Below are 108,802 nucleotides of genomic sequence, written 5' to 3'. Positions count from 1 at the left end.
TCGAGGGTGAGCAGCACGGTGCGGAACCAGCGGTCCTGGGCGCGGGCGTAGAGCTCGCGGTGCCGGGACCCCGTGACCGCCTCGACCCACACCTGCATCCAGATCGACCACTCCGGCTCGAGCACGGGGCCGTCGGGCATCTGGAGGTCGAGCAGCGTCTCCAGCCGTGCGACCGGGTCGTCGATCCCGGCGAGCGCGGCGGCCTGCCGGTCGTGGGCGAGCTCCACGTCGTGCCGCAGGGCCTCGTCGAGCAGGGCCTCCTTGTCGGCGTAGTGGTAGTGCACCGTCGCGCTGCTGGTGCCGGCCGCCTCGGCGACGTCGGCGATGCGCACCCGGTGGTAGCCGCGGGTGGCGATGAGGGTCCAGGCGGCGTCGAGGATGCGCTTGCGGGCGTCGTCGGGCTCCGGGCGCGGGGTGATGAGGTCGGACGCGGCGGTGACCGGCGCTGCTCCGTCGCCGCGGAGGAGCCACGCGAGGTCGGTGCCGGTGGCGGCGGCGATCCGGTCCAGCTCGTCGGGCGTGAAGCGGCGCCGGCCCGCGAGCGCCTTCGACAGCTTGGTCTCGTCGAGCCCGACCGCCGCCGCGACCCGTCGTCGGGAACCCGCGGCGTCGACGGCCGCGCGGACCCGGTGCCGGACGTCGTCGGTCATGCCGTCGACGGTAGGGCGGACGTTGCCTGAATCGCAAGTCCTGACTGTTCAGTCAGTCGGGTGCTTGCGATCGTGCGGGGAGGTCTCGAGCGCTCTTGTGGTGCGAGGGTTCCCCTCGTGAGACTGCGGGGCGTGGCCTACGCGAACGACGTCGGTGGCATGCACGGGTTCGGGGACCTGCCCGAGGAAGGTCACGGCTTCGAGTCCGTGTGGGAGGCGCAGGTGTTCGCCCTGAACCAGGCGTGCGTGGCGGCGGGCGTCTATACGCTCGACGAGTTCCGGCACACCATGGAGCAGATCCCGCCCGCCGAGTACTACGCGATGCCCTACTACGAGCGGTGGCTCTACGCGGTGGAACGGCTGCTGCCGTGAGGCCCGGCGACCGGGTGCGGGTGCGCGTGCTGAACCCGCCGGGGCACAACCGGGCGCCGTCGTACGTGCGCGGGCGGACCGGGGTCGTGGTGCGGTCGGTGGGGGACGGGCGCTTCCCCGACGAGGCCGCGGCGGTCGGCGCCGACGCGCGGCGCGAGGAGATCTGGACGGTGGCCTTCGCCGCCACCGAGCTGTGGGGTCCGGACGCCGGGCCGAACGACCGTGTGCACGTCGACCTGTTCGAGACCTACCTGGAGCGCGCATGAGCGGGTCCGGCCACCACCGCAACGGCGAGCTGCAGGCCCGGGTGAACGTGCTGCTGGCGCTCGCCGAGGAGCGCGGCATCGTCGACCGCGAGGAGATCGACCGGCGGATCGAGCTGCTCGGGTCGTCGGTGTCGCCGCTGAACGGGGCGCTCATGGTCGTCCGCGCCTGGAACGACGACGGGTACCGCGAGCGGCTGCTCGACGACGCCGGTGGGGCGGCCGCCGAGCTCGGGGTGTCCGGCGGCGGCTACTCCTCGGACATCCGGCTGCACGCGGTGGCGAACACGCCCGAGGTGCACAACGTCGTCGTCTGCACCCTGTGCTCCTGCTACCCGCTGGCGTGGCTCGGGCCGCCGCCCGCCTGGTACAAGTCAGAGGCCTACCGCTCGCGGGTGGTGCGCGACCCCCGCGGCGTGCTCGCGGAGTTCGGGACGACGCTGCCCGACGCGACCGAGGTCCGGGTGTGGGACGCCAGCGCCGAGGCGCGGTACATGGTGGTGCCGATGGCGCCGGACGGGGCCGCGGACCTGTCCGAGGACCGGCAGCTGGACCTCGTCACCCGGGACTGCCTGATCGGCGTGGCGGTGCCCCGCCCCTGAGTGCAAGCAATGCGTCACTGCTTGCACTGGACGCCAGAAAAAGCGGCTCCGTCGGCCGGTCGCCGACGATGCCGCCTTTCCTGTCACTGGGTGCAAGCAGTGACGCATTGCTTGCACCGGGAGGTGCTCTACGACGTCGCGCGCTCCAACGCGACCGAGATCCGCTCCGCGGCCCGACGCACACCCTGGACGAGGGCGGGCTTGCGCGGACCGAGCACCCGGCCCGTCGAGCCCACGACCGACACCGCCGCGACGGCCCGCCGCCGCCCGGAGGTCCCGGTGAGGATCGGCGCCGCGATCGACGACCAGCCCTGGTCGTACTCGTCGCGGCACGTGGCGTAGCCCTGCTCCCGGGTCTGGACGAGCGTCTGCCGCCAGCGGCGCGGGTCGACCACCGTGAACGGCGTCCGGCGCTCCAGGCCCCGCTCGAGGATCGCGATCGTCAGGGACGGGTCGGAGGCCGCGAGGACCCGGCCGATCGACGACGAGTGCGCCGGGTTGCGGTGGTAGTCGGTGCGGAAGCGCAGGCCGGCACCCTCGGTCTCCAGCCGTTCGAGGTAGAGCACGTCGGTGCCCACCGCGACGCCGAGCTGCACGGTCTCGCGCACCGTCTCCCGGAGCTCGCCGAGCACCGGCATCGCGACCTCGCGCAGCAGCAGCCGGTCCACCGCGAGCTGGCCGTACTCGAAGAGCCGCAGCCCGAGGCGGTACCGCCCCGAGCCGGCCTTCTCCAGCAGCCCCCCGGCCGCGAGCGCGGCGAGCATCCGGCACGCGGTGGACTTCGCGATCCCGAGCCGGGCCGCGACCTTCGTCGCCCCGAGCTCGGGGGCGTCGGTGAAGCAGTCGAGGACCGCCACCGCCGTGGACACCGACCGCAGCGGCGAGTCCTCGGCGTCGTCGGGAGGCACCGGCGCCGTGAAGGGCAGGACGGTCATCACGCCTCCCAGTTCGGGAACTCGTCGGGCGGCGGCACGTTCACCTCGGTGACGCGGTTGCGGTAGGAGACGAACGCGGTGCGCCCGCCCTCCCGCATCTTGATCCGGATCTCCTCGGTGTTGAGGGGCTCGCCGGGGTCGTAGCCGTGCGCCCAGGTGGCGAAGGCGCGCATCGGGCCGGAGTGCGTCGCCGCGAGGATCCGCTGGTGGTCGGGCTGTTCGTGCATCAGCCGGTGGAACCCCCGCCAGAACCGCCGGACGCACATCGCGGGCGGCTCGAAGTACATCATCGGGATCGTCAGCCACTCCTGGATCGGGTCGGCCCCGCCCAGCTGGGTCCGGTAGAACCGGTCGATCTCGACGAGCCACCGCGGCCGGTCCCCGATGGCGAGCCGCTCCAGCGTCTCGTTCGTCGCCTGGTACTGCCGGAACGCCGAGGTCACGTCGCGCAGCCCGTCGGGGGTCCACACCCCGAAGTTGCGCAGCTCCGGGATCGGCTCCTTGTCGGTGATCTCCGCGTCGATGCCCCACATCGACAGCCCGTCCTTCGCGCCGCGGAAGAGCTGGTCGGCGGTCTGGCGGGCCCGGTTGGTGTCGGCGCAGACGAGCAGCACCCGGTCCCCGTCCGACCAGCGCCGCGCCAGCTCGTGGCCACGACGGTGCGCCTGCCACGCGCCCATCGGCGTCAGGCCGGCGTCGGTCGAGTACCCCTGGGTGATGCCGTGCCGGATGATCGAGATCTCGCAGACGATCTTCTCCGACGCCTTGCGCTCGACCGGCGCGGCGATCTCCTTGCCACGGCTGGCCTCGGCGAGGGCCGGGGCGAAGCGCTCGCCCTCGTAGGAGACGCTGGTCTCGGTTCCCGACGAGGCCGTGGTCCGTTCGCGGAAGCGGCGCAGGTAGAGCGGCACGCCCTCCTCCGCGGGCGCCTCGGACTCCTGCACCTGCCGGCGGGACCGGTAGCGCGAGAGGTAGTCCGGGGTCTCGTAGCGGTCCACCGACCGCGGGTCGCGGGCCATCAGGAGTGCACCGTGAAGAAGCGCTCGTTGACCTGGCGGTGGTAGTAGAAGATGGCCCGGCCCATCTCCTCCTCGGTCCAGGTGATCGGCTCGAAGTCCGGGTCCACCCAGTAGCCGCCGGTGAACAGCTCGTTCCGGTTGCCGGCGGGGTCGAAGAAGTAGGTGGTGTAGCCGCGGGTCACGCCGTGGCGCGTGGGGGCCACGTCGATGGTCACGCCGTGGTAGGCGAGCGTGTCGGCCGCGTCGCGGATGCCGTTCCAGTCGTCCATCCAGAACGCGAAGTGGTGCAGCGCGCCGTTCGGGCCGGTGATCACGGCGATGTCGTGCGGGGTGTGCGAGTGTTCGAGGAACGTGGCGAGCTGGTGGCCGTCGTTGGCGAGGATCTGCTCGGTGAGGCGGAACTCGAGCAGCTCGGTGAAGAACGCGGTGAACGCCTCCACGTCCTCGGCCATGACGAAGACGTGGTCCAGCCGCGGCGGCGCGATACCGACCAGGTCCTGCGGGCGGGGCGGCGGGTTCTGCATCGGCAGCATGTTCCCGATGCGCTCCGTGCCGTGGGTCAGCTCGACGAGGTGCCCCGACGGCGCCTCGAACCGGATCGCCTCGCCCCAGCCGGGGCCGAGCTCGCGTGCGGCGAACCGCTTCACGGGCACCCCGGCCGCCTCGAGCCTCGTCGTGAAGTGGTCGAGGTCCTCCGGGGCGTGCAGCTTGAACGACATGTGGTCCAGGCCGTGGGTGGGCGCCGAGCGCAGGATCACCGAGTGGTGCTCGCGCTCGTCCCAGCACTTGAGGAAGACGCGCTCGGCGCCGTCGCGCTCGTCGCGCGCGGTCTCGATCAGCCCCAGCACCTCGGTGTAGTAGGCGGTCGCGAGCTCGAGGTCCGGGACGCGGATCTCGACGTGCTGCAGCCGCAGGATGCGGTCGGACGTGGAGTTGTTCGGCATCGGTCGCTCCCTCACGTGTGCATGCGCAGGAAGCGCTGGCTGACGACGTTCTCGTAGTAGAAGAGGCCCTTGCCGAAGTTGTCCTCGGTCCACGTGAGGATCTCGGTGTCGGGGTCGACCCAGTAGCCGCCGGTGAAGACCTCGTTGCGGATCCCGAGCGGGTCGAAGAAGTAGATGGTGTTGCCGCGGGTGACCCCGTGGCGCGTCGGGCCCTGGTCGATCTGCACGCCGTTGTAGGCGAGCGTGTCGGCGGCCTTGCGGATGTGGTCCCAGTCGTCGAGCCAGTAGGCCCAGTGGTGCAGGGCGCCGTTCGGGCCGTTGACGATCGCGATGTCGTGCGGGGAGTTGGTCCGGCCGGCGAGCCAGACGCCGAGCTGGTGGCCGTTGCCGTCGAGGACCTGCTCGGTCATCCGCAGCCCGAGCACGTCGATGAAGAACGTGGCGGCCTCGGCGACCTCCTCGGCGTTGACCAGCATGTGGTCCATGCGCGGGGGCGCGATGCCGGGCAGGTCGGGCGGCGGGGTCGGCGCCGGGTTGTGCTTGCCGAGCAGGTTGCCGGTCTTCTCGATGTCCCAGACCAGTTCCATGATCTGGCCGCTCGGGACCTCGAAACGCAGTGACTCGCCCTGCCCGACCGCCTCGCCGCGACTCACCCGGCTCGTCGGGCACCCGTAGGCCTCGACCTTGTTCTCGAAGTCGGCGAGGTCGTCCTCGGCCTCCACGCGGAAGGTGAAGGAGTCGAGCCCGGTGCGCGGGTTGTAGCGCATCCGCAGGGAGTGGTGGTCCTCCTCGTCCCAGCACTTGAGGTACACCGCGTCCTCGGTGCGCATGACCTGCTGCAGGCCCATGACCTCGGTGTAGTAGGCCGTCGAGAGGTCGAGATCGGGGGTCCGGACGTCGACGTGGGCGAGGCGAAGGATGCCCATGTACACCTCCTGGGTGTGCTTGACGTCACGACGCTAACCGCCCTAGCGTTCCGGGGAGAAGAGGCGGCGTTCCGATCTCCGGAACGCCATCCGGGGACCGACGAGGAGGCGACGTGGCCGACCCGATGGCGATGCGCCGGGCCGTCGCGGGCTACGTCGAGGGCATCCACGCCGCGTACGCCCAGCAGGCGGCGACCTTCCCGCCCGCCGTCCGGGGCCGCATGCCGCTGCTCGCGGCGGGGCGCTTCACCGTCGTCGCCGCCGGCGCCCGGCACCTGCACGTCCTCGCGACCACCGAGCCGCTCGGGCCGCTGCGCGGCGAGGAGGTCGAGTTGCCCGGCTCGCTCGAGGGCCTGGACTGGGTCGTCCGGTTCTACGACCCGGTGGTGCTGCCTGCGCTCGGCCTCATCGACGAGGGGCAGGGGCCCCGTCCCGACGACGTCCGCGGCACGTTGGGCATCTCCACGGTGCTCTACCACCTCGTGACGCAGCCCGGCTCCGGGCTCTCGCCGCACCACGCGGGGCACGTCGGGTCCGGCCTCGCCGCCGGGCACTCCGCCGCGGCCCGGGACTTCGACGCCCTGCGCTCGCGCGCCCGCGGCCGGGAGGTCCTGGTCGACGAGATGCAGGGCGCGGCGACCGCGGGGCTCGCGCGGGCCCAGGTGCTGCTGGCCCGGGCGATCGCACCGCACAACGCCCCCGTCACCGAGGCGGTGGACGCCGCCCTGCGGCCCGGGGCGGCGGTCGATCCCGACGCCGTGCGCCGCGTGCTCGTCACCGCCCTCGGCGGCACCCCGGCCGGTACCGCGGGAGCGGTGTGAATGGACGCGACGCTGCAGTCGGTGACGAACGCCGCGCGCCTGCTCAAGGCGTTCCTGTCCCGGGAGGAGACGCTCGGGGTCTCCGAGCTGGCGCGCCGGCTCGGGCTCGGCAAGTCCGCCGTGCACCGGCTGCTCGCCACCCTCGCGGCCGAGGGCCTCGTGACCCGGGCCGAGAACGGGGGCTACCGCCTCGGGATGGTGATGTTCGAGCTGGGCGAGGCCGTGCGCTCGCACATGGACCTGCACGCCGCCGCCGGACCGGTGCTCGTCGAGCTGCGGGCGCAGACGGGGGAGTCGTCGCAGGTCGGCGTGCTCGACGGCGACGAGGTCGTCTACGTCGACCGCCTGGAGAGCACGCACTCGCTGCGGCTGTTCCACGAGACCGGGCGCCGCGTGCCGCTGCACTGCACCAGCTCGGGGAAGGTGCTGCTGGCGGCGATGCCCGCCGAGCGGCAGGAGGCAATCATCGGGCGCGGTTTCCCCGCCCTCACCCCGAACACGATCGTCGCGCCGGACGCGGTCCGCGCCGAGCTCGCCGTGGTCGCGCGGCGGGGCTGGGCGGAGGCGATCGACGAGCGCGAGATCGGCGTCGCCTCGCTCGCCGCCCCGGTGCGCGGGCCGGGCGGGGACGTCGTGGCCGCGATCAGCGTCGGCGCCCCGGCCACGCGCTTCCTCGCGCTCCCGCGCGAGCAGCTGGTCCAGTGGGTGGTGGAGGCCGGGGAGGCCGTGTCACGGCGGCTCGGGTGGAGCCCCGAGAGCCCAGCAACGTCGTCGTCCGGAAGGATCGAGGAACCCGTCCATGCCCGTGTCTGACCCGGAGGCCAAGGCGCGCGCGCTCTACGAGGCGCGGCGCACGCGGACCCCGATCCCGCCGTTCACCGACGACGATCCGTCGCTCGGGATGGCCGACGGCTACGCGATCCAGCGGGAACTCGTGCCGCTGCTGCTCGCCGACGGTGACCGGGTCGTCGGCTACAAGGTGGGGCTCACGTCCACGGCCATGCAGCGGATGGTCGGGGTCGACACGCCCGACCACGGCCCGGTGCTCGCCTCGACGGTCTACCGCGACGGCGACGTGCTCTCGCTGGCGGACTTCATCGCCCCGAAGGTCGAGGCCGAGATCGTCTTCGTGATGGGGGAGCGGCTGGCGGGGCCGGGCGTCGGCCCGACGGACGCGGCCCGCGCGGTCGCCGGCGCGGCGGCGGCCATGGAGATCGTCGACTCCCGCATCGCCGACTGGCGCATCAAGCTCGCCGACACGGTCGCCGACCTCGCCTCGAACGGCGCGGTGGCCGTGTCGTCGCGGCTGGTGCCGCTCGAGGGGCTGGACACGCGGCTCGTCGGGATGACGCTGACCCGCAACGGCCAGCTGCTCGACACCGGCGCCGGAGCCGCGGCGCTCGGCGACCCGCTCGCGGTGGTGGCCTGGCTCGCGAACGTGCTCGGCGAGCACGGCGTGGCGCTGGAACCTGGCCACCTGATCATGACCGGCGCGCTGCACGCGGCGGTCCCGATGGCGGCGGGTGAGGTGTACCGGGCGGAGTTCGACCGCCTCGGTCCGATCAGCATCAGGGTGGCCCCGTGAACCACGAGGAACTGGCGGCTCGGCTGTCGAAGGCGGTCGCGGAGCGCACGGCCATCGAGCCGCTCACCGACGAGTATCCCGACCTCGACCTGGAGGGCGGCTACGCCGTGCAGCGGGTGCTGCGCGACCAGGCGGGCCCGCTCGCCGGGTGGAAGCTCGGCGTGACGTCGCGGGCGAAGCAGGCGCAGGTCGGGGTGTCGGCCCCGGTGTGCGGCTTCCTCCCCGCCGCGGCCGCGCTCGACCTCGGCGAGCCACTGGCGGCCGGCGAGCTGATCCAGCCGCGTGCCGAGCCGGAGATCGTGTTCGTCCTGGGCCGCGACCTGCACGGCGCGCACTGCACCGCGGTCGACGTGCTGTCCGCGACCTCGGGGCTGGCGGTCGGCATCGAGGTGCTCGACTCCCGGTTCCGCGACTACCGCTTCACCATGGCCGACGTCGTCGCCGACAACACCTCCGCGTCCCGGTACGTGGTCGGCACCCCAGTGCCGCCCGCCGGGATCGACGTCCGCCTGGTGGGCGTCGTGCTGGAGAAGAACGGCGAGCTCGTCGCGACGGCCTCGGGCGCCGCGTCGCTGGGCCACCCCGCGGCCGCGGTCGCCTGGCTCGTGCGGCGCCTCGCACTCTCCGGCGAAGGGCTCCGCGCGGGCGAGGTCGTGCTCTCCGGCGGGCTCACCGCCGCCACGCCCGTCGCGCCCGGCGACGTGGTGACCGTGTCGATCGACCGGCTCGGCACCGTCGAGATGCCCGTCGCCTAGGAGGAACCGTGCCCCTCGTCCAGATCACCCTCGCCCGCGGGCGCACCCCCGAGCAGCTCGCCGCGCTCGGGGAGAAGGTGACGGCCGCCGTGTCGGAGGCCGTCGGCGCGCCGGCGGGCAACGTCCGCGTCGTCGTCACCGAGTGCGAGCCCGAGCACTGGTTCGTCGGCGGTGAGTCGCTGGCCGAGCTGCGGGCGTCCGGGCGGCGGTAGGGCGACTGGAGCGACGGGAGGGCAGGGCTGATGTGGGTCGCTCTCGGCGATCCCGGGGGCCGCACCGCGTGGACGGTCGCGAGCCCGGACGGCCGGGAGTTCGCGGTGTTCGTGCCCGACGACGGGGCGGTGCGGGTGACCGACGCCGGTTGCCCGCACCGGGGCGGGCCGATGGTGGAGGGCCGGATCCGTGACGGCGAGGTCCGCTGCCCGTGGCACTGGTACCGCTTCGACCTCGACACCGGGGCGTGCCACACCACGGACCAGCACCGGCTCGGCGTGTACCCCGTGGTCGAGCGCGACGGTGCACGGTTCGCCGACGTGGGCGAGCCGCCCCCCGCGCTGTCCTGGTCGGAGCGTCTGCGGTCGCACGCGCGGGGGGAGTGACCGCTCGCGCTCTACCTAGATAGACTTCTCGGGTGACCGGGCCCAGGATGACCCCGCAGACCGCGGCGGTCCTGGGTGCCCTGCTCGACCGCGAACGGGCCTGGGGCTTCGAGATCGGACGCGCGACCGGCCTGAAGGCGGGCACGATCTACCCGATCCTCGCCCGTCTCGTCGCCGCCGGGTGGGTGGAGGACGTCTGGGAGGACCCGGAGGTCGGGCGGGCCGAGGGCCGCCCCCCGCGCCGGTACTACCGGTTGACGACGACGGGTCGGGCCCGGGCCGTCCACGCGACGGCGGCGGGACCGGCGGCACCGGGCGCGGTCGGCGACGCCCTGCCGGGGGCCTCCTCGTGAGCGCCGCGCGCCCACGCCTCTGGCTCGCGCCGTTCGTCCTGGTGACGGTGGCGCTGGTGCTCGCGCCGCGGGTGACCGACCCGGCGCTGGCCCGGGCGTGGGGTGTGCTGGCGTCGTTCCTGGTGGCCTCGGCCCTGCTGACGCTGGGCACCGCCCTGCGGGCGCCGCACCTCGACCGGCGGGCGCTGGCGCGGCTCGGCGGTCTGCTGCCGCCCGGCGCCCGCGAGGACTGGCGGGCGGAGATGGCCGCGGTGCTCGACGCGGTCGGCGACGGCCCCGGGCGCCGACGCGAGGTCCTCGGCTACCTCGTCGCGCTGCCCGCGACGCTCGTGTGCTGCTGGCGGCTGCACCGGTCGTCGCCGTGAGGCTGCACGGTGTCCGCCACCGTCATCGGGGCACGGGCTGGGTGCTCGACGGGGTCGACCTGCGGACGGTGCCGGGACGGCCCGTCGTCGTGACCGGGGGCAACGGCACCGGCAAGTCGACCCTGCTGCGGATCGCGGCCGGGGTGCTGCGGCCCACCGCGGGCGTCGTCGCGGGCCGACCGGCCGTCGTCGGTCTCCTGCCGACCCCGTTCCCGACGACGCGGCTCTCCGTCCGGCGCCTCCTGCACCACCTCGACGCCGTCCACGGTCTGCGGCGCGGGGCCGCCCTGGACGTCCTCGACCACCTCGGCGTCGACGACGACCTCGACGGCCCGGTCGACGGGCTCTCGGCGGGCACCCGGACGAAGGTGGGGCTGGCCCAGGCGCTGGCCGTCCACCGTGGTCTCGTGGTGCTCGACGAGCCCTGGACGGCGCTCGACGACGAGGCGGCGGACGCCGTGGGCGCCCTGCTCGCGGCCCCGGCGCCCCGGGAGGTCCTCGTCGCGGACCACTCCGGCCGGGCCGCGGCCCTGCCCGGCGCCGTGGTGCACCGGCTCGCGGACGGGACGCTCACCCGGGTCGTGCCCCGACCGGTCGGGCGGACCCGGATCGCGGTGTCGTGCGACGGCCGTACCGCCGCCGCCCTGCCTCCGGTCACCACCCGCCGCCACGAGGGCGACGTCCTCGTCGTCACCGTCCCGGCCCCCGACGTCGACCGCTGGCTCGCGTCGGCCCTCGCCGCGGGGTGCTCGGTGGTGGACGTGACGCGCCTGCCGGAGCGCACCGCGTGATCGCGGGCGACGTCCGGCGGCTCCGGGCCCTGGCCGCGCTCCGTCTCGCGGAGATCGTCGGGGGCCAGCGCTGCCTCGTGCCGATGGTGCTCTTCGCGGTGCTGGTGGTCGTGCTCGTGGTGAACGACCCGTCGCCCGCGCCGGGGCCGTGGCCGGTCACGGCCCCGGCGCTCTGCGCGGCGAGCGCCTGGCTCACGGTCGCGGCGACGGGGACGGGGGAGCTCCGCCCGGTCGCGGCGGCCGCCGTGGGCGGTCCGGGGCGGTGGGTCGCGGCGACGGTCGTCGCCGCGACGGTACTCGCGCTCGGGCCGGTGCTGCTCGCCGTCGGACTCCCGGCGGTCCTGCACGGGGGCTTCCCGCCGGCGACGGTCGGCGGTGCCGTGCTCGCGCACGTCACGGCAGCGGTGGCGGGGACCGCGGTCGGGCTGGTGTGTGCGCCGCCGGTGGTCCCGCGCCCCGGAGCGAGCGCGGCGGCGGCGTTCGTCGTGGTGGTCGGTGTCGCGACCACGCCCTGGCTGCCGCCGGTGGGGACGACGGTGCGGGCGGTGGACGCGGGCGGTGTCCGACCGGTGGACCTCGTCGTGGCCGTCCTCCTGCTGGTCGCGGCGGGGACCGTGTGGTGGGTCGTGGCGCGACGCCGCGGGTGAGGGCCGCGTAAGCGGAAGCGTGCTCCCGTTTGCGGTGTTACGGTCGGTGGTGCCGCCGTCGTGAGGAGTCACCACCGTGTCCGTCGAGGCCAGCGAACTGCCCCTGCACGTCCAACGCGACCAGTTCGACCCGCCCGCGGAGATCAGCGCGCTGCGCGACCGACCCGGGCTGGAGCGCGTGCACGACTCGCTCGGCCGCGAGGCGTGGCTGGTCACCCGCTACGACGAGGCCCGCGAGGTGCTGGGCGACGCCACCCGGTTCTCCAACCAGCGGGTGCCCGTGGTGCCGATGCCGGGGATCGACCCCGAGCAGATGCGGGCCGGGCAGCTGCTGGCCCTCGACCCGCCGGAGCACACGCGCCTGCGCCGCCTGCTGACCGGCGAGTTCACCGTCAAGCGGATCAAGCGGCTGCAGCCGCGCGTGCAGGAGATCGTGGACGAGCACCTGGACGCCATGGCGGCCGCCGGGCCGCCCGCCGACCTCGTCACCGACTTCGCGCTGCCGATCCCGAGCCTCGTCATCTGTGAGCTGCTCGGGGTGCCCTACGACGACCGCGACGACTTCCAGCGGCGCGCCTCCCAGCAGATCGACCTGACGCTGCCGATGGCCGAGCGCGGGAAGGTCGCCCTCGAGTCGCGGGAGTACATGGGCGGCCTGGTCGACCGGGCGGTGGCCGACCCGGGCGACGACCTGCTGGGCATGCTGGTGCGCGAGCACCGCGACGACGTGACCCGCGACGAGCTGATCGGCATCGCCTCGCTGCTGCTCATCGCGGGCCACGAGACCACGGCGAACATGCTGGCGCTGGGCACGCTCGCGCTGCTGCGCCACCCCGACCAGGCCGCGGTCCTGCGCGACGACCCGGAGGCCGTCGCCCCGGCCGTCGAGGAGCTGATGCGGTTCCTGTCGATCGTGCACGCGGCGGTGCCGCGGGTCGCGATCGACGACACCGAGGTGGGCGGTCAGCCGATCGCGGCGGACGACATGGTGCTCGTCCAGCTCGCGGCCGCCGACCGGGACCGGGCGCTCGCCGAGGACCCCGACCACCTCGACGTCGGCCGCGCCGCCGCCCCGCACGTCGCGTTCGGGCACGGCGTGCACCACTGCCTGGGCGCGCCGCTGGCCCGGATGGAGATGGCGACGGCCTTCCCCGCGCTGCTGCGCCGGTTCCCGACGCTGGCCCCGGTGACCGACCTCGCCCGGGCCGACTTCCGCGAGGGCACGTTCATCTACGGCATGCGGAGCCTGCCGCTCACCTGGTGAGCCCGACCCCGCACGGCGGCCGTCGTCGTGATCGGGGAGGGTGCGTGCCGTGCACCTGGCGACGTTCAACCTGTTGCACGGCCGCTCCCCAGCCGACGGCGTCGTCGACCCCGCCCGGCTGCGCGCGGCGGTCGCCGCCCTCGACGTCGACGTGCTCGCGCTGCAGGAGGTCGACCGGGGGCAGGACCGCAGCGGCCACGTCGACCAGACGTCGCTGGTGGCGGGCGCGCTCGGGGCCGTCGACGCCCGGTTCGTGCCGGCGCTCGTCGGCACGCCGGGGCAGTCCTGGCGCCCGGCCGAGGTGGGGGACGCCGACGCCGAGCCGACCTACGGCGTGGGCCTGGTCAGCCGGCTCCCCGTGGCGCGCTGGCGCCGGATCGCGCTCGGGTCCTCCCCGGCGCGGCTGCCGCTCCTGATCGACGCCCGGCGTCCCGCCCTCGTGCGCGACGAGCCCCGGGTCGCCGTGGCCGCCGAGCTCGCCGGGACGGGCCCGGTCGGCACGGTGGTGGCCACGCACCTGTCGTTCGCCCCGGGGGTGAACGTGGTGCAGCTCCTGCGCCTGGCCCGTGCGCTGCGCGACGCCCGGCCGCCCGTCGTCCTGCTCGGGGACCTCAACCTCCCGGGTCCGGTGCCGCCGGCGGTGCTGCCGGACTGGCGGTCGCTGGCGCGGGCCGCGACCTTCCCGGCCGAGGACCCCCGGGTGCAGCTCGACCACGTGCTCGCGCGGGACGCGGACGCGCTGGAGGTCGTCCGCGCCGAGGCCGTGCCGTCGGCGGTCTCGGACCACCGGGCCCTGGTGGTCGAGGTGGTCAGGGCACGACCGTGACCGGCCACTTCCCGGCCTTGATCAGCCGCCCGGCGAGGGAGCCGACGAAGCGGTGGCCGGCCTTCATCGAGGCGCCGACCACGACGGCGTCGGCCCGCAGCTCGTCGGCGGCGCGCACGATCTCGATGTAGGGGTCGCCGTGCACGGCGATCAGCCGCGCCTCCATCTCGATCCGCCGGAGGTACTCCTTCGCCTGCTCGTGCAGGTCGCTGGCCAGCTCCTGGGCCGACTCCGCGAGCACCGTGACCGCGTCGGCGGACATCCCCGAGAGCGCCGGCGTCGTCGTCACCGTGATGACGACGAGCTCGGAGCGCTGCCTGCGTGCCAGACCGACCGCATAGGCCCCCGCCCGCAGGGACGTCGTCGACCCGTCGACGGCGGCGAGGATCAGCGACGGGCCGTCGGTGCCGAGCTCGAACTGACTCACGGCGCCCATCCTGCCCCTCACCGGGGGCTCAGTGCTCGGGTTCGTGCCCCTGCGCGGTCGCCCCCGTCGTCGTGACCTCGCCGGTCCAGCCGCAGCCCGCGCACCAGCAGTAGAAGCGGCGCTCGTCGCCCTCCCAGAACTCGCTCGCCAGCTCGAGGGTCGCCGCGCACGCCGGGCAGTACCGCGGCTGGTCGCGGCGGTGGGCCTCGGCGTCGGCGGCGAACCGGCGGTCGGGGACGGTCACCGCGGGACGAGCCCGGAGTCGACCTGGGCCTCGGTGCCCGGCTCGAGGGTCGCGGTGCCGATGCCGCCCGCGGGCGTGACGGAGTCGCGGCCGGCGGCCTTGTCCTTGCCCACCTGCTCGGCGGCCGAGAGGTGCACCTTGCGGATGGTGTCGAGCATCGGGGAGAACCGGGTGGACCCCATGTCACAGAAGTCGAGCGCGAACTGGGCGCCGCCGGCGTGGAACTTGTCCTTCTCGCACGGCAGGTCGATGCGCTCGTGCGGCTCGCGGACGGTGCCGAGCGGGTCCTCGCCGTTCTCCACCGCCGCCATCTGCTGCTTGAACATCTTGCGCAGCATCGACACCCCGATGTCCGACCGGCCCAGGTGCTCGGTGGTGCGGTCGGTGATCGGCCCCTGCGTCGCCCAGGCCATGATGTCCTGGCCCTCGACGTAGTTGACGACGTGCCGGCCCTCGTCGTCGAACACGGGAATCCGGTAGTCCGGGATCGCCGGCTGCTCGATCGGCTCGTAGCCCTCGGGCGCGTGGACGGTGTAGAGCATGAACCGCGTCGTGGTGCGGTTGATCGGCACCCGGATCTGCATCTGGTGGATGCCGCCGCCGCCGACGCGCATGTTGTACGGGAAGACCAGCGGGTGGCCGACCTTCCAGTCGTCGTTGTCCTCGCTGGCGCCGGAGAGGATGCGGCGCTTGATGATCCCGTACTCGAAGGCGTCGAAGCCGATGCGCTGGTGGCGCTTGCCGAACGACGCCGGGGCCGTGAACCCCTCGTGCGCGCCGATGAACTCGAAGTAGCGGCCGTGCAGGTGCTCGACGTGGTGCGGGTCGACCGCGTTCTCCATGATCTGCACGTAGTTGCACGGGACGTCGGCCCAGCCGATGTCGCGGAACCCGTCCATCACGTAGACGTCGAAGCGGGGGAGCAGCGGTGCCGGGCCGGGCCCGACGTAGGCCCACACCAGCCCGCCCAGCTCCTCGACCTTGCCGGCGGTGGCCCGCACCCGGCCCTGGAAGTTCGTGTTGTCCTTCTCGGCGGGCTGGTCGACGCACGCGCCCTCGGGGTCGAACTTCCAGCCGTGGTACGGGCAGCGCAGCCCCTCGCCCTCGACGACGCCGTAGGCCATCGACGCCTTCCGGTGCGGGCACGGCTCCGGGATGATCCCGTAGCGGCCCGACGGCGAGCGCCACAGCGCGAAGAACTCGCCCAGCAGCTCCACCCGCTTGACCGGGAACTCCGCCATCTCGCGCGCGAACGCCACCGGGTACCAGTAGCGCCGCAGGACCTCGCCCATGCGGGTCCCGGGTTCGACGGCGGTGAGTTCGTCGTTCTGCTCGGCGGTCAGCACGGCGGCCTCCAGGCGGTGTCGTGGCGGTGTCGTGGTGGTGCCCGTCACGGTAGGGAGCGCCCGGTGGTGGGCGGAAGCGCGCTGTGCCGCAGCGCGGGACACGGGCCGCTCCCGAGGTGCACGTCAGGCAGCCCCGGCGGCCCGGCGGGCTGTCCGACGTCGACCTCGCGAACGTGTGACCCGCTGCTCCGTCCGCGAGATTCACGTCAGGCAGGCCAGGCGGCCCGGCGGGCTGCCTGGCGTCACCCTCGCGGGCGGAGGAGCGGGCAGGGGAGCGGCGCCCTCAGTGCTCGCCGCGGTTCAGCCGGGTCAGCATCCGGTTGTAGGCGGCGAGGGCCTCGTCGTCGTCGTCGAGGTCCGCGGCCCGGTCCGTAGGGGTAGCCCCGGTCTGCTCGGCGAACGCGTCCCGCCGCGCCGACTCCAGCCACGGCCCGAAGTCGACCTTGGCCGACGCGTCCGTGACCCACAGGCGCCCGAGCAGCACCATGATCACCATCATCAGGCCGTCGCCCACGACCCACATGAGCGCGCCCCCGAGGTGCACGCCCTCGAGGTCGTAGGAGGGGAACATCGTCGCGGGCGCCTGCATCAGCACGACCCCGACGAGGGTGTCCACCCCCATCGCGAGCGCCATGAGCACGTAGCGCACGAAGTAGGCCGGACGGTTCGGCAGCAGGTCGACGCCGATCGCGACGTGGAAGAACAGGATCCCGGCGACCAGGTAGAGCGCCTGCTCGGCGTGGTGCAGCGCCATGGACGCCGCCATCGCCTCCATGAACCCCGTCAGGTGGGTCAGCACGATGACCAGCGCGTAGACCACCAGCACGGTGCCCGGGAAGAAGAGCGCCCGGGACGCCCGCGAGTCCAGGGCCGCGTCGAACCGGGCGCCCGCGCGCTCCGGCAACGCCGAGCGCAGCAGCTCCAGCGGGTGCGCCGCGACCCAGAACGCCGGCACGACCATGATCAGCGCCAGGTGCATGACCATGTGCACCGCGAACGCCTGGTGCCCGAACACGGCGATCCCGGAGTTCCAGGTGACCACCGCCGCGGCGATCGCGGCCAGGAAGGACACCGTCCGCCGTACCGGCCACGCCCCGTGCCGGCGCGCGGCGGCCAGGTAGAGCCCCGTCAGCACCAGGAGCACCGCGTTCACACCCCAGGCGGGCGACCACGTGGTGATCACGTCCGCCCACGCCGGACCCGGGGTCGGCCCCAGTGGCATCTGCACGCAACCATTTTGCGCCCCTCCCGGGACGGGAGCAGGATGCGGCTCCGTGCGCGGGTACGGGTTCGTCGCGGTCGGTGGTCCGGAGCAGCAGGCGTGGATCGAGGTGGACGAGCCGACCGCGGGGCCGGGCGAGCTCCTCGTCGCGGTCCGGGCGGCCGGGGTGAACCCGGGGGACTGGAAGGTCCGCGACGGGTCCTACGGCATCAGCGGGCCGGCCGTGCTGGGGCGCGAGGTCGCCGGCGCCGTCCTCGAGGTCGGCGCCGGGGTGACCGGTTTCGGCGTGGGCGACGAGGTCTTCGGCGGCTGTCCGGACATGCAGGGCGGGTGGGCGCCGCGGGCCCGGGTGACGGCGGGCTTCGCCGCGCAGCGTCCCACGGCCGTCAGCCCGGAGGACGCGTCCGCCCTCCCGGTGGCCGCCGGCACCGCGTGGGACGCGCTCGAGCAGCTCGACCTCGCGGCCGGGAGCACGCTGCTGGTCAACGGTGGGGGCGGGGGCGTCGGCATCCCAATGATCCAGCTCGCCGCCGCCCGCGGCCTCCGTGTCGTGACGACGGCGAGCCCCGGCAAGCACGCGATGCTCAGCGGCTTCGGGGCCACGCCGGTCGCGTACGGCGACGGCGTGGTCGACCGGCTCCGCGAGGTCGCCCCGGACGGCGTGGACGGCGTGTTCGACCTCGTGGGCGGGGACGCCCTGCGCACCGTCGCCCCGCTGCTGACCGACCCGTCGAAGCTGATCTCGGTGGCCGACTACGGCCTGTCGACCGAGCTCGGCGGGCAGCAGATCGTGCGTGACCGCAGCACCGCCGTGCTCGAGCGCCTCGTCGGGCTGGTCGCCGACGGCACGCTCGACCCGCACGTCACCGACGTCCGGCCGATCGACGAGGTCGAGACCGCCCTCGCGCTGGTCGAGAGCGGCCACGCGACCGGCAAGGTGATCGTCACCGTCGGCTGACGAAGCGTCGTTCCTGCCGCTGGACGCCAGGAACGACGCTTCGCTGCCGTGACTAGGTGGGGAGGGCCGACATCGACTGCCACTCCTGCCAGGTGAGCGACCAGTCGTAGATGTCGGTGCGCGGCATCGGCACCGGGCTGCCCGTCACCTCCACCGGGTCGCCGAACATCGCCGTGTCGAAGTACGCCTCCGCGTCCTTCGTCGACAGGTTCACGCAGCCGTGGGTGACGTTCTCGTTGCCCTGCGCGCTGGTCGACAGCGGGTTCGCGTGGATGAACTCGCCGTTGTTCGAGATCCGGACCGCCCACTTCTCCGGCACGTTGAAGTAGCCGTACTCGGGGTTGGTCATGAGCTTCGTGGCCTCCTTGCTCATGACCACGTGCACCCCGTTGGTGGTGTTGCGGTTCGGGTCCGACCCGAGCCCGTAGCTCGCCGGGACCGTCATCACCGTCTGCCCGTCGCGCACCACGACCATCTGGAACGAGTTGACGTCGGCCTTGACGATCTGCGAGCGCCCGATCGTGAAGTGCGAGGTGACGTTCGCGGTGCCCCACGTGCCGCCGCCGACGTCGACCCCGACGAGGTTCGCCGCCACGTCGACCACCGTGCCCGGCTTCCAGTACTCCTTCGGCCGCCAGTGCGCGCGCGAGGCCTGCTCGGCGTCGGGCAGCCACGCCCAGGAGCCCTCGGTGGGGACCGACGTGCGGACCTGCAGCGCCCGCTGCGCGGCGGCCTTGTCGGTGACCTCGCCGTTGAACTGCACGATGATGGGCGCGCCCACGCCCACCGTCGCGTCGTCCGCGATGTTGATGTTCGCCGCGATCTTCCGTTGCGGCGTGACCGTGCTGAAGGAGCCGGAGACCGGCGTCGGCGCGCCCGCCGCGTCGACCGCGACGCCCTTCCACGTGTAGGTGGTGCCGTAGGCGAGGGTCCCGGTGGAGGTCCACCCGTCGGCCGTCGGCCGTCCGGGCACCGCCTTGCCGTCGGCGCCCATCAGGGCGACGTCGGTGAGCCGGCCCTGCGCCACCGTCACGACGGCCGGCGCGGCCGGCGCCACGTCCGTCGCCCCGTTCGCCGGGCTCAGCGTGACCTGGGCCGTCGGCGCCGCCGGGGCCTCCGACCCCACCTGCGCCGAGGCGCCGGTCGTCGGGCCCGAGGCCCGCTCCACCGTGCCCCACACCGTGATCGCGGCCAGCGCCACCGCGAACGTCACCATCAGCCCGAGCACCGCGCGCCCGAGTGCCATGCCAAACCCCCAGCCGTTCCCCGCGTGCCCCCGCCGGCACGCCGTAGATACGGACGCCCGCGGGGGCGTCCGGTTCCACCATCGTGCACCGGGGGACCGACGGTCACCGGGTGCCACCCCGGTGACCGCGGCGACACGACGCGCCCGACGGGCTACCGGCCCGGGATCGGCTTCCCGGAGAACAGGTACTTCTGGGCGAGGGCGACCGGGTCGTAGGCGGGAGCCGCGGCCGTCGCGGGCTCGACGGTGGTGACCGGCCGGGTCTGCACGATGCACACCGGATCCCCGGCCCGGCGGTGCCGGCCGATGACCCACTCCACGTCCACCGGGTGGCCGTAGTGCTCCTCGATCGAGGTCACCGCGGCGCTGATCGCGGCGACCTGCTCGTCGTCGAGGACCCGGCGGTCCGCGAGCTTCGCCGGCATGTCGATCTCGGTGACGGCGCCGACGGCGAAGTCGAACGCCGACACCACCTTCTTGTGGGCGACGTCGTAGCGCAGCAGTCGCCCGTCGGCCTTGCCGACCTCGACGTGGTCGGGGTCGACCAGGCCCTGCACGATCGCCTCGCCCCAGCCCCAGCTGGTCTCGATCACGATGCGGTCCCGCTTGCCGGTCACCGGGTGCACCGAGAAGGCGACCCCGGAGGCGCGGGCGTGGATGAGCTCGATGACGCCGACCGCGATGGGCATCTCGTGGTGGCTGATGCCGCGCCGCAGCCGGTAGGCGAGGGCCCGCGCCGTGAACAGCGAGCCCCAGCACCGGCGGACCGAGTCGACGACCCGCTCGATGCCGGAGACCCCGAGGTAGGTGTCGAAGATGCCGGCGAAGGAGGCGTCGGCGGCGTCCTCCCCGGTGGCCGAGGACCGGACGGCCACCGGCACGTTCACGTCGACGCAGCGCAGGCACAGTTCCTCGTAGGCCTCGGTGAGCCGCGCGGTGAGCGCCTCGGACACCGGGGTCGTGACGAACAGCTGCCGGACGGTGGCGGACGCGGCCTCCACCGCCCCGTCGTCGGGATCGGGCCCGAGGCCGGCCAGCACGGCGTCGATGCGGCCGTCCAGGCCGGACTCGGCGCAGTGGCGGCGGTAGGCCTCGACGGTGACCGCGAACCCCTGGGGCACCTGCACCCCGGAGGCCAGCAGCTCCGCCAGCCGGCCCATCTTCGCGCCGCCGCACGCGATCGCCTCCGCCGGCGCGACCTCGTCGAGCCAGGCGATCGCCTCGCAGCTGTGCCGTTCGGTCCCCACGGACCCCGGATCGTTCATGGCCGCCACCTCCGCCGTCCCCGACACCACCGTCATGCGTTGGCCCCCTCCACCGCCGGCGTCGCCACGTCGTCGGCCCGCGTCAGCACGGTGACGGTGCCCGTGGTGCCGTTCACCTCGACCTCGTCGCCGTCGTTGATCGACAGCGTCGCCACGCCGGTCGCGGTGACCGTGGGGACGCCGTACTCCCGGCCGACGATCGCGGCGTGCGAGAGCATCCCGCCGCCGTCGCAGACCGCGCCGGCGATCTTGCCGAACGCGGGGGTCCAGTTCGGCGAGGTCGACTCGCACACCAGGATCGAGCCGGGCTCGAGGCGGTGCAGCTCGTCGGAGGACTGCAGCACGCGGGCGATGCCGCGCGCGGTGCCCTTCGCCGCGGCCACGCCGGTGATCGTCGTCTGCGCGGCGGCGTCGGGGTTCTGCACCGCCCGGATCGAGTTCGGGTTCAGCCCGAAGATCTCGATGAGGATCGGGTCCTCGACGGCCTCCGGGATCGTCCCGAGCACCTTCGGCATCTCGCCGCGCCGGTCGTGCCACTCGTCGAAGTACTGGCGTCGGGCCTCGACGAGCGAGCGCAGCCCGGCGTCGTAGGGCTTCTCGCCGGTGGCGACGTCCATCAGCTCGGGCCAGAAGAGGTACAGCATGTCGTCGTGCCGCTCGGCCTTGACCCGCTGCGCGAGCTCCTGGCAGCCCCACCGCAGTGGCAGCATGACCTTGAGGTCGATGTAGTAGTTGTGGTCGTCCTGCCACCAGGGGAAGTTCGCCTCCTGGTTGGAGGCGAGCCCGGCGTCGAAGACGGCCTGCTCCTCGCGGGTCAGCCCCGCGCGGGCGTTGTCGATGGCCTCTTCGCGCTCGGCGAGGGCGTTGCGCGCGGCGGCCTCGAAGTCGTGCTGGTCGCGGCGCTGCAGGAAGGTCTTCACGAGGTCCAGCGGGATCGTGTTGTCCTCGATCCAGCTCGGCACGCCGACGTCGCAGGTCGCCTCCGCGCGCCAGCCGTAGGTCTGCAGGAACGCGTCGAACTCGGTCAGCCAGACCGACGCCGCCCCGCCCTGACGCCCGAGGGCGGCACGGAGCTGCGAGCCGGTGTGGGCCTCGAACACCGGCTCGAGCCCGGCCGCGCGGGCCTTCATCGCCAGCCCGTAGAGCAGGCGGTCGGTCTCCATGATCTTGGTGTCCTCGCCCTGGAGGAACTTGCCGATCTCGTTGGGGTCGATCCCCATGTCCGCGCACGCCCCGTAGAAGCCGAGGAAGTTCGCGAGCAGCGGGTACATGACGCCGAAGTGGATCTCCATCGACCGCTTGTGGTAGCGGCGGCCCTTGACCAGCAGCTCGGGGAGCTCGTCGCCGCGGGCCTGCGTGAAGTCGACGCCGCGGAAGTACGACCAGGTCCGCTCCAGCTCGTCGCGCCCGCCCTCCCAGATGGGTCGGTAGTTCTGCAGGAAGTGGGGGAGGTTGGTGGCGATGCGGCCGGCGCGCGCCTCGATCTCGCGGGGGTCGGTCTCGGGCAGGGCGCTGCCGTAGAGGTGGGTGCCGGCGAACCGCGCGCTGACCCCGCGGCCCGGGGGCAGCGGCAGGGATTCGGCGGCGTGCTGGGTGCCCCAGCAGTAGCCGTCGCCGCTCCAGAGGGTCGCGCCGAGCGGGGTGAGCCCACGCGACCAGTGGAAGTCGAGGAACCAGAACTGGTTCTCGTCACCGGGCTTGAACGGGCCGGCCGGGTCGACGATCCAGGGCATGTCGAAGTACTCCGGCTTGTAGCCGGGGTACCACTCGCCCGTGCTGTAGGCGTCAACCGGGACGACGTTGGCCATCGGTTCCTCCTCGAAGAGATCGAGCCGACCGTGATCCAACCTCAAGAGTGACGCAAGCAACACGTTCCCGGGGACGGAACGTTGCGGGGGCGCGAACGGCGACGGTCACAGCCCGCCACCGCAGCCCCTACGGTCGGTCCGATGAGGGCACTGCTGCTCGACATCGGGGGCGTCCTGCTCACCTCGGGCCACGAGCGCATGGCGACGCTCGCGGCCCCGCCGGAGTTCACCGAGGTGCGCGGCGTGCTCGGTCCGCGGCCCGACCCGGCCTGGGACGACGTGCTCGCCGGCCGGGACCGCGAACGCGCCTACTGGGCGGCCCGCGCCGCGGAGTACGGCGAGCTGACCGGGGGCTCCGGCACGGTGCCGGAGCTGATGGACGCGCTGTACGCGGACGACGAGCCGTTCCGACCCGAGGTGATCGCGCTGATGGACGACGCGCACGCCGCCGGCCTCGCCGTCGCCGCCCTCACCAACGACCTGGCCGCCTTCCACGGCGACGCGGACCTCACCCGTCACCCGGTCCTCGGCCGGTTCGACACGATCGTCGACGGCTCCGTGACCGGCGTGCTCAAGCCCGACCCGCGCGCCTACGCGGGCGCGCTGGGCGCCCTCGGCCTGCCCGCGGGGGAGGTCGTCTTCGTCGACGACATCCCCGGCAACTGCGCCGGGGCGCGTGACGCGGGCCTGGTCACCGTCGAGGTCGACCTGCGCGACCCGTCCGCGGCCGTCGAGCGTGCCCGTGAACTCCTCGCCCTGCGAGCCGCGGCATGAGCCGCCCCGACGGACGGTCCGGGACCGCCGTCGTCGTCGGCGCCTCGGGTGCGCTCGGCTCGGCGATCGCGGAGCGGCTCCACCGGGCCGGGCTCACCGTCGTGGCCGTCGCGCGCACCCCGCCCGAGCCGGCGTCGGGCACGGTCCCGTGCGCCGCGGATATCGGCGACGACGCGGCGGTCGCGGCGATCCGCGACGCGGTCGACGAGCTGGACGCCCCGGTGCGCATGGTGGTGCAGGCCGCCGGGCTCCCCGCTGCGGGACCACTGCCGACGATCGACCCGGCTGCGCTGGGCACGGCCGTCGCGCTCAAGGTCGGCGGCATGCTGCGGCTGGTCCGGGCCGTGTCGCACCGGCTGCGGGCGGGATCGCGGCTCGTGGCGCTCGGCGGGCACTACGGCAGCGAGCCGTCCCCGCACACGTGTGCGGCCGGGGTGACGAATGCGGCGCTCGCGAACCTCGTCCGCCAGCTCGCCGACCACCACGGGCCGGACGGGGTCACCGCCCACCTGGTCGCCCCGGGGCCCGCCGACACCGACCGGCTGCGGCGGCTCTCGCAGGCCCGGGCCGACGACCGCGGCGTCGACGTCTCGGTGATCCTCGACGAGCGCCGGGCCGAGTCGCCGCTGTCCGCGCTGGTGACCCCCGCGCAGGTGGCCTGGGCGGTCGCGACGCTGCTCGACCCGGAGGCCGACGCCCTCACCGGCTCCACGCTGGCCCTGGACGTCGGTGCCCGTCGGGGGCTGTTCTAGCTCAGGCCCGCCTCCGCCACCAGGCGGTGGAACAGCGCTCCCGGGTCGATGCCGTCGTCCCGCGCGGCGAACCACTCCCCGATGCGGCGGACGTCCCGGACGAGGACGTCGGACCCGTGCGGGTTGCCGACGAGGTCGACGACCTGGGGGAGGTCGATCAGCACGACCCGTCCGTCGTCGACGAGGACGTTGTAGGCGGACAGGTCGCCGTGCGTCCAGCCCAGCCGCGCGAGCCCGAGCAGGGCCTCGGTGAGCTGGTGCCACCAGTCGTGCAGCTCGGCGGTCGTCGGGCGGGTCGCCGCCAGCCGGGGTGCCGCCGTCCCCGACGGATCGCCGAGGAACTCGAGCAGGACCTCGGTGCCGTCCAGCGAGACCGGGTAGGGCACGGGCACACCTGCGGCGTGGGCCGTGCCGAGGGCGCCGAACTCGGCGTGGGCCCACTGCCCGGCGAGCAGGTCACGGCCGAACGCGGTCCGGTGGGTCATGGCCCGCATCTCGCGGGACCGCCGGACGCGGCGGCCCTCCAGGTACGCCGCGTCCCGGCGGAAGGCCCGGTGCTCGGCCGAGCGGTACCGCTTGGCGGCCAGCAGACAGGCGGGCCCGTCCGGGACGGCCCGTTCCAGGAGGTGGACGTCGGCCTCCTTGCCGGTCTTGAGGACGCCGAGCTCGGTGTCGACCGCGCCCTCGTCGGTCACGAGCCATCGCGGGACGGGGCGGGGACCGCGGGTCGCGTCGGCCCAGGTGGACCAGCGGTCGCCCGTGGGCGGGCCGTCGACCTCGACCTCGACCTCGGGCTCGAACTCGGCCTGCCGACGGCGGTCGGGGGGTGGTGCGTCGTCGTCGTCGAACCGTCGACGGCGGCGGGACATGCGTTCGTGCACTCGAGGACTCCTCGCGCGGGTGGGTCACCCTGCGCGGGAGCGGTTCAGCGCAGGGTGTGGATGCGGCGGGGGCGGGGCGCGACGGAGCGCGCCCGCGGCGGGGCGACGGTCGACACGGGGCACTCCTCTCCTCGGTCCTGGGCGTCCCCGGTGGCGGGGCGCCTCGGCGGGCATTCACGCACGCGGGGCGCGCGGGGCGCGAGCGATTTCCTCACTCCGGGACCGGCGCGCCGGCCGGGACGCCGGCGGCGACGTAGTCGTCGAAGTGCCGCCGCCAGGCCGGCGTCGGGCCGCCAGGCGCCTCCGGGGTGCGTCCGGCCAGGGCGACGTCCAGAGCCTCGAGGCACACCTCCCAGCCCGCGGCGCTGCGGGCGGCGGTGTCGCGGTCGGCGAGGATGGTGGTGAAGGTCAGTCGGCTGCCGGTGCGCAGCGGGCTCACCTCGAACCGCAACTCGTCGCCCTCCCACGTGAACACCAGGGACGACGGCGGGTCGCACACCAGGACCGTCCCGCTCCCGCCGTCGCCCTCCTCGGCGAAGGTGAAGGCCACCGTCCCGCCCGAGGTGGGGGTCCCGGCGTCGGGGAAGGACACCCGCGCGGGGAACCAGGCGGTGAGCTCGGTCGGGTCGCTGACCGCGGCCCAGACCCGCTCGACGGGGTCGGGGTACTCGCGGACGAACCGCAGGGCGGGGCGGGCGTCGATCTCGAGATAGGTGCCGGTGGTCATCGGTCCTCCCGGGTGTCGTGCAGGTGCGTGCCGAGGCGGGCGAGGGCGTCCGACCAGAGCGCCCGGTAGGGCGCGAGCCAGGTCTCGAGCTCGACGATCGGGCGGGGGTCGAGGGCGTAGACGCGGCGTTGGGCGTCGACCGTCGCGTGCACCAGGCCGGCCCGGCGCAGGGTCGCGAGGTGCTTCGAGGCGGCCGGCTGGGCGATGTCGAGCCGGTCGACGAGCTCGCCGACCGCGTGCGGCCGCTCCCGCAGCACGTCGAGGATCGCGCGCCGGGTCGGATCGGCCAGCGCGGTCCAGGTGCTCACGCCGGGCAATATGCCATTTGAGGAATATGCCTGTCGAGGTATGCAGGCAACCCGGGCCCGCGCGCCGCGTCCCTGGATCGAAACAGCACCGCGGGGTGGGCCGGGCCCGGCGGTGGGCGGGCGGGCCGGCGCGACGGGGGATCTCGGGTGGCGGTGACGGACCCGGAACGGGGGACGGCGGGCGACCGGGCGGCGGCGTGGATGACGCGCCGGCTCAGCTCGATGGCCACGGTGTACGTGACCGTGGGGCTCTCGGTGCTCTGGATGGTGCTGGGGGCCCGCGGGGTGCTCGGCTTCGACCCCTACCCGTACCCGGTGCTGCTCTTCGTCGGGAACGTGGTGCAGCTGCTGCTGATCTTCGTGATCCTGGTGGGGCAGCGCACGCTGTCGGCGGCGGGGGAGCGGCGCTCGCAGCAGACCTACGACGACGCCCAGGCCATCCTGCGCGAGTGCCACCGGCTGCAGGCGCACATCGACGAGCAGGCCCGCGTCCTCAACCGGGCCGCCGCGCCCCGCGACCGGCTCGATCCCTGCGACACCGCGCCGATCCTCATTGCACCGCCCGCCACCGTGGAGCCGGCCGCCGCCGGGAGGAACCGTCGGCTCGCCGCGTGGTTGATGCAGTGGCTCGGGTCCACCGCCGCCGTGGTGTGGACCGCGGTGATCGTGTTCGGCTGGATGGGCCTCGCCCTCGCGGGCGTGGTCCCGGACCCCTACCCGTTCCCCTTCCTGCTGTTCTGCTCGTCGCTGGCGCAGCTGGTGTTCATGTTCCTGATCATGGTCGGGCAGGACGTGCTCGGGGAGGCGTCGGACCGGCGGGTGATCCAGACGGCGAACCACACGGCGGTCGTGCTCCAGCAGTGCCGCCACCTGCGCCAGCACCTCGTGGCGCAGGACCGGCTGATCCTGTCGCTGGTGGAGACCCTTCCCGACGACGGTCCCGGCGGGGCGCCCGCCCCGCGCGCGGCCGACGAGCACACCGCCCGGGCGGAGCGGCCGTAGGCTCGCGGACGTGACGTCGCTCGACGAGGACACGAGGGCCGACGAGCTCGTGCGGGCCGAGGAACGGGCCGAGGAACTGTTCGCCGAGATCACCCGGCGCGGACTCGTGGCGCCCGGCGCCTGGGAGTCCGAGGTCAGCCGGGCGGTGCGCGACCTGGGCGCCGAGCTGTTCGGGACCTCCCGGTACTGGCACAAGCGGGTCGTCCGGTCCGGCGAGAACACGCTGCAGCCGTACCGGGAGAACCCGCCCGACCGGCGCATCGGCGACGACGACATCGTCTTCGTCGACCTCGGTCCGGTGTTCGCGGAGTGGGAGGCCGACGTCGGGCGCACGTTCGTGCTCGGCGACGACCCGCACAAGCACCGTCTCGCGGCCGACCTCGACGCCGTGTGGTCGGCGGGCCGGGCGTTCTACGAGGCCTCGCCCGAGGTCACGGCGGCCCAGCTGTACGAGCACGTGTGCGGGCTCGCCGCCGACCATGGCTGGACCTTCGGCGGCGCGCACAGCGGGCACCTGGTCGGCGAGTTCCCGCACGACCACATCGACCCGGGCCGCCGGCACAGCTACATCACCACCGGCAACGACGTCGCCCTGCACCACGCCCGCGACGAGGCCGGCCGGCGCTGCCACTGGATCCTCGAGGTGCACCTCGTCGACCCGGAGGCCCGGATCGGCGGGTTCACCGAGCAGCTGCTGTCGCTGCGTCGCTAGCTAGAGCCGGGACGAGCGCGCCACGATCTCGTCCCGACGACGGGTCGCGGCGGGCACTCCGCCGATCGCCCAGTCGTCCGGGGGCACCTGGACGACCCGGCCGCGCACCCGCGAGCGGGTGACGCCGAGGACGTCGCACAGCACGTCGGTGAGCTCGGCGAGCAGCCGGTGCCGCTGGTCGACGGGGCGTCCCTCGAGGACGGCGGCGGCGAAGTAGGGCGCGGGGTCGCCGTCGACCGCCGCCGGCACGCCGCCGGTCATCCAGTGCTGCGGCGCGTGCATCGTCACGAAGGCCCGGACCCGGTCGATCGGGGACTCCAGCACGGCGGCGTAGCGCTCGCTGACCCGCCGGAGCAGGTCCTCGATCCGGCGGTCGTCGTGGGCGCCCTCGACCAGGTGGATCTCGACGACCGGCATCAGCCCTCCTCGCGGGCCCGCGCCAGCTCCAGCGCCACGTCGATGATCATGTCCTCCTGGCCGCCGACGAGCCCGAGCTCGCCGCAGCGGCGCAGGATCTCGTGGGTGGGCACCTTGTAGCGCTCGGCCGCGTGCTCGGCGTGGAGCAGGAAGCTCGAGTACACCCCGGCCCAGCCCTGGACGATCGCGTTGCGGTCCATCTTCGGCCAGCGGTGCAGGTAGGGCCGGACGACGTCCTCGGCGGCGTCGAGCAGCCCCATCACGTCGAGCCCGGTCGAGATCCCCAGCCGGTCGAAGACGGCGGCGAGGACCTCGGTCGGGGAGTTCCCCGACCCCGCGCCCAGCGCGCACAGCGATCCGTCGATCTCCTTGACGCCCACCTCGGCGGCGATCACGGAGTTCGCGACGCCGAAGGAGAGGTTCTGGTGCCCGTGGTAGCCGACCCAGGCCTCGTCGCCCACCTCGGCCACGAGCGCCTCGAACCGCGCGCGGGCCTCGTGCATGAGCAGCGCGCCGGCCGAGTCGGTGACGTAGGGGCACTGGCACCCGGCGTCGACCATGATCCGAGCCTGCTTCGCGAGGTCCTCCGGCGAGGTCCGGTGGGCCATCATGAGGAACCCGACGGTCTCCATCCCCAGCTCGCGGGCGACCCCGAAGTGCTGCGGGCTGACGTCGGCCTCGGTGCAGTGGGTGGCCACCCGCACGACCTCGGCGCCCGCGTCGTGGGCGCGGCGGAGGTCGTCGACGGTGCCGATCCCGGGCACGAGCAGCACCGCGATCCGGGCCGTCCGCGCCTCCTCGCGGGCGGCGGCGATCAGGCGCAGCTCGTCGGTGTGGGAGAAGCCGTAGTTGAACGACGACCCGCCCAGGCCGTCGCCGTGGGTCACCTCGATGACCTCGACGCCGGCGCGGTCGAGGGCGCGGACGGTGTCGCGGACCTGCTGCTCGGTGAACTGGTGGGCCTGCGCGTGCGAGCCGTCGCGGAGCGTGGTGTCGGTGATGCGGACGTCGTGGCGGATCTCGGGCCGGCTCATGCCGCCACCCCCGCTCCCAGCTCGGCGGCGAGCAGCTCGCCGACGCGCGTGGCGGCCGCCGTCATGATGTCGAGGTTGCCGGCGTACTCGGGCAGGAAGTCGCCCGCCCCGCGGACCTCGAGGAAGCTCGCGACCCGGCCCCGGCCGCCCCACTCCGGGCGTGGGGGGTCGAATTGCGGATGGGCGCGCAGCGTGTAGCCCGGCACGTACTCCTGCACCCGCGCCACCATCGCGTGGATCGAGCCAGCGATCGCGGTGGTCGTCGCGTCGTCGTAGACCTCGCCGGGAATCGCGCAGTAGACCGTGTCGCGCATGATCATCGGCGGCTCGACGGGGTTGAGGATGATGATCGCCTTGCCGCGGGCGGCGCCGCCGACCTCCTCGACGGCGCGGGCGGTGGTCTGGGTGAACTCGTCGATGTTCGCGCGCGTCCCGGGCCCGGCCGAGCGGGACGCGGCGGAGGCGACGATCTCGGCGTAGGGGACGTCGACGACCTGCGACACCGCGGCCACCACCGGGATCGTCGCCTGGCCGCCGCAGGTGATCAGGTTGACGTTCACCGCGTCCAGGTGGTCCGGCATGTTCACCGCCGGACAGACCATCGGCCCGAGGTGCGCGGGCGTCAGGTCGACCGCGCGGATGCCGGCGGCCGCGTAGCGCGGGGCGTTCGCCGCGTGCGCCCGCGCGGAGGTGGCCTCGAAGACGATGCGGGGGAGCGGGTCCTGCGCGAGCAGCCAGTCGACCCCCTCGGCCGAGGCCGGGATGCCCGCCGCGCGGGCCCGGTCCAGCCCCGGGGACTCGACGACGCCCACCATCGCGGTGACCTCGATCGACGACGTGCGCGCCAGCTTGGCCAGCAGGTCGGTGCCGATGTTGCCCGGGCCGACGATGGCCGCGGGGACCTTGTCGCTCATGCGCCGACCGTGGCACGGACCGGCGTGACCCGGGAACGGCTCCGTTCGCGACACGGCAAAGCCCGGATCGTCCGGATCGGACGTGGTTGACATCACGCGGGGCGGTAACCCCCGGGGTACAGGCCCGCACGACCTCGGCTTCCGGGAGCCCCCATGAACACCCCCAGCCTCACCGCCGACCACAAGGTCGTCGTCGTCCACCGGGTCGGCGCCGTGGTCGTCGCGCTCGTCATCGCCACCTTCGGCGTCCTCGGCTTCGTCGGGGGCCTGGGCTTCTTCGACACCGACGGCACCCCGGTGCTCGGACTGTCCTCGAACGGCCTGCTCTCGACGATCTCGATCGTCACCGCGCTGGTACTGGTGGCGGCCGCGCTCCGCGGGGGACGGCTGTCGTCGACGGTGATGATCGTGGTCGGCACGCTGTTCCTGATCTCGGCGTTCGCCAATCTCGCGGTCATGGCCACGCCGTACAACCTGCTGGCCTTCCGGCTGCCGAACGTCTTCTTCTCGATCGGCGCCGGCCTGGTGCTGCTCATCCTCGGCAGCTACGGCCGGGTCAGCGCGAAGCTCCCCGCCGACAACCCCTACCGGACGTCGGGCGCGGACGACGAGGCCCGCTCGGCCGACCCCGAGGCCACGCTGCCCTCGCGCCCGCACACCCGCGCCGAGATGCGCGCCGACCGCGAGATGGCCGAGGCCTCCCGCGCCGCCGTCAGCGGCACGGCGACCCCCGACCAGCGGCGTCGGCTCGCCGAGATCGACGCGCTCCGGACCCACGAGGACCGGCGCGAGCGCTGGATGGCCACCGAGCAGGGGCACGACCGCGGGTCCGCCATGGCCTAGGTGGGCCGAGGGACCCCGCCGGTCGGAGGGGTGAGTCCTCTCGGACCGGGTCGCGTCGGGTCCGCGGCCCGACCGCGGGACCGTGCCGACCTGTCGTCGGGAACGCATGGCTGATAGACCATGGGACATGGCCGCCCCGGTGACGCAGGACCAGGACACCGTGCGCGTGGAGGTGGACGGCCCCACCGCGCGGGTCGTGCTCACCGCCGCCCGCCGCCGCAACCCGCTCTCGGTCGCGACGATGCGCGCCGTCACCGCGGGTCTGCGGGAGGTGTCGGCCACCGAGGGCGTCCGGGTCATCGTGATCGCCGCCGAGGGCCCCGCCTTCTCGGCCGGCCACGACCTGTCCGAGATGGTCGACCGCACGCTCGCCGAGGAGCGCGAGGTCTTCGGGGTGTGCACCGAGATGATGAAGGCGGTGCACGACGTCCCCCAGCCGGTGATCGCCGCCGTCCAGGGCATGGCGATCGCGGCCGGGTGCCAGCTCGTGGCCACGGCCGACCTCGCCGTGGCCGCCGACCACGCCGTGTTCGGGACGCCCGGCGTGAAGATCGGGCTGTTCTGCTCCACCCCGATGGTCGCGGTCAGCCGCGCCATCGGCCGCAAGCGCGCGATGCAGCTGCTGCTCACCGGGCAGACGATCGACGCCGCGACGGCCGTCGAGTGGGGCCTGGTCAACGAGGCCGTGCCCGCCGACGCGCTGGACGCGCGGGTCGCCGAGCTCGCGGGGCAGGTCGCCGATGCCAGCAGCGTGACGCTGCGGATCGGCAAGGAGGCGTTCTACCGGCAGGTCGACCTCTCCGAGGACGAGGCCTACGCCGAGATGAGCGAGGTCATGGCCACCAACGCCATGACCTGTGATGCCCAGGAGGGCATGTCGGCCTTCCTGGAGAAGCGCCGGCCCGTCTGGCAGCACCGCTAGTCACGTCCGCCGAGCACGATCGAGGCAAAGGAGCCTGCCCTCATGTCGTTCCCCGGTCTGCAGCACGTCGCCGTCACGGTGTCGGACCTGCAGCGTTCGACCGAGTGGTACTCGAAGCTCTTCGGCGCCGACCCCGTCCTGGACGAGGACGAGGAGGGCGGCGAGTTCCACCACACGGTCTTCGCGCTGGACGGCGGGATGCTCTTCGGCCTGCACACCCACCACGGCCGGGAGTCCAAGGACACCTTCGACGAGCGCCGCACCGGCCTGGACCACGTCGGGTTCGCCCTGCCGGACTCGGCGTCGCTGGAGCAGTGGGGCCGCAGGCTCGACGAGCTGGGCATCTCCCACGGCGGCGTCAAGCAGGCCGGTTACGGCTCGGGCATCTCGTTCCGCGACCCCGACGGCATCGCGCTCGAGTTCTTCATCGCGCCGGGGACGTAGGTCCCGGCCCGCTCACGGAACGAGCGAACGGCACTCTCGCAGCATCTATGTGCGCGAGAGTGCCGTTCGTTCATGTCGGGGGAGCCGGTCAGCGCCGCCGCAGGAGCTGCGCGCCGATCACGAGCAGCGGGGCGAACGAGATCAGGCTGCCGAGCGCGACGCCGGGGGTGCCGAGCAGGCCGGGGAGCACGACCATCGCAGCGGTCCCGAGCACCGGCAGGGCGAGCAGCCACCAGCTGGTGGCCCGGGCGTAGGCCAGCGCGGCGACCACGAGCGCGATCCCGAGGAAACCGACGAACTTCCCCGACCACAGCCACGTCGTCATCCAGAGGTCCGACCCGGCCGCCTCGAAGATGGCCGCCGCCTGGTCGCGCGGCACCGCCCGGCCGATGGCGGTCGCGTACCAGTCGCCGAGCAGCAGGCCCGAGATCTGGATGGCGCAGAACGAGGTCAGCACGGCGACCGCGCCGACCACGCCCCGCCCCCGCCCGCCCCGCACCAGGGCCGGCACGGCGAGGATCCCGAGCGCGAAGAGCACCCACGAGTAGTGCAGCAGGCCGGCGGACAGCGCCGTCAGCCACGGCGTCGCGGCCAGCGAGGCGACGTAACCGGCCGTGGTGCCGTCCTCGCCGGGCGGGATGGTGAGCATGCCGCCCGTGAGCAGCAGCGGGGAGACGATCAGCGCGATGCCCCCGGCGCTGGTCAGCAGATTCCGGCGGGCGGGGGCGACCGGGGTGGCGGTGAGCGTGGTGGTGGGGGCGTCCAGCGTGGTCATGGCTTCTCCTCGTGACGGTCGCTGCGCTGTTCGAGCGATGGGAGAACCGTAGGTCGACGCGTAAGGTCACGGATCGTGTTCGCGGACCGATCGTGTCGCTCCGGAGGCCACGCCGGGTCCTCCCGGTGGAGGACCCCGTCCGGCGCGGCGCGGCCTAGCCTGCGCCGCATGCACCCGACCTGGACCCGGCTCGGCGTCGGCGTCCTCGCCGGGGCCGCGGTCGCGCTCGGGTCGGCCGCGGAGGCCACCGTGTACCGGGACACCGACGCGGCGCTGTACCTCGTCCCGACCCTCGCCCTCGCCCTCGGCGCCCTGCTCGCGCCGCTGCTGCCCTGGGCGGGCCTGCTCGCGGCGGCCGCGACCTTCCCGCTGCAGGCGCTCGCCGCGCCGGCGAGCCCCGGGGTGGGCGGCATCGCGCTGATCACGATGATGGTGCTCGTCGCGTCCGGGGCCCGACGCCTGCCGCTGCGCGCGAGCGGGCCCGGCGCGGCGCTGGTCGCGGTCGGCGGGGCGGTCGGGTCGATGCTGCACGGCGCGCCCTGGTTCGAGCTCGTCTTCTTCGGCGCCACGATGGGCGGTGCCTGGACCCTCGGCTGGCTGCTGCGCCGCGAGCGGACCCGCAGCAGCGAGCTCGCCCGCCTCGCCGACGAGCTGGCCGCCGAGCGCGAGCGCACCACCCGGCTCGCCCTCGTCGAGGAGCGCGCCCGCATCTCCCGCGAGCTCCACGACGCCGTGGCGCACTCCGTCTCGGTGATGACCCTGCAGGCCGGCGTGGTGCGTCGGCGCCTCGAACGCCTCGAACACCTGGCCGACGCGGGCCCGGAGGTCGCGGCGCTGCGCTCGGTCGAGGACCTCGGGCGGCGCTCGGTCGACGAGCTGCGGCGCGTGGTCGGGGTGCTGCGCTCGGGGGAGGAGGGTCCCGACGACGAGGCGCTCGCGCCGGCGCCGTCGCTGCACCATCTCGACGACCTGGTCGGCCGCCTCGCGGGCGCCGGGCTCGTCGTCGGGGTCACCGTGCACGGCGAGCCGGGTCGGCTGGCCCCCGCGACGGACACCTCCGCCCACCGCATCGTCGCCGAGGCGCTGACCAATGTCCTGCGCCACGCGCACACCGACCGCGCGGAGGTCGTCGTGCGGTGGGAGGGCCCGCGGGTGACGGTCGAGGTCCTCGACGAGGGGGTCGGGCCGTCCGGGGCGGACGACGAGGCGGACGGTGGCGGCCCGGGACACGGGCTGCTCAACCTGCGGGAACGGGCCCTCCTCGCCGGCGGCACGCTCGACGCGGGCCCCCGTCCCAGCGGCGGGTTCCGGGTCCGGGTGGTCCTCCCGGTGCTGGCCGTGCCGGAACCGGCGGTGGCCCGGTGACCACCGGGGTGGTGGTCGCCGACGACGAGGCGCTCGTGCGGATGGGCCTGCGGATGCTGCTCGACGCCGAGGACGACCTCGCCGTACTGGCCGAGGCGGCCGACGGCCGGACGGCGGTGGAGGCCGCCCGCCGGACCGGGGCCGACGTCGTCGTGATGGACGTGCGGATGCCGGGGCTCGACGGGATCGCGGCGACCCGGGCGCTCGCCGCCGCCGGCAGCCCGGCCCGGGTGCTCGTGCTCACCACCTTCGACGACCACGCCACCGTGGACGCCGCCCTGCGCGCCGGGGTGGCGGGCTTCCTGCTCAAGACGGCCCCGCCCGAGGAGCTGCTCGAGGCGGTGCGCCGGGTGGCCGCGGGGCAGGGGGCGCTCGACCCCGACGTCGTCCCCGGCGTCGTCGCGGCCTACGGACGGACCGCCGCCGCACCGGCCCGGCCGGCCGTGCTGGACGCGCTGACGCCCCGGGAGTCCGAGGTGCTCGCCCTCGTGGCCCGGGGGCTCGCCAACGCCGAGGTCGCGGCGCGGCTGCACCTGGGGGAGACGACGGTGAAGACCCACCTCGGCCGGATCCTCGACAAGCTGGCGATGCCCGACCGGCCGCGGCTCATCGCGTGGGCGTGGGAGCACGGTGTCGTGACGTCCTGATGTGGCGCCGCGCGGTCCTAGAAAGTGACTGCGGAATGGTTGCGCGGTACTGTCCACGTATGGCACCACGGCGCGACTACTTCGACGGCTGCGCGGCCGCCCACGCCCTCGACCTGGTCGGGGAGCGGTGGGCGCTGCTCGTCGTGCGGGAACTGATGCTCGGCCCGAAGCGCTTCACCGACCTGCGCACCGGTCTGCCGCACGCCAGCCCGAACGTCCTGTCCCAGCGGCTGCGGGAGCTGGAGGACGCCGGGGTGCTGCGGCGTCGCCGGCTGCCCCCGCCCGCGGCCTCGGCGGTCTACGAGCTCACCGACTGGGGCTACGAGCTCGAGCCGGTGCTGCAGACCCTCGGGCGCTGGGCCGCGCGCTCGCTGCCGGAGGCCGAGTCCATCGGGGTCGACTCGCTCGTCATGTCGATGCGCACGATGTTCGCGCCGGACCGCGCGGACGGCGTCGAGGAGACGGTGCAGTTCGTGTTCGCCGACCAGCCCTTCGTCGCGACGCTGCACGACGGGGAGTTCACGATCGTCCGGGGCGACGCGCCGGCGCCGGACGCCACGGTCTCCGGGGCGCCCGAGGCGTGGGCGGCCGTGCTCTACATGGGCCACCCGCTGGACTCGGCGGTGTCCGACGGGATGCTGACCGTCAGCGGGGACCGGGCGGCGGTGGAGCGGCTGCTGGGCCTGTTCCCGATGCCCGAGCGGCTGGAGCCGGCCGCCGTCTGAGTCGTCGCCCGAGTCGTCGGTCGAGCACGGCGGCGATCCCGCCCGCCACCGACAGCACGCCGGAGGCGAGGAGGACGACCGTCCCCCATCCCTCCAGTGCGCCGTCGGTGAGCACGGCGTGGCCCACGCCGAGCACCGTCGCGAGCAGGGCGAACCCGCCGTGCAGCAGCCGGAACGTCGGTCCCGACCAGCCCAGGCGGCGCCGCGGCCCGCCCAGCGCCACGACCACCACCAGCAGCACCAGCGAGATCAGCGCCATCCGCGCCCGCGTGGGACCGTCCGGCGACATCGCGAACAGCGCGTCGTCGGGTGAGAGCACGAGCAGCGCCACGACGTGCACCACGACGAGGACCAGCACCGCCGCCCCGACGGAGACGTGCGCCCGGAGCCGCCCGCGGGCCAGCCAGGGCTGGGCCGCGAGAGCCGCGACCGCCACGGTCGCGCTGAGCGTGGAGGCCACCAGCACGGGCTCCGCGCCCGCCAGGTGCGGCGAGGTCAGGGCGACGACGAGGCCCGCCAGGCCGAGCAGGCCCGCCGTCGGGACGGCCCATCTCCTCACGGCGACAGCACCAGATCGACCTGCGCACCCGTGTCGCCGTCGCGGGTGACGTTGCGCAGGAACACCCGCCGCCACGGACCGGGGTCGTCGTACCCGACGTGGACGTTGGGCTCGCCGAACTGCGCGACGAGCGGGTCGGTGTCGACCCGATAGCGCCCCCGGTCGTCCGTGCGCACCGAGGTCCGGTTGCGCTGCTCGCTCGCCGTGGCCGTCTGCGCCCAGACCTGCACGCGGACGCCGGGCAGCGGGCGGCAGGCCTCGTCGCGGACCGTCCCGGTGACGGTGAACCCCGCTCCCAACGGGTTCGCGAAGGGCGCCCGCGGCACGTAGTTGTTGGTGCCGCCGGGGTTGGTGATCGTCGGCGGGCAGGTGCCGGAGGCGAGCTCGGCGACCGAGGGTCCCTCCGGGCCGGAGCCGCGGACCCCGACGTCCCGAGCGCCGGTCCCGTGCAACGAGCTGGTCGCGAGGAGCACGCCGACGGTCCAGAGCACGGCGACGAACACCGTGATCGCGACGGGATGGGGCCTCACGGAACCACTGAATCACGCGAGACGCAGCGCAGCGGAGCCCGACCCGACCGGTCGTGCCACGATCATCGACATGAGCAGCGCCGTCGAACCCGCCGTCCTCGTCGAGACCGACGACCAGGAGGCGGTGACCACCGTCCGGCTCAACCGCCCGGACAACCGCAACGCGCTGACCCTCGAGCTGAAGGTCGCCCTGCGGGACGCGCTGGAGGCGGTGGCCGACGACCCGTCGGTGCGCGCGGTGGTGCTCGCGTCCAGCGGCAAGGCGTTCTGCGTGGGGCAGGACCTGCGCGAGCACGCCGAGGCCCTGCGGTCGGGTGAGGACGGGGCGATCGGGGCCGACGCCCTGTCCACGGTCCCCGAGCACTACAACCGGATCGCGATGGCGCTGGGGACCATGCGCAAGCCGGTCGTCTGCGCGATCAACGGCACGGCCGTCGGCGCCGGACTCGGATTCGCCCTCGCCTGCGACCTGCGGGTGGCCACGGCCGGGACGAAGTTCGCGACGGCGTTCGCGGGCATCGGCTTCGGCGGCGACTCCGGGCTCTCCGGGACCCTCGCGCACTGCGTCGGGTCCTCCCGGGCCACCGAGCTGCTGATGCTCGGCGACACCTTCACCGCCGAGCAGGCGCGGGACTGGGGGATCGTCCGGGAGGTCGCGGAGACCCCGGAGGCCACCGACGCCGCCGCGCTCGCCCTCGCCCGCCGGCTCGCCGCCGGACCCACGCTGGCGTTCGCGGAGATCAAGGCGGCCGTCGCGATGGGCACGGTGTCCTCGCTGCGCGAGGTCCTGGAGCACGAGGCCGCGGCCCAGGCCCGGCTGGGAGCCACCGAGGACCACCGCAACGCGGTGGACGCCTTCGTCGCGAAGGAGAAGCCGGTGTTCCGCGGGGCCTAGACGGCCTGCAGCCCCACCACGCGGAGCAGGTCGAGCTTCTCGGCGTCCTCGGTGCCCGGGGCCGCCGAGTAGACGACGAGGCGCTGGTCGTCCTGGGGGACCTCGAGCACGTCGCAGTCCAGGACGATCGGCCCGATCCCCGGGACGTCGTAGCGCTTCCGGTCGACCCGGGCGTGCTCGACCGGGCGCGCGTCCCACAGGTCGACGAAGCGCGGGCGGGTGCGGTACAGCTCGTCGACGATCCCGCGCAGCCGGCGGTCCTGCGGGTAGCGGGCCAGCGCGGCCCGGGCCCGTGCGACGGTCGAGAACTCGAGCCGGGACGCGTCCCCCTGCTCGTCGGTGGCGAGCCGGATGTCGCCCGCGAACTGGAGCCACAGCAGGTTCCGGCGCTCCCGCGGCACGGCCGACACGTCGCCCCACAGCGCGGCGAGCAGCGGGTTCCAGGCCAGGACGTCCTCGCGGGCGCCGATGAGCATGGCCGGCAGGTCGTGCATGCGGTCGAGCAGGCGCAGGACCGAGGGGCGGACGGTGTCCCGGACCTGGTCGGGGCCCGGGAGCGCGACCCCGGCCAGCGTGAAGAGGTGCGTGGTCTCGGCCGCGGTGAGCCGCAGCGCACGCGCCAGCGCGCCGAGGACGGACTCCGACGGGTGCGGCCCGCGGTCCTGCTCGAGCCGCACGACGTAGTCGACCGACACGCCCGCGAGCTGCGCGACCTCCTCGCGCCGCAGCCCCGGCGTGCGGCGGCGGGGCCCGGCGGGCAGGCCGACCTCGGCGGGGGAGAGGCGCTCGCGCCACTGGCGCAGGGCCGCGGCGAGTTCTCCGGTGTCGCTCACGGGCCCCAGCCTGCCCGGTCGGTCGCCCCGGTGCCTGGGACCGCGGGTCCCTGGCTCGGGCCGGACGCCCGGCGGACGGTGATCGACATGACCACAGCACTCGTCACCGGCGCCTCCCGCGGGATCGGCGCCCATGCCGCCCGCCGCCTCGCCGCGCAGGGCGTCACCGTCCTCGCCGGCGTCCGGAACCCCGACACCACGTCGTCCACCGAGGACGGCATCCACCCGATCGCCCTCGACGTCACCGACGACGCGTCGGTCGCCGCCGCCGTGAAGGAGGTCGAGGCCTCGTTCGGGGGGCTCGACGTCCTCGTCAACAACGCCGGGATCACCGGTCCCGAGTCCGCGCCCGCCGACACGACCGCCGACGGCATGCGGGAGACCTACGAGACCAACGTGTTCGGCCCGGTCCGCGTCACCCACGCGTTCCTGCCCCTGCTCCGCAGGGCCGACCGGCCCCGGCTGGTGCTCGTGTCCTCGCAGCTCGGCTCGCTGACCTCGATGGACGAGGGGCGGTGGGAGCGCTACCCCTACCTCGCGTACCCCTCGTCGAAGGCCGCGCTGGACATGGTCGGGGTGATGTACGCGAGGACGATGCCCGACGTCCTCGTCACGATCGTGAACCCCGGCCACACCGCCACGGACCTCAACGACCACCGCGGCCACCAGACCCTCGACGAGGGCACGGACGCGCTGGTCGCCGCCGTCCTCGACACGACGGGCCCCTCCGGCCGCTTCGTGTCGCGCGACGGCGTCATCCCCTGGTGACCGTCTCCCGCAGGTCGCGCTTGAGGACCTTCCCGACGGCGTTGCGCGGGAGCGGCTCGGTCGTCGTCCGGATCGTCGTCGGGGCGGCGAAGGCCGCGATCCGCGTGGCCACCCGCTCGCGCAGCGCGTCCTCGTCGGGCACGTGGCCGGGCGCGTGCACGACGACGGCCGCGACCTCCTCCCCGTAGGTCGGGTGCGGGATCCCGATCACCGCGGCGTCGAGCACACCGTCGACCTCGAGCAGCTCGGCCTCGACCGCGGCGCAGTAGACGTTCTCCCCGCCGCGGATCACCACGTCCTTCAGTCGGTCGACCACGCGGATCACGCCGTCGTCGACGCGGCCCAGGTCGCCGGTGCGGAACCAGCCGTCGACGAACGCGGCCGCCGTGGCCTCGGGGGCGTTCCAGTACCCACGGACCACGTTCGGCCCGCGGAACCACAGCTCGCCCACCTCGCCCTCGCCGAGGTCCGTTCCCGACGACGGCTCCACCACGCGGACGTCCGCGCTCGGCACCGGGCGGCCCACCGCGTCGGGCGCGGCGACGTACTCGTCGCCGGAGTTGAACGCGATCCCGGCGGTCGTCTCCGTCAGCCCGTACCCGTTGCCGGGGGTGGCCACCGGGGCTGCCCGGCGGACGAGCTCCGGCGGGATCGGGGCGCCGCCCATGCCGATGTTCACCAGGGTGGCGAGGTCGCCGCGGCGGCCCGTGGTCTCCGCGACGCGCAGGAGGTCGCTCGCGATCGTCGGGACCCCGGCGATGCCGGTCAGGCCCTCGGCGGCGATGAGGTCCAGCGTCTCGCCGGCGTCCCAGCGGTACTGGGTGGCGAGGACCGAACCGGCGAGTGTCATGTTCACCATCGCGCAGAGCCCGGCGACGTGGAACATCGGGAACGCGAGCAGCATCCCGGGCCGTTCCGGCGGCGCCGCGCCGGTCACCCGGGCGCCCGCGGCGGCGAGCAGCCCGCGGTTGGCCACGTCGGTGAGCAGGTTCCGGTGGGTGCCCACCGCGCCCTTCGGGCGCCCGGTCGTGCCCGAGGTGTAGAGGATGAAGGCGTCGTCGTCGGGAGCCGGGCGGTGCTCGGGCAGGGGACCGGGGACGGGCTCGCCGAGGAACGCCTCGAACGTCGTCGCACCGGGGCCGCGGACGGTGACCACCGGGACCTCGTCGGGAGTGACCTCCCGCAGCACCGCGCTGCGTTCACCGTCGGCGACGACGAGGCGCGGCCCCGCGTCGGCGACCGCATGGGCCAGCTCGGCGGCCTGCCACCACGCGTTCAGCGGCACCACCACGAGCCCGGACACCCACGCGGCCCAGCACACCGTGGGCCACTCCGGGTAGTTGCGCAGGCAGACCGCCACCCGGTCACCCGGGCGCAGGCCCGCGTCCGCGAAGCGGTGCGCGAGCGTGGCGACCCGGGCTCGGTGCTCGCCGAAGGAGACGCGCTCGCCGGCGTAGACCGTGAAGGGGCGGTCGTCGGCGACGGCGAGGGCCTCGTGCGCCTCGCGCAGGGTCTGCGGTCCGGTCACGTGCACCCGCAGCGGGATCCCGCGGACCTCCGTCGCGGCGAGCTCGAAGGGCCCGCCCGGCCCGGTCAGCTCGGCGATCACGTCCGCGCGCGACGGTGCGGCCTCGTCGATGGACACGCCCGGCAGTCTGCTCCCGATCGGACGACGCCGCGGCCCGGTGGGCGCAGCGTCCCGCGCTGTCGGGTTCGTGGGGACTGCGACACAGGAGTGATCGGAGCCACGAACGGGTACCAGCTGCATCTACGTCCGGGTGCACCGTGCCCGGGCCTGCGCGGCGTCCCCACCGCCGGGCAGCGAGGAGGCGGCCATGACCCTCGAGGCGACCCCCACGGTCGACCCGACCCGCGTCGGGCGCCGTCCCGGGCTCCCGGTGGACGCCCGCGGCCCGCTCCCCGACGCCGCCACGCTGAGCTGCCGCCTGCACGCAGCCGTCGAGCGGGCCGAGGGTGCGGGCCTCGACCTCGAGCTGCACGTGGACGTCGAGCCGCTCCCCGCGCCGCAGGCGCGCGTGGTCGAGTGCGCGCGCGAGAGCGCGGCCAGCCGGGGTGTGGATCTCCGTCTCGTGAGCTGAGGGCTCGGTCACACCCACACGGCGGTGATCCGTCGGTGATTCATCGGGGGCTCTCAGGAATCGTCGGCGTGTCGTTCCCCCGTACGCTCTCCTTCCGGTTCGGGCGATCGGCCCGACTCGTCCCGTTCCTGTCCGGCTGGTGACGGATGCCCAGCTCAGGACCGTGATCCCCGCCGTGCGGTGCGGATCTCGGGGTGCAGACTCCTCCTCGCTCGACCGCACCGGACCCGCTCTGCGGGCGTTGGGGAGGACGAGCACTCCGCATCACCGACCGCGAAGGAACACACCATGGGTCGTCACCACCGGGACGCGTCCTCACCCTCGGGTGGCGCCGGATCGCGACTGCGGGTGGGCGTCGGATCCCTCGGCATGGTCGGCGCCGGCCTGCTGGCGATGGGCGCCCCCGCGATCGCTGCGCCGGCGGCCGCACCGGCTCCGGCGCCCGCGACGGCGCCCGGCAGCCAGACGCCGTGCAAGCCCGAGGCGAAGGCGTGCGTCGACATCTCGGCGAAGAAGGCGTGGCTCACCGACGGGCACGGCAAGGTGATCTACGGCCCGGTGCCGATCACCACCGGCGCGAAGGGCTACGAGACGCCCACCGGCACGTTCTCGGTGATGTGGAAGGACAAGGACCACAAGTCCGACGAATACGACCACGCCCCGATGAACAACTCGGTGTTCTTCGCGCCGGGCGACGCCTTCCACGAGGGCAGCCTGCAGCGTGACTCGGCGGGCTGCGTGCACCTCTCGCACGACGCGTCGGAGAAGTTCTTCGACTACCTGAACGTCTACGACCAGGTGCAGATCGTTCCCTGACAGGGTGTGCGGCATGGCCGCCACCCCGGACGAGCGCGACGAGCGCATCGCCCTGCTCCTGGACTACGAGAACCTCGCGATCGGGGCCCGGGAGGGGCTGGGGGTCTCCCCGTTCGACCTCGGTCCGGTCGCCGACGCCCTCGCCGTCCGCGGCCGCGTGGTCGCGCGGCGGGCGTACGCGGACTGGTCCTCCTTCGACGACGACCGTCGGCTGCTCGCCCGGGCCCAGGTCGAGCTCATCGACATCCCGCAGCGGCTCGGCGGGTCCCGCAAGAACTCGGCCGACATCAAGATGGCGGTCGACGCGATCGAGATCGCCTACGAGCGTTCGTGGGTCACGACCTTCGCCATCGGCACCGGCGACTCCGACTTCACCCCGCTCGTGCACAAGCTGCGCGAGCTCGACAAGCGGGTGATCGGGATCGGCGTCGCGTCCTCGACCTCGCGGCTGCTCCCGCCCGCGTGCGACGAGTTCCTCTACTACGACCGCCTCGTCGACACGAGCCCGCCGCCCGAGCCGGCCGCACCCGCCGTCGGGAAGGAGGAGGCGGCCGAGCCGTCCGAGCCGTCCGGGTCCGCCGGCGACGAGGCGGTGGAGCGGTTGGTGACGCGCACGCTGTCCGGGCTCGCGCGGCGGGGCGACGGGCCGGTGCTCGCGTCGCGGCTCAAGCGGGCGATGCTGCGCCAGGACCCCACCTTCGACGAGGCCGAGCACGGCTTCCGCGGCTTCGGCGAGTTGCTCCGCCACCTGCAGGAGCGGCGGATCGTCGCGCTGGGGGAGGGGTCGGCGCACGGAGACCCGGAGGTCAGCTTCCCGGTCGACGAACCCGCCGAGGACGACGCGTTCCGCCTGCTGGCGCAGGTGGTCGGCGACCTGGCCGGGCGGGACGGGACCGTGCCGTTGTCCGGGTTGAAGGACCAGGTGCGCAAGCGGCGGGCCGACTTCAGCGAGAAGACGTACGGCTTCGCGTCGTTCCTGTCGTTCGCGAAGGCGGCCCGGGCGCGGGGTGTGGTCGGCATGGACTGGGACGAGCGGGCGGGGGACTGGCGGCTGCGGCGGGCCTGATCGTCGCGACGTCTCGGGCTCGTGGCCCCTGCGTGTCAGATCGTCGGCCTGACCCAACGACGCCACCGGTCCTGCGGGTGGAACCCCACGTGCCGCCACAGCGCCTGCCCGTGGGTGTTGCCCTCGAGGACCATGGCGTCGAGTCGTCGGGCGCCCAGGGCGACGAGACGGCGTTCCGCCGCGTCGACGAGCGTGGTGGCGACACCGCGTCGACGGTGGGCGGGGTGGACCGCGAGCCGGTACAGGTGCGCCCGCCATCCGTCCCAGCCGGCGACGAGGGTGCCGACGATCTCGTCGCGCTCGTGGGCGAGCAGGAGCGCACCGGCGTCCCGGGCGAGCAGAGCGTGGACCACGTCGGGATCGTCGGGTGGCCGGTCGTCGTTCTCCGCAGCGACGGCCCAGAGTGCGAGGACCTGCTCGGCGTCGTCGGACCTGGCGTCCCGAATGCTGATCACGGTGGTTGATCGTGCCTAGAAGGGTGGCTCGTCGTCGTAGGGGTTCGGGGGCTGGTGGTGTTTCCCCGCCGCCACCCTCGTGTCCCGCCTCGATCGCCATGACCCGAACGGTAGTTCGAGCCACTGACAGTCACCGCCGGCCATCAACCGCCGGAACCGCCGACAGACTCCGCGAGAAGCACACGAGGCAGGGATCCGAGGCCCAGAAGCTGCCCCACGTCACCCTCGCAGCGGCGACGTCGGCGAAATCGGCCAGGATCACGACTGCATCACGATCTCCGGTACGGCAGCCCCACGCACACGTAGGGATACGCCACGACCTCCCGGCCCGCCGTCGCCGGATGCCCCGCGAGGCACGACCGGATCGACCTCAGCACCCGCTCCCGGTCGGCCGGCTCCCGCGTGCTGACCCGGCTGAACGTGGAGAACAGCGCCACCAGGTCGTCCACCGCCAGCGACTGGTCCCACGGCACCCGCGTCACCGGTCCTGCGGTGAAGCCCTCGACGGCGAACGCTGTCACGTCGGGCAGCTCCTCGGGCAGTCCGGCCAGCCGGTTGAGCTCACGGACCCAGTCGACGGACACGTCCGGCATGTTCGAGAGCAGCAGCAACAGCCCGTCGTCGACCAGCACCCGCCGTGCCTCGGCCGCCGCCGCGACGGGCTCGGCCCAGTGCCACGACTGCCCGTAGACCACCGCCGACGCCACGCCCGTGTCCACCGGCAACCGCTCCGCCGCCCCGTCGACGACCTCCACGCCCGGCAGCCCGCGCCCCACGAGCACCGAGCGCATCTCCGGGTCGGGCTCGACCGCCACCACGCGTCGTCCGGAACGAGCCAGGGCCGTCGAGAGCTTCCCGGTGCCGGCGCCCACGTCCACCACCACGGTCCCGACCACGGGTCGCAGTACCTCGGACGGATAACCGGGACGGAGCCGGTCGTACTCGGCGGCGAGACGGCCGAACGAACGCGCCCGGCCGCTCACGTGAACACCGGGCCGCCGACGCGGGTCCGCTTCAGCTCGGAGAAGCCGGGAGAGCGCGCGAGGGCCACCGCCCCGTCGAACACCTCCAGCGCCGCCCGGCCACGGGGGATCGCCCCGAGCACCGGCCCGAAGAACGCGACCCCGTCCACGTGGACCACGGGGGTCCCGACGTCCAGTCCCACCGCGGCCATGCCCTCGTCGTGACTGCGCCGCACCTCCGCGTCGAGCGACGCGTCGTCGGCGGCGGACCACAGCGGCAGGAGGTCCATCGCGGTGAGCACCCGGCGGAGCACCTCGTCGCGCCCGCGGACGCCCTCGCGGTGGTAGAGGGCCCCGAACCGCGACACGAACTCGGGCAGGCGGTCGCCGACGGCGACGCCGACGCGCACCGGTCGCCACGCGCTCTCGGTGCCACGGGCGGACTCCGGCCCGCGATCGGCATCGGCCTCGCCGAGCACCGCGAGGCTCATCAGCCGCACCTCCAGGTCCACCGACCGCTGCGCGACGACCTCCTCGAGCCAGCACAGCGCGACGTAGGCGAACGGGCACACCGGATCGACATAGAGTCGCACCCCGCCAGCATGACCGAGGAGGCCGACGATGCCCGACCAGTTCGACGTCACCGACGTCCCCGAGCGCCACCGCTACGAGATCCGGGTCGGCGACCAGGTCGCCGGGTTCGCCGAGTACGCGCTGCGCACCGACCCGCACGGCGACGGCGAGACGATCGCCTTCGTCCACACCGAGGTCGACGACGCGTTCGCCGGTCAGGGGCTCGCGGGCCGCCTCGCCCGGGCCGCCCTCGACGACGCCCGTGCCCGGCACCTCGCCGTCCTCCCGTTCTGCCCCTTCATCCGCGGGTGGATCGCGAAGCACCCGGAGTACGTGGATCTGGTCCCGACCCGGCGCCGGGAACAGTTCGACCTCGCCTGACCCGGAGGAGTACTTTCTTGCGCTCAGCACCGAGCGCAGGGAGGCGCCATGGCCGCGGACGCCGGACAGGCCCCGACGTCGGGGGCGAGTGCCGCCCTCGAGAACCTCCCGCTCTCGCGCTGGCACCGGACCATCGTGGTGCTCGTCGGGATCGGCTCGTTCTTCGACCTCTACGAGGTGTTCCTCGGGGGCGTGCTCGCGCCGATCCTGGCCCGCGAGTTCCAGCTCGGGTCGCTCGGCAAGGCCGCCGTGGTGGCCAGCGGGTTCGCCGGCATGTTCGTGGGCGCCAACGTGCTCTCGGTGGTGGCCGACCGGCTCGGGCGCAAGCGCGTGTTCCTGCTCAACCTGCTGATCTACAGCCTGTTCAGCCTGCTCGCGGCGTTCTCGCCGAACATCGAGGTCTTCCTGCTGCTCCGGTTCCTCGGCGGGATCGGCCTGGGCTGCGAGCTCGTCCTCGTCGACACCTACCTCGCCGAGTTCCTCCCCGCACGGGTCCGGGGCCGCTACATCGCCTGGGCCTACACGGTCGGCTTCCTCGGGGTCCCGGTCGCGGCCCTGCTCGGCGGCAAGCTGGTCGCCGCGCAGGAGATCGCGGGGGTCGAGGGCTGGAGGTGGCTGCTCGTCGCGGGCGCGCTCGGGGCGGCCTTCGTCATCGTGATGCGCCGCGTCCTGCCCGAGTCGCCGCGCTGGCTGGAGTCCCGCGGCCGCTTCGCCGAGTCCGAGGCCACGGTGCGCGCGATCGCGGCGAAGGTCGGTGCGCCGCAGGCGGTGGACGACCTCCCGGCCCGCGCGGTGCCACCCGAGCGGGGACGGGAGCGCTCGACGACGGAGGTCCTGCGGATCGCCTTCACCGACTACCGCAAGCGGACGGTCATGCTGTTCATCTTCCAGGTGCTGCAGACCGTCGGGTACTACGGCTTCGGCACCCTCGCCCCGCTGGTCCTCGTCTCCAAGGGCTTCGAGGTGACCGAGTCGCTCGGCTACGCGGCGCTGTCCTTCGCGGGCTACCCGCTCGGCTCGCTGCTCTCGGTACCGCTCGTGGAGCGCTTCGAACGCAAGTACCTGATCATCACCGCGGCCCTCGCGATCGCCGTGTTCGGCATCGTCTTCGCGGCCGCCGCCACGCCCTGGCTGATCGTCCTGGCGGGCTTCCTGCTCACCACGGCCAGCAACGTCTTCTCCAACGCGTTCCACATCTACCAGGCCGAGATCTTCCCGACCGCGATCCGCTCGACCGCCTCCGGCGTCGCCTACTCGCTCTCCCGCGGCACCTCGGTGGTCCTGCCGTTCGTGGCCGTCCCGCTGCTCGCCACGGCCGGTCCGGTGTGGGTCTTCGGCGGCTCGGCGTTCCTCATCGTGCTGCTGTGCCTCGACGTCGGGCTCCTCGGGCCCCTGACGACGGGTCGCGCGCTCGAGGAGGTTCACTGACGCCGGTGACCCCCACCCTCCCCGCCTGGCGGCGGGCCACCACCGGCGAGCGGCGCTGGCCGGTGGCCGTCGCCGTCCTCGTCGTCGCGGGCCTGCAGCTGACCCTTCCCGACGAGGTCGTGATCGGGTCCCGGTGGCTGCTGCCGGTCCTCGAGATCGCGGTGCTCGCGGTCCTGCTGGTCGCCACCAGGTTCGAGACCGAGCCGGTCTGGCGGCGGACGGTGAGTCTCGCGCTGACGGCGCTGATCGGGGTGGCGAACGCGGTCGCGGCGGTGCGGCTCGTCATCCACCTCGTCGAGGGTCGGGGCGGGGACGACCCGGGCCCCCTGCTCGCCACCGGCGCCGCGATCTGGGCGACCAACGTCATCGGCTTCGCGCTCTGGTACTGGCAGTTCGACCGCGGCGGACCGACTGCGCGGGCCCGCGGCGACCGCGAGGTGCCCGACTTCTGGTTCCCGCAGATGCAGTCGGCCGACCTCGACCCGGAGTGGGAGCCGCAGTTCGTCGACTACCTCTACGTCTCGTTCACCAACGCGACCGCGTTCAGCCCCACCGACACGATGCCGTTGTCGCGCTGGGCGAAGCTGGTGATGCTCGTGCAGTCCGCGGTCTCGCTCGCCACCGTGGCGCTGGTCGTCGCCCGCGCGGTCAACGTGCTGCGATAGGTCAGTTCACGCAGGGCACGGTCGGTGCCGCGGTCCCCGCGTCCTCGGACGGCACGGCCGGCGCGGCGCTCGTCTTCGGAGCCGCGCTGCCGGGGGAGGAGCCGCCGGTGTTCGACGACCCCGCGGTCCCCGACGACGAGCCGCTCGCCTTCGGTGCCGTGGTCTCCGCGCCGGCGTTCGAGATCGTCTCGGAGATGTACTCCTGCACCTTCTCGGGGTCGACCTTGACCGCCTCGCCGTCCTCGGCGGTGTCGTAGCTGGCGTTGACGATCGGGATCGTGTGGAAGCCGATCGAGCCGGAGCTCACGCCCTGCACCTGGGTGGCCAGGTCGAGCACGTCGAGCCCGCGGTCGACCGTGACGGCCTTGTCGACCGCGTCGATCAGCGCGTTCCGCTTCGTCGAGTCGGTGAGGGTGTCCGACGAGAGCACCGTGCGCGCCATGCTGGCGAGGAACACCTGCTGCCGGCGGGCACGGTCGAGGTCACCGCCGGGCAGGCCGTGGCGCTGGCGGACGAAGGCGAGCGCCTGCGGCCCGGACACCGTCGTCTGCCCGGCGGGGAACCTCGCCCCCGAGAACGAGTCGTTCACGGCCTTGTTCAGGCAGACCGGCACGCCGCCGATCGCCTCGCTGATCTGGGCGAACCCGGCGAGGTTGACCGCTGCGAAGTGGGTGATGGTGAGCCCGGTCAGGCCCTCGACGGCGCCGATCGTGGTCCGCGCCCCGGCCGCCCCGGACTGGACGGCCAGGTCGCTGCCGCTGACGCCGTCCTTGATCAGTTCCTGACGCGCCGCGTTGGACCCGTAGGAGTAGGCCGAATTGATCTTGTGGGTGCCGAACCCACCCGTCACGTCGACGTAGGAGTCGCGCGGGATCGAGAACCCGGTCGCGGGCCCGCCGCCGCCCGGGATGTGCAGCACGATGATCGTGTCGGTGGAGTCGCCGCCGGAATCGCTCCCGCCCGCGTTCAGCGAGGCCAGGATGTCCTTCGGCAGCGGGTTGCCGAAGGAGTCGGTGCGGGTGTCGAGGCCGACCAGCAGGATGTTCTGGTCGGTGCCGAAGATCGACCCGAGCGAGGTCGAGATGACGTCGACGCGGGACAGCCCCGAGTCGAAGGTCCGCGCCGCGAGCACGGTCGCCCCGGAGATCAGCAGGACGAGCACCGACGCGGCCGCCAGCCCGAGCAGCAGCACCCGGCTGGTCGCCCACCCGCGGACGCGCTCGAGCAGGGCCACGGCCCCCGCGCCGCGTCCCGACGAGGGCTCGTCCCCGGCCCCGCCGGGTCCGTCGGGCACGGGGGAGGGCGCCACCCGGGTAGGCGTCGGGGCGGGGCGTCGGGCCCCGGCCGGCGGCGGACCCGGTCGGCCCGGCGGCGGCCCGACCGGCGGGGAAGCGGCCGGCGGGCGGCCCGGGCCGGCGGGCGGCGCTCCACCCGCGCGCGGGACCGGACGGGCGGGACCGCCGGGGCGCGGCGGGACGGGTCCGGGAGCGGAAGGACCCGGAGCGGAAGGACCCGGAGCGGAGGGACCGGGACCGTCCGGTCGCGGGGACGACCCACCGCCACCGGGCGAGGGCGCGGGCCCCGGCCGCGCGGGGGGACCCGCCGGGCGCGGGCCGGGCTGCGGGGCGCCGGCGTCGGGTCGGGTCGGCCGACGACCGGGGAGCCGGAATTGTCCGGGACGTTCGCCGTCGTCGCGGGCCATCACGCGTTCCTCACACCGCGCACGGCGCCCAGCGCTGAGAAACCGGGATTCGCGTCGCGGAATCGCAGCAGCCCGAGCACCGCACATCCGACGAGTGCGACGAGCATCCACCAGAACAATTGCGCGAGCGGGGCGAACACGCCGAGCACGAACAGCGTGCTGCCGGACGCGTCGCCCCGGACGATCGCCGCGATCACGAGCGCGAGGAAGGCCAGGACGGGAGCCTGCAGGGCGGGCACGAGCACCCCGTCGACCCGCACGGCGCACACCGCGAGCAGGCAGAAGACGAGGTAGCCGACCGGGAAGAGCAGGCCGAGGAGCCCGCTGCGGTCCTGCAGGAACCAGGCGAACAGGCTGGTCAGCACCAGTGCGGCCCCCGACGCGACCGGCCAGGGGAAGCCGGGACCCACGGCGAACCGGCCGGCCTGCCGCGGCCGCGGGTCGCGGGGTGGCCGGGTGCCGGACGGTCGGGGTCCGCGGGAGGACGAGCCGGTGGACCAGCGGGACGGCGCGGCCGGGCGGGACGGCCGTCCGCCGCCCGGTCGCGGATCCCAGCGGTCGGCCACGGCGCCACGATAGCCGAGGGCCCGGACCCGACCCCGCCCACCGTCGGGAACTATTTCCCGACGCACCCGGAATGGCCACCGACGTCACGCCGACGACAATTCCACCGACGCGCGCCGATCCGGGTCCCCTCCCCGACCGGGCGACGGGACGGGCAGGCGGGCGCGGGCCGCCGTAAGGTCACCCACGCCGGTGACTAGGCCGTACGGAGTAATACCGGCGGGTCCGGGGTCGATACACCCGGCACACGACCGATCACCGTCCGTACCGGCCCCGACCCGGAGGATCCGCGTGCCCCTCTCCGCCCCCGCCCGTCGTGCGGGCGCCGTCGTGGCGCTCGCGCTGGCCGCCGTCCTCGCGCTCGCCGTGCCAGCGCTCGCGCAGACGCCCACGCCGCCACCCCCGCCGTCGGGACCCGGGTCGACGACCCGGCCCACGCCGGTGGAGGCCCGGGCCGGGCAGGCCGCGAAGCAGCGGATGGACGAGCGGCGCGGACGGGCGCCGGCCAACGTCACCGCCTGGTATGTGGACCCCACCACCAACCAGACCGTCGTCGCGGTCGTCGGGCCGACCACGAAGGCGGCGACCGACTTCGCCGCGGACGAGAACCCCGCCGCCGTCCGGGTGCAGCCGATGTCGGCGCCGGTCAGACCGCTCGCCGCGGCTCCGCTCGTGGGCGGCACGGCGATCACGACGGTCACCAGCACGACGACGAGCGGCGGCACGACCACCCGCAGCGGACTGCGCTGCTCGGACGGCTTCTCGGTGCGCCGCGGCGCCACGACCTACCTCCTCACCGCGGGGCACTGCACCCGGGGCACCTCGACGTGGTCGGGCCCGACCGGGCAGACGATCGGCACCGTCACCCGCACGGCCTGGCCGACCAGCGACTACGGGGTGATCCAGGTGACGAACACCGCGGCGTGGCGCGGCAGCGGGCAGGTCTCGGGCGGGCCCGCCGTCACCGGCGCCACCGAGGCCCCGGTGGGGACGCGGGTGTGTCGCTCCGGCTCCACGTCGGGCTACCGCTGCGGCGTGATCCAGGCGAAGAACGTCACGGTGAACTACGGCGGCGGCACCGTGGTGCAGGGCCTCACCCAGACCAGCGCCTGCGCGGAGTCCGGCGACTCCGGCGGCTCCTTCCTCGCCCCGGCGACCACGCAGGCGCAGGGGCTGCTCTCGGGCGGCACCGGCGATTGCACCACCGGCGGCACGAGCTACTTGCAGCCGCTGCGCCCGATCCTCACACAGCTCGGCCTGACGCTGGTCACCGGGAGCTGAGGAGCACGTCGACGAGAGCCGCCCGGGCCTCCCGAGCGGTGGTCCACCGGCGGTGGTCCCACTGCTCGCCGGCGAGCGAGTCGCCGGCGAAGAGCACCTGCGAGAACGCCACGCCCCGGAAGCGGGCCACCGCGATGAGCGCCGAGGCCTCCATCTCGACGGCGAGGCAGCCCTCCTCCCGACGACGGTCGGTGCGGGTGCGCGTCTCCCGGTAGACCGCGTCGGTGGTCCAGGTCCGGCCGACCGTGTGCGCGACGTCCGCCGCGTGCAGGGCCGCCACCAGCGCGTCGACGCCCTCCGGGTCGGCCTCGACGACCCGTCCGGCCGGCAGGTAGTGGAACGACGTGCCCTCGTCGCGCAGGGCGGAGGAGACGACGACGGCGTGTCCCAGGACGAGTTCGGGCACCAGCACCCCGGCGCCGCCCACGGCGGTGAACCGCCGACCGCCGAGCACGATCAGCTCCTCGAGCGTCACCGCCGCCATCGGCGCCCCGACGCCGGGGTGGGCGACCGCGACGGTCCGCCCGTCGGTCGTCGGCACGCCGAGGACGGGCGAGCGGCCGTTCTCGGAGTGCAGCGTGGCGATCTCCGGGTGCTCCTGCGCGAGCGCCGCCATCACCTCGGGGAAGAAGCACAGGAGGACGTCGGGCGGCACGCTCCCGTGGGTGCGCATCGCCCCGGGCGCGATGATGCCGGGCTGGTCGAGGTCGTCCTCGACCAGCGGGATCGGGTCGGCGTCGGTCACCCGGCGATCGTCGCGTAGGCGGCCCGCACCGCGCGGGCCGCCTCGCGGTCGTCGTCCGTGGCCTCGACCACGGTGTCCCGCCCGACGCGCCACGCCGGCTCCGCGCCGGTCAGCGCCCAGGCCGCCTGGCGGGCGGCCCCCAGCGCGACGTACTCCGCGGGCGCGAGGACCTCGACGTCGAGCCCGAAGACGGCCGGGGCGATCGTCGCCACGGCCCGGGAGCGGCTCCCGCCGCCGATGAGCAGGATCCGGGAGCCCTCCACCCCGACGTCGGCGAGCGCCTCCACCCCGGCCGCCAGCCCGCAGAGCATCCCCTCGACGACCGCCCGGGCGAGGTTCTCCCGCGTGCCGTTCGCGGTGGTGAGGCCGGCGATCGTGCCCGTGGCGTCGGGCCGGTCGGGGGTCCGCTCGCCCTCGAGGTAGGGCACGAGGACGAGCCCGCCCGCGCCCGGGGCGGCGGCGAGGGCGAGTTCGTCGAAGCCCGCCGGATCCACGCCGAGGAGCGTCGCGCCCACCCCGAGCACCCGCGCCGCGTTGAGCGTGCAGACCAGGGGCAGGTAGCCGCCCCGGGCGTCGGCGAAGCCCGCGACCAGGCCGGACGGGTCGGCGGTCGGCCGCGCCGCCCCGGTGAACACCGTGCCGGAGGTGCCGATGGAGACGATGAGCTCGCCCGGCGCCGTCCCGATGGCCAGCGCCGCGCCCATGTTGTCGCCGGTCCCGGGCGCGACGACCGCCCCGGGCACCGGGCCGTGCTCGTGGCCGCGGCCCACGGCGTCGCCGGGGCCCGCCACCCGCGGGACGTCGAGGGCGCGCCCGAAGGCGAGTTCGAGCAGGTCGGGGCGGTAGTCCTCGGTGTGCGGCGACCAGTACCCGGTGCCGGAGGCGTCCCCCCGGTCGGTCACCGGCTCCGCCCCGGCCCGGGCGCCCCCGCGGAGCCGCCAGGTCAGCCAGTCGTGGGGGAGCAGCACCGAGCGCGCCCGCTCGGCGTTCTGCGGCTCCGCCCGGGCGGTCCAGCGCAGCTTCGACGCGGTGATGCTCGCGACCGGGACGGTGCCCACCGCGTCGGCCCACGCGGCGGCGCCGCCGAGCTCGGCGACCAGGTCGTGCGCGGCGTCCGCGGAGCGGGTGTCGTTCCACAGCAGGGCGTCCCGGACCGGCTCGCCGCGCTGGTCGCACAGCACCATGCCGTGCTGCTGGCCGGCGACGGCGATCGCCCCGACGTCGTCGGTGCCGACCTCGCCGAGCGCGTCGCACAGGGCCGTCCACCAGGCGCGCGGGTCGACCTCCGTGCCGTCCGGATGGGCCCGGCGGGCCTCCCGGACGACCGACCCGTCGTCGGGATCGACGACGACGACCTTGGTGGCCTGGGTGGAGGAGTCGACCCCTGCGACGTAGGTGGGCATGCGCCCATGTGAGCACTAAGTGTCGCTATAGCACCACTTACTGCTCACCTGGCGCAGCCACACGATTCCCGGATCCGGAACGTCGGCGGGAGGCGCAGCACCTCCACGGGGGCCTCCGGCTGGGCCCGGCGGCGCAGGAGCAGGCGGACCGCCTCGGCGGCGATCCGGTCGAACGGCTGCGCCATCACGGTGAGCCGCGGGGAGAACAGGTCGGCCCACGCGAAGTCGTCGAACGCGACCACGGCGACGTCGTCGGGCACCCGCGCCCCGGCGTCGCGCAGGGCGGCGATCACGCCGATCGTCATGCTGTTGTTCCCGACGACGACCGCCGTGGGCGGCTCGGGCAGCGCCAGCAAGCGGGTCATCGCCGCCCGGGCCGGCTCGGTCGCCGACTCGCCGGACACCTCGAGCGCCGGGTCGCGCGGCACGCCGGCGTCGTCGAGCGCGCGGCCGAAGCCGGCGCAGCGCTCCTCGGTGGTGGTCAGACCGTCCAGGCCGGCGACCAGCGCGATCCGGGTGTGGCCGTGCTCGACGAGGTGGCGGGTGAGGGTGGCGGTCGCGGCGTGGTTCTCGCTGCCGACCTGGTCGAGCGCGGCGGCCCGGCCGTCGGCGATCAGGCGGTCGAGCAGGACGGTCGGCACCTCGTGGCGGGCCAGGTACTCCAGCGCCGCGCAGGGCTGCGCCGACGGCGCGAGCACGACGCCGTCCACACGGTGGTGGTGCAGCCGGGCGACGACGGTGCGCTCGTACTCGGGGTCCTCGTGCGGGTCCACGAGCAGCAGCGTGTAGCCGGCCGCGGCGGCGGCGGACTCGGCGGAGGAGAGCAGCTCGCCGAAGTAGGGGTTGGAGATGGCGGAGAGGACGAGGCCGAGCGTCGTCGTCCGGCTCGTCGCGAGCGACCGGGCCACCGTGTTCGGCGTGTAGGCCGTCTCCTCGACCGCGGCGAGGACCGCGGCCCGCGTGTCCGCACTGACCGCGCGCGTGTTGTTCAGGACGTGGGAGACGGTGGCCGTCGAGACGCCGGCGCGCCGTGCGACGTCCGCCATCGTGGTCACTCGACGATCCTCCCTCCGCCACCCCGCCGTCGTGACGCCGATGATGCCCCGTCCCGCCCGTGCGGGGGAGCAGTGAATTCGGACAGTCGGTCCGAGCGGGAACGGTCAAGCGCTTGCGTCGGTACGTATCGGAGTCCTACGGTCGCCCGACGTGACGTCGGGGTGAACCACGTCACTACCGAGCGGGACGGGGGCGGGGCGTGCGGAGACCGATGACGAGCCGACCGCCGGGGCGGCGCCGACCGGCGCTGGCGCTCCTCGCCGCGGCGCTGCTCGCCCTCGTGGCGGGCTGTTCCGGTGCGGGGGCCCTCGGCCAGGCCGAGGGCGTGCAGACCGTGACGGTCGCGATCGTCTCGAACCCGCAGATGGAGGACGCGATCACGCTGTCCCCGGAGTTCGAGCGGGAGAACCCCGGGATCCGCCTGCGGTTCGTGACGCTCTCGGAGAACGAGGCCCGCGCCAAGATCACGGCGTCGGTGGCCACCGGCGGCGGCGAGTTCGACATCGTCATGATCTCGAACTACGAGACCCCGCAGTGGGCTCAGAACGGGTGGCTCACCGACCTCGAGCCCCTGATGGCACAGACGCCGGGCTACGACCGCGCCGACTTCCTGCCGACCGTGCGGGACGCGCTCTCCTACCAGGGCGCGATGTACTCGGTGCCCTTCTACGCCGAGTCCTCGTTCCTCATGTACCGCACCGACCTGTTCGCCCAGGCCGGCCTGACGATGCCGCCGCAGCCGACCTGGCCGCAGGTCGCGGACGCGGCGGCCCGGCTCGACGACCGGCAGCGCGGGGGCAGCACCGCGGGCATCTGCCTGCGCGGCAAGCCCGGCTGGGGCGAGATGATGGCCCCGTTCAACACCGTGGTGAACACCTTCGGCGGCCGCTGGTACGACCCGCAGTGGAACGCGCAGCTGACCAGCCCGCAGTTCGAGCAGGCCACCCAGTTCTACGTCGACCTGGCCCGGGCCCACGGGATCGCCGGCGGCTCGCAGGCCGGGTTCTCCGAGTGCGGCACCGCGTTCAGCCAGGGCAACGTCGCGATGTGGTACGACTCCACGTCCGCCGCGGGCACCGTGATCAACCCGGAGGACTCGCGGGTCGTCGGGAAGGTCGGCTTCGTCCCCGCCCCCGTCGTCGCGACCCCCAGCTCCGGCTGGCTGTACTCCTGGTCGCTCGCGATCCCGAAGACCTCGCCCCGCGTCGACGCGGCCTGGAAGTTCATGAGCTGGATGACCTCGAAGCAGTACATCCAGCTCGTCGGGAACCGCCTCGGGTGGGAGTCCGCGCCGCCCGGGTCGCGCACCTCGACCTACGACAGCCCGCAGTACCAGCAGGCGGCGGGCGCGTTCGCGAACACGGTGCGCGACGCGATCAACCGGGCGAACCCGCAGCAGCCGACGGTGGAGCCCGTTCCGTACCAGGGCGTCCAGTTCCTGCGGATCCCCGAGTTCCAGGACCTCGGCACCCGTGTCAGCCAGCAGCTGTCCGCCGCCATCGCCGGGCAGATCACGCCGGCCGAGGCGCTCGAGCAGTCCCAGGAGTACGCGACGACGGTGGGGGAGAGCTACCAGCGATGACGTCCACTCTGGAACGCCCCGCGGCGCCGTCGGGACCGCCACCGGCCCCGGGACAGACCCCGACCCGCTCGGCCCGGGCCGAGGGCTGGGTCCGCCGGGCCCCGCTCCTGCCCGCCCTCGTCTTCACGATCGTCGTCACGCAGATCCCGTTCCTGCTGACGATCTTCTACTCGCTGCAGTCCTGGAACCTCGTCCGTCCCGGCTCGCAGCAGTGGGTCTGGTTCGACAACTACGTCAGCGTCTTCCAGGACTCGCAGTTCCGCGGGGTCGCGCTCAACACGGTGATCATGACCCTCGGGTCGGTGCTGATCGCCGTGGTGCTCGGCCTGGTCCTCGCGCTGCTGCTCAACCGGCACTTCATCGGCCGCGGGATCGTGCGCACGCTGCTGGTGACGCCGTTCCTCATCACCCCGGTCGCCGCGGCGCTGCTGTGGAAGACGACGCTGCTCGACCCGACCTACGGCCTGATCAACTTCGTCCTCTCGCCGTTCGGGGTCGGCGAGGAGGCCTGGATCTCCGACTTCCCGCTGGCGTCGGTGATGGTCGCGCTGATCTGGCAGTGGACGCCGTTCATGATGCTGCTGCTGCTCGCCGGCCTGCAGTCGATGCCCACCGACCAGATCGAGGCCGCCCGGATGGACGGGGCGGGCGCGTGGGCGATCTTCCGCGAGCTGACGCTGCCGCACCTGCGTCGCTTCATCGAGCTGGGCACCGTGCTCGGCGCGATCTACCTGGTGAACACCTTCGACGCCGTCTACATGATCACGCAGGGCGGGCCGGGCACGGCCTCGGCGAACCTGCCGTTCTACATCTACCAGCGCGCGTTCCTCGGCTTCGACATCGGCCAGTCCGCGGCCATGGGTGTCGTGGTCGTGGTCATGACGATCATCGTCGCGACCTTCGCGCTGCGCCTGGTCTTCCGGAGCTTCGGGGCCGCCGAGGGGAGCAACTGATGGCGATCACCACCGAGCGCGGGTCGACCACCGCCTCGTCGGGGGCCTCGGAGCAGGAGCCGCGCCGGTCCACCCGGACCGGCCCGGTGCTGCTGACGACGCTGACCTGGATCCTCGGCATCGGGTTCTTCTTCCCGGTGCTGTGGATGGTCCTCACCGCGTTCAAGACCGAGAGCGACGCGCAGTCGCGCCCGCCGACGTTCGTCTTCACCCCGACCCTCGAGCAGTTCCGCACGGTGTTCGACGCCGGGATCGGGCCGTACCTCGCGAACTCGCTCGGGGCCACGGTCATCTCGACGGTGCTCGTGCTGCTGCTCGCGATCCCGGCCGCGTTCGCGCTGTCCATGCGGCCGGTGGAGAAGACCCAGGACGTCCTGTTCTTCTTCATCTCCACCAAGATGCTGCCGGTGGTCGCGGCGATCGTGCCGATCTACGTCGTGGTCAACAACGTCGGGCTCCTGGACAACATCTGGACCCTGATCGTCCTCTACACCGCGATGAACCTGCCGATCGCGGTGTGGATGATGCGCTCGTTCTTCCTCGAGGTGCCCTCGGAACTGCTGGAGGCGGCCTCGATGGACGGGGCCTCGCTGGCGCGGACGCTGCGCGAGGTGGTGCTGCCGATCATCTCGCCCGGCATCTTCGCGACGGCGCTGATCTGCGTGATCTTCTCGTGGAACGAGTTCTTCTTCGCGGTCAACCTGACCTCGGCGAACGCGGGCACGATGCCCACGTTCCTGGTCCAGTTCGTGACCTCACAGGGGCTCTACTTCGCGCAGCTCTCGGCCGCCGCGACGCTGGCGGCGCTGCCGGTGATCCTCGCCGGCTGGGTGGCGCAGAACAAGCTGGTGCAGGGTCTGTCGTTCGGCGCGGTCAAGTAAGGGGACGGGTACTCATGGCCGAAGTGGTGTTCGACGAGGCCTCGCGCATCTACACGCCGGGGGCGACGCCCGCCGTCGACAAGCTGAGCCTGACGGTGAACGACGGCGAGCTCGTCGTCCTGGTCGGTCCGTCCGGCTCGGGGAAGTCGACGGCCCTGCGGATGCTCGCGGGGCTGGAGCCGATCGACGCGGGACACCTGCGCATCGACGGGCGCGACGTGGTCGACGTGGCGTCGAAGGACCGGGACATCGCGATGGTGTTCCAGAGCTACGCGCTCTACCCGTCCAAGACGGTGCGCGACAACATGGCGTTCCCGCTGAAGATGCGCGGGATGGACAAGGCCGAGCAGACGAAGCGGGTGAACGAGGCCGCCGAGATCCTCGGGCTGACCGAGTACCTCGACCGCAAGCCCAAGGCGCTCTCCGGCGGTCAGCGTCAGCGCGTGGCGATGGGCCGGGCGATCGTGCGCGAGCCGCGGGTGTTCCTCATGGACGAGCCGCTGTCCAACCTCGACGCGAAGATGCGCGTGCAGACCCGCGCGCAGATCGCCGGTCTGCAGAACCGGCTGGACGTCACCACGGTGTACGTCACCCACGACCAGGTCGAGGCCATGACGATGGGCGACCGGGTGGCGGTGCTGCGCGACGGGAAGCTGCAGCAGTACGCGACCCCGTCCGAGCTCTACGACCGGCCGGTCAACGCCTTCGTCGCCGGCTTCATCGGCTCGCCGGCGATGAACCTGATGGACCTGCGCCGCTCGGGCGACGGGGTGACGCTCGGCGGCGCGACCGTCCCGCTGACCCGGGAGGTGGCCGACGCGGCCGGCTCGGCCGACACCGTGACGGTCGGCCTGCGGCCGGAGGACCTCTCGCTGACCTCGGAGGGCGACGGCATCAAGGCCGTCGTCGACGTCGTCGAGGAGCTGGGCAGCGAGTCCTACCTCTACGCGCACATGGCCGAGCACCCGGACACCACGCTGGTGGTGCGCGGACCGGGCCGCACCCGGGTGCGCTACGGCGAGACGATCGCGGTGCGGGTGGACCCCGACGCGATCCACGCGTTCGACGCGACCTCGGGGGAGCGGCTGGCGGCCTGAGCCGACGTCCGGACGGCCGGTGTGCGACACCGGCCGTCCGGACGAGCGGTCAGCCGTGCAGGTCGGTCCACTGCACCGACACGCCGCGGCGGTGGTGCTCGAGGCGGCGCAGCCGGCGCCGGGCCTCGTGGGTGAGACCGTCGATGCGGTCGAGGAGCTGGTTCAGCTCGGCGGTCTCGGAGTCGATCAGCGCCTCGCGCGCCTGCTCGGTCTCAGGCGCGCGCGGGGAACAACCGGTGACGAACGGTGCGTACTCGGTGGCGGCGTCGGGGACGGCCACGGTGTCTCCTTCACGGGACGACAGGACGATGGGGCGTGCCCGGACGGGGTGGCCCGGCCGGGCACTGAATCGTTCAACAAGATAGCAGCCGCACTATTTCCCGCTGCGGTTGCGCGCCCTGCCGGTGCGGCGCACGATCGGGTCACATCCCGCCGCGGTTGACCCGTCTCCAGCCCTGGTGCAGGCAGAAGTCCGCGCCCGCGCCCCGTCCGAGACGGTCGACCGGTCGCGGCCACGGGAGTTCCCGTGTCGCGGCGGAGGGCCGGCGCGCATGGCATCACGAGCACGGACCGAGGCGTTCCGGGGCGAGCGGCTGCTCGCCCGCGGGGCCGACGAGATCGACAGCCGCTACCACCCCGCGGGGCCGCTGCGGCGCCAGATCGACAAGGTGTTCCCGAGCCACTGGTCGTTCCTGCTGGGCGAGGTGTGCATCTACACCTTCATCGCCCTGCTGATCTCCGGTACCTGGCTCGCGATCTTCTACGACCCGTCGATGGCGGAGTCGACGTACGAGGGCGCCTACGCCGGGGCCCGCGGGATCGAGGCCTCGCAGGCCTGGATCACGACCGTCGACATCTCGATGGAGGTGCGCGGCGGGCTGTTCGTGCGCCAGGTCCACCACTGGTCGGCCCTGTTGTTCGTCGCGGCCATGATCGCCCACATGGCCCGGACCTTCTTCACCGGCGCCTTCCGCCGGCCGCGCGAGACGAACTGGATCCTCGGCGTGGTGCTGCTGCTGGCCGGGATGATCGAGGGCTTCATCGGCTACTCGCTGCCCGACGACCTGCTCTCCGGGACGGGACTGCGCACCGGCCTGTCGGCGATCGTGATGTCGATCCCGGTGGTGGGGACCTGGCTGCACTGGGTGATCCTCGGTGGCGAGTACCCCGGCACGGTCATCATCCCGCGCCTCTACATCGTCCACGTGTTCCTGCTGCCGGGGATCATCCTCGCCGTCATCGGCGTGCACGTGGCGCTCGTGTGGTTCCAGAAGCACACCCAGTTCCCCGGGCCCGCCCGCACCGAGCGCAACGTCGTCGGCGTCCGCATCCTCCCGACCTTCGCGACGAAGGCCATTGCCTTCCTGATCGTCAACATCGGGGTCATCGCGATCATGAGCGGCGTGTTCCAGATCAACCCGATCTGGAAGCTCGGTCCGTACGACCCGACGAAGGTCGGCGCGGGCTCCCAGCCCGACTGGTACATGGGCATCTTCGACGGGGCCGTCCGGCTCTGGCCCTCGTGGGAGCTGTACCTGGGGACCTACACGGTCCCCGCGATCTTCTTCCCCGTCGTGGGGATCGGGATCATGATCGGTCTGCTGGCGCTGTACCCGCAGATCGAGCGGTGGCTGACGAAGGACTCCGCCCACCACAACCTGCTGCAGCGCCCACGCGACGTCCCGGTGCGCACCGCCACCGGCATGATGGCGTTCTTCTTCTACTTCTGGCTGCTCGTGGCCTGCGGCAACGACATCATCGCCTACACCTTCGACATCTCCCTGAACGTGATGACGTGGGCCGGCCGGATCGGCCTGCTGGTCGGGCCGCCGATCGTCTTCGCGGTCACCTACCGGATCTGCCTCGGCCTGCAGCGCCTCGACCGGGAGGTGCTCGAGCACGGCATCGAGACCGGCGTGGTCAAGCGGCTCCCGCACGGCGAGTTCGTCGAGGTGCACCAGCCGCTCGCGGTCGACGAGCAGGGCCGCGCGCGGGCGCTCGAGTACCAGGGCGCCACCGTGCCGCGACGGATGAACGACATCGGAGCGGCCGGCGCCCCGCTGTCCGGCGGATGGTTCCGGCCGGACCCGGCGTCCGAGCAGCACCCGGAGCTCGGCGGCGACCCGCTCGAGGTCGAGCCGCACGACGACCGCACCGAGCAGGCCCCCGCGGCGGCCGGGGCCGGGCGACCGCGGCCGGACGACGCGTGAGGCGCGAGGAGGCCGAGGCCCTCACCGCGGACGAGCTGCGGCGGCTCGATCACCTGGCGCGCGGGGTGCGCCTCGACGACCCGGGGTTCGCCGCCCTGCTCACCGCCGACCGGCACGGGCGGCGCCGGCGGCGGGTCCCCGTGCTCGGGGTGGTCCTCGCCGCCGTCGTGCTCGCCGGCGCCGGCGCCGGCATCGTGCTCGTCGCCGTGGGCCGCGCGGGCGCCGGCCCCGTCCCGGTGGTACTCGGCGCGGCGTCGATCGGCCTGTGCTTCGCCGCGGTCACCCGGCTGACGGCGGCCCCGCGGGATCAGGTCAGGACGGCCCGCAGGGCGGCGCGGGCGCCGTCGGTGTGCAGCCGGTCGAGGTGGCGCCGGTAGGCGTCGGTGAACCGCTGGTCGTCGACCAGGTCGCCGAACAGCGACCGATCGGAGAGGAAGGCCAGCGGCTCGTCGGGGTAGCGCCGGGCGGCGGCGGTGCGATCCTCGGCGCGCCCGGTGTCGACGACCTCGATCGGCTCGCCGGCCTCGTCGACGCCCTCGGCGTAGCGGGCCCACGCCGCGACGATCAGCGCGGACCGCTCGATCTCCCCACCCTGCTCCAGGTTGCGGCGGATCACCGGCACCAGCCACGGCGGGATCCGGTCCGACGACTCGGCGGCCAGGCGCGCGAGCGTGTCCCGGATCTCGGGGTTGGCGAACCGCTCGATCAGCGTCGCCTTGTAGTCCTCGAGGTCGACCCCCGGGACCGGCAGCAGCGTCGGCGTGGCCTCGTCGTCCATGTAGCCCCGCACGAAGCGCACGAACTCCTCGTCGGCGCACACCTCGTGGGCGTAGCGGTAGCCGGCGAGGTAGCCGAGGTAGGCGATGGCCTGGTGCGAGGCGTTGAGGAGGCGGAGCTTCATCAGCTCGTAGGGCTCGACGTCGGCGACGACCTGCACGCCGGCCTCCTCGAAGGCCGGGCGGCCCGCGGCGAACCGGTCCTCGAGCACCCACTGCGTGAAGGACTCGCACACCACCGGCCAGCCGTCGTCGACGCCGGAGCGCTCGGCGAGCTCGCGGCGGTCGTCGTCGGTGGTGCGCGGGGTGATGCGGTCGACCATGGAGTTCGGGAACGGGACCTCGCGTTCGATCCAGGCGGCGAGGTCGTCGCCGGTCCGTTCATCGCGCAGGCGGGCGAAGGCCGTGATCATGCGGTGCGCGACGTCGCCGTTGCCGGCGATGTTGTCGCAGCTCATGACGGTGAACGGCCCGGTCCCCGCGTGCCGACGCCGGCGCAGGGCCTCCACGATGAACCCGAACGCCGAGCGGGGCACGGTGTCCTCGTCGCGCGCGATGTCGTGGGCGACGCTCTCCTCGGACCCGTCGAACTCGCCGGTGGCGGTGTTGACGTGGTAGCCGCCCTCGGTGACGGTCAGGCTCACGATGCGGGTGGCCGGATCGGTCATCCGGTCGAGCACGGCCTCGGGGTCGTCGGGAGCGACGAGGTAGTCGACCATCGAGCCGATCACGCGCGGCTCCCGCGAGCCGTCGGCGTGCTTGAGCACGAGCGTGTAGAGGTCGTCCTGGCGCGCCATGACCTCGCCCATCGCGCGGTCGGCGTCGAGCACCCCGACCCCGCACAGCGCCCAGTCGTGGTCGCGGCCCGCGGCGAACAGCCGGTCCAGGTACATCGCCTGGTGCGCGCGGTGGAACCCGCCGACGCCGATGTGGACGATGCCGACCGACAACGCGTCGCGGTCGTAGTCGGGCACCGGGACCGCCAGCTCCGGCAGCGAGGCGCGGGTCAGGGCGACAGCGTCGGCGCTCATGGGGTCACCCTAGGAGCGCAAGCGCTTGCCGTCACGGGTCCGGATCCGGTGGGTCACCGGCCGCCCGCGACGTCGAGGACGCTGCCGGTGGCATAGGACGCCTCGTCGGAGGCCAGCCACACGATGGCCGCGGCGATCTCGTCGGCCGTGCCCGCCCGACCGAGCGGCACGGCCGGTCCGAGGCGCTCGACGCGGTCGGGCTGGCCGCCGGAGGCGTGGAGCTCGGTGTCGATGATCCCGGGGCGCACGACGTTGACCCGGATCCCCTCGCCCGCGACCTCCTTCGCGAGGCCGAGCCCGAGGGTGTCGACGGCCGCCTTCGACGCGGCGTAGTCGACGTACTCGCCGGGCGAGCCCAGCCGCGACGCCGCCGACCCGACGAGGACGATCGACCCGCCGTCACCGCCGTGGGCGGTGGACATCCGCCGGACGGCCTCGCGGCAGGTGACGATCGTGCCGGTCACGTTGGTGGTCAGCATCCGCTCGACGCGCTCGACGGTCAGCTCGTCCGCCCGGGTCTTCTCGCCCACGATCGCGGCGTTCGCGACGACCGCGCCGAGCCGGCCCAGGGTCGTGGTCGCCTCCACGGCGGCGACGACGTCGGCCTCGACGGCCACGTCCGCGCGGACGGCCGCGGCCCGCCCGCCGTCGTGCTCGATCGCCGCGACCACGGCCGCGGCGGCGTTCTGGTCGGAGCGGTAGGTCAGGCACACCGCCCACCCGGCGGCGGCCGCCCGCCGCGCGGTCGCCGCGCCGATCCCACGGCTGCCTCCGGTGACGAGCATGCTGCGCATGGGAGGGATCATCCCGCGCGCAGCGCCGCGGGGCGCGTCCCACGCTCGCGGACGAAGGCGGCGGACAGCGCGAAGGGGCTGCCGTACCCCACCCGGTCGGCGATCACCGCGAGCGTCAGATCGGTGCCACGGAGCAGATCCGCCGCGAGCGAGAGACGCAGGTCGGTGAGCCAGGCCATCGGCGGCGCGCCCACGGCGGTCGTGAAGCGTCGGGCGAACGCGGCCCGGGAGAGCCCGACCCGCCGGGCGAGCAGCTCCACGGTCCAGCCCGCCGCGGGATCGGTCTCCATGGCGTGGAGGGCCGGACCGACGGCCGGGTCCCGTCGCGCGAGCGCGGCCGACGGCGCGGCGGGTCCGGCGAACCAGGACCGCAGCACCGTCGCGAGCAGCAGGTCGAGAGCGCGGTCGAGGACGACGTCCTGCCCGGCGGCGTCGCGGTCCAGCTCGGCGTCCAGGAGGGCGACCAGGGGAGCGGGCGCGGCCTCGAGGTCCGCCGGCCGCAGGACGGTCAGCGCCGGGAGCGACCGCACCAGCCGCGCCCCGATCTCGCCGCCGACCGGGTAGGTGCCGACGAGCATCGCGGTCGACGTCGCCGGGCCGTGCCCCCAGGTGCGGAGGCCGAGGTCGTGCGGGGCGCGGTCGGTGCCGGGCGGCGACCAGCAGCGCTGGTCCGGGCCGATGACGGCCTGGTCGGGCACATCGGCGGCGGAGCGCACGGTGTAGGGCGCCGGACCACGCAGGACGACGACGTCGCCGGTCACGGCCGGGGTGGCGTCCACCAGGGTCGAGCCGCGGGTGACGACCACCAGCGTCAGCGGCGCCCCGTCCTCGATGCGGACCGCGAACGGCGGCTCGAGCAGGCAGCGCAGCACGAAGGCACCGCGGGCCCGCGGCCCGTCGAGCAGTCCGGCGATCGGGTCCACGGTGAGACGATCGCGCATGGATCGAGCCGTGGCAATGATGGTGCGTCCACCTCGAGGCCGGTGGACTGGGACGCATGCTCACGGATCTGGTGTTCCCGCCCTCGGCCCTGACCGGCGGCCTCCTCGGCGGGGTCTACCTCGCCTTCGACCTCGCGGTGCTGCCGGCGCTGCGCCGGGTGCCGGTCGGGGCGCCCGGACCGGACCCCGGCGACACCATGCGCGCGATCAACGTCGCCATCGTCCGGCCGTCCTTCCTGGCGCTGCTGTTCGGGGCGCCGGCCTTCGCGGTCGCGGCGGCCGTGCTGGCGCCCTCGCCGCTGTCGATCGGGTCGGCGGCGCTCCAGGTGGGCGGCCTCGTCGTCACGATGGCGGTCAACGTCCCGCTCAACGACCGCCTCGCCGGCGGTGAATCCTTCGACCGGGTCGTCGGGCCGTGGCTCCGCGCCCACCGGATCCGCACCGCGGCCGCGGTCCTGGGCGCGGTCGCGGTCGGCCTCTGACCGCCGGATCGGTCACACGAGCCCGAACCGGCTCGGATCGTTACGTAACCTACCGACCATGCGGCGGTTCCTCTCGGCCAACGCGTTCGTGCTCTGTCTGCTGGTCACGGTGGGCCTCGCGAGCCTCCTGCCGGCCCGGGGCGGGTTCGCGGTCGGGGTGGACCACGCCACGACCGTCGCGATCGCGCTGCTGTTCTTCCTCTACGGCACCCGCCTCTCCCCGCGCGAGGCCTGGGAGGGGCTGCGGCACTGGCGGCTGCACGTCACCGTGGTGGCGGCGACGTTCGTGATGTTCCCGCTGCTGGGCCTGCTCATCGGCCTCACCGACCTCCCGACCCCCGAGCTCGCCGCGGGCGTGGCGTTCCTGTGCTGCCTGCCCTCGACGGTGCAGAGCTCGATCGCCTTCACCTCGGTCGCGCGCGGGAACGTCGCGGCGGCGATCTGCGCCGCGTCGTTCTCCAACCTGCTCGGGATCGTGGCCTCGCCGCTGCTGGTCGCACTGGTGCTCGGCGGGCAGGGCGGGATCTCCGGGCAGGCGGTGCTCGACGTGGCGCTCCAGCTGCTCGCGCCGTTCCTGGCCGGCCAGCTGCTGCGGCCGTGGATCGGGCGGTTCCTGGCCCGCTACCGGAGGGTGCTCGGCCTCGTCGACCGCGGGTCGATCCTGCTCGTCGTCTACGCGGCCTTCGGGGAGGGCGTGGTCGAGGGGGTCTGGCAGCGGACGTCGGTGGGCTCGCTGCTCGCCCTGGTGGGCCTCGAGGTGGTGCTGCTCGCGGTCGTCCTGCTCGCCACCTGGTACGCCGGTCGACTGTTCGCGCTCCCGCGCGCGGACCGCGTGACGATCATGTTCTGCGGCTCGAAGAAGTCCCTGGCCTCGGGGTTGCCCATGGCGGGCGTCCTGTTCGCCGGTCCCGTGGTCGGGCTGATCGTGCTGCCGCTGATGCTCTACCACCAGCTCCAGCTCATGGTCTGCGCCGCGCTCGCCCAGCGGCTGGGCCGCCCGATCGACGATGCTGCTCCCGTGACGACCCGCGAGGAGGTCCGCCGATGACGTCGTTCGTCCCCGAGATCCGGCTGCCCGAGGGAGCGGAGAAGCTCCGCGCCGAGGTCCGCGCGTTCCTCGACGCCGAGCGGGCCCGCGGCACGCTCCTCGACCGGCCCGACTCCTGGTTCGCCGGCTGGGACCGCGACTTCAGCCGGCGCCTCGCCGAGCAGGGGTGGGTCGGGATGACGCTGCCCACGGCCTACGGCGGCGGCGGGCGCTCGCCCCTGGAGCGCTACGTCGTCATCGAGGAGCTGCTGGCCGCGGGCGCCCCGGTCGGCGCGCACTGGGTCTCCGACCGCCAGGCCGGCCCGTCCGTCCTCGCGAACGGGACCGAGGAGCAGCGTGAGCGCTACCTGCCCGCGATCACCCGCGGGGAGTGCTTCTTCTCGATCGGCATGAGCGAGGAGGGGGCCGGGTCCGACCTCGCCGCGGTCGCGACGCGCGCCGAGCGGGACGGTGACGTCTGGCGGCTCACCGGGACGAAGATGTGGACCGGCGGCTCGCACGTCAACGACGCGGCCATCGTCCTCGCGCGGTCCGACCCCGAGGGGTCCCGGCACGCCGGGCTCTCGCAGTTCGTGATCGACCTGCACGCCCCGGAGGTCCGCGCCGAGCCGATCCACCTGCTCACCGGCGAGCACCGCTTCAACGCCACCCACCTCGACGGCGTCCCCGGCGAGCTCCTCGGCGCCGAGGGCTCCGGCTGGGCGCAGGTCACGGGCGAGCTGGCCCAGGAGCGCAGCGGACCCGAGCGGTTCCTCTCCACCTTCCCGCTGCTGGTCTCGCTGCTCCGGGAGCCCCTTCCCGACGGGGGCCCGGTGCGGGTCGGGCTGCTCGTCGCGCGGCTCGCGTCGCTGCGGCGGCTCTCGCTCGGCGTGGCCGGGGCGCTCGAGCGGGGGGAGTCGCCGGACGTGGCCGCCGCGCTGGTGAAGGACCTCGGCACCCGGTACGAGGGCACGGTCGTCGAGGAGGTCCGCGCGCTGTCGCCGGTGATCGCGGACCCGTCCGCGCCGGTCGGGTCGCACGCCGAGGTGCTGGCGCTCGGGATCGGGCACCTGCCGGCCTACACCCTGCGCGGCGGCACCAACGAGATCCTCCGCGGCATCATCACGAAGGGGCTGGGCGCCGCGCCCGAGGAGGAGGCGCCGTCCCTGGTGCTCGACCCGGGCGCGCCGCTCGCCGAGCAGGTGGCGACCGCCCGCGCGATCGGTGCGGCGGCGGTCGAGGGCCCGACCGTCGAGGACGCCGTGGCCCGCCACGTGCTCGCTGCGGCCGGGCGCCCGGTTCCGGACGGGCCGCTGACGGTGGCGTTCGACGACCGCGTGGTGGTGCGCGACGGCGAGGGCGGCCAGGTGGTGCTCGACGGCGAGCTGCCCCGGGTGCCCCACGGCACCACGACCCCGACCGTCCTGGTCACGCGCGGCGCGCACGGGCCGCTCGTGGCCGTGCTCGAGCCGAGCGCGGCCGTCGTCGGGAAGGGACAGAACCTCGCGGGGGAGCCGCGGGACACGCTCACCCTGTCCGAGGTGCCCGTGGTGGCGACCCCGCTCGACCCGGCCGCCGCCCGGGAGGCGCACGACCGGCTCGCGCTCCTGCGGGCCGCGCAGATCGCGGGGGCGGCGCGCCGGGCGAGCGACCTGGCGATCGCGCACGTCGGCGAGCGTGAGCAGTTCGGTCGCCCGCTGGCGTCCTTCCAGGCGGTGAAGCAGTCGGTGGCCGAGCTCGTCGAGGAGGTCGCGCTGGTGGAGGCCGCCGTCGCCGTCGGGACGGAGCGTCCCGACGGGTTCGGGGTGGCGGTGGCCGAGGCACAGGCCTCGGCGTCGGTCGCGACGGTCGCGCGGATCGCCCACCAGCTGCACGGCGCGGTCGGGTTCACCGAGCGCAGCCCCTTGCGGCACGCGACGACGCGGCTGTGGTCGTGGCGCGACGAGGACGGCGACGAGCGCGCCTGGGCCGGGCGGCTGGGCGCGCTCGCCGTCGGGACGGACGACCTCTGGGCGCTGGTGACCGGCTGAGGCCTACCGGCCGGTGTGGGCGAAGGAGCTGTCCTCCTCGGCCGTGCGGATGGACTCCTTCTGCCGGTCGAGGCGGCGGATCACGGTCTCGAGGTCGGCGAGCAGCGCCTCGGCGAGCGAGTGGGTGAAGCCGTTGCGCACGACGAGGCGCAGCACGGCGAGGTCGGTGCGGTCGACGGGGAACGTGTAGGCGGGGACCTGCCAGCCGTGCTCCCGCAGGCCCGCGGAGACGTCGAAGACCGAGTAGTGGGAGATGTCCGCGCGCAGCCGGACCGCGAAGACCGGCAGCTCGTCGCCCCGGGTCAGCAGCTCGAACGGGCCGAGGGCGGCGATTCGGTCGGCGAGGGTCGTCGCCACCTCCCGGCAGTGCTGCTGGACCCGCGTGTAGCCGTCCCGGCCGAGGCGGAGGAACTGGTAGTACTGCGCGGCGACCGGCGCGCCGGGGCGGGAGAAGTTGAGCGTGAACGTCGCCAGCTCGCTGCCGAGGTAGTTCACGCGGTAGACGAGTTCCTCGGGCAGGGCGTCGGTGTCGCGGAAGACGACCCACCCGAGCCCCGGGTACACGAGGCCGTACTTGTGCCCCGAGGTGTTGATCGAGGCGACGCGCGGCAGGCGGAAGTCCCAGACGAGGTCGGGGTCGAGGAACGGCGCGACCATCGCGCCGGAGGCGCCGTCGACGTGCACCGGCACGTCCGGGCCGCCGTCGGCGGCGAGGCGGTCCAGGGCGGCGCAGATCTCCGCGACCGGCTCGTAGCTGCCGTCGAAGGTCGACCCGAGGATCGCGACCACGCCGATCGTGTTCTCGTCGACGTGCTCCAGCGCGGACGCCGCGTCGAGGTGGAAGCGGTCGCCCGACATCGGGACCAGGCGCGGCTCGACCTCGAAGTAGTTGGCGAACTTGTCCCAGCAGACCTGGACGTTGCCGCCCATGACGATGTTCGGCCGCCCGGTGCCCCCGCGGGCGAGCCAGCGGCGCTTGAGCGCGAGTCCGGCGAGCATGCAGGCCTCGCTGGACCCGGCGGTCGAGGCGCCGGGCGCCGTCGACGGGTCGGGGGCGTGCCAGAGGTCGGCGAGCATCCGCACGCACCGCTGCTCGAGCTCCGCGGTCCGCGGGTACTCGTCCTTGTCGATCATGTTCTTGTCGGCGCAGGACGCCATGAGCGCCGCGGCGTGCGGCTCCATCCACGTCGTCACGAACGTCGCGAGATTGAGCCGCGAGTTGCCGTCGAGCATCAGCTCGTCGTGCACCAGCTGGTGGGCGACCTCGGGGTCGAGCTCGTGCTCGGGGAGCCGGGTGGAGGGCATCGCGCCGGGCTCGGCGGTGAAGGTGGGCACGAGGGCGGCGTCGAGGCCGCTGCCCGCGCGCGGGGTTCCGGACTGGGTCACGCGGCGATCATGTCCCGCGGGACGCAGCGGCGCGGTGAACAGTCCGCGACGTTGCCGGATCGTCGCTGCCGCCCCTGTGCCGTCGACGGGTGGACGGGGTAAGACGTCCCCCGTGGCCAAGACCAAGTCCAAGAGCACCTCGAAGTCCGCGGCGAAGGCGAAGGGCGGGGCGAAGACGAAGGCCGCGTCGGTGACGGCGTCCACGCTGGTGCTCGCCGCCCTGCGCGAGCGCGTCGCCGCCCTCCACGCCGCGGTGGAGTTCGAGACCGACGAGCCGGTGCCGTCGGTCGACGACGACGAACTGGCCGGCGGGGCCGGGTCCGACGAGACCTCCGACGCCGCCTCCGAGGACACCGCCGTCGACACCGACGACGGCACCTCCGTCACGATCCCGGCCGCGCCCGAGGAGGTGCCCGACACGGATGACGCGGACGATCCGGAGGACTCGGAGGACTCGGAGGACTCGGAGGACTCGGAGGACTCGGAGGACTCGGAGGACTCGGAGGACTCGGAGGACGACGATGACTCGGTCGTGGCCGCGGGCGTCGACGTCGAGGGCCTCGCCGAGGTGCTCGCGGACCTGGACGCCGTGGTCGCCGGGTTCGCCCCGCTGATCGAGGGCCCGGACATCACCGCGCTGCGGGCCGAGCTGGCCTGGGCGCGCGCGATCGTGGACGAGGCCCACGGGCTCGAGGACACCGTCGACGTCCTCGAGGACCTGCTGGGCGGGCTGGACCCGTCGCTGCGCCTGGGACCGGTGGAGCAGCGGCTGCGGCTCGTCGTGTCGGAGCGCACCGCGGAGCGCCGGGACGCCGTCGCGACGATGCTGACCCGGCCGGAGTGGACGAGCCTCGTCGAGCACGCCGACCGGCTCGTCCTCACCGCGCCGATCGCCGGCACGAAGCCGAAGCAGACCGCGACGATCCTGGCCCGGGCCCTGACCACGGCGGACGAGGCCGCCCGCCAGGCCGCGGACGCGGCGGTCGCCGAGGCCCGCGGCTCGGACCGGGCGGGCGACCCGCAGCTCACCCCGGTGATCTCGGCGGCCCGGACGGTCGCGACGACCGCCAGGGTGACGCAGCCCGTGCTCGGCAAGGACGCCCGGAAGCTGGCGCGCGCGGCGGAGGCGCTCGCCGGGGCCCTCGTCGAGCGGCGGCGCAGCGAGTCGGCCGCGCACTGGCTGGTCGACCTCGCCGACCTCGCGCACCGTGCCGGCGAGCCGAGCTTCACCTACGGCGTGCTGCACGTCGGTGCCCGCACGCGCCGGGCCCGCGCCGACGAGGCCCTGGCGGAGGCGGTCACCGCCTACACGAAGCCGAAGCTGCACAAGCTGTAGGCGGTGGGCGCCGCCGCCGTGCCGTCGATCAGCGCAGTGGCGGCGCCTGCCGCGCCCCGGCCTCCTCGCCGTGCTCGAAGAGCTCCGAGGCCGGCCCGACGACGGCCGGGTCGGCCGGGTGGGCCACCTCGGGGTCCTTCTCCGGGTAGTCGAAGCGGTGCAGGACGTGCCGGATCGCCTCGAGGCGCGCGCGCTTCTTGTCGTTCGACTTGACCACCGTCCACGGCGCGTCGGCGGTGTCGGTGTAGAAGAACATCGCCTCCTTCGCGGCCGTGTAGTCGTCCCAGCGGTGGATCGAGGCGAGGTCGTTGGGGGAGAGCTTCCAGCGCCGCACCGGGTCGACCTGGCGGATGAGGAAGCGGGTGCGCTGCTCGGACTGCGACACCGAGAACCAGAACTTCACCAGGTGGATCCCGCTGCGCACGAGCATCCGCTCGAGGTCGGGGGTCTCGCGCATGAACTCCATGTACTGGCGCGGCTCGGCGTAACCCATGACCCGCTCGACGCCGGCGCGGTTGTACCAGGACCGGTCGAACAGCACGATCTCGCCGGCCGAGGGCAGGTGCACCACGTAGCGCTGGAAGTACCACTGCGTCCGCTCGCGGTCGGTCGGCTTCTCCAGCGCCACGACCCGGGTGCCGCGCGGGTTGAGGTGCTCGGTGAACCGCTTGATCGTGCCGCCCTTGCCGGCGGCGTCGCGACCCTCGAAGAGCACGACGATCTTCTGTCCGGTGTCCTTGACCCACGCCTGGAGCTTCAGCAGCTCGATCTGCAGCAGGCGCTTCTGCTCCTCGTAGTCCTTGCGGTCGAGGCGCTCGGCGTACGGATAACCCTCGCGCCAGGTGTCGACCACCCGGCCGTCGGGACCCAGCAGGGCCGGGTCGTCGTCCTCGGCACCGTCGGTGTCGACGGAGAGCTGCTCGATCGGCACGCCGGCGAGGTCGGCGAGGTCGTCACGGTCCGGTGTCACGTCCGCGATCATGGCCCGACCAGGTGACCGACAGGTGAACGTCGACCAGGGGTCGTCCCACGGTCACGTTCCCGACGACGGTTCGGGTCAGGCTGGCGGGCATGCCCCACCTGCTCGACGGTGACGCCCTGCTCGCCCGCGCCGAGGCCGCGCTGGCGGTCGCCCTGCCCGACGCGCTCGGCCTGGAGTTCGTGGATCCCTCCGAGCCGCTGCGCGGCGTGGCCTTCGAGGTGGCCGGGATCGCGGTCACCCCGGCCGCGACGCTGCACGCCTCGGCCCTCGCGGCGGCGCTCGAGCTGGCCGGCTACCTCGCGGTGCTACCCACGCTGACCGCGGCCGAGCACGCGGTGACCCACCAGATCTCGACGCAGTACCTGCGCCCGGCCACGGTCGGGCAGCGGGTGCGGGTCCGGGCCGAGCTCGCCCGGCGCACCCGGTCCCTCGCGTTCGTCGGGGTGACCGCCGAGCGCGAGACCGACGGCGTCGTCGTGGCACAGGGCCAGATCACGAAGTCGATCGTGGAGTTCTGAGCAGCGTCGCGGCGAGCGCGAATCCGATCGCGGCCGCGATGAGGTGGCCCACCGTGGTGAAGTCCGGCAGCAGGCCGTACCAGTCGGCGTCGGCGATCGGCCAGCCGAGCACGAACAGCACCCAGGGTGCCCGCGCCCACCGCGGTAGCGCGACGGTGGCCGCGGCGAGCGCCGCCTCCGCGCCGTACGAGACGCCGACGTCGACGGCCGAGCGGGCGTCGTCGGGATAGGTCCCCGCGCGGATCGCCACGAGCAGCACGACGGCCGTCAACAGCGTCGCGCCGACGTGGCCCGCGAGGAACACGGTGGCCGCCCGCCGCGCCCCCCGGTGCGCCTCGATCCACCACAACGCCAGCCCGATGCCGAGCCAGAGGGTGATCAGCAGGCCCGGGTCGACCAGGGACCCGTCCGTCACCAGGGCGCTCCCGAGCAGCGAACCGACCGGGTGCCGGGCGAGGTTGTCGAGGTTCGTCGAGAGCCAGGCGATCGCCGTGTCGGCCGCGGGCGAGACCGTGAACCACACGTGGGCCACGAGCAGGACGACGAGGAACCCGCAGGTCCACGGCCCTCGTCGTACGTAGCTCACGGGAGGAAGCGTCCCGTGCCCGCCGTCAGGCCCGCGCGAGGACCCTCGTCGCCGTGCGGCGGCGCCACGGGGTTCGACCCCAGGGCTTCGCGACCGAGGCCCACGTCATGAGGAGGAAGGCCGCAAGGCTGACCACCGGACCCACGACCAGAGGGCCGGCCACGGGGCTCGGGGCCGTGCCGAGCGCGATGCTCTCCTCGACCCACACCCCGACGAAGAACGTGCTGTAGAGGATGACCACCACCGTGAGCACCAGCTTGACCAGCACCCACCAGTAGGTGACCAGGCCCCACGGCGTCACGAGCGAGAGTGCGACGCCGGAGGCCAGCGCCAGGAACGCGCCCGGGATGACGAGCCAGAGGTCGACCGTCGAGACGAGCAGATAGCAGGACCGGCGCAGCTCGACGTCGTCGGTCACGGCCGCCGTCGAGGTCAGGACGACGTTCGCCGCGCCCGCGCCCATCCAGCCGAGGGAGACGACGACGTGGAGGAACACCAGGGTCTGTCGGGTGCGCTTGCCGACGCGGGACGCCACGCCGGGGGAGTGCCCGCGGTTTCAGGAACCTGAAACCTGGGCTGCAATGCGATTCAGGAGTGCGGTGAGCGCGGCCAGTTCCTCGGCGTCGAGTCCGAGCGCCTCGGGACGGTCCGCGTGTTCGACGAGCGGGGTCGCGCGGGCGAGGACGTCGTGCCCGGCCTCGGTGAGGTGCACGGGTGCCGGTCGGCCCCGTCCCGTCGCGGCACGCTCGACGTACCCGGCCGCCTCGAGTCCGGGCAGCAGCTCGCTCATGCTCTGCGGGGTCATCAGGCAGGCGCGAGCCAGCTCGGACGACGTGGCCCCCGGGGTGTTGTCGAGCTGCACGAGCACGCCGAACTGGGTCGGGCTGAGCCCCACCGGCGCGAGGGTGCGGGCCAGTCGGGGCGCCAGGATCAGGTGGGTGCGGATCACCGACCAGCTCGGGAGCGCGGCGACCCGCTCGTCGGTCCAGAGCTCGGGCACTCGCGGACCCTAACGTCCTCGGCGAAGTTGCTCCGAATGGCCGGTTGATCTTCTCGAACTGGTGTTCGATCCTAGGGGTATGGCGATCGAGGCAGGGTGGGACCCCGAGACGGGTTTGCCGCTGCCCGCGCCCCCGTGGGATCTCGACCTTCCTGACGAGCCCGCGTTCGAGCTGCCCTCGGACGACGACATCGCGCGCTGGGAGGCCGAGAACGTCGCCGTCCTGCGGGACGCGGTGTTCCCGTGGGCGGTCCACGAGTACGAAGAGCCCGCCGCGCCGTCGGCTGCTGAGCCCGGCTGGGCGGTGCCCGGGGTGTCCTCCGGCGCGGAGTCCTCCTCCTCTGACGGTGACGGTGTGTCGGCGGAGTCCGCCGCCTTGTTGGCGGAGGCTGCCGAGGCTGTGCGGGAGATGCGTCTGGGTGGGGCGCGGCTGTACCGGTCGTTGACGGCGTTGCGTCGCTCCGAGGTGCTGGCCGAGACCGGGTACCGGCGGGTGGGTCGGCTGCTCGAGGACCACCTGCGCCTGGATCCGAAGACCGTCACCACCCTGGAACGCCAGGCCGAAGCGCTGCAGGAGACGGTCACTCCCACCGGTGCCACCACCGCACCCGACCTCCCGGCCACTGCCGGCGTCGTCGACGACGGCCTGGTCGACGACGCCCATGTCGAGATCATCCGCACGACGATGGAACGCCTCGACAAGGTGACCGACCTCGAAGACTCGGTGCGCGCGGTCGCCGAGGAGCAGCTGGCTGGGTTGGCGGCGATGTTGTCGCCGAAGGGACTGTCGGCGGCGGCGAAGGCGATCGCGGATCGGCTCGACCCCGACGGCGCGGCACCGAAGGACGACGACGCGGCCGGCAACGAGTTGCATTACACGAAGCGGCGCAACGGGGACCTGCACGCGAAGCTGATCTTGCGTGAGCGGGTCGCCGCCTCCCTGTTCGAGGACGCGGTCCGCGCTGCCACCCCCGCCCCTGCCTCCTCGGTCGTGGCCGACCCGGAGACCGGGGCCGCCCCGCAGTCCGAGGACGGCAACCGGGGGCACGACCCGCGCGACGAGGCCGACCGCTCCAAGCCCGCCCGGCAGGCCAACGGGCTGCTCGACCTGATCGCCGCCAGCCATCACGCCGGACTCAACGAGCCCGAGCACCCGGGTGCGGTGCCGTTCCCCGACCTCGACCGTGACTTCGACACCACCGCCTGGCCCCCCGACCGCGAAGACGACGCTCGTGAGGCCGCCCCGGCGGAGGCTGGCGACAAGGCCGACGAGCACGGGACTGGACCCGGGGGCCATGCCGGAACCGATGCCAATGGCACCGGTTCCCGGGGTGCCGGCAAGCCCGACCCGGACGCCACCGGCGAGCACCGGCCCGGCGAGCACCGGTCCGGCGAGCACGGTGCCGACGAGCACGGTGCCGACCCCGGGAACCGCACCGAGAGCGATGCCACCGGCACCGGTTCTGCCGACTCCGCCGGGCCGGACCCCGAGCCTCCGCTGTTCGGCCCCGGACCACCAGACCCCGGTCCCGACGCTGACGCTGATCCCGAGCGGGAGGCCGAGCCGCCGCCGCGTCGCCCGTGGACACCCCCGGACTTCGACACGATGGCTCTACCCGGACGGGAACGGGTCACCCTCACCGTCACACTCGACTACGAGACGCTGCGCCAACAACTCGCCGACACCAGCACAGCGCTGGCACTGCTCGGGGACTCCACCTGGATCCGCCCCGACACCGCCCGCCGCCTCGCGTGCGACGCCGACATCATCCCCATGGTCCTCGGGTCTAAAGGCGAGGTCCTCGACGTCGGCCGCAAAACCAGGGCCATCCCCACCGCCACCGGCCGTGCCGTCGTCCAACGGGACCGGCACTGCGCCTTCCCCGGCTGCGCCAAGAAAGCCCGGCACTCCGAGAACCACCACATCATCCACTGGGCCCACGGCGGCCACACCGAACCCGACAACCTCGTCTGCCTCTGCCGATACCACCACGACCTCGTCCACCACGGCGGCTGGCAGGTCCACATGATCGACCACCTGCCCTGGTTCACCCCACCCAGATGGCTCGACCCCACCCGACAACCCAGACACAACCGCCCCTGGCAGGTAGTGGACGGGTGATCGCGGTGGCCGAGCCGCGATCCTCGTCAGCGCGAGGAGACCCGGCCCGCCCGGCGAGTGCCCTGCACCGGGATCGCGCCCGACCAGCCGAACTGCTCGCTGTGCACGCGCTCCGCGGGCACGCCCAGCTGCTCGATGGCCGCCAACGACCCCGCGAGCAGGGACGGCGACCCGCAGACGAACCAGTCCAGGTGGCGGCGGCCGCGGCCGGGGACGACCTCGTCGAGCATCGCCGCGTCGACCCGTCGTCCGGAGGTCCGCGTGATCCGCAGGTCGAGTCGGCGGGCGAGGGAGGCGAGCTCGGGCTCGAAGAGCGGCTCGTCGGGACGCTGGGCGACCACGAGGTGCAGGGGCCGCGGGTCGGCCGAGTCGGCCAGCGTGCGCAGCATCGACATCATCGGCGTGATCCCCACGCCACCGGCGACGAGCACCAGCCCCGGCGCCTCGGGAGCCGCGGTGAACGAGCCGTGCGGTCCGTCGAGCCAGACGCGCGACCCGGGCGGGAGCGAGGCCAGCGTCGTCGAGAAGTCCCCGCTGCCGCGGACCGTGAGCTCGAGGCGTCCGGTGACCTGGGCGGACGAGGCGATCGTGAACGGGTGCTCCTCGCTGCCGAGCACCGAGCGGCGCAGCCGCAGCCACACGAACTGGCCCGCGTGGAAGCGCATGCCGCGCTGCAGGTGCACGGGCGCGAGGACGAGCGTGGCGGTCGAGGGGCCCTCCGGGCGCACGCCGTAGACCACGTACGCGCCGTGTCGGGAGAACAGCGGTCGCCACACCCAGCGCAGGAACAGCACCGCCAGGAAGCCGAGCGTGAGCGCGGAGAGGACGACCCGCATCAGCGGGTCCTCCAACAGGTCACCGAGCCACACGACGTGCAGGCCGGCCAGCACGATCGCGGCACCGGCGAGCAGCACGTGCACCCGCGCCCACACCTCGTAGCGTCGACCCGATCGCCGGCCCCACGCCGCGACGAGCCCGACCGCCAGCATCGCGGCCGTCCCCAGCCAGCCCCACTGGATCGACAGCGACGCCTCGAAGGGGTTCAGCAGGTGCGGCGAGCGCACCACCGCGACCGCGAGGTGCATCAGCACCGCGGTGATCGCGACGATGCCGAGCCACCGGTGCGCGCGGATGATGCGGTCGATGCCGAAGGTCCGCGTCAGGGTCCGCAGCCGCGCGGGCGCGACCATGGTGAGTGCCATGGCCAGCAGCGCCACCACCCCGACCGCCGTCAGGAGCACCGACAGCGGCCGGCCCGAGCCGGTCCGCCAGACGGTCAGCGCCACCGGCCCCAGGAGCAGGAGGGCCGCCACCGCCGTCCAGATCGTCCGTCGTGTCGCGAGATGCACGGGGCGTGACGGTAGGGAGGCGGGCTGTGACGACCCCCGAACCTGAGAGCGCCGACGATCAGCGGTGCCGAGCGCGCGACGAGAGGAGGCGCACGCTCAGAGTGTGGTCCGCAGCCGGTAGGTCCTGGTCACCTGCTGCGGGTTGTCGTTGTCGTCCGAGACCAGCAGCAGTTCGAGGGCCCCGTCGGGATCGCGGCCGGTGATCGTCATGCCCTCGATGTTGTCGAGCAGCGGGTTGCGCTGCGGCTGCTTTGCCGTGGCGCCCAGGGAGGGGCAGGCGCCCAGGTCGGCGAGCACCGAGACGGTCGCGGGGCCGTCCGCGGATCGACGAGCACGAGGTGCACGGTGTTGCCCGTGGCCTTCTCGTAGCCCCGCTCGAGGGCGAGCAGCCGTCCGTCGCCGACCGCCACGAGCTCTGACACCCCGAGGCCCGCGGGCAACGGCATCGGGATCTCCGGGCCCGGCACCCCGGCGCGCCAGGTGAGCAGGCGGGTGTCGGTCTCGCCCGTCAACGGTTTCTCCAGCGACGCGACGAGGGTGTCGTCGGGCTGCAGGGCGAGCCCTTCGAACGTCGCGTTGTCCTGGGTGCGCCCGACGACGTCCGCGGGGATCGGCAGGGCGCCGAGCAGTCGGCCGTCGGGGGCGTACCGCAGCACCTGCGGGCCGGTCTCGTCTCCGATGAGCAGCGAGGAGTCCCGATCGATCACCAGCGACTCGGAGTCGAGCGGCTTCCCGGCCGGGTCGGCCAGGACCACCGCGGAGAGCGGCCGGGTGGCCGTCGCGTCGAGGGTGAACAGCACGGTGCGGTCGGAGAGCGCGTACACGGTCCCGTCCGGGCGCGCGGCGAGTGCGGACAGGTTGCCGACGGTCTGCCCCTGGAACGTCTGCCCCTCGAGCGCGTCGGAGAAGGACTCGATGCTCGTGCTCGGCGAGCACGGCCCGGGCCCGTTCCCGACGACGGGCGGGGCCGGTTCGGGTGCGCCGCATCCGGCCAGGACGACGACGGCGACGAGCAGGAGGCGGCGCACGGCCGGAGCCTGCCCGACCCGGGTGGCGCGCCGGTGAACGAGTCGGCCTGGCCTCGTACGACGTCACGTGTGGCGCCCGGCCGCAGGGGCGACCCGGCCGTCATGAGCATGACGGTGGCGGTACTCGGCACGGGCCTGATGGGGTCCGGCATGGCGCGCAGCCTGCTCCGGGAGGGACACGCGGTGCGCGCGTGGAACCGGACCCGGGAGAAGGCCGACCCGCTGGCCGACGACGGGGCCACCGTGGTCGACACCGCGGCCGAGGCGGTCGACGGCGCGGACGCGGTGATCACGATGCTGTTCGACGCGGACGCGGTGGCCGCGACGATGGCGGACGCCCTCCCGCGTTTCGGCGACGACACGGTGTGGGTGCAGACCTCCACGGTGGGGCTCGACGGCATCGAGCGGCTGGCGAAGCAGGCCTCCGACGCGGGCGCCGCGTTTCTCGACGCACCCGTCGTCGGGACGAAGGACCCCGCGGAGCAGGGGAACCTGGTCGTCCTCGTGTCGGGGGAGAAGGACCTCGTCGAGCGCGTGCAGCCGGCGTTGGACGCCATCGGCCAGAGGACGGTCCACGCGGGCGACGTCGGCACCGGGAGCCGGCTCAAGCTCGTCGTGAACGCCTGGCTCTCGACGGTGGTCGGCGGGGTCGCGCAGTCGATCGCGCTGGCCGGGGACCTCGGCCTGGACCCGCAGCTCTTCCTCGACACCATTGACTCCCAGGCGCTCGACAGCCCGTACGCCCAGCTCAAGGGCAAGGGCATGATCGACGGGGACTTCTCGCCGTCGTTCGCGGTGGACGGCGTCCTCAAGGACACCCACCTGATCCTCGACGCGGCGCACTCGTCGGGGACCTTCACCGGTCTGCTCGCGATGCTGGCCGACCGGCTCTCCACCGCCGATCGCGCGGGCCACGGGGACGAGGACGCCGCCGCGGTGGTCCAGGCCTACCGGGCCCACCGCGACTAGACGAGCCGGTCCCGGACCGCCCGCACCTCGCCCGCCAGGGCCACCAGCACCCCGTCGTCGGGACCGGGATCCGCGGTGCCCTCGAGCACCGCGAGCGACCGGCCGACGGCGGGGTGCTCGTCGTCGGGATCGAGCACGGACGCCGTGGCGAGGACGCGGAGATCGACGAGGCCCTCGCGGAAGCGGTCGAGGTCGGCCTGCTGGTCGGCGCCGAGCCGGTCGTGGTCGGGCGTCAGGTCGGCGGTGGCGCGCAGGGCCGCCCGCTGGGCGGCGGCGACGTCGCCCCGGGGACCGCCGAGGGACCGGACGGCGGCCACCGTGGCGGACACGGCCTCCTCGACCCGGACGCGCAACGCCGGCGGCCGGACCCCGGGCACCACCGCGAAGCCCACGACGACCGCGATGACCAGGGCGCCCGCCGTGAGCAGCACGTACTCGACGAGCGTCCCCAGCGGGTCGAGGTGGCGCAGCGAGGAGTTCATCGCGACGCTCATGCAGACCATCGCCGCGCTCCCGAGCGCCGGCCGGGTGGTGATCGTCGACAGCCCGATCACCAGCGCGACCCCCGCGATGGGGGCGTACACGGCCGTCGGCACCAGCAGGATCACGACGATCACGACCGCCGATCCCGCGGCCAGCCCGACCACCTTCGGCCACGCCTTCCCGAGGGTGTCGCGCCAGCCGGCCTGGAGGACGCCGAACGTCGTCATGAGCAGCGTCGGGAGCAGCGGGTCGCCGGGGCGCAGCCGCATCGAGAGCAGCAGCGCGGCGAGGACGCCGAATCCGGTCCGCAGGGCGTGCCGCACCTGGGCGGTCCGCAGCCACCCGGTCAGCGGGACCGAGCGGAGGTCCCGCCGGGCCTCGGCGGGGACCGACACCGGCGTGTCGTCCCGCTCGGCCGCCGCCCGGTCGATCGCGTCCAGGGCGGTGTGGGCGACGTCCAGCACGGTGGTCCGGTCGCCGGCGGTGATCGCTCCGGGCGGATCGCTGAGCTTCGCCCGCACCCGGTCGGCCACCTCGTGGGCGCGGGCGCGCAGGTCGTCGAGGGCCGGCTCCCCGGAGTCGGACCGCCGGGCCAGCGCCTCGGCCGAGCGCCGGGCGAGCCGGTAGCGCCCGGCCTCCTGCAGCACCGTCCCGAGCCAGCGTCGACGGCCGTCGGCGTGCCACAGCGACACCGACCCGGATACGTCGCCGTCCCCGTCGAGCAGGTCGGCCACGGCCGCCCGGGTCGGTTTCGAGGGGTCGGTGATGCCGAACGCGAGCCGGAGCACGAGGGCGACGACGACCCCGGCCGCGGCGGCGAGCACGAACTGCCACGAGCTCGCGGGGGAGAGCAGGGGGAGGCCGTAGGCGAACAGCGTGACCATGCCGAGCCCGAGGGCGGTGGTGTTCCACCGCGGCCCGCGCAGCGGCAGCAGCGCGCCCGCCGTCACGACGACGACGATCAGGGCGACGGCGGCCGGACGCGACACGTCCGCGAGCAGGCGGGGTCCGACCGCCGCGCCGAACAGGACCGGGGCGAGGACGGCCAGCCGGCGCAGGTCCGGCCACAGCGGGCCGCCGAGCGACGTGATCAGCCCGAACAGCGCGACGAACGCGCCGACGACGGCAGCGGGTCCGGCGCCGAGCAGCGTTCCGACCACGAAGGCCGGCACGGCGACGATCACCAGTAGCGGGAGCAGGCCGCCCTTCACCGGTCGGACACCGCCGCGCGCACGATCATGGGGTCATGCTGCCTCCACGACCGCCAGCTTGCCCGGATTGAGCTGGGCCGCGAGTCGCACGAGCCAGCCGGTGTCCGCGTCGAAGTCGGCCTGCATGACGACCGTCAGCGTGCCGTCGACCCGCACGAGCACGCCGGGAGCGCCGTTGACCGGCCCGACCTCGATCGTCGCCGCCGCGGCCTGCCGGGCGAGGCCCGCCACGAAGCGGGCGACCCGCTCCCGGCCCTCGACCGGGCGCCGGGCCGCGCTCACCACACCGCCGCCGTCGGACACGGCCACCGCGTCGTCGGCCAGCAGTTGCTCGAGGGCCCCGAGGTCCTGACCCGCCGCGGCGGCGAGGAAGCGGGCGAGGAGGTCGGCCGTCCGGTCCGGGTCCGCCTCGAAGCGCCGCCGGCCGCGCACCCGGTCGCGGGCCCGGTGCAGGTGCTGGCGGACGGTGGCCTCGGGGAGGTCGAGCAGGGTCGCGACCTCGGCGTGCGGGTGCCCGAACGCCTCGTGCAGCACGAACACCGCCCGCTCGGCGGGCGAGAGGGACTCCATGAGCTGCAGGACCCCCAGCGAGAGCGTCTCCCGCTGCTCGGCGGTGTCGAGCGGACCGAGGTCGGTGCTCGGGGCGACCGGCTCGGGCAGCCATGGCCCGACGTACTCGGTGCGGCGCGCCCGGACCGAGGTCAGCCGGTTCCGGCACAGGTTCACGACGACGCGGGTGAGCCAGGCCGACGGGTCGCGCACCTCGTCCGCGGCGCCGGACCAGCGCAGCCACGCGTCCTGGACCACGTCCTGCGCCTCGTGCAGCTCGCCGAGCATCCGGTAGGCGAGCCCGGTGAGCCGGCCGCGCTCGGCCTCGAAGACGTCCGGACTCATGCGCTCGTGGGGATCCGCGGATGCCGCTGGACCCGCAGCGCGTTCACCACGATCGCCTCCTTGACCGCCGCTGCGAGCCGCCCCGTGAGCACGGCCTCGCGCGGCGAGTCGTCCGCGTGCACGAACTGGACCAGCCCGTCCCGACGGCCCAGGCTGACGCACCGCAGCGCGTACCGGAAGCGCAGCGGCTCCGGTGTGGTGCCGGCGAGCACGGCGCCGACGGTGCGGGCGGCCTGCTGGGCCTGCGGCATACCCGTCGCGCAGGCCATCCGGAGGAGCTGCCCGTCGGGGCGGGTCGCCGCGGCCGCGTCGCCGACCGCGAGGACGTCCGGGTGGGAGGTCGACCGGAGGTCGGGCCCGACGAGGATCCGCCCCGCGTCGTCGACCGCGAGCCCCGCGCGCCGGGCGAGGTCCGGCACGGCGAACCCGACGGTCCCGACGACGACGTCCGCCGCGGCCCGGGTGCCGTCGGCCAGGGCGAGCCCGTCGTCGTCGGCCGCGACGGCCCGGGCGTGCTCGCGCACGGTGACACCGAGGCGGGCGCAGACCCGGCGTACGTGCCGGGCGCCGCGGGCGGACAGGTCGTCGCCGAGCTCCCCGGCGGTGACGAGCGTGACGGGGTGCCCCTGCTCGCCCAGCTCGGTGGACAGTTCGAGGCCGGTGAGCCCGGCGCCCACCACCGCCACCCGGGTCGGCCCCGATGCCAGCCGCGCGCGGAGCCGAGCCGCGCCGTCGGCCGTCGACACGTCCGCGACCGGGCCGGGGAGCGCCGCCGGGTCGGCGTGACTGCCGAGGGCGTACACGAGCAGGTCGTAGGCGAGGGCGCCGCCGTCGCGCAGGTGCACCACGCGGGCGGCGGGATCGAGCGCCTCGGCCCGGTCGTCCACGAAGCGCACGCCGGTGCCCGCCAGCAGGTCGGTGAAGCGCGGCGCCGCCGGGTCGCCGCCCGCTGCGGCCTCGTGCAGGCGGACCCGCTGGACGAACCGGTCGCCGTCGTTCACCAGCGTGATCGTCGCGTCCGTCCGGGCGGCGAGCGCCTGCGCGGCGAGCTGCCCGGCGTACCCGCCGCCCAGCACCACCACCCGCGCTCGGGCCCCGGAGCCGTGCGAATCCGTCGTCGGGAACAGTTCTCGGATCGTCATGGCCGACCTCCTCGTCGTGTGTGGGAGAGACCGGCCGACCGGGTCGGGCGTGACAGCCACCGAGGTGACCTGGCGCACACGCCCTCCGGCCCCGTCCGTTCGACCGGGTGCCGTACGCGTCCTGTTTTCCGATCAACGACGGCAGGGAATCTGAACCGCGTGTGAGGTCCGGGCGACGACGCGCGGACCCGGGACGGAGGGCCGACATGGACCACGTGCGCTGGCTGGAGACGCTGTCGTCGGGTGACGTCGACGCCGTCGGGGGGAAGAACTCCTCGCTCGGCGAGATGATCCAGAACCTGGAGTCGGCCGGCGTCCGCGTCCCCGGGGGCTTCGCGACGACCGCGGACGCCTACCGCGCGTTCCTGTCGGCCAACGGGCTCGACGACCGGGTCCGGGAACTGCTCGACGGCCTCGACCCGGACGGCGACAAGCTGGCCGAGGTCGGTGCGGCCATCCGCGAGGAGTTCACGAAGGCGGAGTTCCCGGAGGACACCGCGGAGGCCATCCGCGAGGCCTACGCCGAACTGTCGCGCCGGTACGACACGGAGAACGTCGACGTGGCGGTGCGCTCGAGCGCGACCGCCGAGGACCTGCCGGACGCGAGCTTCGCCGGCCAGCAGGACACCTACCTGAACATCACCGGCGCCGACGACCTGATGCGCGCGTGCAAGGACTGCTTCGCCTCGGTGTTCACCGACCGCGCGATCGCCTACCGCACCGAGCAGGGGTACGACCACCTCGACCTGGCGCTCTCGGTGGGCGTGCAGAAGATGGTGCGCTCCGACCAGGGCAGTGCCGGCGTCATGTTCACCATCGACTCCGACACCGGCTTTCCGGACACGATCGTCATCAACGCCGCCTGGGGGCTCGGCGAGAACGTCGTCGGCGGCGAGGTGACGCCGGACCAGTACACGGTCTACAAGCCGTTCCTCGAGAACGAGAAGCTCGTCCCCATCGTCGAGAAGACCGTCGGCGCCAAGGAGAAGACGCTGCAGTACGCAGCCGACCCGGAGCAGGCCGGCGACACGACGGAGAACGTCGAGACCCCGGCCGAGCAGCGGTCCCGGTTCGTCCTCTCCGACGACGAGATCCTCGAGCTGGCGCGCTGGGGCACGACGATCGAGCAGCACTACGACCGGCCGATGGACATCGAGTGGGCGCGCGACGGGCGCACGGGGGAGATGTTCGTCGTCCAGGCGCGCCCCGAGACCGTGCAGTCCAACGCCGGCGCCGGCACGCTGCAGACCTACCGGCTCGACGAGTCCGGCACCGTCCTCGTCAGCGGCCTCGCGATCGGGCAGGCCGTCGCGTCCGGCGCCGTCCAGCGCATCGCCTCGGCCGACGACATCGACACCTTCGAGGAGGGGCGGGTCCTCGTCACCGAGATGACCGACCCCGACTGGGTGCCGATCATGCGCAAGGCCGCGGCCATCGTCACCGACCGCGGCGGACGCACCTCGCACGCGGCGATCGTGTCCCGCGAGCTCGGCGTGCCCGCGATCGTCGGGACCCAGGACGCCACGGCGACGCTCTCCGACGACCAGGAGGTCACGATCTCCTGCGTTGAGGGCGACCAGGGACAGGTCTACGAGGGGCTGCTGTCCTACACGGTCGAGGACCTCTCGCTCGACGACGTCCCCGAGACCCGTACGCGCGTGATGATGAACATCGGCAACCCCGCTGCGGCCATGCAGTGGTGGCGACTGCCGGCCAGGGGCATCGGGCTCGCCCGCGTCGAGTACCTCGTCAACAACGTCATCCAGGCGCACCCGCTGGCCCTGCTGCACCCCGACCGGGTCGACGACGAGGCCCGCGCCCGGATCGAGGAGCTGACCACCGGCTACGACTCGAACGAGGAGTACTTCGTCGAGCAGATGGCCCGCGGGATCGGCGTGATCGCCGCGTCGCAGTACCCGGAACCGGTCGTCGTGCGGCTCTCGGACTTCAAGACCAACGAGTACGCGGGCCTCATCGGCGGGACGGCGTTCGAGCCCGACGAGGAGAACCCGATGCTCGGGTGGCGCGGCGCGTCGCGCTACTACAGCGACGACTACAAGGAGGCCTTCGCCCTCGAGTGCCGCGCGCTGCACCGCGTGCGCGTCGAGATGGGCTTCACCAACGTCATCGTCATGGTGCCGTTCTGCCGCACCCCGGAGGAGGCCGACCGTGTCCTGGAGACGATGGCCGAGTTCGGCCTCGAGCGGGGGCGCGACGAGCTGCAGGTCTACGTGATGGCGGAGATCCCGTCGAACGTCCTGCAGGCCGACGAGTTCGCCGAGCGCTTCGACGGGTTCTCGATCGGCTCCAACGACCTCACCCAGCTCACCCTCGGCATCGGGCGCGACGACGACCGGTTGACCCACCTGTTCGACGAGCGCAGCCCGGCCGTCAAGAAGATGATCTCGATGCTCATCGAGACGGCGCACGCGCGGGGGAAGTACGTCGGCATCTGCGGACAGGGGCCGTCCGACCACCCGGAGCTGGCGGAGTTCCTGGTGGAGCAGGGCATCGACTCGATGTCGCTGAACCCGGACAGTGTGCTGACCGTGATCGAGAAGGTCGCGGAGGCGGAGAAGTAGGTCGACAGCGCCGCGAGAATCGTCGGTGATGCTCACCGACGACGAGATCCGCCGCTTCCACGACGACGGGTTCGTCGCGGTCCGCGGGGCCTTCCCGCGGTCCGTGGCGGACGCGTGCGCGGTCGAGATCTGGGCCGCGCTCCCGGAGTCACCCGACGACCCGTCGACCTGGACGGTGCCCGTGCGGCGCCTCGACGGCTTCGGCACGCCGCCGTTCGCCGCGGCCGCGCAGGCGCCGGTGCTGCACGAGGCGTTCGACCAGCTCGTCGGGCCGGGGCGCTGGGTGGCGCGCACGGGACTGGGCACGATCCCCGTGCGGTTCCCGTCGCCCGACGAGCCCGGCGACGACGGCTGGCACGTCGAAGGGAGCTTCGCGGGCCCCGACGGCGGACCCCGGGTGAACCTGCGCAGCGACGGCCGGGCGCTGCTGATGCTGTTCCTGTTCGCCGACGTCGGTCCGGACGACGCCCCGACCCGCATCCGCGTCGGGTCGCACCTCGACGTGCCGCCGTTCCTGGCCGACGTCGGGGACGAGGGTCGCGCGTGGATGGCGGTGTGTCAGGACGTGGTGCCGGCCTCGGCGCACCGTCCGGTCGCCACCGCGGACGGCGCGGCCGGCGACGTCTTCCTCTGTCACCCGTTCCTCGTGCACGCCGCCCAGCCCCACCGCGGGACCCGGCCCCGGCTGATGGCCCAGCCGCCGCTCGAGCCGGCCGGACCGCCGGACCTGGACGCACCGTTCCCCGTCGCGACGGCGATCCGGGCGGGTCTGCGGTCCTGACGGCGGGTCAGGCCGGCGTCGGTGCCGCGGTCCGGGTGGCCCGCAGCTCCCGCTTGAGGATCTTGCCGGCGCCGGAGACGGGGAGGGCCTCGAGGTACTCCACCGACCGCGGCGCCTTGTACCGGGCGATCCGGGCGGCGACGTGCTCGCGGAGGTCGTCCGTCGACGGGGCGACGGCGCCGTCGCGGAGGACGACGACGGCGTGCACCCGCTCGCCCCAGCGGTCGTCGGGCACACCGATGACGGCGCAGGACGCGACCGCCGGGTGGGCGGCCAGGGCGTTCTCCACCTCGGCCGAGTACACGTTCTCCCCGCCGCTGATGATCATGTCCTTGATCCGGTCGACGACGCTGACGTAACCCTCGTCGTTCATCCAGCCGGCGTCTCCGGTGTGCATCCACCCGCCGCGCAGGGCGGCGGCGGTCTCCTCGGGACGGTTCCAGTACCCCTGCATCACGTGCCCGCCGCGGACGACGATCTCCCCGACCGTGCCGCGGGGGACCTCGCGGTCGTCCGGCCCGACGACGCGGACCTCGGCGTGCGGTGCGGCGCGCCCGGCCGACCGGCGCAGGCGTTCGTCGGCGTGGTCGTCGGGGAGGAGCAGCGTCGCGACCGGCGCGAGCTCGGTCATCCCGTAGGCCTGGGTGAAGCGGCAGCCCGGCAGGCGGGAGGTGGCGCGGTCGAGCACGGCGGCGGAGATCGGCGAGGCGCCGTAGATCAGGTGGCGCAGGCTGGACAGGTCGGCGTCGCGGGTCTCCGGCGCGTCGACGAGCATCTGGATCATCGTCGGGACGAGGAGCGCATCGGTGACCCGGTGCCGCTCGATCGCCCCGGCCACGCCGGACGGCGTGAACGACGGCAGGATCACGTGGGTGCCGCCGAGGACGGTGCGGGCGAGCCAGGTGGCGCCGTCGGCGATGTGGAACATCGGTGCGGCGTGCAGGAGCCGGCCGCCGGGGCGCATGACGTCGCCGGTGGCGAGCATCCCCAGCGACGAGGTCAGCAGGTTCGCGTGGCTCAGGACCACGCCCTTCGGGGTCCCCGTGGTGCCGCCCGTGTAGTAGACGCCGTACGGGTCGTCGCCGTGGCGGTGGGCGTCGGGCACCGGGTCGTGGCCCTCGACGAGCCCCTCGTAGGGCAGCGCGCCCTCGGGGGTCGGTCCGTCGCCGAGGTGCACGACGTGACGCAGCGTCGCCGCCTCGGCGCGCACCCGGGGGAGGATGGGCAGCAGGGTGTCGTCGACGAGCAGGACGCGGACCCCGGCGTCGGTGAGCGCGAACGCCACCTCGGCGGCGCTCCAGCGGACGTTCACCGGCACGACGACGCCGCCCGCCCACGGCACCCCGAGCAGGATCTCGTGGTACCGGTCGGAGTTCAGGGCGAGGACCGCCACCCGGTCGCCGGGCTCCACGCCCAGTTCCTGCAGGCCGGCGGCGAGGCGGGCGACGCGGTCGCGGCTCTCCGCCCAGGTGCGGGTCCGGTCGCCGTGCACGGTGGCGGCCAGGTCCGGGGTCTCGCGGGCGGCCCGGTGCAGGCCCTGGGTCAGGTACATCGGTGCTCCTCGCGCTGTGGTCCGGGCCACAGCGTGACGCACCGTAGGTAGGGTGCGAAAGCGCATCGCTCGTTCGGCCCAGTGCAGCATCGGCCGATGACGGCAGATCTTGGAGGGGGAGCGCCGACCGCGGTGGGATCCCGTCATGAACGAGTGGATCGCCGAGGTGGGCACCGAGAACGCCGCGTACCTCGCGACGTCGACGCGGACGTCGGTGCTGGCCCGGGAGTACCGCCCGGAGGACCTCGGCGACGGCCGGATCCGCTACTCCAAGCGGGCCCTCGGCGCGTCGCGGGAGCTCTCCGAGGAGGAGGACGGCGCGATCAGCGACGACGCCGAGGGCCTGCGGGTGTGGATCGGCGACGACGCCTACGAGCTCGAGGAGGTCTGAGGCCCACCGGTGCGACGGACCCGGGCCAGGACGGCCGGCAGGTCGACCAGCTCGCCCACCCCCGCCCCGGTGCCCGCCGCCTGGTCGGGGTGGGTCACCCGTCCCCGGTAGGTGCTGGGCCGGAGGTCCTCGACCCGCCAGTCGGGTCCGGTGAACGCCGCGTCGACGTCCTCGTCGTCGATCTGCGGCCCGAACCCGGGACCGCGCGTCGAGAGCGCGAGGACGAGCACCTGACCGCCGGGCTCGACCACCGTGGTCAGGGCGCGCGCGTAGCGGGCGCGGTCGGCGGCGTCGAAGACGTGGAACAGGGCGCTGTCGAGCACGGTCGCGAAGCGCCCGAGTCCGGCCGGGTCGAAGGCGTCGGCGACGACGAACGACACGTCGACGCCGGACGCCCGCGCCCGGTCCCGGGCCTGGTCGACGGCCGTGGGGGAGGCGTCGGCGGCGAGGACGTCGTACCCGTGCCGGGCCAGCAGCACGGCGTGCTCCCCGGCCCCGCACCCGAGGTCGAGGACGGGCCCGACGATGCCGCCGGCGCGCTCCAGTTCGACGACCGCGGGTTGCGGCTCGCCGATCACCCACGGTGGTTCCCCGATGCGGTACGCCTCGTCGAAGGTGCTCGGTGGTGTGGTCATCGCGGCCTCCCGGTGTCGTGCGGACGACCGGGACCCTCGACCCTGAACCGTGGTCGAGGTCAAGCCCTCACGCCTGCGCGCGCACCGCCTCGTCGTCGGCCTCCCCGTCGACCTCCCCGTCGACGAAGGCCTCCCGCTCCGCCGCGGGCCGCTCGCGCATCGCGAGGACCGCGGCGAGGGTGATCAGCGACAGCACCGCGATGTACCCCGACACCGACAGCGAGGTCCCGGTGACCTCCACCAGGTACGCCGAGAGCAGCGGGGCGAACGCGCCGCCGAGCACCGCGCCGAGGGCGTAGGCGAGGGACGCGCCGCTGTAGCGGACGGCGGCCGGGAACATCTCCGCGTAGGTCGCGGACTGCTGGCCGTAGGTGAGGCCGAGCGGGATCCCGAAGACGACGACCGCGAGCACCATGAGCCCGACGTTCGCCGTGTCCAGCAGCAGGAACAGCGGGAACGCCCACACCAGCAGCGCGAGTGTGCCGACGAGGTAGACCCGCTTGCGGCCGACGCGGTCGGACCACCGGGCGGCGTAGAGCGTCGCGAACCCCCACGAGACGGCGCCGGCGATCCCGATCAGCAGCATCGTCGCCGTCGAGAGCCCGAGCGTGCGGGTGCCGTAGGTGGTGATGAACGCGATCAGCAGGTAGCCCGCCATGTTGTTCGCCATGAACAGGCCGATCCCGACGAGCAGTTCGCGCGGGTGCCGGCGGAGCACCACGCCGAGCGGGGCCGAGCGCCGGGCCCGCCGGCGGCGCAGCTCGTCGAACACGGGGCTCTCGTCGACCCGGTAGCGGATCACGAAGCCGACGGCGATCAGGACGATCGAGAGCAGGAAGGGCAGGCGCCAGCCCCACGCGAGGAACTGCTCGCGGGTGGTGAGCCCGGAGACCGTGAAGAAGACGCCGTTGGCGATCAGCAGCCCGATCGGCACGCCGAGCTGCGGGAAGGAGCCGTAGTAGCCGCGCTTGCCGTGCGGGGCGTGCTCGACCGACATCAGGGCGGCCCCGCCCCACTCGCCGCCCGCCGACACGCCCTGGAGCAGGCGCAGGACGACGAGCAGGACCGGGGCGGCCGCGCCGATCGAGGCGTAGGTGGGCAGGAGGCCGACGCCGACGGTCGAGATCCCCATGAGCAGCAGGGTCGCCACGAGCACGCCGCGCCGCCCGAAGCGGTCGCCGAGGTGCCCGGCCAGGATCCCGCCGAAGGGGCGGACGACGAAGCTCACGCCGATCGTCGCGAACGAGGCGAACAGACCCGCCGTCGGGCCGAGCGGGGAGAAGAACAGCTGCCCGAACACCAGGCCGGAGGCCGAGGCGTAGATGAAGAAGTCGTACCACTCGATGGTGGTGCCGACGAGGCTCGCGCCGAGCACGCGGCGGACCTGGCGCTGATCGGACATCGGTGACCTTCCCGACGACGGTGCCTGGGCGCGGTCACCGTAGGCGAGGGGTCCGACACGCACCAGGATCCGTCCGCCGGGCGGAAGGGCTCACCCGGCGACGTCCACCCACACCGCCCCGTCGTCGATGCGGCAGGGGAAGCTCGCCACCGGCTCGACCGCGGGAATCCCGCGGGCCTCGCCGGTGTGCAGGTCGAACGTCGAGTTGTGCGCCGGGCACACGATCTCGTCCTCGGGCGTCACGTGGCCCTCGGCGAGCGACTGGCCCTGGTGGGTGCAGGTGTCGTGCACCGCGCACGCCTCGGTCGGCGAGAGCAGCACCACGCACACCGGGGTGCCGGCGAGCTCGACCTGCAGCGGTTCGCCCTCCTCGAGCTGGTCGACGTCGGCGACCGCTTCCCACCCCATGGCGCGCCCCCTCGACACTGGTCGCCGTGATTGCCCGATCCGTGCTGCTCGTAGTCCTGCTGCTGGGCGGGTGCGGGACGGCTCCGGGACCGGTGGGGGAGCCGCTGCGGGTGATGACCTGGAACGTCCTCACGTCCCGGTCCGACCCCGCGGACTGGGCACCGGTGATCGCCGAGCAGCGGCCCGACGTGGCGGGCCTGCAGGAGATCTGTGCCGCGGAGGCGACCGAGCTGGCGGACCTGCTGCGCGCGCGGGGGCTCGCATACACGGCGGTACCCGGGCCGGTGGTCCCGACGCCGGAGGAGGACGCCGCGCCGGTGAATGCGGCGCTGCGCCGGCCCTGCGGCGACCGCGGGGCGGTCACCTACGGGCTCGCGGTGCTCACGCGGCTCCCCGTGATCGCCGCGTCGACGTCCCTGTTCGCGCCCGACCGCCGCGACGAGCAGCGCGGCTACCAGCGCGTCGATCTCGGCGGGCTCGTCGTCGTGAACGCGCACCTCGGGCTGGACGGGACCGCCGGGCCGCAGCTGGAGGCGCTGGCCGGGGTCGCGGCCGGGGTGCCCGGACCCGTCGTCGTGCTGGGGGACCTCAACCGGACCGACGTCGGTCGGCTCGGCGCGCTCACCTCGGTGGGCTCCTTCCCGACGACCGGCGCGGGCGCCATCGACCACGTGCTCGTCCGGGGGCTGGGCGTGGTGTCCGCCCGGACGACCGAGGTGTCGGTGTCCGACCACCGGCCGCTCGTGGCGGAGCTGCGCCGGTGACGGCACGTAGCGTCGGAGCCATGGGTGGATGGGTGCGGCCGTGGCTCCAGCTCGTCGAGATCTCGGTGTCCGCACCGATCGTGATCGGACTGCGGACGGCGCGGATCGTCGCGACCGGTCGCCCGCCGGGCCCGCAGGAGCGCCGCGAGCTGCGGCGGATGGTGACCGAGAAGGCGACGGCGTTCACCGAGGCCGGCCGCATCGCGGTGACCCGGCCGCCGAGCGACGTCGCCCGCTACGTCGGGGACGTGCTCGCCCCGGTGCAGCGCACCGTGCGGGGCAACCGGCGCCGACTCACGCGCCTCTGACCCGCGCCACGACCACCGAGTTCACGACGTCGGTGAAGGGGTGGACCACCGAGAGCGTGTCCATCCCGGGCAGGTCGTGCGGGTCGAGCACCGGGTAGAGCAGACCACGCAGGGAATGGGCGCTGCGGGCGAGGACGAGCGTGCCCGGCGCCAGGGTCCGCGCGAGGTGGGAGAGCAGGCCGAGCTTCGCGTCGGGGTCGAGTCCGGCGAGGGCCGCGAGGTAGACGAGGTCGTAGTCGGCGAGGTCGTGGTGGTCGACGACGTCGCCCACGTCGAAGCGCAGGCCGGTGCAGCCGGCGACGTCCGCGAGCGCCGCGCCGAGGGTCACCGCCTCCGGCTCGCGGTCGAGGTTGTCGACGGCGCACCCGTACCGCTGCGCGAGGAGCATCGAGGTCAGCGGCAACGGCCCGGACCCGACGAAGAGGACCCGTCCGACCCGGTGGGGGACCAGGCCGGACACCGCGTGGTGCTCGAGCCGGGTGAGGTCGACGTAGTTCTGGTGGTACGGGAACCGCGCCAGCTCGGCCGCGGGGTCGGTCGCCGCGACGATCCGGCGCGCCCAGTGCCGCTCCAGCTCGAACTCCCCGTCGGCGCACAGCTGCCGCAGGCCGGGGAGGAGGGGCGCGACGGCGGGGTCGGCCAGGACCGCGTCCGCCTCGCGCGCGGCGGCGGGGTCGACCGCGAGGGCGACGAGACGGCTGAAGATGTCGTTCGTGCGGGGCCCGGGCGTCAGGTCGGGACAGGCGAGCAGGGCGGCGTGCAGGGCGCGGACCTGGGTGATGACCGCGGCCCGCGCGGAGCCGGTGTCGGCGTGCCCGCAGCCGTGGACCGTCGGGCGGCCGGCGCGCGGCGTCTGGTGCTGCTGGTTCTGCTGGGTCGGATGTGGTGCGGGACGACGAATCGGCGTCGAGCTCGTCATGATCCTTCGACCTCCAGGATGGTGCCGGGCCTGACCACGTGCCAACATACGTGCTCGTGTGCGCACGCAACACCACTGAACCGGTCGACCCCTGGCAGCAGCTGCCGGCGGACGACCGGGTCGAGGAGGTCGTCGACGGTCTGCGGATGCTGGCCGACCCGACGCGCCTGCGGCTGTTGTGGCTGCTCTGCGGCGACGAGCTCGACGTCTCGACCCTCGCGGAGCGCCTCGGCGTCGCCCGCCCCGCGGTGTCCCAGCACCTCGCGAAACTCCGCCTCGTGGGCCTGATCACCCAACGCCGGGAGGGCCGCCGGGTGCTCTCGCGGGCCCGCGACCACCACGTGGGCGAGCTGCTCGCCGACCTCGTCCACGATGCGGGGCACCGGCTCGCGCAGCGGTGACGGCGGCGGGGCATCAGTACTTGGGGCCGACGAACTCGTCGAGGCGCGCCACCGAGGCCTTTCGCGCCACCGAGATCGCGTTCCACCGCGGTCGGCGGTGCTCCACCCCGATCTCGTCGAGAGCGCGGGAACAGATGTCGAGGATGTCGGTGGAGTGGTTGGAGAACCAGTAGCGGGGATAGTCGTAGCGCTTGCCGTCGGGCCGCGGACGGGCCCAGTTGGTGATGCGGCAGCCGTCGGAGTGGATCAGTCCCCGAAGGAGTCGCCCGGCGTGCTCCCGGGCGACACGGTCCTGCCACGGTGCCAGGACGATGGGTCGATCGTGCTTGCGGCCCGGCCCGTGTTGGGGGAATAGGCACGTCCAGTGCGTCGAGTAGCTCTTCACCTCACGGCAGCCCACCCGTCGGACCGAGGAGACCGAGGACGTGGGCATGACCGCGCGCATCGCCCGTTCGACCTCGGCGCGGATTCCGGGCCAGTCGTCGGCGCAGGCGACGGACAACGAGGCGACACCTCGCCGCCCCTCCACGATGTGCCCGTCGCCGAGATACTGCCCGAGAAGGTAGGCGTACTGAGCCTGGTCGAGGCCGACCCCGTGGCAGAGCGGACATCGATCGCGGCGCGAACGACCGGGAACCGGTTCCGCCTGCCCGCCGCGACACCACCGCCAGGCCGTGGCGTGCCCGATGCCCAGTCGACGTGCGATCTCGGCCGTCGACACTCCGTCGGCGTGCAGTGCGAGAACGGCGTCGACGGTGCTTCGGTCGTACATGGGGGGAATGGTGCATCCGACCCCCGACAGCCTCGGCGGAACGCGATCACCGCGGCACGCGACACCGCGTCGGCCGGTGGGTGAAGCACTGGACTAGAATTGGTGGCGTAGGACCGAGTGGAGTAGCCCCCGTAGCCCAATCGGCAGTAGGCAATGGTCTCAAACTCCATACAGTGTGGGTTCGAATCCCACCGGGGGCACCACGTCCGTCGCGAACGGCCGCCGATGCGCGGCCCGGGACGCCGCCCGCGCTCGCGTCCGTGGCGAGCACTGTGAGAGCGCCCTCATCGTGGCGCTCGTCGTCGACGGCACGTACGGGCCGCTCGATACGCTGCACTGAATCGAGCCCGCCAGCGGACGGGTCCGAGGATCGACCGCCCCTCGGGGGAGACGCAGGGCGGCTCGAGCGGCAGCGAAGCGCACCAGGAGGACCCGCCATGAGCCAGCAGGCCGCGGACATCGTCGCCGAGGCGGACACCGTGCCCGAGCCCGAGGAGACGCCGCGCGAGGCGCTGCGGGTCCTGGTCGCCGAGGACGAGGCGCTCATCCGCATGGACCTCGTGGAGATGCTGCGCGAGGAGGGCTACGACGTCGTGGGGGAGGCCGCCGACGGCGCGCAGGCCATCGAGATGGCCCGCAGCCTCAAGCCCGGCCTCGTCATGATGGACATCAAGATGCCCGGTACCGACGGGCTCGAGGCGGCCACGACGATCGCGCAGGAGCGCATCGCCCCCGTCGTCATGCTGACCGCCTTCTCGCAGCGCGAACTGGTCGACTCGGCGCGCGACGCGGGCGCCATGGCCTACCTGGTCAAGCCGTTCACCCGGACCGACGTCGTGCCGGCGATCGAGGTCGCGGCCAGCCGCTTCGCCGAGGTCCGTGCGCTCGAGGACGAGGTCGCCGGGCTCACCGAGCGCCTCGAGACCCGCAAGGCCGTCGAGCGCGCCAAGGGCCTGCTCATGGCGAAGAAGAAGATGACCGAGCCGGACGCCTTCCGGTGGATCCAGCGCACCGCGATGGACCGCCGCACCTCGATGAAGGTCGTCGCCGACGCCGTCATCGAGACGTTCGGCTGACCGAGGGGTACCGGCCGCCGGACGACCACGGTGACGATGCGTCGATGGTCCGCGTGAGTGACCGATGACGCTGACCTGCAGTAACGGGGTCACCCGTCACCGGCCTTCACCTGATCGTGACCTACGGTGTCCGGCCATGAGGCGATCCGCTGCGCTCGTGACCGTCGTGGTCACGGCTGCCCTGGCTCTCACGGCGTGCGGCGCCTCGGGCTCCTCGCCGGGCGACTGCGACACCGATCGCGGCACGTTGACCGTCGGTCTGGTGGCACCGCTGTCCGGCGAGCTCGCCAACATCGGCGCGGGGATGCGCAACGCCGCCGACCTCGCCGTCCGCCAGGCCAACGACCGGTGCGCGATCCCGGGCTACCGCCTCGCGCTGGACGCGAAGGACGACCGCGCCGACCCCGCGACCGGCGCCGAGGCGGCCCGACAGCTGGCGGCCGACCCCGACGTCGTCGGCGTGGTCGGTACCTACAACTCCTCCACCGCGCAGGCCGTGCAGCCCGTCCTCAGCGACGCGGGCGTCGTCCAGGTGTCGCCGGGCAACACCAACGTCTCCCTGACCCGCGGGGCCAACCCCGTCACCGCGCCGTTGCGGCAGTACCAGACCTACTTCCGTGTCGTCGCGACCGACGCCGTCCAGGGCCCTCTCGCGGCGAACTACCTCGCCGGGACCGGTCGGACCCGGGTCGCGGTGATCAGCGACGGCAACACCTACGGCGAGGGCCTCGCGGGCGAGTTCGTCAAGCAGTTCCAGACCCGCGGCGGGCAGGTGGTCCTGCGCCAGACCCTCCCGGCCGCCGCCCCGGCGAGCGCCCGCGACGCCACGGTCGCCGCCGTCCGCGCGGCTGGGCCGCAGGCGGTGTTCTACGGCGGCGAGTACCCGGCGGGCGGCCCGCTCTCCGAGGCGCTGGCGGGCGCCGGCGGCCCCGTGATGGGCGGGGACGGCATGGTCAACCCGGGCTACGCGGCGGCCGGGGGACAGGACGGCGACCTCGGCACCACCGTGGGCGCACCACCCGAGACCCTGCCCGCCGCCCGTGGGTTCGTCGACGCCTACCGTGCGGCCGGCTACCCCGAGGGCTACGGCGAGTACGGCGCCTTCAGCTTCGACGCGACCAACGTGGTGCTCGGTGCCGTGGCGAGCGTGGTGAACGGCCGTGGTGGCGGAGAGTGGTCACCCGATCAACGACCCGCAGTGGACCAGGCGGTCCAGTCGACTGACGCGGACGGCGTCACCGGGCCCATCTCCTTCGACCGGTTCGGCGACGTCAGCTCCGACTCCGTGGCCGTGTATCGGCTGGTCGGCGGCCGATGGATCCCGGAGCGTACCCAACCTTAAGCGGTTGCGCCGCACGGCAGGTCCGATCCGGCAGACCTTGCGTTACGGCTTCGATACCAGCTGGACGCCCGCTGTTGTTCTCGAAGATTTGGGTCTATCTTTCCCACCCGACCGGCGGAGTTTGGAACTTCAACGGTCGCTCTTCGAGCACACCATGCAACGGAGGTTCGTTCAGTGGTCCGACGTCGGTTCGCCGCCGCGGGCGCCCTGGTCGCGGCAGCGGCCCTGGTGCTCTCCGGCTGCGCCAACCAGAGTGGGAGCGGTCCGGCGCAGACCAGCGCCGCCCCCGCGCCCGCCCAGCCCAACAACGCCGTCCTGCCCGCCGGTGACGGCCAGGGCCGGTGCGCGCCCGGCACCTCGATCGCGTACGTCGGCACCCTCGCCGGCCAGAACGCCGCGCTCGGCCAGGCGATTGCGAACGCCACCGAGCTGGCGGTCAACCAGCACAACCAGGCCAACGCCGGCTGCCAGGTCACCCTCGTCAAGGCCGACTCGGGCGGCACGCCCGACACCGCGGTCGGCCCGACGCAGGCCGTGATCAACAACCAGGCCGTCCTCGGCATCGTCGGCCTGCCGTTCTCCGGCGAGTCGAAGGCCGTCGGCCCCGCGCTCAACGCCGCGGGCCTGGTCAACATCACGCCGTCGGCCACCAACCCGGGACTGACGCAGAACGGCTGGACGACCTTCTTCCGCGGCCTCGGCAACGACGCCGTCCAGGGGCCGGCCGCCGCGAAGTGGATGCAGCAGAAGTTCAACCCGCAGTCGATCTGCGTCATCAAGGACGACTCGGACTACGGCATCGGCCTCGCGCAGGCGGTCACCCAGGCGCTCGGCCCGCAGGTCGCCGCGTGCCAGGGCGACGTGAAGACGAACCAGAAGGAGTTCTCCGCGACGGTCGGCCAGGTCCAGCAGGCCAACCCGCAGGCGATCTTCTACGCCGGCTACTACACCGAGGCCTCGCCGCTGATCCAGCAGCTGCGTGACGCGGGCGTGCAGACGCCGTTCGTCGCGCCGGACGGCGTCAAGGACGAGCAGTTCGTGGTCAACGCCGCGGGCGCGGCCAACGGCTCGTTCCTCACCTGCCCGTGCGTCCCGCAGGAGGGCTTCACCGCCTTCACGAACGCCTACCAGCAGGCCTACAACACCCCGCCGCAGACCTACTCGGCCGAGGCGTACGACGCCGCGACCATCCTGCTGCAGGGCATCGACAAGGGCGCGAACTCGCGTCCGGCGCTGCTCAACTTCGTCAAGTCCTACAACGGCCAGGGCCTGACGAAGAAGTTCCAGTGGCAGCCCAACGGCGAGCTCACCGACACCCCGGTGTACGTCTACCGGGTCGACGGCGACAAGATCGTCACGGATTCGCCGATCACCGGCTGATCCTCCGCGTCGACGGCCGCGCCCGGGCCACCCGTCCGGGCGCGGCCGTCGTTCGTCCGCCCCCGCGGCACCACTACGGTCACCACCGCCGCGTTCCCCCGGCCGGGCCACCCGCCTCGGCCGCCGGCTCCCCCTCAGGAGAGCGTCATCCACACCCTCACCGCTGTCACGGACCTGGTCGCCCAGGGTTCCGGGCCGTGGATCAACTTCGACGTCGGGTTGTTCCTCGACCGCTTCTGGGCCAACACGATCAACGGGCTCTCCTACGGGAGCATCTACGCCCTGGTCGCCCTCGGCTACACCCTGGTCTACGGGGTGCTCCAGCTCATCAACTTCGCCCACTCCGAGATCTTCGTGATCGGCGTGTTCGGCGTGTACTTCACGTTCCTCGCCCTGGGCTTCCAGCCCGGTCAGACCCCGAACGTGCCGCTCGCCGGCATCATCGCCAACCTCGTCCTGGCGGGCGCCGTCGGCATGATCCTCGCGGGCGTCGCCGCCGTGATCCTGGAACGCGTCGCCTACCGGCCGCTGCGCAAGCGCAACGCCCCCCGCCTGGCGTTCCTCATCACCGCCATCGGCGCCTCGTTCGTCATCCAGCAGATCTTCCGGATCACCCGCGGCTCCAACCCCGAGGGCACCATCCGGCTGCTGCCGCCCGAACCGCTGTTCCGCATCTTCGGCGCGCCCGTCACGAACCTCCAGGTGATCATTATCCTGGCGGCGCTCGCGCTGTTCGTCATCGCGGACTCGTTCGTCAACCGCACCCGCCTCGGCCGCGGCGTCCGCGCCGTCGCCCAGGACCCCGCGACCGCCACGCTCATGGGGGTCAACCGGGAGCGCGTCATCATGATCACGTTCCTGCTCGGCGGCCTGCTCGCCGGCGCGGCGGCGCTGTTCTACCTGATGACGATCCCGCAGGGCGCGGTGTTCAACGGCGGCTTCCTGCTCGGCATCAAGGCGTTCGCCGCGGCCGTCCTCGGCGGCATCGGCAACCTGCGCGGTGCCCTGCTCGGCGGCCTGATCCTCGGCATCGCGGAGAACTACGGGCAGTCCCTGTTCGGCGGTGACTGGCGCGACGTCGTCGCGTTCGTCCTGCTCGTGGGCGTCCTGATGTTCCGGCCGACCGGGATCCTCGGCGAGTCGTTGGGGAAGGCGAGAGTATGACGACGACCGAGGAACGCCCGTCGTCGGCCACCCCCGCGAAGCAGAGCCGGCGCGCCGAGCTCTCCCGCTGGTGGAACGCCCGCAGCCGACCCCAGCAGTGGGGCCTGCTCGTACCGGTCGCAGCGATCATCTACCTGCTCCCGGTGCTCAACCCGCCGATCATCACCACCGAGCCGGCGACCTCGTTCCCGATCGCGCTGTTCAACGCGGCGGTGTTCGCGCTGATCGCGATCGGGCTCAACGTCGTGATCGGACAGGCGGGCCTGCTCGACCTCGGGTACGTCGGCTTCTTCGCGATCGGCGCCTACACCGCGGCGCTGCTCTCGTCGCCCGACTCCGAGCTCGGCGTGCGCTTCCCGTGGCTGGTGATCGTGCCGATCGCCATGGTCGTCACGATGATCTCGGGGGTCATCCTCGGGACGCCGACACTGCGTCTGCGCGGCGACTACCTCGCGATCGTCACGCTGGGCTTCGGCGAGATCGTCCGCCTGCTGGCCGACAACATCGACCCGCTGCGCGGCAACCGGGGCTTCCAGGACATCGCCCGGCCCGGTGGCACGTACTCCGACGGCACGCCGATCTTCACCCAGAACGACGCTCAGGGCTTCTACTGGCTTGCGGTCACCATCGTCATCATCATCCTGCTGTTCATGGGGAACCTGGAGCGCTCGCGGGTCGGACGCGCCTGGATCGCCGTGCGCGAGGACGAGGACGCCGCCGAGCTCACGGGCGTCCCGACATACCGCTTCAAGATCTGGGCCTTCGCGATCGGCGCCGCGGTCGGCGGCCTGTCCGGCACGCTGTTCGCCGCGCAGGTCGGCTTCGTCAACAACCAGCGCTTCGACGTCACCACCTCGATCCTCTACCTCGCCGCGGTGGTCCTCGGCGGACAGGGCAACAAGATCGGCGTCGTCGTGGGGGCCTTCCTGGTGTCCTACATCCCCGACCGGTTCCAGTTCGAGCCCGAGTACCGCTTCCTGGTCTTCGGTCTCGCGCTCATCATCCTGATGATCTTCCGGCCGCAGGGCATCCTCGGGATGCGCCAGCACCTGCTCACCTACGGGCGGCAGGCGTACCAGAAACTGTTCGGGGCGGGGACCGGCGTGGCGCCGACGTCGCTCACCCCGGCGACCAGACCGGCGGGTGAACCACCGGAGGCCGTTCCCGACGACCGCTCCGGGTCGCGTCCGCAGGGAGGTGGCGAGTGAGCAGCCCGGTGGGAGACGACGCGCAGCGGAGCTCGACCCGGACGACGCCGCCCGAGGAGGGCCTGCTCGAGGCCGTCGAGCAGATGGACGCGTCCGAGCGCGCCGAGCACGAGGCCGCGGTGGCCGAGAAGGTCGCCGCGGACCGCGAGATCGCGGTGTCGGCGGGGGAGACCCTGCTCGCCGTCGACGGCCTCACGGTCCGCTTCGGTGGTCTGACCGCGCTCGACGACGTCTCGTTCGACGTCCGGCGGGGCGAGATCCTGGGCCTCATCGGACCGAACGGCGCCGGCAAGACGACCTGCTTCAACATCGTCACCGGCGTCTACCGGCCCACCGAGGGCGACATCCGCCTCGAGGGGCAGTCGCTGGCGAAGATGAAGCGGTACAAGATCATCCAGGCAGGCGTGGCCCGGACGTTCCAGAACATCCGGCTCTTCGGGGCGATGACGGCGCTGGAGAACGTCGTTGTCGGCACCGACGCGCGGCACCGCACCTCGGTGCCCGGCGCCCTGCTCCGGCTCCCGCGGCACCGTCGCGAGGAGCGGGAGGCCGTGGACAAGGCGATGGCGCTCCTCGAGTTCGTCGGGATCGCCCACCGCGCGGCGGACAAGGCGACGTCGCTGCCCTACGGCGACCAGCGCCGGCTGGAGATCGCCCGGGCGCTCGCGACGGAGCCCAAGCTGCTCTGCCTCGACGAACCCGCGGCCGGCTTCTCGGCGGTCGAGAAGGACGCGCTCTCCGAGCTCATCCTCAAGATCCGCGACGACGGGTTCACGGTGGTCCTCGTCGAGCACGACATGCGGGTGGTCCTCGGTGTGACCGACCGGCTGGTCGTGCTCGACTTCGGCCGCAAGATCGCCGACGGCGTGCCCGACGAGGTCCGTCGCGACCCCGCGGTCGTCTCGGCCTACCTCGGAACGGCGGTGGACGAGTGAGCCTGCTCGAACTCTCCGACGTCAACGTCGCCTACGGGCGCATCCAGGCGCTCCGCGGCATCACGCTGTCGGTGACGGAGGGACAGATCGTCTCGCTGATCGGCGCGAACGGCGCCGGCAAGACGACGACGATGAAGACGATCTCCGGGCTGCTCGGCCTGCAGTCGGGGTCGATGACCTTCGACGGCGAGGACCTCACGAAGGTCCGCGCCGACCTGCGGGTGCGCAAGGGGATCTGCCAGGTGCCCGAGGGCCGCGGCATCTTCCCCGGCATGACGGTGCTGGAGAACCTGGACATGGGCGGGTTCGTCCGCTCCGACCGGCGCTCCAAGGAGTTCGCCGAGGACCAGGAGCGGGCGTTCACCTACTTCCCGCGCCTGGCCGAGCGGCGCAATCAGGTCGGCGGCACCCTCTCCGGCGGCGAGCAGCAGATGCTCGCCATCGGGCGGGCGCTGATGGCCCGTCCCCGCCTGCTGCTGCTCGACGAGCCCTCGATGGGGCTCGCCCCGCAGTTCATCCAGCAGATCTTCCGGGTGATCGAGGACATCAACAAGGAGGGCGTGACGATCCTGCTCGTCGAGCAGAACGCCACGCAGGCGCTCGGGCTCGCCCACCAGGCGTACGTGCTCGAGACCGGGGAGGTCACCCGCTCCGGCCCGGGCTCGGAGCTGCTGGCCGACCCGACGATCCAGGACGCGTACCTGGGCGTCTCGTAGCTCCCGGAGCCTTTCCGAGCGAACGGCACTTTCGCGCACATGGAGTGCGCGAGAGTGCCGTTCCTTCCGGGACGGGACAGCCTCAGGCCGACGGGGTGGCGTCCCGGTAGATGCAGGTCAGCTTCGACGTGCAGACGCGACGACCCTCGTCGTCGCTGATGACGATCTCGAACGTCCCGACCGTCTTCCCCACCGACGCCGGCGTGCACACCGCCGTGACCAGCCCGGACAGCGCCGACCGGTGGTGGGTGCACGAGAGCTCGAGGCCGACGGGTCGCCGGTCGCCGACGCGGTTGAGGTACGCCGCGGTCGACCCGATCGTCTCGGCGAGCACCGCGCTCGCGCCGCCGTGCAGCAGACCGAAGGGCTGTCGGTTGCCGGTGACCGGCATCGTGCCGACCACGCGGGCCGGGTCCCACTCGGTGATCTCGATGCCCATCTTCGCGCCGAGCTGCTCGTCGGGGTACGCGACCTCGAGCTCGGGGACGGCCTTCTGCTCCGGGGACTGATCCACCCCGTCACCCTAGGGACGTCGGGCGAGAGTGTCGGACCCCCCTGGCAGACTCGGCGACGTGGCTGGGACGACGACCGCAAGCAAGCCCTCGACGACGCCGGGGGACGAGGCCGGGGGCGCGCGCCTGCTGCTGCTCGACGGGCACTCGCTGGCGTACCGCGCGTTCTTCGCGCTGCCGGTGGAGAACTTCACCACCACGTCGGGGCAGAAGACGAACGCCGTCTACGGCTTCACCTCGATGCTGATCAACCTGCTGCGCGACGAGGCGCCCACGCACGTCGGGGTCGCCTTCGACGTGTCGCGGCAGAGCTTCCGGTCGGAGACCTACGCCGCCTACAAGGCCAACCGCAGCGCGACGCCCGACGAGTTCCGCGGCCAGGTCGACCTGATCAAGGACATCCTCGCCACGCTGCACATCCTGGTGATCACGCGGGAGGGCTACGAGGCCGACGACGTGATCGCCACGCTGACCACGCAGGCGGTGGCCGAGGGCATGCAGGTGGCCATCTGCACCGGCGACCGGGACGCGTTCCAGCTGGTGACCGACCAGGTCACCGTGCTCTACCCACGCAAGGGCGTGTCCGACCTCGTGCGCTACACCCCCGAGGCGGTGCAGGAGCGGTACACCCTGACGCCGGAGCAGTACCCGGACTTCGCGGCGCTGCGCGGCGACCCCAGCGACAACCTGCCGAGCATCCCGGGCGTGGGGGAGAAGACCGCCCAGAAGTGGGTGCGCGAGTTCGGCAGCCTCGACGCGCTGGTGGAGCGGGTCGACGAGGTCCGCGGCAAGGCGGGCGACGCGCTGCGCGAGCACCTCTCGTCGGTGGTGCTCAACCGCCAGCTCACCGAGCTGGTGCGCGACGTCGAGCTCGACGTGACGCCGCCCGAGCTGGAGGCCCGGGCGTGGGACCGGGACGCCGTGCATCGCTTGTTCGACGAGCTCGAGTTCCGGGTCCTGCGCGAGCGCCTGTTCTCCACCCTGCAGTCCGCCGAGCCGGAGGCCGACGAGGGCTTCGAGGTGCGCGGCGCCGCGCTGGAGCCCGGCGCGGTGCCGGCGTGGCTCGACGCGCACGCCCGCGACGGCCGGCGCGCCGGTCTGGGCTTCAAGGGCACCTGGTCGCACGGCACGGGGGACCTCGAGGGCGTCGCGATCGCGGCGGCCGACGGCGAGACCACCTACGTCGACGCCCGCGCCCTCACCCCCGAGGACGAGACGGCGCTCGCCGCCTGGCTCGCCGACCCGGAGGTGCCGAAGGCGGGCCACGAGATCAAGGGGCCGCTGCACGCGGTGCGGGCCCGGGGCTGGCGGCTCGAGGGCGTCACCAGCGACACCGCACTGGCGGCCTACCTGGCCCGACCGGGGGAGCGCAGCTTCGACCTGGCCGACCTGGCGCTGCGCTACCTGCGCCGGGAGCTGCGGGTCGAGGAGCCGGCCTCCGGCGGCGACCAGCTCACGCTCGACGGCGGCGAGGAGGAGGCCGACGCGACCCTCGCGCAGACCGAGATGCTGCGCGCCCGCGCCGTGGCCGACCTGGCCGAGAAGCTCGACTCCGACCTCGACGAGCTCGGCGGCACCGCCCTGCTCACCGACCTCGAGCTGCCGCTGCTCGGCGTGCTCGCCGATCTGGAGGCCGCCGGGGTGGCGGTCGACGTGTCGGCGCTGCAGGACCTCGAGTCGCAGTTCGGCGGTCGGGTCCAGGCCGCGGCGCAGTCGGCGTACGACGTGATCGGCAAGGAGATCAACCTCGGCTCGCCGAAGCAGCTGCAGGTCGTGCTGTTCGACGAGCTGCAGATGCCGAAGACCAAGCGGACCAAGACCGGCTACACCACCGACGCCGACGCGCTGCAGACGCTGAACGAGTCCAACCCGCACCCCTTCCTGGAGCACCTGCTCGAGCACCGCGACGCCACGCGGCTGCGGGTGACGGTGAAGGGCCTGCTCGACTCGGTCTCCGACGACGGGCGCATCCACACCACGTTCAACCAGACGATCGCGCGCACCGGCCGGCTGTCCTCCACCGAGCCGAACCTGCAGAACATCCCGGTCCGCACCGAGGCCGGGCGGCGCATCCGCGACACGTTCGTCGTCGGGGCCGACTCGGCCGACGGCGCGTACGCCGAGCTGATGACCGCGGACTACTCGCAGATCGAGATGCGGATCATGGCGCACCTCTCGGTCGACGCCGAGCTGATCGAGTCGTTCAAGTCCGGCGAGGACTTCCACTCGGTCACCGCGGCGAAGGTGTTCGGGGTCGCCGAGAACGAGGTCAGCACCGGGCAGCGCGCCAAGATCAAGGCGATGAACTACGGGCTCGCCTACGGCCTGTCCGCGTACGGCCTCTCCGCCCAGCTCCGCACCTCCACCGAGGAGGCGAAGGAGCTGATGGAGGACTACTTCGCGCGGTTCGGCGGGGTCCGCGACTACCTCCACCAGGTGGTCGACCAGGCCCGCAAGGACGGCTACACCAGCTCGATCCTCGGCCGCCGGCGCTACCTGCCCGATCTCACCAGCGACAACCGCCAGCGCCGCGAGATGGCTGAGCGGATGGCGCTGAACGCCCCGATCCAGGGCAGCGCGGCCGACATCGTCAAGGTGGCGATGCTCGGGGTGCACGCGGCGCTGCGCGAGGAGGGGCTGCGCAGCCGGATGCTGCTCCAGGTACACGACGAGCTCGTGCTCGAGGTGGCGCCGGGGGAGCGCGAGCAGGTCACCGAGCTGGTCCGCCGCGAGATGGGGGCGGCGTTCGCGCTCGACGTGCCGCTCGAGGTGTCGGTCGGGTTCGGGCGGTCGTGGGACCAGGCGGCGCACTGATCACCCGGCCAGGACTGGTACGCGGCGGTACCGAGCGGTAAGGTGGTACGCATGAGTACCGCGGACGGGGCCACCCCGGAGCACCTGGACGTCGTCATCGTCGGCGCGGGCCTGTCGGGCATCGGCACGGCCTGCCACCTGACCACCGAGCACCCGCAGCGCTCGTTCGCGATCCTCGAGGCGCGCGACGACCTCGGCGGCACGTGGAGCCTGTTCCGGTACCCGGGCATCCGGTCCGACTCGGACATGCACACCCTCGGCTTCCGCTTCCGGCCGTGGCCGGACTCGGTCGCGCTCGCCGACGGGCCGTCGATCCTGCAGTACGTCCGGGACACGGCCGCGGAGTACGGCGTCGACTCGCACATCCGCTTCGGCCGTCGGGTCACGGCCGCCGCGTGGTCGAGCGCCGAGCAGCGCTGGACGCTGACGGTGTCGAGCGCGGCCGGTGACGAGTTCGTGACGTGCTCGTGGCTGCTGTGGTGCTCCGGCTACTACCGCTACGACCAGGGCTACACCCCCGACTTCCCCGGCATCGAGAACTTCGGCGGCACCGTCGTCCACCCCCAGCTGTGGGACCCGGAGCTGGACTACGCGGGCAAGAAGGTCGTCGTCATCGGCTCCGGCGCCACCGCCGTGACCCTGGTGCCGGCCATGACGCAGGGCGAGGGCCGCGCCGCGCACGTCACCCAGCTGCAGCGCACCCCCAGCTACGTGCTCGCGATCGGGCGCACCGACCCGGTGGCCGAGACGCTGTCGCGCTGGCTGCCCGCCAGGATCGCGGACCCGATCGTGCGCGCCAAGAACATCGCGCAGCTCATCGCGCTCTACCAGATCTCGCAGCGCTTCCCCGGGTTCATGAAGGGCGTGCTGCGCAAGCAGGCGGCGGCCCAGCTGCCCGAGGGCTACGAGGTCGACACGCACTTCAATCCGCCGTACAACCCCTGGGACCAGCGCATGTGCATGGTTCCCAACGGCGACCTGTTCAAGGCCATCAAGCGCGGCGACGCCGACATCGTCACCGACACGATCGAGACGTTCACCGAGCACGGCATCCGGCTGCGGTCCGGGCAGGAGCTCGAGGCCGACATCGTCGTCACGGCGACCGGCCTGAACCTGCAGATGTTCGGTGGCGCCACGTTGACCGTCGACGACGAGCCGGTGAAGCTCCCCGACACGATGGCCTACAAGGGCATGATGCTCTCCGGCGTGCCGAACCTCGTGTTCATGATCGGCTACACGAACGCCTCGTGGACGCTGAAGGTCGACCTCGTCGCCGAGTACTTCTGCCGGCTCCTGGGCTGGATGGATGCGCACGGGAAGGCCGTCGCCACCCCGGAACGCGACCCCGCGGTCGAGGAGCGTCCGCTGCTCGACTTCGAGGCCGGCTACGTGCAGCGCTCCATCCACGAGCTGCCCCGCGGCGGCGACCGCAAGCCGTGGGCGCTGGCCATGAACTACGCCATCGACGCGGTCGCCCTGCGGCGCGGCAGCCTGGAGGAGGGCATGCGCTTCGAGCCGGAGCGCGCGACGATCCCCGCGTGACGACGACGCCGTCCCCGGTCGCTGCGCCCAACACGGCGCCGTCCCCCGGCGCTGGGCCCGCCACGGTCGGGATCCACGCGCCGGGCGCGATGGGCACGGCGCTGGCCCGGTGCCTGCGCGCGGGCGGGTACGAGGTCGCGACGACGGCCGCCGGGCGCTCGCCCGCCACAGCGCGCCGGCTGGCCGACGCCGGACTGCCCGACGCCGGGTCGGTCGACGCCGTGGTCGCCGCGGCCGCGGTGGTGATCAGCGTCGTCCCGCCCGGCCTGGCCCGCGACGCCGCCGCCGAGCTCGCGGCCGCGTGCCGGCGCACGGGGGCGCGGCCGCTCGTCGTCGAGGCGAACGCGGTCGCGCCGGACACCGTCACCGTCATCGCGGCCGACCTGCCGACCGCCCTCGTCGACGCCGCGATCTCGGGTCCGCCGCCGGACCCCGGCTCCGCCCACCCGACCCGGATCTTCCTCGCCGGGGAGCGGGCCGACGAGGTCGCCGCGCTCGTGGTCCCCGGCGTGACGTGGGTCGGGCTCGGACCGACACCGGGCGCGGCGAGCGCAGCGAAGATGTGCACGGCGTCGGTCCGCAAGGGATTCGTCGGCCTGCTGGCCCAGGCGCTCGTCACCGCCGAGCACCACGACGTCCTCGACGCGGTGCTCACCGACCTGCGCCTGGACTTCCCGGCGGCCGGTGCGGGTCCGGCCGCCGCTGCGGCCACGAAGGCCTGGCGCTTCGTCGACGAGATGACCGCCATCGCCGACACCCAGGCGGGAGCCGGTCTCACCCGGGAGCTGTTCGACGGGTTCGCGCAGGTCTACCGCGACCTCGCGACCAGCGAGTACGGCGACCGGCGGCCGGAGGACCTGCCGGACGCACCCGACGTCGGGAAGCTGCGACCGCGCCGGGGATGACGCCGGATCGGCGCTGATCGGGAAAATTGCTCCGACCGGCATCGTTCCGAGCCCGGACGGCCCATTCTCCCGTCGTTCCGGCGTCCGGTCGACGGAATGGTCTCGCCATTCGTCCCGCGACCGGACGTGCGATCGCCGCGCGCGGGTGCCCCGTTCGTACGACCGGGCGGCGTCCGGGAAAGCGGCACCGACTTTCTCGGCTCTTCCGGAAATGGAGTGCAGCTGAGGACGTGATCGACCGGTGCGGTGGGGTCGTGTCGCTGCGGTGAGGCGGGCCCCGAGAAGTTGATGATGGCGGTTCCTACGCCAACCAGCGCCAACATCTCGGGGACCCGATGTCGCAGCCTACGACCCTGCCCGCCCAGATCGTGGCCGACACGATCATCCGCACCGTCGAGCTCGGGGTCCGGATCGTCGACGCCGCGCTGACCGGGGAGACCACGGTGCTGTGGTGCGAACTGCTCGTCGACGGGGCAGGACGGTGCCCGGGCTGCGGGCTGGCCGGGGTGTACCGCGACAGCACCGAGCGTCGGGTCAGTGACGTCCCGGTGGTCGGCCACCCGCTTGAGCTGCGCGTCCGTGTCCCGCGCTACGAGTGCCGCCACGACGGCTGCGCCCGGGCAGTCTTCGTCCACGACACCAGCCGACTCGCGCGGGCCGGCGCCTCGACCACGAAACGCTGCGCGAGCTTCATCCTGCGCCGGCTGATGCTGGACAAGACCACCGTCGCCGCGGTCGCCCGCGAGCTCGGCCGCAGCTGGGACACCGTCAACGACATCGCCGTCGCCGCGACCACCGCCTTGCTGCTCACCGCCGGTCCCGCCCGGCTGGCCGGGGTCGAGGTGATCGGGGTCGACGAGCACAAGTGGGCCCACGTCCGTACCGCTGAGGCGGACGGGTTTGTCACCGTGATCACTGACCTGACCGCTGTTCTTGCAGGTACAGGTCCTGCTCGGCTGTTGGACATGGTCCCCGGACGCTCTGCGGCGGCGATGACCAGCTGGCTCGAGGCCCGCTCGCAGGCCTTCCGCGACCAGGTCCGGATCGTGGCCATGGACGGGTTCGGCGGCTACAAGAACGCCGCCACCGAAGCCCTCCCGGACGCGGTCACGGTCATGGATCCGTTCCACGTGGTCGCGCTGGCCGGGCACAAGCTCGACCTGTGCCGCCAACGCGTCCAGCAGGACACGATGGGCCACCGCGGCCGCACCGGGGACCCGCTCTACC

Annotated in this window: 117 protein-coding genes and 1 tRNA gene (2 of these 118 running past the window's edge); 66 read left to right on the top strand and 52 right to left on the bottom strand. The window is 73.6% G+C overall.

The window, feature by feature from the left end:
- A protein-coding gene (locus ACQPYX_RS19590; protein ID WP_433798968.1) for a TetR family transcriptional regulator C-terminal domain-containing protein crosses the window boundary here: on the bottom strand, nucleotides 1-650 show its 5' portion. Its footprint begins 178 nt before the window's first position; only the first 650 of its 828 coding nucleotides appear in the window; the start codon lies at nucleotides 648-650; its stop codon lies beyond the left edge, outside the window.
- Between the two features lie 132 nt (nucleotides 651-782).
- On the opposite strand from ACQPYX_RS19590, the gene ACQPYX_RS19585 reads away from it, so the two are divergent.
- From ACQPYX_RS19585 to ACQPYX_RS19575, 3 genes are read left to right on the top strand one after another with little or no spacing between them, the layout of a single operon-like run.
- Nucleotides 783-1,022 (top strand): hypothetical protein, encoded by a 240-nt coding sequence (locus tag ACQPYX_RS19585; RefSeq protein ID WP_433798967.1) that lies wholly within the window; start codon nucleotides 783-785, stop codon nucleotides 1,020-1,022.
- Nucleotides 1,019-1,288: an SH3-like domain-containing protein gene (locus tag ACQPYX_RS19580; RefSeq protein ID WP_433798966.1), complete on the top strand. Its 270-nt coding sequence runs from the start codon at nucleotides 1,019-1,021 to the stop codon at nucleotides 1,286-1,288. The genes ACQPYX_RS19585 and ACQPYX_RS19580 overlap by 4 nt, the downstream gene beginning before the upstream one ends.
- Nucleotides 1,285-1,887: a nitrile hydratase subunit alpha gene (locus ACQPYX_RS19575; protein WP_433798965.1), complete on the top strand. Its 603-nt coding sequence runs from the start codon at nucleotides 1,285-1,287 to the stop codon at nucleotides 1,885-1,887. The genes ACQPYX_RS19580 and ACQPYX_RS19575 overlap by 4 nt, the downstream gene beginning before the upstream one ends.
- A 128-nt stretch (nucleotides 1,888-2,015) precedes the next feature.
- Here the strand turns inward: ACQPYX_RS19575 and ACQPYX_RS19570 are convergent, their stop codons facing one another.
- From ACQPYX_RS19570 to ACQPYX_RS19555, 4 genes are read right to left on the bottom strand one after another with little or no spacing between them, the layout of a single operon-like run.
- On the bottom strand, nucleotides 2,016-2,822 hold the full coding sequence (locus ACQPYX_RS19570) for an IclR family transcriptional regulator (protein ID WP_433798964.1): 807 nt from the start codon (nucleotides 2,820-2,822) through the stop codon (nucleotides 2,016-2,018).
- A complete protein-coding gene (locus ACQPYX_RS19565) occupies nucleotides 2,822-3,841 on the bottom strand; it encodes a histidine phosphatase family protein (RefSeq protein ID WP_433798963.1) in 1,020 nt (339 codons plus the stop codon). Before ACQPYX_RS19565 ends, ACQPYX_RS19570 begins: the two co-directional genes overlap by 1 nt.
- On the bottom strand, nucleotides 3,841-4,785 hold the full coding sequence (locus ACQPYX_RS19560; RefSeq protein ID WP_433798962.1) for a catechol 2,3-dioxygenase: 945 nt from the start codon (nucleotides 4,783-4,785) through the stop codon (nucleotides 3,841-3,843). The genes ACQPYX_RS19565 and ACQPYX_RS19560 overlap by 1 nt, the downstream gene beginning before the upstream one ends.
- 11 nt (nucleotides 4,786-4,796) lie before the next feature.
- Complete coding sequence (locus ACQPYX_RS19555; protein ID WP_230748707.1) at nucleotides 4,797-5,711, bottom strand: catechol 2,3-dioxygenase; 915 nt, start codon at nucleotides 5,709-5,711, stop codon at nucleotides 4,797-4,799.
- A 113-nt stretch (nucleotides 5,712-5,824) separates the two neighbouring features.
- On the opposite strand from ACQPYX_RS19555, the gene ACQPYX_RS19550 reads away from it, so the two are divergent.
- The 12 genes from ACQPYX_RS19550 to ACQPYX_RS19495 all read left to right on the top strand — a co-directional run bounded on the left by ACQPYX_RS19550 (nucleotide 5,825) and on the right by ACQPYX_RS19495 (nucleotide 13,717).
- On the top strand, nucleotides 5,825-6,532 hold the full coding sequence (locus ACQPYX_RS19550; protein ID WP_433798961.1) for a hypothetical protein: 708 nt from the start codon (nucleotides 5,825-5,827) through the stop codon (nucleotides 6,530-6,532).
- Nucleotides 6,533-7,345 carry an IclR family transcriptional regulator gene (locus ACQPYX_RS19545; protein WP_433798960.1) on the top strand — a complete coding sequence of 271 codons (813 nt, stop codon included), beginning with the start codon at nucleotides 6,533-6,535 and terminating at the stop codon, nucleotides 7,343-7,345.
- Nucleotides 7,332-8,117 (top strand): 2-keto-4-pentenoate hydratase, encoded by a 786-nt coding sequence (locus tag ACQPYX_RS19540; RefSeq protein ID WP_433798959.1) that lies wholly within the window; start codon nucleotides 7,332-7,334, stop codon nucleotides 8,115-8,117. The genes ACQPYX_RS19545 and ACQPYX_RS19540 overlap by 14 nt, the downstream gene beginning before the upstream one ends.
- Nucleotides 8,114-8,872: a 2-keto-4-pentenoate hydratase gene (locus ACQPYX_RS19535; RefSeq protein WP_433798958.1), complete on the top strand. Its 759-nt coding sequence runs from the start codon at nucleotides 8,114-8,116 to the stop codon at nucleotides 8,870-8,872. The genes ACQPYX_RS19540 and ACQPYX_RS19535 overlap by 4 nt, the downstream gene beginning before the upstream one ends.
- An 8-nt stretch (nucleotides 8,873-8,880) precedes the next feature.
- On the top strand, nucleotides 8,881-9,084 hold the full coding sequence (locus ACQPYX_RS19530; protein WP_286055050.1) for a 2-hydroxymuconate tautomerase: 204 nt from the start codon (nucleotides 8,881-8,883) through the stop codon (nucleotides 9,082-9,084).
- A gap of 30 nt (nucleotides 9,085-9,114) precedes the next feature.
- The gene (locus tag ACQPYX_RS19525) at nucleotides 9,115-9,471 is read left to right on the top strand and encodes a Rieske (2Fe-2S) protein (protein WP_433798957.1); all 357 of its coding nucleotides are present in this window, start codon (nucleotides 9,115-9,117) and stop codon (nucleotides 9,469-9,471) included.
- A 32-nt stretch (nucleotides 9,472-9,503) separates the two neighbouring features.
- A complete protein-coding gene (locus ACQPYX_RS19520) occupies nucleotides 9,504-9,824 on the top strand; it encodes a PadR family transcriptional regulator (RefSeq protein ID WP_433798956.1) in 321 nt (106 codons plus the stop codon).
- On the top strand, nucleotides 9,821-10,189 hold the full coding sequence (locus ACQPYX_RS19515) for a hypothetical protein (RefSeq protein WP_433798955.1): 369 nt from the start codon (nucleotides 9,821-9,823) through the stop codon (nucleotides 10,187-10,189). The genes ACQPYX_RS19520 and ACQPYX_RS19515 overlap by 4 nt, the downstream gene beginning before the upstream one ends.
- Nucleotides 10,186-10,980: an ABC transporter ATP-binding protein gene (locus tag ACQPYX_RS19510; RefSeq protein WP_433798954.1), complete on the top strand. Its 795-nt coding sequence runs from the start codon at nucleotides 10,186-10,188 to the stop codon at nucleotides 10,978-10,980. Before ACQPYX_RS19515 ends, ACQPYX_RS19510 begins: the two co-directional genes overlap by 4 nt.
- Nucleotides 10,977-11,627 carry a hypothetical protein gene (locus ACQPYX_RS19505; protein ID WP_433798953.1) on the top strand — a complete coding sequence of 217 codons (651 nt, stop codon included), beginning with the start codon at nucleotides 10,977-10,979 and terminating at the stop codon, nucleotides 11,625-11,627. The genes ACQPYX_RS19510 and ACQPYX_RS19505 overlap by 4 nt, the downstream gene beginning before the upstream one ends.
- Before the next feature lie 76 nt (nucleotides 11,628-11,703).
- Nucleotides 11,704-12,891, top strand: a complete 1,188-nt coding sequence (locus ACQPYX_RS19500) for a cytochrome P450 (RefSeq protein WP_433798952.1) — start codon at nucleotides 11,704-11,706, stop codon at nucleotides 12,889-12,891.
- A gap of 49 nt (nucleotides 12,892-12,940) precedes the next feature.
- Nucleotides 12,941-13,717: an endonuclease/exonuclease/phosphatase family protein gene (locus ACQPYX_RS19495; protein ID WP_433798951.1), complete on the top strand. Its 777-nt coding sequence runs from the start codon at nucleotides 12,941-12,943 to the stop codon at nucleotides 13,715-13,717.
- Here ACQPYX_RS19495 and ACQPYX_RS19490 read toward each other — a convergent pair.
- The 4 genes from ACQPYX_RS19490 to ACQPYX_RS19475 form a co-directional block, all read right to left on the bottom strand.
- Nucleotides 13,701-14,153 (bottom strand): universal stress protein, encoded by a 453-nt coding sequence (locus ACQPYX_RS19490; protein ID WP_433798950.1) that lies wholly within the window; start codon nucleotides 14,151-14,153, stop codon nucleotides 13,701-13,703. The two genes, ACQPYX_RS19495 and ACQPYX_RS19490, sit on opposite strands and share 17 nt — an antisense overlap.
- 19 nt (nucleotides 14,154-14,172) lie before the next feature.
- Complete coding sequence (locus ACQPYX_RS19485; RefSeq protein WP_433798949.1) at nucleotides 14,173-14,388, bottom strand: hypothetical protein; 216 nt, start codon at nucleotides 14,386-14,388, stop codon at nucleotides 14,173-14,175.
- Nucleotides 14,385-15,782 carry a Rieske 2Fe-2S domain-containing protein gene (locus ACQPYX_RS19480; protein ID WP_433798948.1) on the bottom strand — a complete coding sequence of 466 codons (1,398 nt, stop codon included), beginning with the start codon at nucleotides 15,780-15,782 and terminating at the stop codon, nucleotides 14,385-14,387. The genes ACQPYX_RS19485 and ACQPYX_RS19480 overlap by 4 nt, the downstream gene beginning before the upstream one ends.
- A 235-nt stretch (nucleotides 15,783-16,017) precedes the next feature.
- Nucleotides 16,018-16,956, bottom strand: a complete 939-nt coding sequence (locus ACQPYX_RS19475) for a cytochrome c oxidase assembly protein (protein ID WP_433803763.1) — start codon at nucleotides 16,954-16,956, stop codon at nucleotides 16,018-16,020.
- A gap of 52 nt (nucleotides 16,957-17,008) precedes the next feature.
- Between ACQPYX_RS19475 and ACQPYX_RS19470 the strand changes: the two genes are divergently transcribed.
- Nucleotides 17,009-17,914: an NADP-dependent oxidoreductase gene (locus ACQPYX_RS19470; protein ID WP_433798947.1), complete on the top strand. Its 906-nt coding sequence runs from the start codon at nucleotides 17,009-17,011 to the stop codon at nucleotides 17,912-17,914.
- Between the two features lie 52 nt (nucleotides 17,915-17,966).
- Here the strand turns inward: ACQPYX_RS19470 and ACQPYX_RS19465 are convergent, their stop codons facing one another.
- The 3 genes from ACQPYX_RS19465 to ACQPYX_RS19455 all read right to left on the bottom strand — a co-directional run bounded on the left by ACQPYX_RS19465 (nucleotide 17,967) and on the right by ACQPYX_RS19455 (nucleotide 22,233).
- Complete coding sequence (locus ACQPYX_RS19465; RefSeq protein WP_433798946.1) at nucleotides 17,967-19,160, bottom strand: L,D-transpeptidase; 1,194 nt, start codon at nucleotides 19,158-19,160, stop codon at nucleotides 17,967-17,969.
- 152 nt (nucleotides 19,161-19,312) lie between these two features.
- On the bottom strand, nucleotides 19,313-20,425 hold the full coding sequence (locus tag ACQPYX_RS19460) for a PEP/pyruvate-binding domain-containing protein (protein WP_433798945.1): 1,113 nt from the start codon (nucleotides 20,423-20,425) through the stop codon (nucleotides 19,313-19,315).
- Nucleotides 20,426-20,457: 32 nt separating this feature from the next.
- Nucleotides 20,458-22,233: a PEP-utilizing enzyme gene (locus ACQPYX_RS19455; RefSeq protein WP_433798944.1), complete on the bottom strand. Its 1,776-nt coding sequence runs from the start codon at nucleotides 22,231-22,233 to the stop codon at nucleotides 20,458-20,460.
- A gap of 141 nt (nucleotides 22,234-22,374) precedes the next feature.
- Between ACQPYX_RS19455 and ACQPYX_RS19450 the strand changes: the two genes are divergently transcribed.
- Together ACQPYX_RS19450 and ACQPYX_RS19445 are read left to right on the top strand one after the other, a co-directional pair.
- Nucleotides 22,375-23,007 carry an HAD-IA family hydrolase gene (locus ACQPYX_RS19450; RefSeq protein WP_433798943.1) on the top strand — a complete coding sequence of 211 codons (633 nt, stop codon included), beginning with the start codon at nucleotides 22,375-22,377 and terminating at the stop codon, nucleotides 23,005-23,007.
- Entirely contained in the window at nucleotides 23,004-23,759 is a 756-nt protein-coding gene (locus ACQPYX_RS19445; protein ID WP_433798942.1) for an SDR family NAD(P)-dependent oxidoreductase, read from the top strand. Before ACQPYX_RS19450 ends, ACQPYX_RS19445 begins: the two co-directional genes overlap by 4 nt.
- On the opposite strand, the gene ACQPYX_RS19440 is transcribed toward ACQPYX_RS19445, so the two are convergent.
- The 3 genes from ACQPYX_RS19440 to ACQPYX_RS19430 all read right to left on the bottom strand — a co-directional run bounded on the left by ACQPYX_RS19440 (nucleotide 23,756) and on the right by ACQPYX_RS19430 (nucleotide 25,675).
- The gene (locus ACQPYX_RS19440) at nucleotides 23,756-24,628 is read right to left on the bottom strand and encodes a serine protein kinase RIO (protein WP_433803762.1); all 873 of its coding nucleotides are present in this window, start codon (nucleotides 24,626-24,628) and stop codon (nucleotides 23,756-23,758) included. The genes ACQPYX_RS19445 and ACQPYX_RS19440 overlap by 4 nt on opposite strands.
- 223 nt (nucleotides 24,629-24,851) lie before the next feature.
- Entirely contained in the window at nucleotides 24,852-25,367 is a 516-nt protein-coding gene (locus ACQPYX_RS19435) for an SRPBCC family protein (RefSeq protein WP_433798941.1), read from the bottom strand.
- On the bottom strand, nucleotides 25,364-25,675 hold the full coding sequence (locus ACQPYX_RS19430) for an ArsR/SmtB family transcription factor (protein ID WP_433798940.1): 312 nt from the start codon (nucleotides 25,673-25,675) through the stop codon (nucleotides 25,364-25,366). Before ACQPYX_RS19430 ends, ACQPYX_RS19435 begins: the two co-directional genes overlap by 4 nt.
- A gap of 147 nt (nucleotides 25,676-25,822) precedes the next feature.
- On the opposite strand from ACQPYX_RS19430, the gene ACQPYX_RS19425 reads away from it, so the two are divergent.
- A complete protein-coding gene (locus tag ACQPYX_RS19425) occupies nucleotides 25,823-26,677 on the top strand; it encodes a DUF1003 domain-containing protein (protein WP_433798939.1) in 855 nt (284 codons plus the stop codon).
- A gap of 10 nt (nucleotides 26,678-26,687) precedes the next feature.
- Entirely contained in the window at nucleotides 26,688-27,389 is a 702-nt protein-coding gene (locus ACQPYX_RS19420) for a M24 family metallopeptidase (RefSeq protein ID WP_433798938.1), read from the top strand.
- On the opposite strand, the gene ACQPYX_RS19415 is transcribed toward ACQPYX_RS19420, so the two are convergent.
- The 3 genes from ACQPYX_RS19415 to ACQPYX_RS19405 are packed head-to-tail and all read right to left on the bottom strand — an operon-like array spanning nucleotide 27,390 to nucleotide 29,754.
- Nucleotides 27,390-27,806 (bottom strand): tautomerase family protein, encoded by a 417-nt coding sequence (locus ACQPYX_RS19415; RefSeq protein ID WP_433798937.1) that lies wholly within the window; start codon nucleotides 27,804-27,806, stop codon nucleotides 27,390-27,392.
- Entirely contained in the window at nucleotides 27,806-28,840 is a 1,035-nt protein-coding gene (dmpG, locus tag ACQPYX_RS19410; RefSeq protein WP_433798936.1) for a 4-hydroxy-2-oxovalerate aldolase, read from the bottom strand. Before dmpG ends, ACQPYX_RS19415 begins: the two co-directional genes overlap by 1 nt.
- Nucleotides 28,837-29,754, bottom strand: coding sequence for an acetaldehyde dehydrogenase (acetylating) (locus tag ACQPYX_RS19405; protein ID WP_433798935.1), 918 nt, complete (start codon nucleotides 29,752-29,754; stop codon nucleotides 28,837-28,839). Before ACQPYX_RS19405 ends, dmpG begins: the two co-directional genes overlap by 4 nt.
- A 153-nt stretch (nucleotides 29,755-29,907) precedes the next feature.
- Between ACQPYX_RS19405 and ACQPYX_RS19400 the strand changes: the two genes are divergently transcribed.
- The 3 genes from ACQPYX_RS19400 (at nucleotide 29,908) to ACQPYX_RS19390 (ending at nucleotide 31,963) form a co-directional block, all read left to right on the top strand.
- Nucleotides 29,908-30,597: a DUF4383 domain-containing protein gene (locus ACQPYX_RS19400; RefSeq protein WP_433798934.1), complete on the top strand. Its 690-nt coding sequence runs from the start codon at nucleotides 29,908-29,910 to the stop codon at nucleotides 30,595-30,597.
- 127 nt (nucleotides 30,598-30,724) lie between these two features.
- Nucleotides 30,725-31,519 carry an enoyl-CoA hydratase gene (locus ACQPYX_RS19395; protein ID WP_433798933.1) on the top strand — a complete coding sequence of 265 codons (795 nt, stop codon included), beginning with the start codon at nucleotides 30,725-30,727 and terminating at the stop codon, nucleotides 31,517-31,519.
- A gap of 42 nt (nucleotides 31,520-31,561) precedes the next feature.
- Nucleotides 31,562-31,963, top strand: coding sequence for a VOC family protein (locus tag ACQPYX_RS19390; protein WP_433798932.1), 402 nt, complete (start codon nucleotides 31,562-31,564; stop codon nucleotides 31,961-31,963).
- 88 nt (nucleotides 31,964-32,051) lie between these two features.
- Here ACQPYX_RS19390 and ACQPYX_RS19385 read toward each other — a convergent pair whose 3' ends face one another.
- Nucleotides 32,052-32,738 carry a hypothetical protein gene (locus ACQPYX_RS19385; RefSeq protein ID WP_433798931.1) on the bottom strand — a complete coding sequence of 229 codons (687 nt, stop codon included), beginning with the start codon at nucleotides 32,736-32,738 and terminating at the stop codon, nucleotides 32,052-32,054.
- 168 nt (nucleotides 32,739-32,906) lie between these two features.
- On the opposite strand from ACQPYX_RS19385, the gene ACQPYX_RS19380 reads away from it, so the two are divergent.
- From ACQPYX_RS19380 to ACQPYX_RS19370, 3 genes are read left to right on the top strand one after another with little or no spacing between them, the layout of a single operon-like run.
- A complete protein-coding gene (locus tag ACQPYX_RS19380; RefSeq protein WP_433798930.1) occupies nucleotides 32,907-34,103 on the top strand; it encodes a sensor histidine kinase in 1,197 nt (398 codons plus the stop codon).
- Nucleotides 34,100-34,750, top strand: coding sequence for a response regulator (locus ACQPYX_RS19375; RefSeq protein ID WP_433798929.1), 651 nt, complete (start codon nucleotides 34,100-34,102; stop codon nucleotides 34,748-34,750). Before ACQPYX_RS19380 ends, ACQPYX_RS19375 begins: the two co-directional genes overlap by 4 nt.
- 59 nt (nucleotides 34,751-34,809) lie before the next feature.
- A complete protein-coding gene (locus ACQPYX_RS19370) occupies nucleotides 34,810-35,475 on the top strand; it encodes a winged helix-turn-helix transcriptional regulator (RefSeq protein WP_433798928.1) in 666 nt (221 codons plus the stop codon).
- Here ACQPYX_RS19370 and ACQPYX_RS19365 read toward each other — a convergent pair.
- Both ACQPYX_RS19365 and ACQPYX_RS19360 read right to left on the bottom strand, forming a co-directional pair.
- Entirely contained in the window at nucleotides 35,396-36,034 is a 639-nt protein-coding gene (locus tag ACQPYX_RS19365; RefSeq protein WP_433798927.1) for a hypothetical protein, read from the bottom strand. The genes ACQPYX_RS19370 and ACQPYX_RS19365 overlap by 80 nt on opposite strands.
- Entirely contained in the window at nucleotides 36,031-36,564 is a 534-nt protein-coding gene (locus tag ACQPYX_RS19360; RefSeq protein WP_433798926.1) for a hypothetical protein, read from the bottom strand. The genes ACQPYX_RS19365 and ACQPYX_RS19360 overlap by 4 nt, the downstream gene beginning before the upstream one ends.
- 70 nt (nucleotides 36,565-36,634) lie before the next feature.
- Here ACQPYX_RS19360 and ACQPYX_RS19355 point away from each other — a divergent pair, with 70 nt between their 5' ends.
- Nucleotides 36,635-37,459 (top strand): enoyl-CoA hydratase/isomerase family protein, encoded by an 825-nt coding sequence (locus ACQPYX_RS19355; protein WP_433798925.1) that lies wholly within the window; start codon nucleotides 36,635-36,637, stop codon nucleotides 37,457-37,459.
- Here the strand turns inward: ACQPYX_RS19355 and ACQPYX_RS19350 are convergent.
- A complete protein-coding gene (locus ACQPYX_RS19350) occupies nucleotides 37,456-38,292 on the bottom strand; it encodes a helix-turn-helix transcriptional regulator (protein WP_433798924.1) in 837 nt (278 codons plus the stop codon). The genes ACQPYX_RS19355 and ACQPYX_RS19350 overlap by 4 nt on opposite strands.
- An 87-nt stretch (nucleotides 38,293-38,379) precedes the next feature.
- Between ACQPYX_RS19350 and ACQPYX_RS19345 the strand changes: the two genes are divergently transcribed.
- The gene (locus ACQPYX_RS19345) at nucleotides 38,380-39,060 is read left to right on the top strand and encodes an SDR family NAD(P)-dependent oxidoreductase (RefSeq protein WP_433798923.1); all 681 of its coding nucleotides are present in this window, start codon (nucleotides 38,380-38,382) and stop codon (nucleotides 39,058-39,060) included.
- Here the strand turns inward: ACQPYX_RS19345 and ACQPYX_RS19340 are convergent.
- Nucleotides 39,047-40,705 carry a class I adenylate-forming enzyme family protein gene (locus tag ACQPYX_RS19340; RefSeq protein ID WP_433798922.1) on the bottom strand — a complete coding sequence of 553 codons (1,659 nt, stop codon included), beginning with the start codon at nucleotides 40,703-40,705 and terminating at the stop codon, nucleotides 39,047-39,049. The two genes, ACQPYX_RS19345 and ACQPYX_RS19340, sit on opposite strands and share 14 nt — an antisense overlap.
- Before the next feature lie 190 nt (nucleotides 40,706-40,895).
- Here ACQPYX_RS19340 and ACQPYX_RS19335 point away from each other — a divergent pair, with 190 nt between their 5' ends.
- From ACQPYX_RS19335 to ACQPYX_RS19325, 3 genes are all read left to right on the top strand, one after another.
- Complete coding sequence (locus ACQPYX_RS19335) at nucleotides 40,896-41,159, top strand: hypothetical protein (RefSeq protein ID WP_433798921.1); 264 nt, start codon at nucleotides 40,896-40,898, stop codon at nucleotides 41,157-41,159.
- 348 nt (nucleotides 41,160-41,507) lie between these two features.
- Entirely contained in the window at nucleotides 41,508-41,975 is a 468-nt protein-coding gene (locus ACQPYX_RS19330; protein WP_433798920.1) for a L,D-transpeptidase, read from the top strand.
- Nucleotides 41,976-41,988: 13 nt separating this feature from the next.
- Nucleotides 41,989-43,041, top strand: a complete 1,053-nt coding sequence (locus tag ACQPYX_RS19325; RefSeq protein WP_433798919.1) for an NYN domain-containing protein — start codon at nucleotides 41,989-41,991, stop codon at nucleotides 43,039-43,041.
- A gap of 35 nt (nucleotides 43,042-43,076) precedes the next feature.
- Here the strand turns inward: ACQPYX_RS19325 and ACQPYX_RS19320 are convergent, their stop codons facing one another.
- From ACQPYX_RS19320 to ACQPYX_RS19310, 3 genes are all read right to left on the bottom strand, one after another.
- Nucleotides 43,077-43,496, bottom strand: a complete 420-nt coding sequence (locus ACQPYX_RS19320) for a GNAT family N-acetyltransferase (RefSeq protein WP_433798918.1) — start codon at nucleotides 43,494-43,496, stop codon at nucleotides 43,077-43,079.
- A gap of 269 nt (nucleotides 43,497-43,765) precedes the next feature.
- Complete coding sequence (locus ACQPYX_RS19315; protein ID WP_433798917.1) at nucleotides 43,766-44,479, bottom strand: methyltransferase domain-containing protein; 714 nt, start codon at nucleotides 44,477-44,479, stop codon at nucleotides 43,766-43,768.
- Nucleotides 44,476-45,051, bottom strand: a complete 576-nt coding sequence (locus tag ACQPYX_RS19310; protein WP_433798916.1) for a mycothiol-dependent nitroreductase Rv2466c family protein — start codon at nucleotides 45,049-45,051, stop codon at nucleotides 44,476-44,478. Before ACQPYX_RS19310 ends, ACQPYX_RS19315 begins: the two co-directional genes overlap by 4 nt.
- Before the next feature lie 28 nt (nucleotides 45,052-45,079).
- On the opposite strand from ACQPYX_RS19310, the gene ACQPYX_RS19305 reads away from it, so the two are divergent.
- The 3 genes from ACQPYX_RS19305 to ACQPYX_RS19295 are packed head-to-tail and all read left to right on the top strand — an operon-like array spanning nucleotide 45,080 to nucleotide 47,505.
- Nucleotides 45,080-45,412, top strand: a complete 333-nt coding sequence (locus ACQPYX_RS19305; protein ID WP_433798915.1) for a GNAT family N-acetyltransferase — start codon at nucleotides 45,080-45,082, stop codon at nucleotides 45,410-45,412.
- A 48-nt stretch (nucleotides 45,413-45,460) separates the two neighbouring features.
- On the top strand, nucleotides 45,461-46,840 hold the full coding sequence (locus ACQPYX_RS19300; protein ID WP_433798914.1) for an MFS transporter: 1,380 nt from the start codon (nucleotides 45,461-45,463) through the stop codon (nucleotides 46,838-46,840).
- Between the two features lie 5 nt (nucleotides 46,841-46,845).
- Complete coding sequence (locus ACQPYX_RS19295) at nucleotides 46,846-47,505, top strand: hypothetical protein (protein ID WP_433798913.1); 660 nt, start codon at nucleotides 46,846-46,848, stop codon at nucleotides 47,503-47,505.
- A 1-nt stretch (nucleotide 47,506) separates the two neighbouring features.
- On the opposite strand, the gene ACQPYX_RS19290 is transcribed toward ACQPYX_RS19295, so the two are convergent.
- Together ACQPYX_RS19290 and ACQPYX_RS19285 are read right to left on the bottom strand one after the other, a co-directional pair.
- The gene (locus ACQPYX_RS19290; protein ID WP_433798912.1) at nucleotides 47,507-48,799 is read right to left on the bottom strand and encodes an LCP family protein; all 1,293 of its coding nucleotides are present in this window, start codon (nucleotides 48,797-48,799) and stop codon (nucleotides 47,507-47,509) included.
- A gap of 407 nt (nucleotides 48,800-49,206) precedes the next feature.
- Nucleotides 49,207-49,773, bottom strand: a complete 567-nt coding sequence (locus ACQPYX_RS19285) for a DUF6542 domain-containing protein (RefSeq protein WP_433798911.1) — start codon at nucleotides 49,771-49,773, stop codon at nucleotides 49,207-49,209.
- 289 nt (nucleotides 49,774-50,062) lie between these two features.
- Here ACQPYX_RS19285 and ACQPYX_RS19280 point away from each other — a divergent pair, with 289 nt between their 5' ends.
- Nucleotides 50,063-51,052 carry a S1 family peptidase gene (locus tag ACQPYX_RS19280; RefSeq protein ID WP_433798910.1) on the top strand — a complete coding sequence of 330 codons (990 nt, stop codon included), beginning with the start codon at nucleotides 50,063-50,065 and terminating at the stop codon, nucleotides 51,050-51,052.
- On the opposite strand, the gene ACQPYX_RS19275 is transcribed toward ACQPYX_RS19280, so the two are convergent.
- The 3 genes from ACQPYX_RS19275 to ACQPYX_RS19265 are packed head-to-tail and all read right to left on the bottom strand — an operon-like array spanning nucleotide 51,039 to nucleotide 54,246.
- Nucleotides 51,039-51,797 (bottom strand): nucleoside phosphorylase, encoded by a 759-nt coding sequence (locus tag ACQPYX_RS19275; protein WP_433798909.1) that lies wholly within the window; start codon nucleotides 51,795-51,797, stop codon nucleotides 51,039-51,041. The two genes, ACQPYX_RS19280 and ACQPYX_RS19275, sit on opposite strands and share 14 nt — an antisense overlap.
- Nucleotides 51,794-53,200, bottom strand: a complete 1,407-nt coding sequence (gene xylB / locus ACQPYX_RS19270) for a xylulokinase (RefSeq protein WP_433798908.1) — start codon at nucleotides 53,198-53,200, stop codon at nucleotides 51,794-51,796. The genes ACQPYX_RS19275 and xylB overlap by 4 nt, the downstream gene beginning before the upstream one ends.
- 44 nt (nucleotides 53,201-53,244) lie before the next feature.
- On the bottom strand, nucleotides 53,245-54,246 hold the full coding sequence (locus tag ACQPYX_RS19265; protein ID WP_433803761.1) for a LacI family DNA-binding transcriptional regulator: 1,002 nt from the start codon (nucleotides 54,244-54,246) through the stop codon (nucleotides 53,245-53,247).
- A 221-nt stretch (nucleotides 54,247-54,467) separates the two neighbouring features.
- Between ACQPYX_RS19265 and ACQPYX_RS19260 the strand changes: the two genes are divergently transcribed.
- Genes ACQPYX_RS19260 through ACQPYX_RS19245 form a run of 4 tightly spaced genes read left to right on the top strand, consistent with a single transcriptional unit; the run spans nucleotide 54,468 to nucleotide 58,769 of the window.
- The gene (locus ACQPYX_RS19260) at nucleotides 54,468-55,838 is read left to right on the top strand and encodes an ABC transporter substrate-binding protein (protein WP_433798907.1); all 1,371 of its coding nucleotides are present in this window, start codon (nucleotides 54,468-54,470) and stop codon (nucleotides 55,836-55,838) included.
- Nucleotides 55,835-56,791, top strand: a complete 957-nt coding sequence (locus tag ACQPYX_RS19255; RefSeq protein WP_433798906.1) for a carbohydrate ABC transporter permease — start codon at nucleotides 55,835-55,837, stop codon at nucleotides 56,789-56,791. The genes ACQPYX_RS19260 and ACQPYX_RS19255 overlap by 4 nt, the downstream gene beginning before the upstream one ends.
- The gene (locus ACQPYX_RS19250; RefSeq protein WP_433798905.1) at nucleotides 56,791-57,672 is read left to right on the top strand and encodes a carbohydrate ABC transporter permease; all 882 of its coding nucleotides are present in this window, start codon (nucleotides 56,791-56,793) and stop codon (nucleotides 57,670-57,672) included. The genes ACQPYX_RS19255 and ACQPYX_RS19250 overlap by 1 nt, the downstream gene beginning before the upstream one ends.
- 14 nt (nucleotides 57,673-57,686) lie before the next feature.
- Nucleotides 57,687-58,769: an ABC transporter ATP-binding protein gene (locus tag ACQPYX_RS19245; RefSeq protein ID WP_433798904.1), complete on the top strand. Its 1,083-nt coding sequence runs from the start codon at nucleotides 57,687-57,689 to the stop codon at nucleotides 58,767-58,769.
- Nucleotides 58,770-58,818: 49 nt separating this feature from the next.
- Here ACQPYX_RS19245 and ACQPYX_RS19240 read toward each other — a convergent pair whose 3' ends face one another.
- Nucleotides 58,819-59,049: a hypothetical protein gene (locus ACQPYX_RS19240; RefSeq protein WP_433798903.1), complete on the bottom strand. Its 231-nt coding sequence runs from the start codon at nucleotides 59,047-59,049 to the stop codon at nucleotides 58,819-58,821.
- 271 nt (nucleotides 59,050-59,320) lie between these two features.
- On the opposite strand from ACQPYX_RS19240, the gene qcrB reads away from it, so the two are divergent.
- Both qcrB and ACQPYX_RS19230 read left to right on the top strand, forming a co-directional pair.
- Nucleotides 59,321-60,979: a cytochrome bc1 complex cytochrome b subunit gene (gene qcrB, locus ACQPYX_RS19235; RefSeq protein ID WP_433798902.1), complete on the top strand. Its 1,659-nt coding sequence runs from the start codon at nucleotides 59,321-59,323 to the stop codon at nucleotides 60,977-60,979.
- Nucleotides 60,976-61,356, top strand: coding sequence for a DUF3040 domain-containing protein (locus tag ACQPYX_RS19230; RefSeq protein WP_433798901.1), 381 nt, complete (start codon nucleotides 60,976-60,978; stop codon nucleotides 61,354-61,356). The genes qcrB and ACQPYX_RS19230 overlap by 4 nt, the downstream gene beginning before the upstream one ends.
- On the opposite strand, the gene ACQPYX_RS19225 is transcribed toward ACQPYX_RS19230, so the two are convergent.
- The 3 genes from ACQPYX_RS19225 to ACQPYX_RS19215 are packed head-to-tail and all read right to left on the bottom strand — an operon-like array spanning nucleotide 61,287 to nucleotide 64,503.
- The gene (locus ACQPYX_RS19225) at nucleotides 61,287-62,786 is read right to left on the bottom strand and encodes a mannitol dehydrogenase family protein (protein WP_433798900.1); all 1,500 of its coding nucleotides are present in this window, start codon (nucleotides 62,784-62,786) and stop codon (nucleotides 61,287-61,289) included. The two genes, ACQPYX_RS19230 and ACQPYX_RS19225, sit on opposite strands and share 70 nt — an antisense overlap.
- Before the next feature lie 53 nt (nucleotides 62,787-62,839).
- Nucleotides 62,840-63,580 carry an SDR family oxidoreductase gene (locus tag ACQPYX_RS19220; protein WP_433798899.1) on the bottom strand — a complete coding sequence of 247 codons (741 nt, stop codon included), beginning with the start codon at nucleotides 63,578-63,580 and terminating at the stop codon, nucleotides 62,840-62,842.
- Between the two features lie 8 nt (nucleotides 63,581-63,588).
- The gene (locus ACQPYX_RS19215; protein ID WP_433803760.1) at nucleotides 63,589-64,503 is read right to left on the bottom strand and encodes a cupin domain-containing protein; all 915 of its coding nucleotides are present in this window, start codon (nucleotides 64,501-64,503) and stop codon (nucleotides 63,589-63,591) included.
- A 74-nt stretch (nucleotides 64,504-64,577) separates the two neighbouring features.
- Here ACQPYX_RS19215 and ACQPYX_RS19210 point away from each other — a divergent pair, with 74 nt between their 5' ends.
- Genes ACQPYX_RS19210 through ACQPYX_RS19200 form a run of 3 tightly spaced genes read left to right on the top strand, consistent with a single transcriptional unit; the run spans nucleotide 64,578 to nucleotide 68,060 of the window.
- Nucleotides 64,578-65,003, top strand: a complete 426-nt coding sequence (locus ACQPYX_RS19210) for an anthrone oxygenase family protein (protein WP_433798898.1) — start codon at nucleotides 64,578-64,580, stop codon at nucleotides 65,001-65,003.
- Nucleotides 65,004-65,061: 58 nt separating this feature from the next.
- Nucleotides 65,062-66,051, top strand: a complete 990-nt coding sequence (locus ACQPYX_RS19205) for a bile acid:sodium symporter family protein (protein WP_433798897.1) — start codon at nucleotides 65,062-65,064, stop codon at nucleotides 66,049-66,051.
- The gene (locus ACQPYX_RS19200; protein ID WP_433798896.1) at nucleotides 66,048-68,060 is read left to right on the top strand and encodes an acyl-CoA dehydrogenase family protein; all 2,013 of its coding nucleotides are present in this window, start codon (nucleotides 66,048-66,050) and stop codon (nucleotides 68,058-68,060) included. The genes ACQPYX_RS19205 and ACQPYX_RS19200 overlap by 4 nt, the downstream gene beginning before the upstream one ends.
- A 3-nt stretch (nucleotides 68,061-68,063) precedes the next feature.
- Here ACQPYX_RS19200 and ACQPYX_RS19195 read toward each other — a convergent pair whose 3' ends face one another.
- Entirely contained in the window at nucleotides 68,064-69,446 is a 1,383-nt protein-coding gene (locus tag ACQPYX_RS19195; protein WP_433798895.1) for a glutamate decarboxylase, read from the bottom strand.
- 112 nt (nucleotides 69,447-69,558) lie between these two features.
- Here ACQPYX_RS19195 and ACQPYX_RS19190 point away from each other — a divergent pair, with 112 nt between their 5' ends.
- Nucleotides 69,559-70,782, top strand: a complete 1,224-nt coding sequence (locus ACQPYX_RS19190) for a CHAD domain-containing protein (protein WP_433798894.1) — start codon at nucleotides 69,559-69,561, stop codon at nucleotides 70,780-70,782.
- Between the two features lie 28 nt (nucleotides 70,783-70,810).
- On the opposite strand, the gene ppk2 is transcribed toward ACQPYX_RS19190, so the two are convergent.
- The gene (gene ppk2, locus ACQPYX_RS19185; RefSeq protein ID WP_433798893.1) at nucleotides 70,811-71,752 is read right to left on the bottom strand and encodes a polyphosphate kinase 2; all 942 of its coding nucleotides are present in this window, start codon (nucleotides 71,750-71,752) and stop codon (nucleotides 70,811-70,813) included.
- Nucleotides 71,753-71,853: 101 nt separating this feature from the next.
- Here ppk2 and ACQPYX_RS19180 point away from each other — a divergent pair, with 101 nt between their 5' ends.
- Entirely contained in the window at nucleotides 71,854-72,282 is a 429-nt protein-coding gene (locus tag ACQPYX_RS19180; protein ID WP_433798892.1) for a PaaI family thioesterase, read from the top strand.
- Here ACQPYX_RS19180 and ACQPYX_RS19175 read toward each other — a convergent pair.
- From ACQPYX_RS19175 to ACQPYX_RS19165, 3 genes are read right to left on the bottom strand one after another with little or no spacing between them, the layout of a single operon-like run.
- On the bottom strand, nucleotides 72,257-72,868 hold the full coding sequence (locus tag ACQPYX_RS19175) for a rhomboid-like protein (protein ID WP_433798891.1): 612 nt from the start codon (nucleotides 72,866-72,868) through the stop codon (nucleotides 72,257-72,259). The genes ACQPYX_RS19180 and ACQPYX_RS19175 overlap by 26 nt on opposite strands.
- Before the next feature lie 25 nt (nucleotides 72,869-72,893).
- Nucleotides 72,894-73,403, bottom strand: a complete 510-nt coding sequence (locus ACQPYX_RS19170; protein WP_433798890.1) for a hypothetical protein — start codon at nucleotides 73,401-73,403, stop codon at nucleotides 72,894-72,896.
- 21 nt (nucleotides 73,404-73,424) lie between these two features.
- Nucleotides 73,425-73,868 carry a MarR family winged helix-turn-helix transcriptional regulator gene (locus ACQPYX_RS19165; protein ID WP_433798889.1) on the bottom strand — a complete coding sequence of 148 codons (444 nt, stop codon included), beginning with the start codon at nucleotides 73,866-73,868 and terminating at the stop codon, nucleotides 73,425-73,427.
- 79 nt (nucleotides 73,869-73,947) lie between these two features.
- On the opposite strand from ACQPYX_RS19165, the gene ACQPYX_RS19160 reads away from it, so the two are divergent.
- Nucleotides 73,948-75,990: a DUF222 domain-containing protein gene (locus ACQPYX_RS19160; RefSeq protein WP_433798888.1), complete on the top strand. Its 2,043-nt coding sequence runs from the start codon at nucleotides 73,948-73,950 to the stop codon at nucleotides 75,988-75,990.
- Between the two features lie 26 nt (nucleotides 75,991-76,016).
- Here ACQPYX_RS19160 and ACQPYX_RS19155 read toward each other — a convergent pair whose 3' ends face one another.
- Both ACQPYX_RS19155 and ACQPYX_RS19150 read right to left on the bottom strand, forming a co-directional pair.
- Nucleotides 76,017-77,339, bottom strand: coding sequence for a ferredoxin reductase family protein (locus ACQPYX_RS19155; protein ID WP_433798887.1), 1,323 nt, complete (start codon nucleotides 77,337-77,339; stop codon nucleotides 76,017-76,019).
- A gap of 206 nt (nucleotides 77,340-77,545) precedes the next feature.
- Nucleotides 77,546-78,367: an esterase-like activity of phytase family protein gene (locus ACQPYX_RS19150; RefSeq protein ID WP_433798886.1), complete on the bottom strand. Its 822-nt coding sequence runs from the start codon at nucleotides 78,365-78,367 to the stop codon at nucleotides 77,546-77,548.
- A 102-nt stretch (nucleotides 78,368-78,469) separates the two neighbouring features.
- On the opposite strand from ACQPYX_RS19150, the gene ACQPYX_RS19145 reads away from it, so the two are divergent.
- Nucleotides 78,470-79,336: an NAD(P)-dependent oxidoreductase gene (locus tag ACQPYX_RS19145; RefSeq protein ID WP_433798885.1), complete on the top strand. Its 867-nt coding sequence runs from the start codon at nucleotides 78,470-78,472 to the stop codon at nucleotides 79,334-79,336.
- Here ACQPYX_RS19145 and ACQPYX_RS19140 read toward each other — a convergent pair.
- Genes ACQPYX_RS19140 through ACQPYX_RS19130 form a run of 3 tightly spaced genes read right to left on the bottom strand, consistent with a single transcriptional unit; the run spans nucleotide 79,333 to nucleotide 83,066 of the window.
- Nucleotides 79,333-81,030, bottom strand: coding sequence for an FUSC family protein (locus ACQPYX_RS19140; protein ID WP_433798884.1), 1,698 nt, complete (start codon nucleotides 81,028-81,030; stop codon nucleotides 79,333-79,335). The two genes, ACQPYX_RS19145 and ACQPYX_RS19140, sit on opposite strands and share 4 nt — an antisense overlap.
- A gap of 33 nt (nucleotides 81,031-81,063) precedes the next feature.
- A complete protein-coding gene (locus tag ACQPYX_RS19135) occupies nucleotides 81,064-81,924 on the bottom strand; it encodes a sigma-70 family RNA polymerase sigma factor (RefSeq protein WP_433798883.1) in 861 nt (286 codons plus the stop codon).
- On the bottom strand, nucleotides 81,921-83,066 hold the full coding sequence (locus tag ACQPYX_RS19130) for an NAD(P)/FAD-dependent oxidoreductase (RefSeq protein ID WP_433798882.1): 1,146 nt from the start codon (nucleotides 83,064-83,066) through the stop codon (nucleotides 81,921-81,923). The genes ACQPYX_RS19135 and ACQPYX_RS19130 overlap by 4 nt, the downstream gene beginning before the upstream one ends.
- A gap of 206 nt (nucleotides 83,067-83,272) precedes the next feature.
- Here ACQPYX_RS19130 and ppsA point away from each other — a divergent pair, with 206 nt between their 5' ends.
- Both ppsA and ACQPYX_RS19120 read left to right on the top strand, forming a co-directional pair.
- Nucleotides 83,273-85,648 (top strand): phosphoenolpyruvate synthase, encoded by a 2,376-nt coding sequence (ppsA, locus tag ACQPYX_RS19125; protein ID WP_433798881.1) that lies wholly within the window; start codon nucleotides 83,273-83,275, stop codon nucleotides 85,646-85,648.
- 28 nt (nucleotides 85,649-85,676) lie between these two features.
- Nucleotides 85,677-86,429: a phytanoyl-CoA dioxygenase family protein gene (locus ACQPYX_RS19120; protein WP_433798880.1), complete on the top strand. Its 753-nt coding sequence runs from the start codon at nucleotides 85,677-85,679 to the stop codon at nucleotides 86,427-86,429.
- A 7-nt stretch (nucleotides 86,430-86,436) separates the two neighbouring features.
- Here the strand turns inward: ACQPYX_RS19120 and ACQPYX_RS19115 are convergent, their stop codons facing one another.
- Nucleotides 86,437-87,981: a long-chain-fatty-acid--CoA ligase gene (locus ACQPYX_RS19115; protein ID WP_433798879.1), complete on the bottom strand. Its 1,545-nt coding sequence runs from the start codon at nucleotides 87,979-87,981 to the stop codon at nucleotides 86,437-86,439.
- A gap of 145 nt (nucleotides 87,982-88,126) precedes the next feature.
- Here ACQPYX_RS19115 and ACQPYX_RS19110 point away from each other — a divergent pair, with 145 nt between their 5' ends.
- Entirely contained in the window at nucleotides 88,127-88,372 is a 246-nt protein-coding gene (locus tag ACQPYX_RS19110) for a hypothetical protein (protein ID WP_433798878.1), read from the top strand.
- On the opposite strand, the gene ACQPYX_RS19105 is transcribed toward ACQPYX_RS19110, so the two are convergent.
- The 3 genes from ACQPYX_RS19105 to ACQPYX_RS19095 all read right to left on the bottom strand — a co-directional run bounded on the left by ACQPYX_RS19105 (nucleotide 88,351) and on the right by ACQPYX_RS19095 (nucleotide 90,817).
- The gene (locus ACQPYX_RS19105; protein WP_433798877.1) at nucleotides 88,351-89,007 is read right to left on the bottom strand and encodes a class I SAM-dependent methyltransferase; all 657 of its coding nucleotides are present in this window, start codon (nucleotides 89,005-89,007) and stop codon (nucleotides 88,351-88,353) included. The two genes, ACQPYX_RS19110 and ACQPYX_RS19105, sit on opposite strands and share 22 nt — an antisense overlap.
- A gap of 67 nt (nucleotides 89,008-89,074) precedes the next feature.
- Nucleotides 89,075-90,409 (bottom strand): MFS transporter, encoded by a 1,335-nt coding sequence (locus ACQPYX_RS19100; RefSeq protein ID WP_433798876.1) that lies wholly within the window; start codon nucleotides 90,407-90,409, stop codon nucleotides 89,075-89,077.
- 90 nt (nucleotides 90,410-90,499) lie between these two features.
- Nucleotides 90,500-90,817, bottom strand: a complete 318-nt coding sequence (locus ACQPYX_RS19095; protein ID WP_433798875.1) for a Rieske (2Fe-2S) protein — start codon at nucleotides 90,815-90,817, stop codon at nucleotides 90,500-90,502.
- 26 nt (nucleotides 90,818-90,843) lie between these two features.
- Between ACQPYX_RS19095 and ACQPYX_RS19090 the strand changes: the two genes are divergently transcribed.
- Complete coding sequence (locus ACQPYX_RS19090) at nucleotides 90,844-91,581, top strand: endonuclease/exonuclease/phosphatase family protein (RefSeq protein WP_433798874.1); 738 nt, start codon at nucleotides 90,844-90,846, stop codon at nucleotides 91,579-91,581.
- A gap of 20 nt (nucleotides 91,582-91,601) precedes the next feature.
- A complete protein-coding gene (locus ACQPYX_RS19085) occupies nucleotides 91,602-91,889 on the top strand; it encodes a hypothetical protein (protein WP_433798873.1) in 288 nt (95 codons plus the stop codon).
- Here ACQPYX_RS19085 and ACQPYX_RS19080 read toward each other — a convergent pair.
- Complete coding sequence (locus ACQPYX_RS19080; RefSeq protein WP_433798872.1) at nucleotides 91,876-92,808, bottom strand: nicotianamine synthase family protein; 933 nt, start codon at nucleotides 92,806-92,808, stop codon at nucleotides 91,876-91,878. The two genes, ACQPYX_RS19085 and ACQPYX_RS19080, sit on opposite strands and share 14 nt — an antisense overlap.
- A gap of 56 nt (nucleotides 92,809-92,864) precedes the next feature.
- On the opposite strand from ACQPYX_RS19080, the gene ACQPYX_RS19075 reads away from it, so the two are divergent.
- Entirely contained in the window at nucleotides 92,865-93,209 is a 345-nt protein-coding gene (locus tag ACQPYX_RS19075) for an ArsR/SmtB family transcription factor (protein ID WP_433798871.1), read from the top strand.
- Between the two features lie 13 nt (nucleotides 93,210-93,222).
- Here ACQPYX_RS19075 and ACQPYX_RS19070 read toward each other — a convergent pair whose 3' ends face one another.
- A complete protein-coding gene (locus ACQPYX_RS19070; RefSeq protein WP_433798870.1) occupies nucleotides 93,223-93,981 on the bottom strand; it encodes a helix-turn-helix domain-containing protein in 759 nt (252 codons plus the stop codon).
- Between the two features lie 125 nt (nucleotides 93,982-94,106).
- Between ACQPYX_RS19070 and ACQPYX_RS19065 the strand changes: the two genes are divergently transcribed.
- From ACQPYX_RS19065 to ACQPYX_RS19030, 8 genes are all read left to right on the top strand, one after another.
- Nucleotides 94,107-94,184: transfer RNA gene (locus tag ACQPYX_RS19065), tRNA-Leu, on the top strand.
- Between the two features lie 234 nt (nucleotides 94,185-94,418).
- On the top strand, nucleotides 94,419-95,057 hold the full coding sequence (locus ACQPYX_RS19060) for an ANTAR domain-containing response regulator (protein WP_433798869.1): 639 nt from the start codon (nucleotides 94,419-94,421) through the stop codon (nucleotides 95,055-95,057).
- 136 nt (nucleotides 95,058-95,193) lie between these two features.
- Entirely contained in the window at nucleotides 95,194-96,399 is a 1,206-nt protein-coding gene (locus tag ACQPYX_RS19055) for an ABC transporter substrate-binding protein (RefSeq protein ID WP_433798868.1), read from the top strand.
- Nucleotides 96,400-96,573: 174 nt separating this feature from the next.
- Entirely contained in the window at nucleotides 96,574-97,779 is a 1,206-nt protein-coding gene (locus ACQPYX_RS19050; protein WP_433798867.1) for a branched-chain amino acid ABC transporter substrate-binding protein, read from the top strand.
- A gap of 219 nt (nucleotides 97,780-97,998) precedes the next feature.
- Nucleotides 97,999-98,943, top strand: a complete 945-nt coding sequence (locus ACQPYX_RS19045) for a branched-chain amino acid ABC transporter permease (protein WP_230758579.1) — start codon at nucleotides 97,999-98,001, stop codon at nucleotides 98,941-98,943.
- Nucleotides 98,940-100,151 carry a branched-chain amino acid ABC transporter permease gene (locus tag ACQPYX_RS19040; RefSeq protein WP_433798866.1) on the top strand — a complete coding sequence of 404 codons (1,212 nt, stop codon included), beginning with the start codon at nucleotides 98,940-98,942 and terminating at the stop codon, nucleotides 100,149-100,151. Before ACQPYX_RS19045 ends, ACQPYX_RS19040 begins: the two co-directional genes overlap by 4 nt.
- Nucleotides 100,152-100,234: 83 nt before the next feature.
- Nucleotides 100,235-101,086: an ABC transporter ATP-binding protein gene (locus ACQPYX_RS19035; RefSeq protein ID WP_433803759.1), complete on the top strand. Its 852-nt coding sequence runs from the start codon at nucleotides 100,235-100,237 to the stop codon at nucleotides 101,084-101,086.
- Nucleotides 101,083-101,802, top strand: a complete 720-nt coding sequence (locus ACQPYX_RS19030) for an ABC transporter ATP-binding protein (RefSeq protein WP_433798865.1) — start codon at nucleotides 101,083-101,085, stop codon at nucleotides 101,800-101,802. The genes ACQPYX_RS19035 and ACQPYX_RS19030 overlap by 4 nt, the downstream gene beginning before the upstream one ends.
- A gap of 82 nt (nucleotides 101,803-101,884) precedes the next feature.
- On the opposite strand, the gene ACQPYX_RS19025 is transcribed toward ACQPYX_RS19030, so the two are convergent.
- Nucleotides 101,885-102,316 (bottom strand): PaaI family thioesterase, encoded by a 432-nt coding sequence (locus ACQPYX_RS19025; protein WP_433798864.1) that lies wholly within the window; start codon nucleotides 102,314-102,316, stop codon nucleotides 101,885-101,887.
- A 58-nt stretch (nucleotides 102,317-102,374) separates the two neighbouring features.
- On the opposite strand from ACQPYX_RS19025, the gene polA reads away from it, so the two are divergent.
- From polA to ACQPYX_RS19005, 4 genes are all read left to right on the top strand, one after another.
- Nucleotides 102,375-105,128: a DNA polymerase I gene (polA, locus tag ACQPYX_RS19020; RefSeq protein ID WP_433798863.1), complete on the top strand. Its 2,754-nt coding sequence runs from the start codon at nucleotides 102,375-102,377 to the stop codon at nucleotides 105,126-105,128.
- 51 nt (nucleotides 105,129-105,179) lie between these two features.
- Nucleotides 105,180-106,670 (top strand): flavin-containing monooxygenase, encoded by a 1,491-nt coding sequence (locus ACQPYX_RS19015; protein WP_433798862.1) that lies wholly within the window; start codon nucleotides 105,180-105,182, stop codon nucleotides 106,668-106,670.
- Nucleotides 106,667-107,575 (top strand): DUF1932 domain-containing protein, encoded by a 909-nt coding sequence (locus ACQPYX_RS19010; RefSeq protein WP_433798861.1) that lies wholly within the window; start codon nucleotides 106,667-106,669, stop codon nucleotides 107,573-107,575. The genes ACQPYX_RS19015 and ACQPYX_RS19010 overlap by 4 nt, the downstream gene beginning before the upstream one ends.
- Nucleotides 107,576-107,910: 335 nt before the next feature.
- A protein-coding gene (locus ACQPYX_RS19005; RefSeq protein WP_433798860.1) for an ISL3 family transposase crosses the window boundary here: on the top strand, nucleotides 107,911-108,802 show its 5' portion. It continues 422 nt past the right edge of the window; the window shows 892 of its 1,314 coding nt (coding positions 1-892); the start codon lies at nucleotides 107,911-107,913; its stop codon lies beyond the right edge, outside the window.

It is taken from the genome of Actinomycetospora sp. CA-084318, from assembly GCF_050955885.1.
Lineage (GTDB): Bacteria > Actinomycetota > Actinomycetes > Mycobacteriales > Pseudonocardiaceae > Actinomycetospora.
Note: the sequence above shows the minus strand (reverse complement) of the source record. Positions and strands in the feature narration are given on the sequence as shown.

Coding starts and splice junctions, on each gene's coding strand:
- ACQPYX_RS19575 (WP_433798965.1), top strand. CDS start 1,285: ATGAGCGGGTCCGGCCACCACCGCAACGGCGAGCTGCAGGCCCGGGTG.
- ACQPYX_RS19570 (WP_433798964.1), bottom strand. CDS start 2,822: ATGACCGTCCTGCCCTTCACGGCGCCGGTGCCTCCCGACGACGCCGAG.
- ACQPYX_RS19565 (WP_433798963.1), bottom strand. CDS start 3,841: ATGGCCCGCGACCCGCGGTCGGTGGACCGCTACGAGACCCCGGACTAC.
- ACQPYX_RS19560 (WP_433798962.1), bottom strand. CDS start 4,785: ATGCCGAACAACTCCACGTCCGACCGCATCCTGCGGCTGCAGCACGTC.
- ACQPYX_RS19555 (WP_230748707.1), bottom strand. CDS start 5,711: ATGGGCATCCTTCGCCTCGCCCACGTCGACGTCCGGACCCCCGATCTC.
- ACQPYX_RS19545 (WP_433798960.1), top strand. CDS start 6,533: ATGGACGCGACGCTGCAGTCGGTGACGAACGCCGCGCGCCTGCTCAAG.
- ACQPYX_RS19540 (WP_433798959.1), top strand. CDS start 7,332: ATGCCCGTGTCTGACCCGGAGGCCAAGGCGCGCGCGCTCTACGAGGCG.
- ACQPYX_RS19525 (WP_433798957.1), top strand. CDS start 9,115: ATGTGGGTCGCTCTCGGCGATCCCGGGGGCCGCACCGCGTGGACGGTC.
- ACQPYX_RS19490 (WP_433798950.1), bottom strand. CDS start 14,153: ATGGGCGCCGTGAGTCAGTTCGAGCTCGGCACCGACGGCCCGTCGCTG.
- ACQPYX_RS19475 (WP_433803763.1), bottom strand. CDS start 16,956: ATGCCACTGGGGCCGACCCCGGGTCCGGCGTGGGCGGACGTGATCACC.
- ACQPYX_RS19465 (WP_433798946.1), bottom strand. CDS start 19,160: ATGGCACTCGGGCGCGCGGTGCTCGGGCTGATGGTGACGTTCGCGGTG.
- ACQPYX_RS19460 (WP_433798945.1), bottom strand. CDS start 20,425: ATGAACGATCCGGGGTCCGTGGGGACCGAACGGCACAGCTGCGAGGCG.
- ACQPYX_RS19455 (WP_433798944.1), bottom strand. CDS start 22,233: ATGGCCAACGTCGTCCCGGTTGACGCCTACAGCACGGGCGAGTGGTAC.
- ACQPYX_RS19450 (WP_433798943.1), top strand. CDS start 22,375: ATGAGGGCACTGCTGCTCGACATCGGGGGCGTCCTGCTCACCTCGGGC.
- ACQPYX_RS19445 (WP_433798942.1), top strand. CDS start 23,004: ATGAGCCGCCCCGACGGACGGTCCGGGACCGCCGTCGTCGTCGGCGCC.
- ACQPYX_RS19440 (WP_433803762.1), bottom strand. CDS start 24,628: ATGTCCCGCCGCCGTCGACGGTTCGACGACGACGACGCACCACCCCCC.
- ACQPYX_RS19435 (WP_433798941.1), bottom strand. CDS start 25,367: ATGACCACCGGCACCTATCTCGAGATCGACGCCCGCCCCGCCCTGCGG.
- ACQPYX_RS19415 (WP_433798937.1), bottom strand. CDS start 27,806: ATGCCGGTCGTCGAGATCCACCTGGTCGAGGGCGCCCACGACGACCGC.
- dmpG (WP_433798936.1), bottom strand. CDS start 28,840: ATGAGCCGGCCCGAGATCCGCCACGACGTCCGCATCACCGACACCACG.
- ACQPYX_RS19405 (WP_433798935.1), bottom strand. CDS start 29,754: ATGAGCGACAAGGTCCCCGCGGCCATCGTCGGCCCGGGCAACATCGGC.
- ACQPYX_RS19400 (WP_433798934.1), top strand. CDS start 29,908: ATGAACACCCCCAGCCTCACCGCCGACCACAAGGTCGTCGTCGTCCAC.
- ACQPYX_RS19395 (WP_433798933.1), top strand. CDS start 30,725: ATGGCCGCCCCGGTGACGCAGGACCAGGACACCGTGCGCGTGGAGGTG.
- ACQPYX_RS19390 (WP_433798932.1), top strand. CDS start 31,562: ATGTCGTTCCCCGGTCTGCAGCACGTCGCCGTCACGGTGTCGGACCTG.
- ACQPYX_RS19385 (WP_433798931.1), bottom strand. CDS start 32,738: ATGACCACGCTGGACGCCCCCACCACCACGCTCACCGCCACCCCGGTC.
- ACQPYX_RS19380 (WP_433798930.1), top strand. CDS start 32,907: ATGCACCCGACCTGGACCCGGCTCGGCGTCGGCGTCCTCGCCGGGGCC.
- ACQPYX_RS19370 (WP_433798928.1), top strand. CDS start 34,810: ATGGCACCACGGCGCGACTACTTCGACGGCTGCGCGGCCGCCCACGCC.
- ACQPYX_RS19355 (WP_433798925.1), top strand. CDS start 36,635: ATGAGCAGCGCCGTCGAACCCGCCGTCCTCGTCGAGACCGACGACCAG.
- ACQPYX_RS19345 (WP_433798923.1), top strand. CDS start 38,380: ATGACCACAGCACTCGTCACCGGCGCCTCCCGCGGGATCGGCGCCCAT.
- ACQPYX_RS19335 (WP_433798921.1), top strand. CDS start 40,896: ATGACCCTCGAGGCGACCCCCACGGTCGACCCGACCCGCGTCGGGCGC.
- ACQPYX_RS19325 (WP_433798919.1), top strand. CDS start 41,989: ATGGCCGCCACCCCGGACGAGCGCGACGAGCGCATCGCCCTGCTCCTG.
- ACQPYX_RS19305 (WP_433798915.1), top strand. CDS start 45,080: ATGCCCGACCAGTTCGACGTCACCGACGTCCCCGAGCGCCACCGCTAC.
- ACQPYX_RS19300 (WP_433798914.1), top strand. CDS start 45,461: ATGGCCGCGGACGCCGGACAGGCCCCGACGTCGGGGGCGAGTGCCGCC.
- xylB (WP_433798908.1), bottom strand. CDS start 53,200: ATGCCCACCTACGTCGCAGGGGTCGACTCCTCCACCCAGGCCACCAAG.
- ACQPYX_RS19265 (WP_433803761.1), bottom strand. CDS start 54,246: ATGGCGGACGTCGCACGGCGCGCCGGCGTCTCGACGGCCACCGTCTCC.
- ACQPYX_RS19260 (WP_433798907.1), top strand. CDS start 54,468: ATGACGAGCCGACCGCCGGGGCGGCGCCGACCGGCGCTGGCGCTCCTC.
- ACQPYX_RS19255 (WP_433798906.1), top strand. CDS start 55,835: ATGACGTCCACTCTGGAACGCCCCGCGGCGCCGTCGGGACCGCCACCG.
- ACQPYX_RS19250 (WP_433798905.1), top strand. CDS start 56,791: ATGGCGATCACCACCGAGCGCGGGTCGACCACCGCCTCGTCGGGGGCC.
- ACQPYX_RS19245 (WP_433798904.1), top strand. CDS start 57,687: ATGGCCGAAGTGGTGTTCGACGAGGCCTCGCGCATCTACACGCCGGGG.
- qcrB (WP_433798902.1), top strand. CDS start 59,321: ATGGCATCACGAGCACGGACCGAGGCGTTCCGGGGCGAGCGGCTGCTC.
- ACQPYX_RS19225 (WP_433798900.1), bottom strand. CDS start 62,786: ATGAGCGCCGACGCTGTCGCCCTGACCCGCGCCTCGCTGCCGGAGCTG.
- ACQPYX_RS19220 (WP_433798899.1), bottom strand. CDS start 63,580: ATGCGCAGCATGCTCGTCACCGGAGGCAGCCGTGGGATCGGCGCGGCG.
- ACQPYX_RS19210 (WP_433798898.1), top strand. CDS start 64,578: ATGCTCACGGATCTGGTGTTCCCGCCCTCGGCCCTGACCGGCGGCCTC.
- ACQPYX_RS19205 (WP_433798897.1), top strand. CDS start 65,062: ATGCGGCGGTTCCTCTCGGCCAACGCGTTCGTGCTCTGTCTGCTGGTC.
- ACQPYX_RS19200 (WP_433798896.1), top strand. CDS start 66,048: ATGACGTCGTTCGTCCCCGAGATCCGGCTGCCCGAGGGAGCGGAGAAG.
- ACQPYX_RS19180 (WP_433798892.1), top strand. CDS start 71,854: ATGCCCCACCTGCTCGACGGTGACGCCCTGCTCGCCCGCGCCGAGGCC.
- ACQPYX_RS19160 (WP_433798888.1), top strand. CDS start 73,948: ATGGCGATCGAGGCAGGGTGGGACCCCGAGACGGGTTTGCCGCTGCCC.
- ACQPYX_RS19145 (WP_433798885.1), top strand. CDS start 78,470: ATGAGCATGACGGTGGCGGTACTCGGCACGGGCCTGATGGGGTCCGGC.
- ACQPYX_RS19135 (WP_433798883.1), bottom strand. CDS start 81,924: ATGAGTCCGGACGTCTTCGAGGCCGAGCGCGGCCGGCTCACCGGGCTC.
- ACQPYX_RS19130 (WP_433798882.1), bottom strand. CDS start 83,066: ATGACGATCCGAGAACTGTTCCCGACGACGGATTCGCACGGCTCCGGG.
- ppsA (WP_433798881.1), top strand. CDS start 83,273: ATGGACCACGTGCGCTGGCTGGAGACGCTGTCGTCGGGTGACGTCGAC.
- ACQPYX_RS19120 (WP_433798880.1), top strand. CDS start 85,677: ATGCTCACCGACGACGAGATCCGCCGCTTCCACGACGACGGGTTCGTC.
- ACQPYX_RS19115 (WP_433798879.1), bottom strand. CDS start 87,981: ATGTACCTGACCCAGGGCCTGCACCGGGCCGCCCGCGAGACCCCGGAC.
- ACQPYX_RS19110 (WP_433798878.1), top strand. CDS start 88,127: ATGAACGAGTGGATCGCCGAGGTGGGCACCGAGAACGCCGCGTACCTC.
- ACQPYX_RS19105 (WP_433798877.1), bottom strand. CDS start 89,007: ATGACCACACCACCGAGCACCTTCGACGAGGCGTACCGCATCGGGGAA.
- ACQPYX_RS19100 (WP_433798876.1), bottom strand. CDS start 90,409: ATGTCCGATCAGCGCCAGGTCCGCCGCGTGCTCGGCGCGAGCCTCGTC.
- ACQPYX_RS19095 (WP_433798875.1), bottom strand. CDS start 90,817: ATGGGGTGGGAAGCGGTCGCCGACGTCGACCAGCTCGAGGAGGGCGAA.
- ACQPYX_RS19085 (WP_433798873.1), top strand. CDS start 91,602: ATGGGTGGATGGGTGCGGCCGTGGCTCCAGCTCGTCGAGATCTCGGTG.
- ACQPYX_RS19080 (WP_433798872.1), bottom strand. CDS start 92,808: ATGACGAGCTCGACGCCGATTCGTCGTCCCGCACCACATCCGACCCAG.
- ACQPYX_RS19070 (WP_433798870.1), bottom strand. CDS start 93,981: ATGTACGACCGAAGCACCGTCGACGCCGTTCTCGCACTGCACGCCGAC.
- ACQPYX_RS19060 (WP_433798869.1), top strand. CDS start 94,419: ATGAGCCAGCAGGCCGCGGACATCGTCGCCGAGGCGGACACCGTGCCC.
- ACQPYX_RS19055 (WP_433798868.1), top strand. CDS start 95,194: ATGAGGCGATCCGCTGCGCTCGTGACCGTCGTGGTCACGGCTGCCCTG.
- ACQPYX_RS19040 (WP_433798866.1), top strand. CDS start 98,940: ATGACGACGACCGAGGAACGCCCGTCGTCGGCCACCCCCGCGAAGCAG.
- ACQPYX_RS19035 (WP_433803759.1), top strand. CDS start 100,235: ATGGACGCGTCCGAGCGCGCCGAGCACGAGGCCGCGGTGGCCGAGAAG.
- ACQPYX_RS19015 (WP_433798862.1), top strand. CDS start 105,180: ATGAGTACCGCGGACGGGGCCACCCCGGAGCACCTGGACGTCGTCATC.